The 115,343-nt window shown below is 72.3% G+C and carries 84 protein-coding genes (1 of these 84 running past the window's edge); 39 read left to right on the top strand and 45 right to left on the bottom strand.

The window, feature by feature from the left end:
• From OERS_RS01335 to OERS_RS01260, 16 genes are all read right to left on the bottom strand, one after another.
• Positions 1 to 1,861, bottom strand: the 5' portion of a protein-coding gene (locus OERS_RS01335) for an immunoglobulin-like domain-containing protein (RefSeq protein WP_083201134.1). It extends 935 nt beyond the left edge of the window; the window shows 1,861 of its 2,796 coding nt (coding positions 1-1,861); it begins with the start codon at positions 1,859 to 1,861; the stop codon falls past the left edge of the window.
• A gap of 179 nt (positions 1,862 to 2,040) precedes the next feature.
• Positions 2,041 to 6,918 (bottom strand): family 43 glycosylhydrolase, encoded by a 4,878-nt coding sequence (locus tag OERS_RS21895; protein WP_169834163.1) that lies wholly within the window; start codon positions 6,916 to 6,918, stop codon positions 2,041 to 2,043.
• A gap of 325 nt (positions 6,919 to 7,243) precedes the next feature.
• Positions 7,244 to 11,143 carry an alpha-L-arabinofuranosidase C-terminal domain-containing protein gene (locus OERS_RS01325; RefSeq protein ID WP_068623757.1) on the bottom strand — a complete coding sequence of 1,300 codons (3,900 nt, stop codon included), beginning with the start codon at positions 11,141 to 11,143 and terminating at the stop codon, positions 7,244 to 7,246.
• Between the two features lie 261 nt (positions 11,144 to 11,404).
• Positions 11,405 to 12,514 (bottom strand): ABC transporter permease subunit, encoded by a 1,110-nt coding sequence (locus tag OERS_RS01320; RefSeq protein ID WP_231907654.1) that lies wholly within the window; start codon positions 12,512 to 12,514, stop codon positions 11,405 to 11,407.
• Positions 12,511 to 13,653, bottom strand: coding sequence for an ABC transporter permease (locus tag OERS_RS01315; protein ID WP_082848774.1), 1,143 nt, complete (start codon positions 13,651 to 13,653; stop codon positions 12,511 to 12,513). Before OERS_RS01315 ends, OERS_RS01320 begins: the two co-directional genes overlap by 4 nt.
• Entirely contained in the window at positions 13,650 to 15,188 is a 1,539-nt protein-coding gene (locus tag OERS_RS01310; RefSeq protein ID WP_068623755.1) for a sugar ABC transporter ATP-binding protein, read from the bottom strand. Before OERS_RS01310 ends, OERS_RS01315 begins: the two co-directional genes overlap by 4 nt.
• A gap of 148 nt (positions 15,189 to 15,336) precedes the next feature.
• A complete protein-coding gene (locus OERS_RS01305; protein ID WP_056649699.1) occupies positions 15,337 to 16,326 on the bottom strand; it encodes an ABC transporter substrate-binding protein in 990 nt (329 codons plus the stop codon).
• A gap of 555 nt (positions 16,327 to 16,881) precedes the next feature.
• A complete protein-coding gene (gene araA, locus OERS_RS01300) occupies positions 16,882 to 18,390 on the bottom strand; it encodes an L-arabinose isomerase (protein ID WP_056649696.1) in 1,509 nt (502 codons plus the stop codon).
• Between the two features lie 93 nt (positions 18,391 to 18,483).
• On the bottom strand, positions 18,484 to 19,314 hold the full coding sequence (locus OERS_RS01295) for an L-ribulose-5-phosphate 4-epimerase (RefSeq protein WP_083201132.1): 831 nt from the start codon (positions 19,312 to 19,314) through the stop codon (positions 18,484 to 18,486).
• Between the two features lie 22 nt (positions 19,315 to 19,336).
• Entirely contained in the window at positions 19,337 to 20,950 is a 1,614-nt protein-coding gene (locus OERS_RS01290) for a xylulokinase (RefSeq protein ID WP_068623753.1), read from the bottom strand.
• Between the two features lie 164 nt (positions 20,951 to 21,114).
• Positions 21,115 to 22,185 (bottom strand): LacI family DNA-binding transcriptional regulator, encoded by a 1,071-nt coding sequence (locus tag OERS_RS01285; RefSeq protein WP_231907800.1) that lies wholly within the window; start codon positions 22,183 to 22,185, stop codon positions 21,115 to 21,117.
• Entirely contained in the window at positions 22,182 to 23,039 is an 858-nt protein-coding gene (gene proC, locus OERS_RS01280; RefSeq protein ID WP_068623749.1) for a pyrroline-5-carboxylate reductase, read from the bottom strand. Before proC ends, OERS_RS01285 begins: the two co-directional genes overlap by 4 nt.
• Positions 23,040 to 23,164: 125 nt before the next feature.
• Entirely contained in the window at positions 23,165 to 23,854 is a 690-nt protein-coding gene (locus tag OERS_RS20890) for a hypothetical protein (RefSeq protein WP_068623747.1), read from the bottom strand.
• 123 nt (positions 23,855 to 23,977) lie between these two features.
• The gene (locus tag OERS_RS01270) at positions 23,978 to 27,220 is read right to left on the bottom strand and encodes a family 43 glycosylhydrolase (protein WP_248948273.1); all 3,243 of its coding nucleotides are present in this window, start codon (positions 27,218 to 27,220) and stop codon (positions 23,978 to 23,980) included.
• Positions 27,221 to 27,415: 195 nt separating this feature from the next.
• Positions 27,416 to 31,984 (bottom strand): Ig-like domain-containing protein, encoded by a 4,569-nt coding sequence (locus OERS_RS01265; protein ID WP_248948271.1) that lies wholly within the window; start codon positions 31,982 to 31,984, stop codon positions 27,416 to 27,418.
• Positions 31,985 to 32,227: 243 nt separating this feature from the next.
• Positions 32,228 to 32,782: a potassium channel family protein gene (locus tag OERS_RS01260; RefSeq protein ID WP_068623743.1), complete on the bottom strand. Its 555-nt coding sequence runs from the start codon at positions 32,780 to 32,782 to the stop codon at positions 32,228 to 32,230.
• A gap of 111 nt (positions 32,783 to 32,893) precedes the next feature.
• Here OERS_RS01260 and radA point away from each other — a divergent pair, with 111 nt between their 5' ends.
• On the top strand, positions 32,894 to 34,390 hold the full coding sequence (radA, locus tag OERS_RS01255) for a DNA repair protein RadA (protein WP_068623741.1): 1,497 nt from the start codon (positions 32,894 to 32,896) through the stop codon (positions 34,388 to 34,390).
• Between the two features lie 76 nt (positions 34,391 to 34,466).
• A complete protein-coding gene (gene disA, locus OERS_RS01250) occupies positions 34,467 to 35,552 on the top strand; it encodes a DNA integrity scanning diadenylate cyclase DisA (protein ID WP_056649680.1) in 1,086 nt (361 codons plus the stop codon).
• A 323-nt stretch (positions 35,553 to 35,875) separates the two neighbouring features.
• Here disA and OERS_RS01245 read toward each other — a convergent pair whose 3' ends face one another.
• Positions 35,876 to 36,709: a hypothetical protein gene (locus OERS_RS01245; RefSeq protein WP_139107613.1), complete on the bottom strand. Its 834-nt coding sequence runs from the start codon at positions 36,707 to 36,709 to the stop codon at positions 35,876 to 35,878.
• 122 nt (positions 36,710 to 36,831) lie between these two features.
• Here OERS_RS01245 and OERS_RS01240 point away from each other — a divergent pair, with 122 nt between their 5' ends.
• Positions 36,832 to 37,788: an HhH-GPD family protein gene (locus OERS_RS01240; RefSeq protein ID WP_083201131.1), complete on the top strand. Its 957-nt coding sequence runs from the start codon at positions 36,832 to 36,834 to the stop codon at positions 37,786 to 37,788.
• Between the two features lie 59 nt (positions 37,789 to 37,847).
• Here the strand turns inward: OERS_RS01240 and OERS_RS01235 are convergent, their stop codons facing one another.
• Positions 37,848 to 38,375: an amino-acid N-acetyltransferase gene (locus OERS_RS01235; RefSeq protein WP_068623736.1), complete on the bottom strand. Its 528-nt coding sequence runs from the start codon at positions 38,373 to 38,375 to the stop codon at positions 37,848 to 37,850.
• Between the two features lie 37 nt (positions 38,376 to 38,412).
• The gene (locus OERS_RS01230; RefSeq protein ID WP_068623734.1) at positions 38,413 to 39,417 is read right to left on the bottom strand and encodes a sugar-binding transcriptional regulator; all 1,005 of its coding nucleotides are present in this window, start codon (positions 39,415 to 39,417) and stop codon (positions 38,413 to 38,415) included.
• A gap of 240 nt (positions 39,418 to 39,657) precedes the next feature.
• Between OERS_RS01230 and OERS_RS01225 the strand changes: the two genes are divergently transcribed.
• From OERS_RS01225 to glpK, 3 genes are all read left to right on the top strand, one after another.
• Positions 39,658 to 41,406 carry a glycerol-3-phosphate dehydrogenase/oxidase gene (locus tag OERS_RS01225; protein WP_068623733.1) on the top strand — a complete coding sequence of 583 codons (1,749 nt, stop codon included), beginning with the start codon at positions 39,658 to 39,660 and terminating at the stop codon, positions 41,404 to 41,406.
• A gap of 212 nt (positions 41,407 to 41,618) precedes the next feature.
• Positions 41,619 to 42,380, top strand: coding sequence for an MIP/aquaporin family protein (locus tag OERS_RS01220; RefSeq protein WP_068623731.1), 762 nt, complete (start codon positions 41,619 to 41,621; stop codon positions 42,378 to 42,380).
• 142 nt (positions 42,381 to 42,522) lie between these two features.
• Positions 42,523 to 44,040: a glycerol kinase GlpK gene (gene glpK / locus OERS_RS01215; RefSeq protein WP_056649659.1), complete on the top strand. Its 1,518-nt coding sequence runs from the start codon at positions 42,523 to 42,525 to the stop codon at positions 44,038 to 44,040.
• Positions 44,041 to 44,124: 84 nt separating this feature from the next.
• Here glpK and OERS_RS01210 read toward each other — a convergent pair whose 3' ends face one another.
• Complete coding sequence (locus OERS_RS01210; protein ID WP_056649656.1) at positions 44,125 to 44,517, bottom strand: hypothetical protein; 393 nt, start codon at positions 44,515 to 44,517, stop codon at positions 44,125 to 44,127.
• Between the two features lie 95 nt (positions 44,518 to 44,612).
• On the opposite strand from OERS_RS01210, the gene OERS_RS01205 reads away from it, so the two are divergent.
• Complete coding sequence (locus tag OERS_RS01205; RefSeq protein ID WP_068623729.1) at positions 44,613 to 45,911, top strand: alpha/beta fold hydrolase; 1,299 nt, start codon at positions 44,613 to 44,615, stop codon at positions 45,909 to 45,911.
• 81 nt (positions 45,912 to 45,992) lie between these two features.
• Here the strand turns inward: OERS_RS01205 and OERS_RS01200 are convergent, their stop codons facing one another.
• Positions 45,993 to 47,492: an XRE family transcriptional regulator gene (locus OERS_RS01200; protein WP_082608798.1), complete on the bottom strand. Its 1,500-nt coding sequence runs from the start codon at positions 47,490 to 47,492 to the stop codon at positions 45,993 to 45,995.
• Between the two features lie 137 nt (positions 47,493 to 47,629).
• Here OERS_RS01200 and OERS_RS01195 point away from each other — a divergent pair, with 137 nt between their 5' ends.
• A complete protein-coding gene (locus OERS_RS01195) occupies positions 47,630 to 49,585 on the top strand; it encodes a phosphoenolpyruvate carboxykinase (GTP) (protein WP_083201130.1) in 1,956 nt (651 codons plus the stop codon).
• A 103-nt stretch (positions 49,586 to 49,688) separates the two neighbouring features.
• Here the strand turns inward: OERS_RS01195 and trpS are convergent, their stop codons facing one another.
• Positions 49,689 to 50,825: a tryptophan--tRNA ligase gene (trpS, locus tag OERS_RS01190; RefSeq protein WP_068623728.1), complete on the bottom strand. Its 1,137-nt coding sequence runs from the start codon at positions 50,823 to 50,825 to the stop codon at positions 49,689 to 49,691.
• A gap of 321 nt (positions 50,826 to 51,146) precedes the next feature.
• Between trpS and OERS_RS01185 the strand changes: the two genes are divergently transcribed.
• Entirely contained in the window at positions 51,147 to 52,016 is an 870-nt protein-coding gene (locus tag OERS_RS01185; RefSeq protein ID WP_068623725.1) for an SMP-30/gluconolactonase/LRE family protein, read from the top strand.
• A gap of 123 nt (positions 52,017 to 52,139) precedes the next feature.
• Here the strand turns inward: OERS_RS01185 and OERS_RS01180 are convergent, their stop codons facing one another.
• A complete protein-coding gene (locus tag OERS_RS01180) occupies positions 52,140 to 52,997 on the bottom strand; it encodes a fumarylacetoacetate hydrolase family protein (RefSeq protein WP_068623848.1) in 858 nt (285 codons plus the stop codon).
• A 49-nt stretch (positions 52,998 to 53,046) separates the two neighbouring features.
• On the bottom strand, positions 53,047 to 54,051 hold the full coding sequence (locus tag OERS_RS01175) for a C-terminal binding protein (RefSeq protein WP_068623723.1): 1,005 nt from the start codon (positions 54,049 to 54,051) through the stop codon (positions 53,047 to 53,049).
• 90 nt (positions 54,052 to 54,141) lie between these two features.
• Here OERS_RS01175 and OERS_RS01170 point away from each other — a divergent pair, with 90 nt between their 5' ends.
• The 5 genes from OERS_RS01170 (at position 54,142) to OERS_RS01150 (ending at position 58,122) form a co-directional block, all read left to right on the top strand.
• A complete protein-coding gene (locus OERS_RS01170; RefSeq protein ID WP_068623721.1) occupies positions 54,142 to 54,909 on the top strand; it encodes an SDR family NAD(P)-dependent oxidoreductase in 768 nt (255 codons plus the stop codon).
• Between the two features lie 154 nt (positions 54,910 to 55,063).
• Positions 55,064 to 55,417, top strand: coding sequence for a nuclear transport factor 2 family protein (locus tag OERS_RS01165; protein ID WP_068623720.1), 354 nt, complete (start codon positions 55,064 to 55,066; stop codon positions 55,415 to 55,417).
• A 203-nt stretch (positions 55,418 to 55,620) separates the two neighbouring features.
• The gene (locus OERS_RS01160) at positions 55,621 to 56,208 is read left to right on the top strand and encodes a hypothetical protein (protein ID WP_068623718.1); all 588 of its coding nucleotides are present in this window, start codon (positions 55,621 to 55,623) and stop codon (positions 56,206 to 56,208) included.
• 7 nt (positions 56,209 to 56,215) lie between these two features.
• The gene (locus tag OERS_RS01155) at positions 56,216 to 57,457 is read left to right on the top strand and encodes a sensor histidine kinase (RefSeq protein WP_068623716.1); all 1,242 of its coding nucleotides are present in this window, start codon (positions 56,216 to 56,218) and stop codon (positions 57,455 to 57,457) included.
• Complete coding sequence (locus OERS_RS01150) at positions 57,454 to 58,122, top strand: response regulator (RefSeq protein WP_068623714.1); 669 nt, start codon at positions 57,454 to 57,456, stop codon at positions 58,120 to 58,122. The genes OERS_RS01155 and OERS_RS01150 overlap by 4 nt, the downstream gene beginning before the upstream one ends.
• A 63-nt stretch (positions 58,123 to 58,185) precedes the next feature.
• On the opposite strand, the gene OERS_RS01145 is transcribed toward OERS_RS01150, so the two are convergent.
• From OERS_RS01145 to OERS_RS01105, 9 genes are all read right to left on the bottom strand, one after another.
• Positions 58,186 to 59,214, bottom strand: coding sequence for a fatty acid desaturase family protein (locus OERS_RS01145; protein WP_231907797.1), 1,029 nt, complete (start codon positions 59,212 to 59,214; stop codon positions 58,186 to 58,188).
• Positions 59,215 to 59,286: 72 nt separating this feature from the next.
• On the bottom strand, positions 59,287 to 59,907 hold the full coding sequence (locus tag OERS_RS01140) for a hypothetical protein (protein WP_068623711.1): 621 nt from the start codon (positions 59,905 to 59,907) through the stop codon (positions 59,287 to 59,289).
• A gap of 142 nt (positions 59,908 to 60,049) precedes the next feature.
• Entirely contained in the window at positions 60,050 to 60,547 is a 498-nt protein-coding gene (locus OERS_RS01135) for a DUF1269 domain-containing protein (protein WP_068623844.1), read from the bottom strand.
• Between the two features lie 111 nt (positions 60,548 to 60,658).
• Entirely contained in the window at positions 60,659 to 61,408 is a 750-nt protein-coding gene (locus OERS_RS01130; RefSeq protein WP_056649997.1) for a cation transporter, read from the bottom strand.
• 5 nt (positions 61,409 to 61,413) lie between these two features.
• On the bottom strand, positions 61,414 to 61,746 hold the full coding sequence (locus OERS_RS01125; protein ID WP_056649628.1) for an ArsR/SmtB family transcription factor: 333 nt from the start codon (positions 61,744 to 61,746) through the stop codon (positions 61,414 to 61,416).
• An 83-nt stretch (positions 61,747 to 61,829) separates the two neighbouring features.
• The gene (locus OERS_RS01120) at positions 61,830 to 62,702 is read right to left on the bottom strand and encodes an SDR family NAD(P)-dependent oxidoreductase (RefSeq protein ID WP_068623709.1); all 873 of its coding nucleotides are present in this window, start codon (positions 62,700 to 62,702) and stop codon (positions 61,830 to 61,832) included.
• Complete coding sequence (locus OERS_RS21360; RefSeq protein ID WP_169834162.1) at positions 62,699 to 64,147, bottom strand: enolase C-terminal domain-like protein; 1,449 nt, start codon at positions 64,145 to 64,147, stop codon at positions 62,699 to 62,701. The genes OERS_RS01120 and OERS_RS21360 overlap by 4 nt, the downstream gene beginning before the upstream one ends.
• Positions 64,144 to 64,962, bottom strand: a complete 819-nt coding sequence (locus OERS_RS01110; protein WP_231907794.1) for an SDR family NAD(P)-dependent oxidoreductase — start codon at positions 64,960 to 64,962, stop codon at positions 64,144 to 64,146. The genes OERS_RS21360 and OERS_RS01110 overlap by 4 nt, the downstream gene beginning before the upstream one ends.
• Positions 64,959 to 66,671 (bottom strand): hypothetical protein, encoded by a 1,713-nt coding sequence (locus OERS_RS01105; RefSeq protein ID WP_068623705.1) that lies wholly within the window; start codon positions 66,669 to 66,671, stop codon positions 64,959 to 64,961. The genes OERS_RS01110 and OERS_RS01105 overlap by 4 nt, the downstream gene beginning before the upstream one ends.
• 219 nt (positions 66,672 to 66,890) lie before the next feature.
• On the opposite strand from OERS_RS01105, the gene OERS_RS01100 reads away from it, so the two are divergent.
• Positions 66,891 to 67,619 (top strand): GntR family transcriptional regulator, encoded by a 729-nt coding sequence (locus OERS_RS01100; RefSeq protein ID WP_068623702.1) that lies wholly within the window; start codon positions 66,891 to 66,893, stop codon positions 67,617 to 67,619.
• Between the two features lie 19 nt (positions 67,620 to 67,638).
• Here OERS_RS01100 and OERS_RS01095 read toward each other — a convergent pair whose 3' ends face one another.
• Together OERS_RS01095 and OERS_RS20880 are read right to left on the bottom strand one after the other, a co-directional pair.
• A complete protein-coding gene (locus OERS_RS01095) occupies positions 67,639 to 68,130 on the bottom strand; it encodes a hypothetical protein (protein ID WP_068623700.1) in 492 nt (163 codons plus the stop codon).
• Positions 68,127 to 68,678 carry a hypothetical protein gene (locus OERS_RS20880; RefSeq protein WP_068623698.1) on the bottom strand — a complete coding sequence of 184 codons (552 nt, stop codon included), beginning with the start codon at positions 68,676 to 68,678 and terminating at the stop codon, positions 68,127 to 68,129. The genes OERS_RS01095 and OERS_RS20880 overlap by 4 nt, the downstream gene beginning before the upstream one ends.
• A gap of 286 nt (positions 68,679 to 68,964) precedes the next feature.
• On the opposite strand from OERS_RS20880, the gene OERS_RS22200 reads away from it, so the two are divergent.
• The 11 genes from OERS_RS22200 to OERS_RS01035 all read left to right on the top strand — a co-directional run bounded on the left by OERS_RS22200 (position 68,965) and on the right by OERS_RS01035 (position 84,651).
• On the top strand, positions 68,965 to 70,080 hold the full coding sequence (locus OERS_RS22200; RefSeq protein WP_068623696.1) for a GNAT family N-acetyltransferase: 1,116 nt from the start codon (positions 68,965 to 68,967) through the stop codon (positions 70,078 to 70,080).
• Between the two features lie 412 nt (positions 70,081 to 70,492).
• Positions 70,493 to 72,772: a peptidase C14 gene (locus OERS_RS01080; protein ID WP_248948269.1), complete on the top strand. Its 2,280-nt coding sequence runs from the start codon at positions 70,493 to 70,495 to the stop codon at positions 72,770 to 72,772.
• A 62-nt stretch (positions 72,773 to 72,834) separates the two neighbouring features.
• The gene (locus OERS_RS01075; protein ID WP_248948267.1) at positions 72,835 to 75,102 is read left to right on the top strand and encodes a peptidase C14; all 2,268 of its coding nucleotides are present in this window, start codon (positions 72,835 to 72,837) and stop codon (positions 75,100 to 75,102) included.
• 745 nt (positions 75,103 to 75,847) lie between these two features.
• The gene (locus tag OERS_RS01070) at positions 75,848 to 77,155 is read left to right on the top strand and encodes a Gfo/Idh/MocA family protein (protein WP_068623694.1); all 1,308 of its coding nucleotides are present in this window, start codon (positions 75,848 to 75,850) and stop codon (positions 77,153 to 77,155) included.
• Between the two features lie 169 nt (positions 77,156 to 77,324).
• A complete protein-coding gene (locus tag OERS_RS01065; RefSeq protein ID WP_068623692.1) occupies positions 77,325 to 78,596 on the top strand; it encodes an ABC transporter substrate-binding protein in 1,272 nt (423 codons plus the stop codon).
• A gap of 78 nt (positions 78,597 to 78,674) precedes the next feature.
• On the top strand, positions 78,675 to 79,688 hold the full coding sequence (locus tag OERS_RS01060; RefSeq protein ID WP_235535411.1) for a carbohydrate ABC transporter permease: 1,014 nt from the start codon (positions 78,675 to 78,677) through the stop codon (positions 79,686 to 79,688).
• A complete protein-coding gene (locus OERS_RS01055) occupies positions 79,685 to 80,617 on the top strand; it encodes a carbohydrate ABC transporter permease (RefSeq protein ID WP_248948265.1) in 933 nt (310 codons plus the stop codon). Before OERS_RS01060 ends, OERS_RS01055 begins: the two co-directional genes overlap by 4 nt.
• Positions 80,618 to 80,622: 5 nt before the next feature.
• Positions 80,623 to 81,729 carry an NAD-dependent epimerase/dehydratase family protein gene (locus OERS_RS01050; RefSeq protein WP_248948263.1) on the top strand — a complete coding sequence of 369 codons (1,107 nt, stop codon included), beginning with the start codon at positions 80,623 to 80,625 and terminating at the stop codon, positions 81,727 to 81,729.
• Positions 81,729 to 82,883 (top strand): dihydrodipicolinate synthase family protein, encoded by a 1,155-nt coding sequence (locus tag OERS_RS01045; RefSeq protein WP_231907787.1) that lies wholly within the window; start codon positions 81,729 to 81,731, stop codon positions 82,881 to 82,883. Before OERS_RS01050 ends, OERS_RS01045 begins: the two co-directional genes overlap by 1 nt.
• Before the next feature lie 7 nt (positions 82,884 to 82,890).
• A complete protein-coding gene (locus OERS_RS01040; protein WP_068623691.1) occupies positions 82,891 to 83,916 on the top strand; it encodes a hydroxyacid dehydrogenase in 1,026 nt (341 codons plus the stop codon).
• A 159-nt stretch (positions 83,917 to 84,075) separates the two neighbouring features.
• Positions 84,076 to 84,651: a tRNA (cytidine(34)-2'-O)-methyltransferase gene (locus OERS_RS01035; protein WP_082618352.1), complete on the top strand. Its 576-nt coding sequence runs from the start codon at positions 84,076 to 84,078 to the stop codon at positions 84,649 to 84,651.
• Between the two features lie 44 nt (positions 84,652 to 84,695).
• On the opposite strand, the gene OERS_RS01030 is transcribed toward OERS_RS01035, so the two are convergent.
• Entirely contained in the window at positions 84,696 to 85,232 is a 537-nt protein-coding gene (locus OERS_RS01030) for a hypothetical protein (RefSeq protein WP_068623689.1), read from the bottom strand.
• A 237-nt stretch (positions 85,233 to 85,469) separates the two neighbouring features.
• Here OERS_RS01030 and helR point away from each other — a divergent pair, with 237 nt between their 5' ends.
• From helR to OERS_RS01000, 6 genes are all read left to right on the top strand, one after another.
• A complete protein-coding gene (gene helR / locus OERS_RS01025) occupies positions 85,470 to 87,629 on the top strand; it encodes an RNA polymerase recycling motor ATPase HelR (protein ID WP_068623832.1) in 2,160 nt (719 codons plus the stop codon).
• A gap of 118 nt (positions 87,630 to 87,747) precedes the next feature.
• Positions 87,748 to 88,734, top strand: a complete 987-nt coding sequence (locus tag OERS_RS01020) for an aldo/keto reductase (RefSeq protein ID WP_068623687.1) — start codon at positions 87,748 to 87,750, stop codon at positions 88,732 to 88,734.
• Between the two features lie 136 nt (positions 88,735 to 88,870).
• Positions 88,871 to 89,428 carry a hypothetical protein gene (locus tag OERS_RS01015; protein WP_139107608.1) on the top strand — a complete coding sequence of 186 codons (558 nt, stop codon included), beginning with the start codon at positions 88,871 to 88,873 and terminating at the stop codon, positions 89,426 to 89,428.
• Between the two features lie 139 nt (positions 89,429 to 89,567).
• Entirely contained in the window at positions 89,568 to 90,287 is a 720-nt protein-coding gene (locus OERS_RS01010) for a YcnI family copper-binding membrane protein (protein ID WP_068623830.1), read from the top strand.
• Between the two features lie 8 nt (positions 90,288 to 90,295).
• Positions 90,296 to 91,975, top strand: a complete 1,680-nt coding sequence (locus OERS_RS01005) for a copper resistance CopC/CopD family protein (protein WP_068623686.1) — start codon at positions 90,296 to 90,298, stop codon at positions 91,973 to 91,975.
• Positions 91,972 to 92,598 carry a DUF1775 domain-containing protein gene (locus OERS_RS01000; protein ID WP_068623683.1) on the top strand — a complete coding sequence of 209 codons (627 nt, stop codon included), beginning with the start codon at positions 91,972 to 91,974 and terminating at the stop codon, positions 92,596 to 92,598. The genes OERS_RS01005 and OERS_RS01000 overlap by 4 nt, the downstream gene beginning before the upstream one ends.
• A gap of 68 nt (positions 92,599 to 92,666) precedes the next feature.
• Here the strand turns inward: OERS_RS01000 and OERS_RS00995 are convergent, their stop codons facing one another.
• A complete protein-coding gene (locus tag OERS_RS00995) occupies positions 92,667 to 94,142 on the bottom strand; it encodes a xylulokinase (protein ID WP_068623682.1) in 1,476 nt (491 codons plus the stop codon).
• A gap of 46 nt (positions 94,143 to 94,188) precedes the next feature.
• A complete protein-coding gene (xylA, locus tag OERS_RS00990) occupies positions 94,189 to 95,370 on the bottom strand; it encodes a xylose isomerase (RefSeq protein WP_056649586.1) in 1,182 nt (393 codons plus the stop codon).
• Between the two features lie 93 nt (positions 95,371 to 95,463).
• Here xylA and OERS_RS00985 point away from each other — a divergent pair, with 93 nt between their 5' ends.
• Positions 95,464 to 96,771, top strand: coding sequence for an ROK family protein (locus OERS_RS00985; protein ID WP_068623680.1), 1,308 nt, complete (start codon positions 95,464 to 95,466; stop codon positions 96,769 to 96,771).
• A 144-nt stretch (positions 96,772 to 96,915) separates the two neighbouring features.
• The gene (locus tag OERS_RS00980) at positions 96,916 to 97,689 is read left to right on the top strand and encodes an ABC transporter ATP-binding protein (protein WP_068623679.1); all 774 of its coding nucleotides are present in this window, start codon (positions 96,916 to 96,918) and stop codon (positions 97,687 to 97,689) included.
• Positions 97,690 to 97,782: 93 nt separating this feature from the next.
• Here the strand turns inward: OERS_RS00980 and mgrA are convergent, their stop codons facing one another.
• Both mgrA and OERS_RS00970 read right to left on the bottom strand, forming a co-directional pair.
• Complete coding sequence (gene mgrA / locus OERS_RS00975; RefSeq protein ID WP_056649576.1) at positions 97,783 to 98,826, bottom strand: L-glyceraldehyde 3-phosphate reductase; 1,044 nt, start codon at positions 98,824 to 98,826, stop codon at positions 97,783 to 97,785.
• Positions 98,827 to 98,870: 44 nt separating this feature from the next.
• Positions 98,871 to 99,920 (bottom strand): LacI family DNA-binding transcriptional regulator, encoded by a 1,050-nt coding sequence (locus tag OERS_RS00970; RefSeq protein ID WP_068623677.1) that lies wholly within the window; start codon positions 99,918 to 99,920, stop codon positions 98,871 to 98,873.
• A 238-nt stretch (positions 99,921 to 100,158) separates the two neighbouring features.
• Between OERS_RS00970 and OERS_RS00965 the strand changes: the two genes are divergently transcribed.
• Positions 100,159 to 103,161, top strand: a complete 3,003-nt coding sequence (locus OERS_RS00965; protein ID WP_068623675.1) for a discoidin domain-containing protein — start codon at positions 100,159 to 100,161, stop codon at positions 103,159 to 103,161.
• Positions 103,162 to 103,241: 80 nt separating this feature from the next.
• On the opposite strand, the gene OERS_RS00960 is transcribed toward OERS_RS00965, so the two are convergent.
• The gene (locus tag OERS_RS00960; RefSeq protein ID WP_068623674.1) at positions 103,242 to 104,312 is read right to left on the bottom strand and encodes a LacI family DNA-binding transcriptional regulator; all 1,071 of its coding nucleotides are present in this window, start codon (positions 104,310 to 104,312) and stop codon (positions 103,242 to 103,244) included.
• A gap of 295 nt (positions 104,313 to 104,607) precedes the next feature.
• Here OERS_RS00960 and OERS_RS00955 point away from each other — a divergent pair, with 295 nt between their 5' ends.
• Together OERS_RS00955 and OERS_RS00950 are read left to right on the top strand one after the other, a co-directional pair.
• Positions 104,608 to 106,854, top strand: a complete 2,247-nt coding sequence (locus tag OERS_RS00955; protein ID WP_068623672.1) for a discoidin domain-containing protein — start codon at positions 104,608 to 104,610, stop codon at positions 106,852 to 106,854.
• A gap of 122 nt (positions 106,855 to 106,976) precedes the next feature.
• Entirely contained in the window at positions 106,977 to 108,407 is a 1,431-nt protein-coding gene (locus OERS_RS00950) for a DUF1996 domain-containing protein (RefSeq protein WP_082849066.1), read from the top strand.
• Positions 108,408 to 108,531: 124 nt separating this feature from the next.
• Here the strand turns inward: OERS_RS00950 and OERS_RS00945 are convergent, their stop codons facing one another.
• A complete protein-coding gene (locus OERS_RS00945) occupies positions 108,532 to 110,808 on the bottom strand; it encodes an LLM class flavin-dependent oxidoreductase (protein ID WP_068623670.1) in 2,277 nt (758 codons plus the stop codon).
• A gap of 116 nt (positions 110,809 to 110,924) precedes the next feature.
• Here OERS_RS00945 and OERS_RS00940 point away from each other — a divergent pair, with 116 nt between their 5' ends.
• The gene (locus OERS_RS00940) at positions 110,925 to 111,443 is read left to right on the top strand and encodes a MarR family winged helix-turn-helix transcriptional regulator (protein ID WP_068623668.1); all 519 of its coding nucleotides are present in this window, start codon (positions 110,925 to 110,927) and stop codon (positions 111,441 to 111,443) included.
• Between the two features lie 5 nt (positions 111,444 to 111,448).
• Here OERS_RS00940 and OERS_RS00935 read toward each other — a convergent pair whose 3' ends face one another.
• On the bottom strand, positions 111,449 to 112,099 hold the full coding sequence (locus OERS_RS00935; protein WP_056763078.1) for a YrhK family protein: 651 nt from the start codon (positions 112,097 to 112,099) through the stop codon (positions 111,449 to 111,451).
• 117 nt (positions 112,100 to 112,216) lie between these two features.
• Positions 112,217 to 113,239, bottom strand: coding sequence for a beta-ketoacyl-ACP synthase III (locus OERS_RS00930; RefSeq protein ID WP_056649554.1), 1,023 nt, complete (start codon positions 113,237 to 113,239; stop codon positions 112,217 to 112,219).
• A gap of 252 nt (positions 113,240 to 113,491) precedes the next feature.
• Between OERS_RS00930 and bsh the strand changes: the two genes are divergently transcribed.
• Positions 113,492 to 114,439, top strand: coding sequence for a choloylglycine hydrolase (gene bsh, locus OERS_RS00925; RefSeq protein ID WP_068623666.1), 948 nt, complete (start codon positions 113,492 to 113,494; stop codon positions 114,437 to 114,439).
• Between the two features lie 98 nt (positions 114,440 to 114,537).
• On the opposite strand, the gene OERS_RS00920 is transcribed toward bsh, so the two are convergent.
• Positions 114,538 to 115,343: alpha/beta fold hydrolase (locus OERS_RS00920; protein WP_068623664.1), on the bottom strand; the 806-nt coding region annotated here is incomplete at its 5' end.

The following is a 115,343-nucleotide window of genomic DNA, read 5'->3' as shown; positions in this document are numbered from 1 at the left end:
TCACCGAGGCGTCGATGATGCCGAGGCCCGTGCCGCGCTTGTTGTCGACCCAGATCCGCGGCTCGCTGAAGGTCACGAAGTCACGCGTCGTGGCGTACATCATGCGCTGGTAGCTCGTGGCGATCTTACGGTCGCTGCTGTCGGTCGTCGGGTAGAGGGCAGAGGCCCAGTACACGACGTACTCGCCCGCGGCCTCGTCGTAGAACGCCTCGGGGGCCCAGGTGTTGCCCGCGTAGTCGCTCGAGACCTTGACCATGCGCTGGTCGGACCAGCTCACGAGGTCGGTCGACTCCCAGACCATGAGGCTCAGCGAGCCGCGCTCCTGCGCGTTGCCGAAGTTGTTGCCGCCGTAGATCTTGAGGTCGGTCGCGACGAGGAAGAACTTGTCGCCCTCGGGCGAGCGGATGACGAACGGGTCGCGCAGGCCCTTCTCCCCCAGGCCCGAGCGCAGGACGGTCTTGTCGTCGTTCAGCTCCTGCCACTTGAGCGGGTCGTTGCCCTGGCTCGCGGCGAAGTAGATCTCCTCGCCGTCGGCCGTGCTCTCACCCTTGAAGTAGGGGAAGAAGTACGCCGCGGGCTCCTGGGCCTCGGGGGCCTGGCGGACCGTCGCGGTGCGGGGCTGGGTCGACGTCGCGGTGCCCTTGGTCGCGGTGACCGTGAGCGTCACCTCGGTGTCGCCCGCGCCGTGCGCGGGGCGGTGCACCACTCCTGTGTCGCTCACGGTGCCGGGCGCCGAGGACGTCCACGTCAGGGTCGAGCCCTGCGCACCCTTGGTCGGGAGCGTGAGGTTGCCACGGACGTCGGCGATGTTGGTCACGACGGCGTGCTGCGCGTCCCAGGCAGCCGCCTGGGCGTCGTCGAGGGCCGGGGGGACGACCACGGTGAAGGTCCGCGGGAGCGTCACGGCGCCGCGCGTGACCGAGGCCGTCAGGGTCACGCTCGCGGCCGGCCGCCCGGCGGCGGGCTGGGTGACCTTGCCCGACGACGTCACGACGTCCGCGTGCGAGGTCGCCCACGCGATGGTCGAGCCCTGCGCGCCCGTGACGGGGAGCGTGAGGTTGCTCGTGACGGCGCTCGTGTCGCCCAGGTCGAGGGCGGCGGCGTCGGCTCCCGCGGCCGCTGCCGAGGTCTTCTGCGCGAGGGCCGCGACGTCGTTCGCGGGCAGCGCCCGGTCGTAGACGCGGAAGTCGCGGACCTGGCCCTTGAGGTACTTGTCGCCCGAGTAGAGCGAGCGGCCGATGTAGTTGGCGGTCGTCGTCCCGGCGCCGATCGAGGCGGGGGTCGTGGTGACCGCGGTGTTCTGCGCGACCTGGACGCCGTCCTCGTAGAGGGTCCCGGTCGTGCCGGTCTGCGTGTAGGTCAGGTGCTTCCAGACCCCGCGCGCGAGGTTGGTGCCCTTGGTCGTGTTCTGCTCGGTCGACCAGTTGCCGGACGCGATGCCGGTCCGGTAGGCGTTGCCCGTGGTGAACAGGTAGCCGTTGCCGTTCGAGCCGCTCGTGTTGCCCATGCCCCAGATGAAGTAGGGCGTGGCCTGGGCCGTGTCGACCAGGACGTCGAGGTCGACCGTGACCGAGGTCAGGTTCTTGAGCAGGCTGTCGGGGAGCCGGACGTGGTCGTCGGCCCCGTCGAGCGTGACGCCGTTCGCGCTGCGCGCGGCCCCGTTGACCGTGGCGGCCCCGAAGGTCGAGCCCGGCGCCGAGTTCGCGGCCGACGTGCCGCTCGCCTCGTCGAGCTTGTACCAGGCGACGAGCCCGGCCTCGGGCAGGACGGGATCGGCGGCTGCCACAGCGGTGGTCGTCAGCCCGGTGCTCAGGGCGACGGCGACGCTCGCTGCAACGAGACGTCCCCTGGTTCTTCTCACGATGTGCTCCTTCGGTTCGTGGTGCGGGTGGTGCAGAGGGTGCGGTGGTGCGGGAAGGGCGGGCGCCGTCGGCGCCCTGACCGAGAAGTGAGTAGATGCCCCTCCTGCGCCCAGAACTGGGGCATCTACTCACTTCTCGGCGGCGACCAGCAGGTCAGCTCTCGGCGGCGACCAGCAGGTCAGCCGCAGCTGGCCGCTGCGTAGGTGACGTCGTAGACCGTGGTGACCGGGGCGCCGTCGAGCACGGCCTGGGCCGTGACCGTGACCTTCCCGGCCGCGAGCGTCACCGCACGGGCCGAGAACGTCTGGGACGCGAGCTTGCCCGGCGCGACCTGGAGGAAGGTCTTGGTCCCGAGCGGCGTGGTGACGACCACGTCGACGGGCACCTCCTCGGTGTTCCGCACGAGCACCGTGAGCGCGGCCTTGCCGGCCACGCACTTGGGCGCGACCGTGACGTCGACCTCGACCTGGGCGGGCTCGGTCACGTCGAGCGGCGGCACGCTCTCGAGCGTCGGGACGACCTTCTGGATGAGGCCGTCCTCACCGAACGTGAGCCGGTCGATGGTCGTCTCGCGGTGGTTCCCGTCACCGCCGGGGATCGCGAAACGGTGGTAGGCGATGTACCACTCGTCGGTCCCGGGGACCTGGACGATCGAGCTGTGCCCGGTCCCGAGGATGCCCTGGGACACGTCCTTCTCGAGGATCACGCCGCGGTAGGTCCACGGCCCGTCGATGCTCGTCGACGTCGCGTACCCGACCCGGTAGTTCTCCGAGCCCGTGTCGTCGATCGAGTAGGTCAGGTGGTAGGTCCCCTCGCGATAGTTGAGGAACAGGCCCTCGCGGAAGTTCGTCAGACCACCGAACTTCGTGATGGTGTCCTGCTTGACCGAGACCATGTCGTCGTTCAGCTCGGCGTACAGCGGCGCGTTGCTGCCGTTGCCCCAGAACAGGTAGAACGTGCCGGTCTGCGGGTCCTCGAACGCTGCGGGGTCGATCGCCTGCCCCGTCGTGACGGCCTCCCCGTTGGTGATCATGGCCGTCGGCTGCGCGGTGAAGGGCCCCTCGGGGCTGTCCGCGACCGCGACACCGATCGTCTTGCGGTTGTAGGTCGGGTTGTGGCCCGAGAAGTAGAAGTAGTACTTCCCGTCGCGCTCGATGATGGTCGGCGCCCACGCGTTGCCCGTTGCCCACGGGACGTCGCCCGCTGCGCCGTCGAGCGTGAGGAACGGCTCGGCCGAGCGCTCCCAGCTCGCGAGGTCGGTCGACTTCCACACGTAGAAGTCCTTGCCGCCCCAGCCGGGCGTGCCGTCCGTGGTCGCGTAGATGTAGTAGACCCCGTCGAAGACCGCGATGTTCGGGTCCGCGTACAGGCCCGGCAGGACCGGGCTGCGCATCTCCTTGGCCTGGACGGTCCACGTGCGCGCGACCCCGTCGGGGCCGGTCACGGTGTAGGTCACGGGCTGCGTGAGGTCCTGCACCGAGCCGTTGGCGGGCGTCACGGTCGCACGGTCGGACACGACCAGGCGAGGCGCGAGCGCGGAGCGGTCCGTGCCGGGCACCACGGGGAGCGTGACCGTGCTGGACCCGCCGTCGACGATCGCGGCGACCTTGAGCTCGGCGAGCTCGGCTCCCGTGACGGCCGAGTGGTCCTGACCGAGGTCCTTGACCTCGTCGGCGCTCAGGGCGTGGTCGTAGACGCGGAAGTCGCGGACGTCGCCCTTGAGGTACTTGTCGCCCGAGTAGAGCGAGCGGCCGATGTAGTTCGCGGCCGTGGTGCCGTTACCGATCGAGCCGGGCGTCGTCGTCACGTTGGTGTTCTTCGCGACCTGGATCCCGTCCTCGTAGAGGGTGCCGGTGGTGCCCGACTGCGTGTACGTCAGGTGCTTCCACACGCCGCGGGCGAGGTTCGAGCCCTTGGTCGTGTTCTGCTCGGTCGTGTAGTTCCCCGAGGCGATGGCCGTGCGGTACGCGTCCCCCGTCGTGAAGAGGTAGCCGTTGCCGCTCGACCCGCTCGTGTTGCCCAGGCCGTAGATGAAGTAGGGCGTGGACTGGGCGGTGTCGATGCGCACGTCGAGCGAGACGGTGATCTCCGTCAGGCCCCTGAGCACGTCGTTGGGCAGCCTGACGTGGTCGTCGACCCCGTCGAGGCGCACGCCGTCCGTGCCGTTGCGGGCGGCCCCGCCCACGACGGTCGCGGGCCCGACGGCGCTGCTCGGCGCCGAGTTCACGGCCTGCGTGCCGCTCGTCTCGTCCAGGCGGTACTGGACCACCAGGCCCGGGATCTCCTTCGTCACGTCGATCGTGACGGTCGCGGTGCGCGACCCGTCCGCGGTCGTGGCGGTCACGGTCGTGCTGCCCGCCGCGACGCCGCGCACGGTGCCCGCGGAGGGCCCGTTGGAGACGACGGTCGCGACCGACGGGTCGGCGCTCGTCCAGGTGATGGTGCGGGCCGTGGCGTTGGCGGGGGTCACGGTCGCGGTGAGCGAGCGTGCCGATCCGACCGTGACCTGCGTCGAGGTGGGCGAGACCACCAGGCCCGTGACGGGGACGTCGCCCTCGACCACGGTCACGACGGCCTTGGCACGCACGCTCACGCCGGCGCCGAGCGAGCCTGTGACCTCGAAGGTCCCGGCCTGCGCGTAGCTCGCGGGGTCGATCGCGTCCCACGTGACGGCGGTCTGGGTGGTCGTGCCGGCCGCGGTGCGCGTGGCGACCGTGGCCGGTAGGACCGGCGCGTCACCGACGCTCACGACGGCCGCGACGTCCTCGGCCGACTCGACGAACGCGTCGGGCTGGTAGCCCTTGAGCAGCGCGTCGTACTCGGTCTGCGTCACGGGCAGGACCGTGCCGTGGCGCGGGCGTGAGGGCATCTCGTAGCCCGTGGACATCTTCCACTCGTCGGCGTTCAGGTCGGTCGTCTCGAAGGGCACGTAGCCGCGGCCGCCGAACTCGTCGATGAACAGGTACCACTTCTCCTCGGTGTTCGACTTGAAGATGGTCGGGCCCTCGCCCTGGTTGATGCCGCCGCCGAGCGAGTTGGCCTTGCCGATGCAGTCGGTGATGAAGTCGTAGCTCAGCGAGCGCAGCTCGCTCGCCTTCTCGCCCAGCACGAACTTGGAGCACGGCGTCGTGGACGTGTTGTTCCGCTCGTCCTTGGTGAAGCGGTAGAACTCGCCGTCGTGCTCGATCACGGTCGAGTCGATGACCGAGTAGCCCGGGTCGACCCACACCTGCGGCTCGGTGAACGTGTAGAAGTCGCGGGTCGTGGTGTACATCATGCGGTTGTACGTGTTGGCCGTGTGGCCCGCGTCGTCCTCCTCGTAGAGCTTGGAGGCCCAGAACACGACGTAGGCGCCGATCGTCGCGTCGTAGTAGGCCTCGGGGGCCCAGGTGTTGCCCGCGGTCTCCGGGGAGACCTGGACGAGGCGCTGGTCGGTCCAGTTCACGAGGTCTGTCGACTCCCACACCATGATCGACTTGGATCCCGTGCGCTGGGACGCGTCCCAGTTGCCGTTGCCGTGGATCTTGAGGTCGGTCGCGATCTGGTAGAACTTGTCGCCCTCGGGCGAGCGGATGACGAACGGGTCGCGCAGGCCCGTCTCCCCCAGGCTCGACGTCAGCACGGGCTGGTTGTCGTTGAGGTTGCGGTACCTGAGCGGGTCGTTGCCCTTGCTCAGGCCGAAGTAGACCTGCTCGCCGGTCGCGTAGCCCTCACCGATGAAGTAGGAGAACAGGTAGCCCGCGAAGTCCTGCTGCTCGGGGAGCGCGGGGACCGTCGCGGCGAACGCGCGCGTGGCCGTGGCCTGCCCCTTGCTCACGGTCGCGGTCAGCGTGACCGTCTGGTCGGCCTGGCCGTGCGCGGGGCGCGTGACCTCGCCCGACGGCGTGACGACCGTGGGGGCCGTGGTCGCCCAGGTGACCGTGGTGCCCTCTGCTCCCGTGGTCGGCAGCGTGAGGTTGCCGCGGACGTCGTCGAGGTTCTTGACCTCGAGCGCGGCGGCCGCGGCGTCGACGACGCCCTGGTCGCCCGTGCCGGGCACCACGGTGACGTCGAACGTCCTGGTGGCGCTCTGGCCGCGCAGCGAGAGCGTCGCGGTCAGGGTCGCGGTGTGCGCCTGACCGACGGGCTGGGTGATGACGCCCGACGACGTCACGACGCTCGCGTCCGACGTCGCCCAGGTGACGGTCGAGCCGCCCGTTCCCTTCGCGGGCAGCGTGAGGTTCTTGGCCACGGCGCTCGTGTCCCCGAGGGACAGGGCGCTGACGTCGGCGGAGAGCGACGCCGCGGCGTTCGCGGTGCTGAGGTCGGCGACCTCGGCGGCCGTGAGCGCGCGGTCGTAGAGGCGGAAGTCCTTGATGCGCCCCTTGAAGAGGTTGTCGGCCGCGTAGGCGGACTTGCCGAGGTAGTTGGCGGTCGTCTTCCCGTTGCCGATCGAGCTCGGCGTGTGGGTCACGGCCGTGTTGACGCCGACCTGCGCGCCGTCCTCGTAGAGGCGCCCCGTGCCGGCGCCCTGCGTGTAGGTGACGGTCTTCCAGACGCCACGCGCGAGGGCCGCGGACGGCGACTTGGCCGTGTTCTGCTCGGCACCCCACGCGGCGTTCGAGACGGACGCGCGGTAGTTCGCGTTGCCCGAGGAGAAGAGGTAGCCGCTGCCCGACTGCGGTGAGCCCACGGCCGTGTTGCCCAGGTTGTAGAAGAAGTAGTTGCCGCTCAGCGACGAGTCGATCCACACGTCGGCGCTGACCGTCACGGCCGAGTAGCCGGCCAGGAGGTCGTCGGGGAGGTCCACGTAGCTCGAGCCGCCGAACGTGAGCCCCTGCCCGTCGGTCCAGTCTCCGCCGCCGACGAGCGTGCCGTCACGGCCCGAGCCCGAGGCGTCGTGGGCGACCGTGCCGCTCAGCTCGTCGAGCTTGTACCAGAGCTTCAGGCCGTCGGCCGTGGGGGTGGGGGCCTCGGTGGCACTCGTCTCGGTGGCGGCCGGCACCGCCGGGGCGAGCGCCGTCGTCGGGCGTCCGGGGGCCGGGGCCAGGGCCGCTGCCGGTCCTGCCAGGGCCATCGGGGCGAGCAGAGCGATGCTCAGCGCGCCCCCGAGGGCGCCTCTCGCCCCGCGGGGGGCCCTCCGTCGGGCCGAGGGCGCGGTCTGCGCCGGGTCGTGTCGGGTGGTCATGTGGTTCGTGGCCTCTCGCCGTCTCGTCGTTGAGCGCCCCCTGCTGGGGACCGTCTGGCCGGTCGTGCCGGCCCGACGGTCCCCCGCGTCCTTGTGGTGCGGGTGGTGCAGGTGCTGCAGGTCGTGCTCGTGCTGTCACCGGTCCGGGTGGACCGGAGGGTTCACGCCGGGGCCGCGAGGTGGTCCCGCGACCCCGGCGGAGCTGGTGCGGTCGTCAGCCGCAGGTCGTAGCCGGGTACTCGACGTCGAACGTGGTCGAGCGGGCCCCCGGCCCCGTGCCGATCGTGCCCACGACCGTCGCGGTCCCCGCAGGGACCGAGACCGCGCGCGAGCTGAACGACTGCGACGCGCTCTTGCCGGGTGCGACCGACGCGAACGTCTTGGTCCCGAACGGCGTCGTGAACGCCACGGTCACGGCTTCGTCCTCGCCGTTGACCGCACGCACCGAGAGGTTCGCGCGGCCCGCGACGCACTGCGCCTTGGCCGTGACCGCGAGGTCCACGGGCACGGCCTCGGTGCCGGCCGCCTGCAGGCGCAGGAACGTGACCGAGTAGGCCGGGAACGTGTAGTCGAACGCGTTGGACGCCCCGTCCCAGGTCCGCTCGACGGGCACGATCGCCCGCGGGTTCGCCTTGGTGTTGGTGTCCGTGGGCGCGCCGACCATCTCGGTGACCGTGGCCTGGGCCGCGATCTCCTGGCCCGCGACCGTCACGGCGGTGTCCGCCGCGGTCGCGGTCGGGTTGACGACCTTGACCACGAGGTCGCCGGACTCCTCGTCGCGCGTGACGACCTGGTAGAGCGACTTCGCGGCGGGCTGCTCGTACGAGATCTGGAGCTGGCCGTCCAGGTAGAGCTCGATGGTGCTGCCCTGGACCACGACCTTGACCTTGTAGCCCTGGCCCGTCTCGACGCTCTTGTTCTCGACCGCGGCGATTTCGGCGGCGCTGCCGCCGTCGGCCCGCTGGAGGACCGAGCGGGTGTTGTTCCAGCCGCCGATGTTCCACCAGTAGTAGTCGTTCGGGCCGCCCGCGGCGAAGCCCACCAGGAAGCCCTCGGACCCGGCGATCTTGCGGGCGTCGAGCTCGAGCGTGTAGTTCTTCCAGTCCTTGGCGTACGCGCCCGTGACGATCGAGCGCGCGTCCGTCACGGACGTCGAGGACTGCGTGTAGACGCCGTCCTGCGCGGTCCACGTCCCGGTCACGGGAGACCACTGGGTGGCGTCGTCGAACCCGTCCTGGAACAGGACGTCGCCGCTCGCGTTGTCGGTGACCTTGACGTTGTCGTACGACGCGCTGGTCGACCACGTGGACAGGAAGACGCCCCCGTCCAGAAGACCGGCCGCGTCGCCCGTGCCTGCCGTGTGCACCGACGGGACGACCTCGTCACCCACGTTGTTCGCGAACAGCTCCTGGACGTAGTAGTTGGGCGTGCCCCACGACTCGTCGTTGTCGAACCAGATCGCGTCGGGCGACCACTGCACGTACGACTCGTTGGAGAGCAGCGGCGCGTACGACGCGAGCTCGACGACGTCGGAGTTGCGCTCGAGGCCCGTCATGAAGGCGGCCTCGGACAGCGCGTTGAAGAACGTGTTGCCGCGCGACGCGTACTCGCCGAGGAACACGTGCGGGCCCTCGCGGTCGTAGTCGTCGTAGCGGTCGGCGTTCTCGAGGAACCAGCTCGGGTCGTTGTAGTAGTGCTCGTCGACCAGGTCGACCTCCTGCGCACGGTTGAACTCCCAGAGCTCGTCGAACCGCTGGCCCGTGTCGTCCGGACCCGAGTTCGAGATGATCTGGACGTCGGGGTACGCGGCGCGCACGGCGTCCTTGAACTTCGGGAAGTTCGCCTCGAACGTCTTGGTGTTCTCCTCGTTGCCGAGTCCCAGGTACTTCAGGCCGAACGGCTCGGGGTGGCCGAGCTCGGCGCGCACCGCGCCCCACTCGGTCGTGACGTCACCGTTGGCGAACTCGATGAGGTCGAGCGTGTCCTGGACCCAGCGCTGGATCCGGACGTCGTCCTTCATCTCGGGGATGGTGCTGCCGCAGCCGTTGGCGCCGACCGACAGGACGGGCAGGGGCGTCGCGCCGAGGTCCTCGGCGAACGTGAAGTACTCGTAGTACCCGATCCCGTACGACTGGTTGTAGCCCCAGAAGTTCCAGTTCGTGGCCCGCTCCTCGACCGGCCCGATGGTCTCCTTCCACTGGTACGTGCGCCGACGGTCGGTGCCGTTGCTCTCGAGGTAGGTGTCGAACGTGCCCGCGTTGGTCACGCAGCCGCCCGGGAACCGCAGGAACTGCGGGTTCATGGCGTCGATCTTCTCGGCGAGGTCCTTGCGCAGGTGGGTCTTGCCGTTGACCGGCCCGACCCAGGTGTCCTGCGGCATGAGCGAGACCATGTCGAGGCGCACGGTGCCTGCGGCCCCCGCGAGGACCGCGAGGCGCCCGGCCGAGGTGGTCTCGGTCGCGGTGAGGGTCACCGAGTACTTCTTCCAGGTGTCGGTGCCGTCGACGGTCACCTTCCCGGTCGCGTAGGTGGTCCCCGCCACGGCGTTCTCCACCTGCACGGTCAGGTCCTGCCCGACGGCGGAGCGCGCCCACACCGTGAAGTCGTACTTCTGGCCCTTCTCGAGGAAGAGGCCCGTGTTGAAGCCCGCGTTGCGCACGCCCGCGCCGGCCGCGGTCGCGTCGAGCCGGAGGTAGTAGCGGTTGCTGTCGTTGAGGCGCTGCGCGTCGGTCACCACCGTCGTGGTCGCGGTGCCGCCGTTGCGGTTGACCCGCTCCCAGGCCGTGAGCCCCGTGAAGGACGAGTTGTCCGACGAGTTGAACTCGAACGAGCGGTTGCGCACGAGCTCGGCGTACAGCCCGCCGTCCGCGGCGTAGTTGATGTCCTCGTAGAAGATGCCGTACAGGTCGTCGCTCATCTCGACGGTCTCGCCCGCGGCGTCGATCGCGAGCGTGTGCTCGGCCGACGACAGCGCGGTGAGCGTGAGCCTGACGGCCGCGTCCTCGGCGCCGAGCACCAGGGCTCCGTCCGCGGCGCGCACCCCCGCGAACTCCCCGGCAGCGGCGCCCGGCACGCGCAGCGCGAGCTTGCCGCCGCCCACGTCGGTCAGCCGCACCTGGGCCGGGGCGGCATCGGCGGCCCCGAGCGTGATCCGCCCGTCGCTCCCGACGACCACAGGCAGACCGGTGCCCGCCTGCGCGAGCGTCGCGGCGCCGTCGGGCCCGCCGGCGACCGCCGTGGCCACCAGGCCCAGCGGCGACGCCGGGCGCTGCGCGACGAACGACAGGCCCGTGTCCGTCAGGACGAGGTGCTTGTGGTCGGCCGGGCCGTCGAGCGAGAACGTGCCCGTCGGGACGACGTCCTGGCCCTCGGCCGCGTCGACCGCGACGTAGTCGAACGTCGCGGCGTGCGTCGAGCCGTCCTGCGCCGCGAGGGCGTAGAGGCCGACCTGGGTGACGTCGAACGTGACCGTCGTCGAGCCCGCGGGCTTCCAGTCCCCCGCGGTGGCGTCCCAGTAGGACACCGCGAGCGTGTCACCGGTGCGCTGCATGCGCAGCGTCTCGCCCGTCGAGCCCGCACGGTCGGTGAACGACGCGGCCGTGAACTTCCCGCCCGTCTCGTTGTCGAGCTCGATCGCGCGCGCCGAGGGCGACAGGCTGCCCACGTACGTCAGACCTGCACGGACGTAGTTGTCCATGTCCTTCCACGCGATGAGGCCCGCGCCCTGGTAGACCTTGCCGACCGGGGCCGACACCTTGGTCACGACCGTGAAGTCGCCCACGGGGACGTCCACCATGAAGACGTTCTTCGCGGTGTTCGCCTCCTGATAGGTGTCGCCCGTCTGGGACGTCAGGGTCAACGACCCGGGCGTCGTCGCGAGCGACCACGCCGACGGGACCGGGTTGACGACGTCCCAGGCCGAGCCGAGCTCGGCCGTGTCGAACTGGTCGACCCAGGCGCCCGCCGGAAGGACCGGCTCGGTGGCCGCGAAGGCCGCCGGGGTGACCGCGAGGGCGGTCGTCGCCCCCAGCGCGAGGACCGCGACGGAGGCCGCCCACGGTCGTGCCGTCCTGCCGCGGGATGTACTGCGGGCAGGGGAATCAGAGATGATCACAGTGCTCCAACCTTGCTGCAACGAGGAAAGGAGCGATGCCGGGTGCAGCCCGTGCGCTCCATTGCTGTACGGGTCAACCCGGCGGGTGCGCCCTCCCGGTCGTCCGAGCTGGCCCCAGGTACCAGCCGGGACCGGCTCGACCGGGAGGGTGCCACCTCCGGGCCGTTCTCGGTCCGTCTGCCTCGACGGACCGGGCTGTGGTGCCTCGCACGGGTCCGGCTCCAGGCCCGACCCGCGCGAGGCAGTGGTGCTGGACGGGCGCTAGGTGGCGCTGCCGCGTCCCTGACGGAACGTCATGGCCCGCTGCAGCAGGACGAACGCGAGCAGGACCACGCCGATGAAGACCTTGGTCCACCAGGAGTCCAGGCCCTCGCGGGCGATGAGCACCTGGATCAGGCCGTACACGAGCACGCCCGCGACCGACCCCAGGACGAACCCGCCGCCGCCGGTCAGGAGCGCGCCACCGATCACGACCGCCGCGATCGCGTCGAGCTCCATGCCGATGCCCGTGAGGTTGAAGCCCGACTTGGTGTAGAGGGCGAACAGGATGCCCGCGATCCCGGCGCATGTGCCGCTGATCACGTAGACCCACACCTTGGTCGAGCTGCCCTTGAGGCCCATGAGGTTCACGGCCGTGCCGTTGTCGCCCGTGCCCAGCCCGTAGACCGTGCGACCGAAGCGCGTGTAGTGCAGCAGGTAGATCGCGATCAGCAGGACCACGAACGCGATGACCATGCTCAGGTTGATGCTCCAGGCCTCACGGCCCTCGCCGAACTTGATCTTCCACGAGGCCAGGGCCGCGAAGCCCTCGTCCTTGATCGCGAGCGACTGGACGCTCACGACGTTGGCCAGGCCGCGCGCGAGGAACATCGCGGCGAGCGAGGCGATGAAGGGTTGTATGTCGAAGTACTGGACCATCACGCCGATCAGCAGGCCGAACGTCGTGCCGATCAGCACGCCCAGGACCAGGACCACGGGGAGCGGCGCCCCGACGATCAGGAGCTTGGCCACGACCAGGCCCACGAGGGCCACCACGGCACCGACCGACAGGTCGATCCCGCCCGTGATGATCACGAACGTCATGCCGATCGCCAGGACGATCAGGTACGAGTTGTCGACCAGCAGGTTGGAGAAGAGCCGCATGCTCAGGAAGTCGCGGCGGTCGGTGCTGTAGCGCGCCTGGCCCACGATCAGGATGACCGCGAGGGCCACGAGCGTGCCCGTGACGGGCAGGAGCCGGCGGTCCGAGAGCTTGCGGACCACGGGGTTGGTCATGAGGCGCGCGACGAAGCCCGTGTCGTGGCCTCCGCGCGGTCCCTTGCCCTGCTGGGGGTTCTTGGACGCCCGGGGCGCCGTCTGGACGGTGCTCACGCTGCTGCCCCCTTCGCGCTCGTGGTCGCCGTGCCCGCGCCCAGGGTGGGGCGCTTCCTCGGTAGTCGGGACGCGAGGAGCGAACGCAGCCGCTCGGAGGCCGCGATGCACACGATGATCAGCACGAGCGCCTTGAACAGCGGCGTGATCTGCGAGCTGATGTGGAAGATGACCACGGCTCGCTCGAGCGTCGAGAGCAGGAGCGCACCGACCACGACGCCCGCGAGGCTGAACTTGCCGCCGTCGAGCTTGGTGCCGCCCAGGACGACGACCATGATCGCGTCGAGCTCCTTCATGAGGCCGATGTTGTTGGCGTCGGCCGCCATGGTCGGGGCTCCGTAGACGATGCCCGCGAGCCCGGCGAGCAGGCCGCACAGCAGGTAGACGAACCACGTGATGTTGCGCGACTGGACGCCCGCGAGGCGGCTGGCCTCGCGGTTGATGCCGATCGACTCGACCAGCATGCCGAGCGCCGTGCGGCGCACCAGCAGCGCGACCAGGGCGAACACGACCCCGGCGATGACCACGGGGGTCGGGATGCCCAGGATGAAGCCCGAGCCGATCGACTTGAAGGGCGGGCTCGTGGTCGTGGTGATCTGGCCCTTGGTGATGAGCATCGCGATGCCGCGGCCCGCGACCATGAGGATCATGGTCGCGATGAACGGCTGGATGCCCAGGACCGTGACGAGGAAGCCGTTGAACGCACCGATCACCGCGGCGACCAGGAGGCCGATCGCGACCGCGGCGAGCGCCGTGCTGAGCGTGCCCCCCGTGCCGCTCGCGTCGATGTAGGTCAGCGACACCGCGAGCGAGATCGCCATGACGGCGCCGACCGAGAGGTCGATCCCGCCCGTCGCGATCACGAGGCACATGCCGATGCCGAGCAGGAGCGGGGTCGCGCTCGCCCGCATGATGTCGATCAGCTGGCCGAACAGGTGGCCGTCCATGATCGTCACGTCGAGGAAGCCGGGGCTGCGCAGGCCGCACGCGAGGAGCATCACGACCAGGGCGACGACGGGCCAGAACAGGTGGTGGTGCGTGACGCGGCGCAGCGCGCCCTGGGCGCCCCGCGGTGCGGGGCTGCCGGACACCGGCGGCGACGCCGACGGGGTCGACGGGGTCGTGGTGGTCGTGCTCATGATGCGCTCCCGCTCGCTGCGATCGTCTCGAGGATCGTGGTGGACGTGACGTCGGGTCCGTTGGTGATCTCGCCGATCTTCTGGCGGTCACGCATGACGACGACGCGCTGGCTCAGGCGCAGCACCTCGTCGAGCTCGGACGAGATGAAGACGACGCCCATCCCGTCGGCGGCCAGCTCGGCGACGAGCCGCTGGATCTCGGCCTTGGCACCCACGTCGATGCCGCGCGTGGGCTCGTCGAGGATGATGAGGCGCGGCGCGGTCGCGAGCCAGCGGGCCAGGAGGACCTTCTGCTGGTTGCCGCCCGACAGGTTCTTGATGAGCATGTTCGGGTTCGCCGGGTAGACGTTGAGCGCCTTCATGTAGCGGTCGACGACCGCGTCCAGCTCCTTGGCCGGGATGGGGCGCCACGGGCCGCGGCTCGCCTGCATCGCGAGGGCGATGTTCTCGCGGACCGTGAGGTCCCCGATGATGCCCTCCTTCTTGCGGTCCTCCGAGGAGAACGCGACGCCTCGCTTGATCGAGGTCAGGGGGGCCGCGCCGCGCGTCGTGCCGTCGAACGTCAGCTTCCCGCTGCCCCCCTTGTCGGCGCCGTAGAGCAGGCGGGCGACCTCGGTGCGGCCCGAGCCGAGCAGGCCCGCCACGCCGACGATCTCGCCCGCGTACACGTCGAGGTCGAAGGGCTCGACCGAGCCGTCACGGCCCAGGGCCACGGCCTGGAGCAGGGGGGCCTCGTCGTGCTCGGAGACGACGCGGTGCGCGCGCGCCTCGACGTCCGCGAGGGCCTCGCTCGACCGGCCGATCATCGCGGAGATGAGCTCCATCCGCGGCAGCTCCTTGGTCAGGTGCTCGGAGATGAGGCGGCCGTTGCGCAGGATGGTCAGGCGGTCGGTGATCTCGTAGATCTGGTCGAGGAAGTGCGACACGAAGAGGATCGCGACGCCCTTGTCCCGCAGCGAGCGGATCACGTCGAAGAGCTCGGCGACCTCGGCCTTGTCGAGGCTCGAGGTGGGCTCGTCGAGGATCAGGACCTTCGCGTCGACGACCATGGCCCGCGCGATCGCGCAGAGCTGCTGCACGGCGATCGAGTGGGAGGACAGGGCCGACGAGGGGTCGATGTCCAGGTTGAGGAGGGCGAGGTACTCGCGGGCCTTGCGGCGCGTCGCGGGCCAGTTGATGAAGGGGCCGAACCGGATCTCGTGCCCGAGCATGATGTTCTCGGCGACCGAGAGGTTCGAGCAGAGGTTGACCTCCTGGTACACGGTGCTGATGCCCGCGTCCTGGGAGTCGCGGGTCCGCGTGAACCGGTGCTCGGCACCGGAGACCACGATGCGTCCCGCGTCGATCTGGTAGACCCCCGTGAGGGCCTTGATGAGGGTGGACTTGCCGGCGCCGTTCTCACCCATCAGGGCGTGGACCTCACCGGGGCGGAGGGTGAGATCGACGCCGTCGAGGGCCTTGACGCCCGGGAACTCGATGGTGATCCCGGTCATCTCCACCACGGGCGCCGCGGTGGCGGCGGTCGTCGTTGACATGGTTGTTCTTCCGTCCTGGGGAAGGTGCTGGAGCTCAGGCACCGGCCGGCGGGGACGTGGTGCACGTCCCCGCGCGCGGTGTGTGCGGCCCGCCCGGGTCGCCGCGCCGCGTGGGGCGGCGACCGGGCGGGCCGTCAGGTGCTGCTCGTCAGAACGAGCGGGCGTCGATGATCTCCTGCGTGATGGTCTGGTCGAACGCCTGGTCGACCACGATGGTCTCCTTCTCGACGTCCTCGCCCGCTGCGACCTGCTTGATGAGCTCGAGGAGCTGGTCGCCGAAGGCCGGGTTGCACTCGACCACGAAGTTGAACTTGCCCTCGAGGAGAGCGGTCAGGCCGTCGTGCACGCCGTCGACCGTGACGATCTGGATGTCCTTGCCCGGGACCTTGCCCGCGGCCTCGATGGCCTCGATGGCGCCGAGGCCCATGTCGTCGTTGTGGGCGAAGATGAGGTTCATGTCGGGGTAGGCCTGGAGCGCGGCCTCGGTGGCCGCCTTGCCCTCGGCGCGCGTGAAGTTACCGGTCGCCTCGCCGACGATCTGGTCCTCGACGACCGAGCGGAAGCCCTCCTGGCGGTTGGTCTGCGCGCCCGAGCCCATGGTGCCCTGGAGCTCGAAGATCTTGGCGTCGGGAGCGTTCTCCGCGACCCACTCGCCGGCCGTGACGCCCTCGGCGGTGAAGTCCGCGCCGATCCAGGTCACGAAGGGGTCCTCGACCGTGGTGTCGACCGTGCGGTCCACGAGGACGACGGGGATCTCGGCGTCCTTGATCTCCTGGAGGACCTCGTCCCAGCCGGTCTCGATGACCGGGGAGAACGCGATGACGTCGACGTCCTGGTCGATGAAGTCGCGCAGGGCCTTGATCTGGTTCTCCTGCTTCTGCTGCGCGTCGACGAACGTGAGGTCGATGCCGTTCTCGGCCGTCAGGTTGGCCTTGACCGACTCGGTGTTGGCCGTGCGCCAACCGCTCTCTGCCCCGAGCTGGGAGAACCCGACACGGATGTTCTCGCTGCCGCCGCCCGCGCCGTCGGTGCTGTCGGCCGAGTCGGTCCCGCCGCCGCTGCACGCTGCGAGGGCGAGGACTGCTGCACCGGCCAGGATGCCCGTGAGACGGACGCGTGCCGTGGACTTGTTGAACATGGTTCTCCTCCTTGAGATGCGGTCCTCGGCGCCGTGCCGGGACCACGTCGGCCCGTCGTTGGGCTGTTGGTTCGTGGTCGTGCGTCTTCGGTTGTCGAGCTGCTCCGCTCACGTTCAGATGTGATCGCTCACACCCCCTGGGAAGAGATGTTAGCGCTCACACGCGGAAGTTGGAAGTCCTGAGGGTCACGTTTCCATCACGAGAGGTGACGCCGGTCTCGAAAGAGCGCGGAGACCTGGACCTTTGCCCCGGCGTCCGATCCTCGTACCGCGTCGGAGACGCCGCGGGCGCGCGGGCTGGCGCGGAGTCGGGCGGCGCGAGGTCCGCACGGGACGACGACGGGCGTCGGGAGCGCCGGCGGGCAGAGCGCCCACCCGGTGGCGCCCCCGACACCGACCCCGCCGGGCCGATCCGCCGCCCTGCACCCCCCAGGGGCAGGACGGCGGGTCGGCCGCGGGGGCCGCGGCAGGAGCCCACGACGGGCCGTCAGGTCCGTCGGGGCCCCTCGCGCCGGCCGGGCCGCACAGGGCCCGTCCGCCGGGTCGCAGAGACGGTCAGAGCCCCTGCGCGACCCGGAAGTAGACCTGGTTCCAGCGCACCTGGTCGCGGAAGCCGCGGCGCGTCGTGCCCTCGTCGATCACGAGTAGCTCGGTGCGCGCGATCTCCGCGAAGACCTCGAACGCGTCGAGGCCCGCGGCGGTCGAGAGCACCGTGTGGTGGGCGCCGCCCGCGGTGAGCCACGCCTCGGCGGACGTCGCGAAGTCGGGGCGCGGCTCCCACACTGCGCGCGCGACGGGCAGGTGCGGCAGCGGGGCGCTCGCGGGGACGACGTCGACCACGTTGGCCGTGAGGCGGAAGCGGTCGCGCATGTCCGCGAGCGAGACGACGACGCCCACGCCGGGGTCGGCGTCGAACACCATGCGGACCGGGTCCTCCTTGCCGCCGATCCCGAGCGGGTGGATCTCCACGCGCGGGGTCGACGTCGTCAGGGACGGGCAGACCTCGAGCATGTGCGCGCCCAGGATCTTCTCGCTGCCGGGCGTGAGGTCGTACGTGTAGTCCTCCATGAGCGAGGCGCCGCCGGGCAGCCCCTCGCCCATGACCTTGGCGGCACGGACGAGCACGGCCGTCTTCCAGTCGCCCTCGGCGCCGAACCCGTAGCCCTTCGACATGAGGCGCTGGACCGCGATGCCGGGGAGCTGGCGCAGGTCGCCCAGGTCCTCGAAGTTGGTCGTGAAGGCCTTGGCGCCGACCGACTCGAGGAACGTCTCGAGCGCGATCTCCTGGCGGGCCGCGTAGCGCAGCGACGCGTGCCGGTCGCCGTCCTTGCGCAGCTCGGGGGCCACGTCGTAGAGGTTCTCGTACTCGGCCACGACGGCGTCGACATCGGCGTCGGACACCGCGTCGACGGCCTCCACGAGGTCGTTGACGCCCCACGTGTTCACGCTCACACCGAAGCGCAGCTCGGCCTCGGTCTTGTCACCCTCGGTCACCGCGACGTTGCGCATGTTGTCGCCGAAGCGGACCAGGCGCAGCTCGTGCGTCGCGGCCCAGCCCGCGGCGCCGCGCACCCAGGAGCCCACGCGTGCGGTGACGGCCGGGTTGGAGACGTGACCGACGACCGTCGTGCGCGCCACCCCGAGGCGCGTCGCCATGTACGCGTACTCGCGGTCGCCGTGCGCGGCCTGGTTGAGGTTCATGAAGTCCATGTCGATCGAGTCCCAGGGGAGCTCGACGTTCGCCTGGGTGTGCAGGTGCAGCAGGGGCTTGCGCAGCGCGTCGAGGCCCGTGATCCACATCTTGGCGGGGCTGAACGTGTGCATCCACGTCACGACGCCGAGCACGCGGTCGTCCGCGTTGGCGTCGAGCATCGCGCGCCGGATCGAGGCCGAGTCCTTGAGGACGGGCTTCCAGACGACGTTCGCGGGGACGTCGGACGACGCGTCGAGGGCGCGCGCGACCTCCTGGGACTGCTCGGCGACCTGACGCAGGGTCTCGTCTCCGTAGAGGTCCTGGCTACCGGTGAGGAACCAGATCTCGCGGTCCGCGTAGGGCTTGCTCATAAGGTCCACATCTCTCGTGTCGGTGGGAACGGTCTTCGCGTCGGTGCGGAGCCGCTGTGCTGCTGGTCGTGCGGGGTGCGCGCCGGTGGCCCGTCAGTGCGCCGGCTGCTGCCCGTAGACGTGCTGGTAGCGCGCGTAGAGCGAGTCGACGTCGGACTGCTCGATCCGGGTCGGGTCGCCGAGCTGGCGGCTGACGTGCACGGTCCGGGCGACCTCCTCGCACATGACGGCCGCCTTGACCGCCGAGCGGGCGTCCTTGCCGATCGTGAACGGGCCGTGGTTGCGCATGAGCACCGCGGGGCTGCGCGAGTCGCGCAGCGTCTCGACGATGCCGCGCCCGATCGAGTCGTCCCCGATGAGCGCGAACGGGCCGACCGGGATGTCCCCGCCGAACTCGTCGGCCATCATCGTCAGGACGCACGGCACGGGCTCGGCGCGTGCGGCCCAGGCCGTGGCATACGTCGAGTGCGTGTGCACCACTCCCCCGACCTCGGGCATGTGGCGGTAGACGTAGGCGTGCGCCGCGGTGTCCGACGACGGCGCCCGGTCTCCCTCGACGAGGTTCCCGTCGAGGTCGCACACGACCATCGACTCGGGCGTGATGTCGTCGTACGACAGCCCGGACGGCTTGATGACGAGCAGGTCGCCGAGGCCGTCGGTGGCGCCGGTGCCTGCCGCGCCCCCTGTGCTGTCTGGACCTTCGACGTCCCCCGCGCGCACGCGCTCGGAGACGTTGCCCGCGGTCCACACCACGAGCTCCCACCGGGGGAGCTCGGCGTGCAGCGCCGCGACGCGCTCCTTGGCAGCGTCGACCGCGGCACGCAGGTGGGCAGGGACAGTGCGGCCGGTCGGCGCGGTGGATCCCGCCTGAACAGCGGGTTCGGCTGGCGCTGTCGCGTCGGTCGTCGCGGGAAGGGTGCTCATGGGTGGTTCTCCTTCGTCGGGGTCAGAGCGCGTCGACGGCGGCGCGCTCGACCGCGAGCCCGGCGTCGTAGCGGTCGAGGTAGGCCGCGAAGCCCGCGGCGTCGTCCGGGTCGGGGACGACGGTGTCGAGCTCGGCCGTGGCGAACACGTGCTCGCGGAGGTAGGTGTCGAGGGTCTGCTCGTCGCCGGCCGCCACGGCGCGCGCGTAGGCCGCGAGCAGCGCGATGCCCCAGGCCCCGCCCTCCCCCGCGGTGCGTCCCACGGTCACGGGGGCGCCGATCGCCGCGGCGAGGAGCCGCTGGGCCACGCCCTCGGTCCGGAAGATCCCGCCGTGCGCGAACATGGCGTCGAGCGCGACGCCCTCGCCGTCGAGCACGCGCATGCCGAGGGCGAGCGTGCCGAACGCGCTGTAGACCTGCGCGCGCATGAAGTTGGCAAGGGTCAGCCGGCTGCCGGGCGTGCGGACGAACAGCGGCCGCCCCTCCTCGAGGCCCGTGATGGGCTCGCCCGACAGATAGTTGTACGCGAGCAGCCCGCCGCCGTCGGCCTCGCCGTCGAGCGCGGCGCGGAAGAGCGCGCCGAACACGTCGTCGGCCGCGGCGGGCGTCCCGAGCGCGACCGTGAGCTCGCCGAAGAGGTCGGCCCAGGCCGCGAGCTCGCTCGCCCCGTTGTTGCAGTGGACCATCGCGACGAGGTCGCCCGCGGGGGTCGTGACCAGGTCGAGCTCGTGGTGGCGGGTCGCGAGCGCGTGCTCGAGCACGACCATCGCGAAGATGCTCGTGCCCGCGCTGACGTTGCCCGTGCGCGGGGCGACCGAGCTCGTCGCGACCATGCCCGTGCCGGCGTCCCCCTCGGGCGGGCACAGCGCCACGCCCGGCTGCAGCGCGCCGCTGGGGTCGAGCCAGGCCGCGCCCTCGACCGTCAGGCTCCCGGCGTCCTGCCCGGCGACGAGGACCTCGGGCAGGAGGGACTCGACCGCGAGCCCGGGCCGTCGTACCCCGACGAGTGCGTCGAGCTGCGCGAGCATGCGGCGGTCGTAGGTCCGCGTCGTCGGGTCGACGGGGAACATGCCCGAGGCGTCGCCCACACCGAGCACCGAGCGCCCGGTGAGGATCCGGTGGACGTAGCCCGCGAGCGTCGTGAGCGAGGCCACCTGCGCGACGTGGGGCTCGTCGTCGAGGATCGCCTGGTACAGGTGGGCGACGGACCAGCGCAGCGGGATGTTGTGGTCGAACAGCTCGGAGAGCTCCGCGGCCGCCTTGCCCGTGGTCGTGTTCCGCCAGGTCCGGAAAGGGACGAGCAGCTCGCCCTGCGCGTCGAACGCGAGGTAGCCGTGCATCATGGCCGAGACGCCGATCGCGCCGAACGTCGTGGGGCGCACCCCGTAGCGGCGCTCGACGTCGGCGACCAGCTCGGCGTAGCAGTGCTGCATGCCCTCGCGCACGGACTCGAGCGAGTAGGTCCACGTGCGGTCGGCGTACTCGTTCTCCCACTCGTGGCTGCCGCTCGCGAGGGGCGTCCCGTCCGGGCCGACGAGGCACGCCTTGATCCGGGTCGAGCCGAGCTCGATCCCGAGCGCGGTGTTCCCGGTGGCGACCGCCTCGCGGAGGTCGTCCACCCTGTCCTGCTGCACCATTGCTGTCTTCTCCTCGTCGCGTCGTCGCGCCTAGCCATGCCCTGCTTCTGAATGTTAGCGCTCACACGGAGTGGTGGCCAACCCCTCGGTACAACCTCGTGGGGCGGACGGTGTCCGCGGGCGGCGCAGCTCGGCACCACCCTCCGGTGGGCCCTGCGCCTGCCTCAGGCGCTCGGCGGTCCCGAGCTCGCCCGGACCACCAGGTCCGGCGGGATCTGGGTGGACTCGCGCGTGGACCCGGCGAACGCGTCGAGCAGCAGCCCCATGCAGCGCCGGCCCAGCTCGGCGAAGGGCTGGCGGACCGTCGTGAGCGGCGGGATGAAGTGGGCCGAGCCCTCGACGTCGTCGAACCCGACGACCGACACGTCGCGCGGGACCACGACCCCGGCCTCCCAGAAGGCCTGGAGCACACCGAGGGCGAGGTGGTCGTTGCCCGCGAAGACCGCGGTCGGCCCGTTCCCGTCCGTCACCCGGCGCGCGAGGTCACGACCGACGTCGTAGCCCGCGTCGGACGACCACGAGCAGCGGATCATCTCGCGGTCGATCTCCGGGACGCCCCGGGCGGCGAGCGCGTCGTTCCAGCCCTTGGCACGCTCGCGCGCGTCGAACCAGTCGAGCGGTCCGGCGAGGTGGACCACCGAGCGGTGCCCCAGGTCGAGCAGGTGCTCGGTGGCGACGCGCGCGCCGAGCCGCTGGTCGACTGCGATGGGCAGGATGCTCGCGGCCCCCGTCCCGGGCGCCCCCGCGTGCACCTCGTTCGGCTCGCGGGCCGCGATGAGGATGATCGGCACGGGCGCCCGGAACGAGTCGACCGCGGCCGCGACGTCCGTCTGGGGCGCGATGACCACGATGCCCTCGACCGCCTGGGCCATGAAGTGCTCGAGGACCGTGTGCATGGTCTCGGCGTCGTAGCGACGGATCGTCGCGACCGACACGAAGTACCCCTCCTCGCGCGCCGCGCCCTCGACCGCGATGAGGGTGCTCGTCGGCCCGTAGAGCGCCGAGCCCGTCGTGACCACGCCGATGGTCCCGGACCGCGCCGTCACGAGCGCGCGCGCCGCGCTGTTGCGCCGGTACCCGAGCGTCGCGATCGCGTCGAGGACCCGTTCGCGCGTCTGCGGGCGCACGCTCGGATGGTCGTTGAGGACCCGCGAGACGGTCTGGTGCGAGACGCCCGCGAGCTCGGCGACGTCCGACATCGCGGGGGGTCGTGTGCGCCCCACGTCGGCGCTCATGCCTGCGCCTCCAGGGCTGCGGCGAGCTCCTCCGAGCGGTCGCGCGCGGCCTCGAGCGCCGTGAGGAACGCGGCCCTGACGCCGCCGTCGTCGAGCGCGCGCAGCGCGGCGACCGTGGTGCCGCCGGGCGAGGAGACGCGCTCGCGCAGGATGACCGGGTGCTCGCCCGTCTCGTCGAGCATCCGGGCCGATCCCAGCACGGTCGCGGTCGCGAGCTCGAGCGCCACGGCGCGGGTCAGGCCCAGCAGGACCCCGGCCTCGGCGAGCGCGTCGACGACGTAGAAGACGTAGGCGGGCCCGGATCCCGAGAGCGCGGCCACGGCGTTCTGGTCCTTCTCGGCGACCCGGACCACGAGCCCGGTACGGCTCAGGAGCCGCTCGACGAGGGTCACGTCGTCGTCACCCGCTGCGGCGCCGCCGCTGACAGCGCTGACACCCGAGCCGATGACCGAGGGAGTGTTCGGCATGACGCGCACCACGGCAGTCCCTGCCGGGAGCCGGTCCTCGTAGAAGCGCGTCGAGAGCCCGACGACGACGCTCACCACCACGGTCCCCTCGCCCAGGTGGGGCGAGACCTCGGCGAGCAGCGCCGCGACGTCCTTGGGCTTGACGGCGACCACGACGAGACCCGCCTCGCGCACCGCGGCGGTGTTGTCCGTCGTGGTCGTGACGCCGTGGCGCCCCTCGAGCTCCTGCGCCCTCTCGGCGCGACGCACGGTCGCGACCACGTCCGCGGGCTGCCACCCCGCACGGAGGGCTCCGGCGAGCACGGTCTCGCCCATGACGCCGGTCCCGAGGACCGCGAGACGGGTGGGGCTGCTGGGGCTGTCGACCTGGTGGGTCGTCGTGGACATCGTTGTTCCTGCTTCCTGGTCGTGCGTCCCGGCCCGGTGGGCCGGCCCTCCTGCAGCCCTCCGTGGGAGGCCCGCGCGGCGTCGGCCGGTCGGTCGGACCGTCCGGCGCAGCGGCCCCTCGCGGGCTACAGCGGGAACGCTGTGTAGAACTTCTCGATCTGGTCGACGGGTCCCGTCGCCTGCAGCACGGCCGTGCCGTTGCGCCAGGTGACGGTCGCCGTCCCGGCTGCCGCGGCGACCGGGGTGACGGCATAGGTTCCCACGGGCTTGCCGTCGACCTCGACGTCGCCCGTGGTCGTGGGTTCGCCCCCCGCAGCCACCGCGGCCTCGAGCAGCTCGTCGTAGGCCACCTCTGCCTCGTCGTCGTTGCCCCATTGTCCCGCGAGGACCGTCACGGTGCTCGCCGCGTCACCCTCGCCGTCCGCGTAGGTCAGCTCGTGCCCCTCGATCGCCCCCGCGTCGCCGTACGCGTCGGTCAGCGCCTCCGACCGGAGCGCGAACTGGAGGACGGCGTCCGGGAGGACCTTGGCGAACTCGGTCGAGGCGGAACGCTCGACCGGTTCGATCGTGGGGGTCGGCGGCGCCTCGGTGACCGTGACCTCCGCAGGCACCTCGGCCTCGCCCGCCCGGGCGAACCCCGGCCACACGAGAGCCGCGAAGCCCACGACGCCCGCGAGCAGGGCGAGCAGCACGCCCAGGGCGACGAGGCGCCGTCGGGCGTAGACGGCCGACGAGGGCGCGCGACCGTGCCTGCTGTCCCGCAGACCCGGACCGTCCTGCGACGCCGGGCGCTGCCGACCCGTCTGCTGGCTCATGACGCTCCCCTCGATCCGACCGGTGCTCGCGCCAGCCTATGGCGTGCCACGCCGGTGACCGCGCAGCCGCGCGGAAGCGTCGACCGCCGCGGCCCGGCGGGGGGCCGGGCCGCGGTGGTCGCCTCAGCCGCAGGCCAGGGCCGCGTAGGGCACCTCGGACGTGCTCGTCACGTCCTGGCCGTCGACCTGCCCGGTCGCGACCACCGTCACGACCCCCGCCCCGGCACCGGCGGAGCGGGCCGAGAAGGTCTGCGCCGCGGACTTCCCCGGGGCGACCCCGACGAACGACTTGGTGCCGAAGGGGGTCCGGACCTGCACCGAGACCGGTGCGGGCTCGTCGTTGACGACCCGCACCGCGAGCTGCGCGGTACCGCCCACGCACCTCGGGGTCGCCGTCACGCTCACGGCGACCTCGGGCGCCCCGGGACCGGTGCCCGGGTCGTCGGCCATGACCCGCAGCTCGGAGACCGCGACGGCCGAGTAGCTCGTCCCGTCACCGTCCGCGTGGATCACGGCGCGCAGCCGGGACGTGGTGACCCGGTCGAACGTCACGGTGTTGAGCGCCGTGGTGCTCGTGCCGTAGCCCGAGGGGTTCGCGACGTCCTTCCACGACCCCTGTCCCGAGGCGTCCCAGTACTGCAGCGACCACGAGGCGGGCTGGGCCACCCCGTTGCCCGTCCCCTGCGGGGAGTCCTGCCAGAACTGGATCTCGGCCCCCGTGAGGACGATCGGCCGGGCCCAGTCGTACTGGAGCCACTGGCTCTCGGGACGCTCGCCCGACCACGTGCCCCAGAGCTGGCCCTGGCTCGGGTTGCTCGGCACCAGACCGTCGTTGATCGCGCCCAGGGAGTTCCAGCCCGCGGTGTAGGACGCGCTCGGCGTCGCGATGGGCGCGACGTTGCCGGTCAAGGGGCCCGAGACGTCGGCCGCGATCGTGAGGCGCTGGGCCGTCCCGGCGTTGCCGGCCGCGTCGATCGCCCGGAACGACACGTCGTGCTTGTTCGAGTCCGGGGCGGCGACGGGACCGGTGTACTCGGTCCACGCGCCGGTCCCGACCATGTACTCGATGCGCGCCACTCCGGACGTCGCGTCGGTCGCGGTGACCGTGACCGTGCGGGTGGTCTCGTCGAGCACCCCGGTGCTCACAGGAGCCGTGCGGTCGATCGCGACGGTCTGGGTGCTCTCGGTCGAGACGTTCCCTGCGTTGTCCGTGGCGCGCGCCGCCACGACGTGCCGGCCGTCGCCGCCCACCGCGACGTCGACGAACCGGACGCTCGGTGTGCTCGACCACGCGGCGTCGTCGACCCGCGTGGCGAGCGCGACCCGGCCCCCGCCGTCGTCGGTGCCCGTGACCCGGACCGTGACGTCGGAGCGGTACCACCCGTTCGTGCCCGCCGAGCCGCTGACCGAGAACGCGACCTCCGGGGCCGTCTCGTCCCCCTCGGTGTCGGCCGGGTCCACGACGGTCACGGTGCCCGTGACCCGCCCGGCGGCATAGCCGAGCACCGAGCCCTCGACCGTGAAGGTCCCCGCCTGTGCCACCGAGGACGGGTCGACCGCGTCCCAGAACACGGGGAGCGCGAGCGTCTCGTCGGGGTCGCCGGGGTAGGTCGCCGCGACCGTGCCCGGCAGCTCGGCCTCGCCGATCTCGACCGTCAGGGCCGGCCCGTCGATCGCGGCGGGCTGGGCCGCGAGCACCTTCCACTCCTCGACCGCGACGCCCGAGAACGTGCTGCCGTTGGTCGGGGCGTCCAGGACGGCACGGAGCTGGGTCGTGGTCACGGCGTCGAACGTCGTGCTCTGGAAGCCGTTGGTCGAGGTCCCGTAGGCGCTCGGGTTGCGGACGTCGGTCCACGCGCCCGCGGTCGCGTCCCAGTACTGGATGCGCCACGCGGCCGGAGCCGCGACGCCCACGCCCGTGCCTTGCGGCTGGTCGTTCCAGAAGTCGATCTGCGAGCCGTTCACCCGCACGGGCGTGGCCCACGTGTACTGGACCCACTGCTGGGCCGGGTTGTTCCCCGTCCAGGTGCCCCACATGTCCGGGGGCAGGGGGTTCGGGCGCACGATCTCGTCGTTGAGCGCCTTGATCCAGTACTGCGTGGGCACGGGGTCGTTCGACACCGTGACCCGGGCCTCCTGCGCGACGTTCGCGCGCGGGGTCCGGTCGGCCGTGCGGGCCGGGGTCGGCACGACCTTCTCGATCCGGGCCGGGGACCGGGAGTCGTCCCAGCGCAGCGTGTCGATCGCGACCGAGCGACGGAAGTGGTTCCCGCCCACGGCGTCGGCCGTGTGGTAGACCAGGCGCCACTCGCCGTCGTACTCGACGATCCCGGGGTGGCTCGTGGTCGAGGAGACCGGGTCGAGGATCGTCCCGCGGTACGTCCACGGGCCGGCAGGCGAGGCGGCCGTCGCGTACCCGATGCACGCGTGGTAGTTCGCCGGGGTGCACGACGACGTCGCACCGGCGTTGTTCCCCGCGTACGCCATGTAGTAGGTCCCGTTGCGCTCGAAGGCCCACGCCCCCTCGAAGAATCCCGTCAGGCCGCTCACGGTCCTGACGGAGCCCACCGGGGTCTTCATGTCCTGGCCGAGCTCGAGCATGCGGAGGTTGCCGAAGCTCCCCCAGTAGACGTAGACCTTCTGCGACGCGCCCTCACCGTCCACGAGGATCGTCGGGTCGATGTTGTGGATCGTGTTCGCGGTGGGCACCTTCTGCGAGATGATCGGCGCGCCCACGTGGTCCGTCCAGGGGCCGGTCGGCGAGTCGGAGACCGCGACCCCGATCCCGAACTTGTCCTCCGCGGTGCTCGCGGCCTCGTGCACCGGCACGTACCAGTAGTAGCGGCCGTCGGCACCGGGCACGACCTGGCCCGCGTAGGCCCGGCCCGGGGTCGCCCACGAGAAGACCTGCTCGGGACGCATGAGCGACGGGTGGTGCGTCCACTCGCCCGTCGATCCCGTGGCCAGGGCGTCGTCGGTCACGAACGCGCCCCACTCGTTCATGATGAAGTCGTTCGTGGTCGGGCCCGCCTCGTCGTGCCCCGTGTAGACGTAGAGCTGGTCCGAGGCCGTGTCGTTGCCCGGCGCACCTGCGGGCACCACGAGCGGCGCGGGGTCGGCCGAGTAGTACGAGCCGTCGCCCAGGATCGGATTGTGGGGGCTCGTGAAGGTGTACGACGCCGGGGCCGCGGCGGCCTGCGGGACGGGTGCTCCGCCGTCGGGCTGCGTGGCCGCGGTGGCCTGACCCGCGCCGAGCGCGAACGCGGTCGAGGCGACGACGGCCACGACGGCCGCTGCCGCGGTGACGGACGGGCCACCGCGCGCGGTCCTGCGCGGTGGTTCGAGGAACGATCTGGTGGGGCTCACGGTGCTCTCCGGTCTGCTCGGCCCACCCTCGCCGGGCGACCGGAGGGACACGTCGGCGTGTCCTCCGCGAGCGCCACCCGGGCGGGCAGGAGATGAGGGGCGCGCACCCCGAGGGTTCCCTCTCCCCCGGGGTGCGCGGTCTGGCACCGTCGGGGGCGGCGTTTGCAGCCGCCGCCCCCGACGGTCGTTCGCTGGCTACCCGCAGCTGACGGCGTCGAACGCCTGCTCGACCTCGGTCGTGACCTGGGCGCCGTCGACCGTCGCGGTCGCGACGACGCTCACGGTCCCTGCCTCGATCGCGTCCTTGCGGGCGCTGAAGGTCTGGCTGGCGGACTTGCCCGGCGCCACGCCGGCGAAGGTCTTGGCGCCGAACGGCGTCGTGACCTTGACGTCCACCGGGACCTCCTCGTCGTTCACGACCCGGACCGTGAGCCCCGCGACCTTGCCCACGCACTGCGACCTCGCGGTCACCGTGACCGCGACGTCCGGCTCGGGCTGGCCCTCGCCGGTGCCGACCGTGACGGTCGCCCTGGCCCGCTTGTCGGTGCCCTCGACCGCCCCCGTGACCTCGAACGTGCCGTCCTTGGCGTACTTCCCGGGCTCGACGGCGTCCCAGGTCACGACGATCCCGCTCTGCTGCGAACCGTCGTTGTACTGGACCGTGACCGTGGCCGGGAGGACCGGCGCGGTACCGACCGCGGTCGAGACCACGGTGTCGGCGATCGTGTTGATCTGGACGGCGTCCGGGCCACGCACCCAGACGGTCGCCTGGGCGACCAGGGTCGTCCCGGACACGAAGCCCTGGACCGTGAAGTCGCCGATCTGCTCGACCTGTGCCGCGTCCACGGCGCCCCAGGCGACACCGTTCTCGACGACCGAGCCGTCCGCGTAGGTCACCGCGACGGTACCCGGCAGCTGGGGCAGGGCCCCGACGGCGGTCCGCACGTGGACGTCGGCGGCCGAGACCGCGGGAGCCGCGAAGACGCGCCACTCGGACACACCGACCGCCGAGCTGCTCGTGCCCCCCGCGTTGGGCAGGGCGGTGAAGACGGCACGCAGCCGGCTCGTCGTGACGGCGTCGAACGTCACCTCGTTGGTCTTGAGGCGCTCGGTGCCGTACGCCGACGGGTTCGTCACGTCCTTCCACGTGCCCCCTCCGGCCGCGTCCCAGTACTGGAGCTTCCACGCCTTGGGCACGGCCACGCCGTCACCACCCGTGGTCGTGTCGGTCCAGAAGTCGATCGACGCCTTGTCCACCCGGACGGGAGCCTCGAAGTCGTACTGCAGCCACCGGCTCGCGGGGCGAGAGCCCGACCAGGTGCCCCACAGGTCCGTGCCGGCACCACCCGTGAAGAACGACGGCTTGCCGTCGTTGACCGCGTCGACGTTGTTCCAGCCCGCGGTGTAGTCCGCGGTCGGGGTGGCCGTGGAGGCGACGTTGATCTCGCCGTCCGAGAGCGCGGTCGCCTGGACGACGACGTCCTTGGTCGACGTGAGCTCGCCGTCCGACACCGTCAGGCGCAGGGTGTAGGCGCCGGACTTCGTGAAACGCACGACCGACGTCGTGGCCTTCGGGTTGTCGAACACCGCGCTGCCGCCCTCGGGAGCCGCCTCGACGGACCAGCCCGACGTGATCTGACCGTTCGGCAGACCGTCGTCCTGGGCGGTGCCCAGCAGGCGGGCCGAGCCGGCCTGGTTGTACGTCGAGTCCGTCCACGCGTCGGCCTTGGGCGCCTGGTTGGTCGAGGCGGGCGCCTCGACCCCGGTCGAGAAGGCCTGGACCTCCTTGATGCCGGTCCTGGTGCCCGCCGCGTGGGTCACGGTCACGCGGAGCTTCGAGGTCGTGACCTCGGGGAACTGCACGTGGTTGAAGTTGCCCTGCGGGAACAGCGGGGCGCGCGACTGCGCCGGCACGGGCTTCCACTGCGTCCCGTCGAGGTACTCGACCGTGTAGAGAGCCGGGGCCGAGTAGCCCGCGACGGTCGCGGTCGAGGACGAACGGTAGAAGTAGACGCGCACGTCGTCGACCTTCTGGGCCGAGCCCAGGTCCACCTCGAGCGAGTCCTTGGCGTTCGGCGAGCCCGCGGTGCCCCAGAAGGGCTCGTTGACCGTCGTGCCGTCGACGGCGCCTGCCGGACCACGGCCGTTCGCGGAGAACGAGGCCGTGACGGGCTTGCCCTGGGCGAGGTTCGTCGAGCCGGCCGAGGCCGGGGAGACGTCGGCGCCCGCCTTGGCCATCATGTCCACGACGCGGGCGTCCGTGGCGAACACGACGTCCTGCGGAGCCTGGACCTGCCGCTGCTCGGCCGTGGTCACCGTGACGCCGGCGGGGGCGTCGACCGTGCCCGTGGACGGGTCGTAGGTCACGTGCGCGAGCTCGTCGACCGTGAACGCGAGCTCACCGTCGAGGAAGACCGAGTACCCCTCGGGGACGTCGGCGCCGTAGTGCTTCTCGCCACCCGGGGCGTCCCACGTGATCGTGAGGTCCTTGTCGCGGTAGCGGACGTTGTTGACCGTGAAGTGGTCCCAGTCGATGTCGATGGGGGCGAGCTCGATCTTGTCGTCCGAGCGCGGGCGCAGGCCCATCGCGTCCTCGATCATGGTGAAGTTCGTCGTGCCGAGGATCGTGTGGTGGATCCACGAGCGGTAGCCGATGTTCTGCGGGTCGGCCGTGCCGTTCGACCAGAACTCGTTCTGGTCCGGGTACCGGTTGTCGCCGTTGTTCTGGTAGTGCGACCAGGCGTTCCAGTAGAGGAGCTTCTTGTAGAGCTCGGCGTCCACGTAGTCGTTCGGGTAGTCGCGCAGGACGCTCGAGAGCATGCGGAACGACACGGTCGAGTTGATGACCGAGAAGTTGTTGCTGCCCGGTCCGCCGTAGGCCGCCTGGTCCGCCTGGTTGGCCGTGAAGAACGGGAAGACGGGGTACTGCTCGTCGTCCGCGAAGAGACGCAGGGCCTCGACGTACGGCTGGTCGTAGTCCGCGTCACCCGGCTTGGGCATGAGGCCCACGCTGAACGGGTAGTAGTTGTTGATCTCCTTCCACGGCACCAGCGCGTCGGTCGCGACGTGACGGTGCTTGAGGAGGTTGCCCTTCAGGCCCACCTCGTCGGGCGTCTCGCGCGCGGGCTCCCAGAGGTACTCCAGGACGGCTGCCTTGATCTGCGCGGCGAAGGCGTCCATCTCGGCCGCCTTGGTCTCGTTGCCCGCGGTCCGGTAGGCCGCGGCCGACGCCTTGGCGTTGGAGTACAGGTAGGCGTTCTCGGTGCGGTCCATGTTGCCCGCGCGCCAGTGGAACGACACCGCGTCGGCGTCGTTGCCCGTCATGGCGCCCCAGTTGTACTCGATGAGGCCGTTGCCGTCGTTGTCGAAGGAGGCCTGCAGGTCCTTGACGTCCCGCTCGGCATACTGCGCGAGGTTCTGGGCGATCACGGTCGGTCCGCCGTGCAGCTGGTACGAGCGCCACGCGGCCTCGGAGATGTACTGCGTGTAGCTGTTGGACCAGTTCGCGGGGTCACCCGGGTTGTCGACGTACTTGCCGCTCTTGGCGACCTCACCCGCGGAGACCCAGGGGCCGTACGAGTAGACGGGGTCACGGAAGTACTTGAGGTCGTCGATGAACATGCCCGTGGTCAGGACGATGTTGTTGTTGTAGCCCAGCACGCCCTCCATCGAGGTGGGGAACTGGAAGTCGTTGCCCGGGATGTTGGCGTCGAGGAAGTTGAAGCGCATCAGCCACCAGCGGTAGAAGAGCGTCTTGTCGATGTTGTCCTCGGGCGTGTCCAGGTAGGGCACGTTGTCTGCCCACCACTGGTTGTAGGCCGTGACGTGCGCGGTGTAGGCGGCCCCCGGGGTCGCCGCGCGGAACGCGTCGTAGTCGGTGCGCGACTCGGGGATCTCCTCGGTGACGAACCCGAGCTGGACCTTGGTGCTCGCCGAGCCCGTCGCCGGGACGTCGAGCGTGCGCGTGATCGCGCCGTCGGCCGGGGAGAAGCCGTCTCCCGAGAGGCGCGGGAAGACCGTGGTCAGCTTGTTGAACGCCTGGACCGAGCCCGTGAGCTCGTCGCCCTCGGGGGTCTTGGCGAACGACGACGCCGCCGAGATCCGGACCTGCTTGGCCGTGCCGTTCGTGCTCGAGACGGTGAGGTTCGTGACGGCCACGTTGGCGTCGGTGATGAACTTGGTCTGCACCACGCGCAGGCCTTGTGCGGTGTTGTTGAACGTGCTGCGCCAGTAGCTGGGGGTCTGCTTGCGGGCCGACGCGTCCTCGGTGAGGGTCACGTTCGACCCGTTGACGTTCACCGTGATGGTGTACGCACCCTGGCCGCCCGCGAGCGACTCCCAGTACGCGACCTCTCCGCCGAAGCCGAGCGTGGCGGGCTGGTGGGTCTTCATGAAGACCGCACGGCCACGGCTGAACAGCCACTGGTTCGCGTCACCGTTCGAGCCGCCCGGCGTGTTGCCCGTGCGGGCGAGCATCTTGTCGATCCAGAAATCCTTGTCGGTCCCGCTCCCGGCTCCGGCCGCGACGTCGGCGTCGAAGATCGCCTGGAGCTGGTTGCGCACGTGGTAGCCGGTCCCCTCCGCAGGGACGGGCTTCGCGTCCCCGCTGAACACGGGGTACCCCACGTCCGCGTTCGGAGCGGCCTGGGCCAGCGAGGGGACGATGAGTCCCGTCGTGGCGACGGCAAGGGTCAACGTGCTCGCGATCGTCAGCCGGGCTCTGCCGCCCGGGACGTGCTGGGGTCTGGTCGCTCGCTTCTTCACGGGCGTACACCTCTCCTCGTCGAGATGGTTCGGTCCCCGGAAAGATGGCACACAGAAACGCTGAACGCAATGGTTTTCGGTGATTGGTCCGGTTCAACCTGCTTGATATGAGCGCTCACATGCGACCCTGCCCAGACCGTGACCTGCGGCGATGTGCTGGAAGAGCGTCTCGGGAGCGTCGCAACGGCGCTCGGCGCCGAAACTTTGCCGGTGCGATTTTTCGGCGGGCCCCGCGTCGTTGCGTCAGCGCTCGTGAGGTCCGGCCGCGGACTCGCCGGGCTCGCCGTGGGCCCTACGCCACCGTGCGCGCGACTCGAGCCGCTGGGTCGCGACCGCGACGAGGATGCCGATGACCGCGAGGTCGAACAGGATCTGGACCATCGTGACGACCCGCGCCGCCTGCCCCACCGGGTGGATGTCCCCGAACCCGACGGTCCCGAGCGTGACGACCGTGAAGTAGAGGGCGTCGGTGCGCGTCTCGATCCCGACGAACTCCGCGTCGCTGTGGATCGCGAGGAGGTAGTAGGCGATCGCGAAGAAGATGATGATGGGCGACAGCAGCCCGACGACCGACTGGACCCGCACGCTGGGTTCACGGCCCGCACGCAGCTGGCGGCGCACCTGGAACGTGACGAGGTAGCAGAGCCCGACGAACCCGACCACGAAGAACAGGATCTGCGTCCACTCACGCTCGGAGTCCCCGAGGGGCACGCCGTAGAAGAGGAGCAGGCACGCCGCGAGCGAGCCGAGGGTGGTGATGACCGTCCACCACGGGCTGTCCTTCCGGAGCCGTCGCATGGGTACATGATGAGCAGCCGCGCTTCAGCGCGCGACCGGACACCGTGCGCTCCCTGGCCCTGCGTGCTGGGCACGCGGTGCGTGTGGGTGCCTGTCGCTAGCGTGGCGCCCGTGACGACATCGACCTCCGCGGGCTCGCGCGCCGCGAGCAAGCGCCCGGCCCGGCCCGCCTACCGTTGCGGCGAGTGCGGCTGGACCACGGCCAAGTGGGTCGGTCGCTGCGGCGAGTGCCAGGAGTGGGGCACCGTCACGGAGGAGGCCGCAGCGTCGGCAGGGCCGCGCACCGCGGCGGTCGCGCCCACGCGCTCCCCCGCCCGCCCCATCGGCGAGATCGACGTGGAGACCGCCCGGGCCACACCCACGGGAGTCGCGGAGTTCGACCGCGTGCTGGGCGGCGGGATCGTCCCGGGTGCCGTGGTGCTGCTCGCCGGGGAGCCGGGCGTCGGCAAGTCGACGCTCCTGCTCAAGGTCGCGAGCAACGTCGCGGCCGGGGTGAGCGACAAGGCCGCGTCCCCGGAGGACGCCCCGCGCCCGGCCCCGAAGCCCCGCACGGTCCTGTACGTCACCGGCGAGGAGTCGGCCGGGCAGGTCAGGCTGCGCGCGGAGCGTGTCGGGGCGCTCGCCCCTGGCCTGCTGCTCGCGGCCGAGACGGACCTCGCGACGGTCCTGGGGCACATCGAGGCGACCGACCCGGACCTCCTGGTGGTGGACTCGGTGCAGACCATCGCTTCGGCCCAGGTCGACGGCGCCCCCGGCGGCGTGAGCCAGGTGCGCGAGGTCGCCGCCGCGCTGATCGCCGCGGCCAAGGAGCGCGACCTGCCCGTCATCCTCGTCGGGCACGTGACCAAGGACGGTTCGGTCGCCGGCCCCCGCACTCTCGAGCACCTCGTCGACGTCGTGTGCCAGTTCGAGGGCGACCGGCACTCGCGCCTGCGCCTCGTCCGCGCGATCAAGAACCGCTACGGCCCCACGGACGAGGTCGGGTGCTTCGACCTCTCCGAGACGGGGATCGTGGGGCTGGCCGACCCCAGCGGGCTGTTCCTCTCGCACTCCGGGGCCGGCGTGCCCGGCACGTGCATCACCGTGACGCTCGAGGGCCGCAGGCCCCTCGCCCTCGAGATCCAGTCGCTCGTGGTCCCCAGCTCGTTGGCCAACCCGCGGCGCACCACGAGCGGGATCGACTCGAGCCGTCTCGCGATGATCCTGGCGGTCATGCACCGGCACGCCGGGGTCCGACTCGTCGACCAGGACGTGTACGTCTCGACGATCGGCGGCGCACGGGTCAGCGAGCCCGCGGCGGACCTGTCCATCGCTCTGGCCACCTTCTCCGCGCGCGAGGACCAGGTCATGCCCCCGGGAACCATCGCGATCGGCGAGGTCGGGCTGGCCGGGGACATCCGGCCGGTCGCGGGCCTCGACCGCCGGCTCGCCGAGGCCGCGCGGCTCGGCTTCACCCGGGCCGTGGTGCCGCACGGGTCGTCTCCCAAGCCCCCGGCGGGCATGACGGTCCTGCCGGCGCAGCACCTGGGAGAGGCCGTCGAGCTCGCGCGCGGCGGCCACCTGCCCCCGCAGCAGGAGCGCTCCCGGTTCGACGTCGGGCAACCGTGATCCCATCGTGACCTCCAGTTGTCCCCGAACGGCGTTTTCCTGCCCCTGAGACAACCTGGCAGCGTAAGATGCCCACGTGGCCAACTCCCCTGTGCATCCTGACGACCTGCTCCGGGAGACCCTCGCCGCAGTGGCCCCCGGTACCGAGCTCCGCGACGGGCTCGAGCGCATCCTTCGAGGTCGAACGGGCGCACTGATCGTGCTGGGCCTGGACAAGGTCGTCGAGACCATGTGCTCGGGAGGGTTCGTGCTGGACGTCGGCTTCTCGGCGACCCGGCTGCGCGAGCTCTCCAAGATGGACGGCGCCGTGGTCCTGGACCGCGACGCGAACCGGATCCTGCGCGCGGCCGTGCAGCTCCTCCCGGACCCCACGATCGAGACCACCGAGTCCGGCACGCGTCACCGCACGGCCGAGCGCGTCGCCAAGCAGAGCGGTTTCCCGGTCATCTCGGTGAGCCAGTCCATGCGGATCGTCGCTCTCTACGTCGGCGGCCTGCGCTACGTGCTCGAGGACTCGGACACCATCCTGTCGCGCGCCAACCAGGCGCTCGCGACGCTCGAGCGCTACCGCGCCCGCCTCGACGAGGTCAGCGGGACGCTGTCCGCCCTCGAGATCGAGGACCTCGTCACGGTCCGCGACGTGTGCGCCGTGGTCCAGCGCCTCGAGATGGTGGGGCGCATCTCCGAGGAGATCGCCGGCTACGTCGTCGAGCTCGGCACCGACGGCCGCCTCCTCGCGCTCCAGCTCGACGAGCTGATCGGCGGGATCGGCTCGGACCGCGAGTCCGTGATCCGCGACTACGTCGAGCTCAGCCGCAAGGAGCGCTCGCTCGCGGACGTCAAGAACGCGCTCGCTGCTCTGGACCAGACCCAGCTGCTCGACCTCACGATCATCGGCCGCGTCCTCGAGCTGCCCGGGGGTGGCGAGGCGCTCGACGCCGCGGTCGCACCGCACGGGTACCGCCTGCTCTCCAAGGTCCCCCGCCTGCCGGGCACCATCATCGACCGCCTGGTCACGCACTTCGGCGGGCTGCAGAAGCTGCTCGCGGCCAGCATCGACGACCTCATGGCCGTGGACGGCGTGGGCGAGCAGCGTGCCCGGGCAGTCCGCGAGGGCCTGTCACGGCTCGCGGAGTCGAGCATCCTCGAGCGGTACGTCTAGGACCGAGCGGTAGCTGCGGGAACTCTTCTGGTCGCTTGCGTCGCAGCCGACCAGTTGTCAGAAGTGGGCCGGTGCATACCCCGGCTCAGCTCTGACAACTCCCCAAAACCGACCCGCCGCCAGTCCGCGGACCCGACCACCCGATCAGTTGTCAGAAGCGAGCCGGTGCATACCCCGGCTCGGCTCTGACAACCAAGCCTCGACGGCAACGGACCACGTGGCTGGGGCCGGGCGGACAGCGCACACGTCGCGGGCAGGGCGCGTCGCACAGGGCACGACGCCCGCGCCCCGGGTGTGGGCGTGCGCGCGGGAGCTGCCCAGCGCTACGGGGTGGCCCCGTCAGCGGGAGGAACCGCTCCGTCAGCCGGAGCAGTCCCGTCAGCCGGAGCAGTCTCCCCGGTAGCAGCCGGGTCTCCCTCAGCAGGAGGCACCGCCCCGTCGACCGGCGGCACCGCCCCGTCGACCGGCGCCTCGGTCACGGGCGGCGTCTCGACCGGCGGCGGTGGCGGCGCGAGGAGCGTGAACACCACGGGCGCACTCGTCAGCCCGGCCACCTCGGTCGACGCGACGACCGCGCTGTAGTCCCCTGCTCCGGGTGCCGGCAGGTCGGCGGGGCACTCAGCGGCCGACCGCACGCGGGCCCAGTCCACGGTCTGGGGATACGCGTCGCCGGGGGCCATGAGCAGCACCTTCTTGGCGGGCGGGCAGTCGACAGACGACCAGATGCGGTCCTGGCCCGAGGTCACGACGAGCTCGAGCGAGGCGGGGGACGAGTCGACGAAGCAGGGCCGCCGACCGACGTGCGTGAGCGTGAGCGAGAAGGACGGGTTCTCGCCGTCGGCGTACGAGGCCTTCGACACCGTGAGCCCGAGCGTGAGGTCCTTGACCTCGCACTTCTTGTAGCCGCCGGTCGCGACGGCCTGCGGCGGGGGTGGCGCGACCTTGCCCTGGGGCTCGTCGGCGAGCAGTCCGGTGCCGAACGCGATCGCCGCCTTGACGAGCATCACGACGCCGACGACGATCACCGCGAGCAGGACGAGCGCGACGACCCGCCGCACCCTCAGGGTCCGGGAGGTGGGCCTGCCCGCCCCGTCTGCCGGGCGCCCCTGGACCGGGGTCGCCCCGGTCGGTGGCCGGGTGCCTCGCGGCGTGCTCACGTGCGGCTCCGTTCGACGGTCGGCGCGGGGCGTTCCCGCACTGGGGCAACGGTACGTCCCGCGCGGGACGGTTCGGTCACTGCCACACCGCGCCCTCGCGCATCGGCGAGAATGGTCGGATCATGCCGCTCTCCTCCAGCACGCTCGACGCCGCCGCTCCCCGCACCGGAACCCGCGCCGCCCTGGCGAGCCGCCCCGCCCCGGACCCGCACGCGGACCTGCGCGACGCCGTCGGGCGATGGTTCGCTGCGAACGCCCGCGACCTGCCGTGGCGGCGCGACGACTGCTCCCCCTGGGGCGTCCTGGTCAGCGAGGTCATGCTCCAGCAGACGCCCGTGGTGCGGGTCGAGCCCGCGTGGCGCGCCTGGATGGACCGCTGGCCCGAGCCCGCGGACCTGGCCGCGGCCTCGACGGCCGACGTGCTGCGCGCCTGGGGGCGCCTGGGCTACCCGCGCCGCGCGCTGCGCCTGCAGGACTGTGCGCGCGCCGTCGTCGAACGGCACGGGGGCCGCGTCCCGCAGGACGCGGACGAGCTGCTCGCGCTGCCGGGCGTCGGCGAGTACACGGCCGCAGCGGTGACAGCGTTCGCGCACGGTCGGCGGGCCGTCGTCGTCGACACGAACGTGCGGCGCGTCCTGGCGCGCGCGGTGTCGGGGACGGCGCTGCCTGCGCCGTCGTACACCGCGGCCGAGCGCCGGCTCGCGGCCCTGGTCGCGCCGACCGAGGACGACGACGCGGCCCTGTGGGCCGCGGCCTCGATGGAGCTGGGCGCGCTCGTGTGCACGGCGCGCTCGCCGCGCTGCGACGAGTGCCCGGTCGCGGACCTGTGCGCGTGGCGTGCGGCGGGCAGCCCGCCGGACGAGCACGCTGCCCGACGGCGGACCCAGGCCTGGGAGGGCACCGACCGGCAGGCGCGGGGCCGGGTCATGGGCGCGCTGCGCGCGGCGGACGGTCCGGTGCACCGCGACGTGGTCGCGGGACTGTGGCCGGACGCTGCCCAGCTCGGGAGGTGCGTCGCGAGCCTCGTCGAGGACGGGCTGCTCGAGCAGGACGGCGACGTCTACCGTCTCCCGGCCTGAGCCCGCCGGCCCTCCGGACGACGGACGACGAGCTCCGGGCGGCGAACGCCCGGGGCGCCTCAGAGCGTGATGAGCATGCGCGTGTTGCCGAGCGTGTTGGGCTTCACGCGGGCGAGGTCGAGGAACTCGGCCACGCCGTCGTCGTGCGAGCGCAGGAGCTCGGCGTAGACGTCGGGCGAGACGGGCGTCCCGTCGATCGCCTCGAACCCGTGCGCGCGGAAGAAGTCGACCTCGAACGTCAGGCAGAAGACCCGTCGGAGCCCCAGGGCGCGGGCGCGGTCGAGGAGCTCGACCACGAGCTGGTGCCCCACCCGGTGACCGCGCCAGGCCTGGTCGACCGCGAGCGTGCGGATCTCGGCGAGGTCGTCCCACATGACGTGCAGCGCGCCGCACCCGACGACCTCGGGGGAGCCCGGCTCCCCCACGTCCGCGACGACGAACTCCTGCACGGCCTCGTAGTAGCCGACCATCTCCTTGGCCAGGAGGATGCGGGCCTGCGCGTAGGGCTCGACGAGCCCGCGGATGGCCCGCACGTCCGCCGGGAGGGCAGGGCGGAGCGTCAGGGTGGGGGTCGAGGTGCTCGTCACGCGCCCAATCTACGCCGCGACGCGGCCCGATGCGTAATCATGCACCCGAATGCATACTCTCATGGCGTGTGCGCGCGACCGCGATCCGCCCCGTCTCCTGCTCGATCAGGTGCGACGCCGTGATCTCGTCGACGACCAGGTGCGTGACGACCCCGGCGCGCAGGGCCGCGCGCAGCGGCGCGACCTTGTTGTCCCCCGCGACCGCACAGATGCGCTGCGGGATCCGCCGGAGCTCGTCAGGCCCCGGGCCCGTGGCGCGCTCGTTGAGCGCGATGTCGCGGTATGTGCCGTCGGCCCGCAGGAACACCGTGCACACGTCCCCCACGACCCCCTCGGCGTCGAGCACCGCGATGTCCTCGGGCTCGAGGTAGCCCGCCGAGTAGACGTGGCTCGGGACGCCACCCGAGACGGCGCCCACGGAGAACAGCGCGACGTCGGCCCGCCGCTGGACGTCCAGCACGCGCCGGACCGACCGCTCGCGCCACATCGCCTGCTTGGTCTCGGCGTAGTCGAAGAACGCGGGGACTGGGAAATGGTGCACGTGCGCGTCGAACGCCTCGCCGAACCCGGCGATCAGGTCACCCGCGTAGTGCACCCCGGAGGTCCGGGTGTTCGCGGCCCCGTTGAGCTGCACGACGGCGGACCCCCGGGTCGGCTTGCGGCTCAGGTGCCGGGAGATCGCCGCGAGCGTCGTGCCCCACGCGATGCCGAGGATCATGTCGGAGTCGAACCACGAGCCGAGCAGCCGTGCGGTCGTCAGGGCGACCTGGTCGAGCCGGTCGACCTGCTGCGTCGAGTCCGGGACGGGCACGACGTAGGCGTCGATGCCGTACGTGGCCGAGATGTGCGCACCCAGCCCCGGCGCCCGACTCTGCGTTGGCCGGAGCGTGATCTCCACCAGACCTGTCTCACGGGCCTTCTTGACCAGCCGCGAGACCGTCGACCGCGAGGTCCTCAGGTGCTTCGCGATCGCCTCCATCTTCATGTCCTGGAGGTAGTACATCGAGGCCGCCCGCAGGACGTCCTGCTCCCGATCCGCCATCTGCCGGTCTCCCACCACTGTTGCACGTTTGTGCACTGCGCTTGCGCGAACGTTCCTGACATGTTGACGTTAATACGTGCAGCGGCATTTCGACAGCGCTGTGCCACGGAACGGTGCCCGCTCGGGGACCGGGTCGTACCGCTAGCGCGGGACGCACACCCGTGGGAACGTCACAGTGAGACGTAGTTCCCGCTGTGTCCCTCGGGATGCACCAGTTCGACGACGAGAGAAGGCCATCGGATGACTTCCAGCAGACTCACCGCAGAGTCTCGCCAGCAGGCGCTGTCAGCGCTCGAGGCGAGCACCAGCGCGGACCAGGAGCTCGACGTCCTCGTGATCGGCGGAGGCGTGACCGGAGCGGGCATCGCCCTCGACTCCGTGACCCGTGGCCTCTCGACCGCGATCGTCGAGGCCCAGGACTGGGCCTCCGGGACGTCGAGCCGGTCGAGCAAGCTGGTCCACGGCGGGTTGCGCTACCTGCAGATGCTCGACTTCCACCTGGTCCACGAGGCGCTGACCGAGCGCGACCTGCTCATCAAGGACCTCGCGCCGCACCTCGTGCGCCCCGTCCCGTTCCTGTACCCGCTCGAGCACCGCGTGTGGGAGCGTGCCTACGTCGGCGCCGGGATCGCGCTGTACGACACGCTCGCGAGCATGGCCCCGGGCAAGCGGGCGCTGCCGCTGCACCGCCACCTCTCGCGCAAGCAGATGGAGCGCAAGTTCCCCGACCTCGCGCACGACGCCGCGATCGGTGCCGTCCAGTACTGGGACGCCTCGGTCGACGACGCCCGCCTGGTCTCCACCCTGATCCGCACCGCGGCCTCCTACGGGGCCCACGCCGCGTCCCGGACCCAGGTCGTCGAGCTGACCAAGGGCTCGACGGGCGCGGTCAACGGCGCGATCCTCGAGGACCTCGAGACGGGCAGGCGCATCACGGTCCGCGCCCGCGCCGTCATCAACGCGACGGGCGTGTGGACCGAGGACACCGAGGCCCTCGCCGGCACCGACGGCGGGCTGCGCGTCTTGGCCTCCAAGGGCGTCCACATCGTCGTCCCGCGCGAGCGCATCAAGGGCCAGGTCGGCCTGATCCTGCAGACCGAGAAGTCGGTCCTCTTCATCATCCCGTGGTCCCGCTACTGGGTCATCGGCACGACCGACACCCCCTGGGAGCAGGAGCTCACGCACCCGGTCGCCACGTCCGCGGACATCGAGTACATCCTCGAGCACGCGAACGCGGTCCTCGCCCAGCCCCTGACGCGCGACGACATCATCGGGACCTACGCGGGCCTGCGCCCGCTGCTCCAGCCCGGCACCAAGGAGGGCACCAGCTCGGCCAAGGTCTCGCGCGAGCACACCACGGCCTCCCCCACCCCGGGTCTCACGGTCATCGCGGGCGGCAAGCTCACGACGTACCGGGTCATGGCCAAGGACGCGGTCGACTTCGCGATCGGTCAGCGTGCCGCGGCCCTGCCGTCGATCACGGACAAGATCCCGCTGCTCGGTGCGGTCGGCCTCGACGCGGTCCGGCGCCAGGCGCGGCCGTGGGCCTCGAAGTTCGGCTGGACCCCGCAGATGGTCGACCACCTGCTCCACCGCTACGGCTCGAACCTGCGCGACATCGTCGCGCTGTGCCAGGCCGACCCCTCGCTCGCCAAGCCGCTCGAGCACGCGCCCGCGTACCTGCGCGCCGAGATCAGCTACGGCGTGAGCCACGAGGGCGCCCTCCACCTGGAGGACCTCCTGCTGCACCGCACGCGCCTGAACTACGAGGTGCTCGACCGCGGTCTCGGCGCACTCCCCGAGATCGCCGACATCGCCGCCCCGCTCCTCGGCTGGACCGACGAGCAGAAGGCCGCGGAGATCGCTTCCTACACGGCACGCGCCGGAGCCGAGGAGGCCGCCGAGCAGGAGCCCGACGACGCCACGGCCGAGCGCACGCGCCTCGCAGCAGACGACGTCGCACCGCTCAAGCCGCTCGACGCCTCCTGACGCACCTGCCTCCCTGACCACCGGAGCCCCGGGCTCCCCGAGAACAACTTCATCCGCCGGTCCCCGGCCCGCTCGGCTCGCGCCGGGCGACGTCGGGGCCGGCACACCCTCAACCTCACGGGTGCGCACCTCGCGGCGCACACCGGGGCCCCGCCGCACGGATGCGCCGGGGTGGTTGCGACAACGAAGTCCACCAAGAAAGAGAGAAGCTGATGGACACACTCCTCCTCAACGCCTTCTGGTCCGAGATACTCGGCACCGCGACCCTGATCCTGATGGGCGCCGGCGTCGTAGCCAACGTGATCCTCCCCAAGACCAAGGGCTTCAACGGCGGCTGGCTCCTCATCAACTTCGGATGGGGCCTTGCCGTCTTCACCGGTGTCTACGTCGCCTACAAGTCGGGGGCTCACCTCAACCCGGCCGTGACCATCGGTCTGTTCACCGCGGACCGCCCCTTCTACTCGGTCACCGGCCCCGAGGGGATGGTCACCGCGACGATCGAGCCGACCGTGAGCAACATGTTCATGTACTTCGGCGCGCAGATGATCGGTGCGATCGTCGGTGCCGTGCTCGCGTTCATCGCCTACAAGAAGCACTTCGACGAGGACGCTCCCGCCGCGACCAAGCTCGCGGTCTTCTCGACCGGCCCCGAGCTCCGCTCCTACGGCTGGAACTTCATCACCGAGGTCATCGCGACCTTCGTGCTCGTGTTCTTCGTCGTGGCGTCCGGCAACACCCCCTCGGGCCTCGGCCCGCTCGCGGTCGCGCTGGTCGTGGTCGGTATCGGTGCGTCCCTCGGTGGTCCCACCGGGTACGCGATCAACCCTGCTCGTGACCTCGGCCCGCGCATCGCCCACGCCCTCCTGCCCATCAAGGGCAAGGGTTCGAGCGACTGGGCCTACTCGTGGGTCCCGGTCGCCGGTCCCCTCGTCGGCGGCGTGCTCGCCGGCCTCCTCGGGGCAGCCTGGGGCTGACCTGCTCCCTCCGCGTGACCGGGACGGGGCGACCCGCCCCGGTCACGCGACCACCCGCCGTCGGGCACGGCGACCCTTCGTGAACTCCCGCCGCGCAGCGCGGCACCCGCTCAACCACACCGACGTGAAGGACTGACACACCATGGCCGACTACGTTCTCGCCATCGACCAGGGAACCACCAGCTCCCGGGCCATCGTCTTCAACCACTCCGGGGAGATCGTCTCCTCCGGCCAGCTCGAGCACGACCAGATCTTCCCGCGGGCCGGCTGGGTCGAGCACAACCCCGAGCAGATCTGGAACAACGTGCGCGAGGCCGTGGGTCTCGCACTGACCCGCGCGAACGTGACCTACACCGACATCGCCGCGGTCGGCATCACCAACCAGCGCGAGACCGCGGTCGTGTGGAACCGCAAGACGGGCAAGCCCGTCTACAACGCGATCGTCTGGCAGGACACCCGGACCCAGAAGATCGTCGACGAGCTCGGCGGCGAGGCAGGCCCCGAGAAGTACAAGGCGATCGTCGGCCTGCCCCTCGCGACGTACTTCTCCGGTCCCAAGGTCAAGTGGATCCTCGACAACGTCGAGGGCGCCCGCGAGGCGGCCGACGCCGGCGACCTCGTGTTCGGCAACACCGACACCTGGGTCCTGTGGAACATGACGGGCGGCGTCGACGGCGGCGTGCACGTCACCGACGTGACCAACGCGTCGCGCACCATGCTCATGGACCTCGACACCCTGAGCTGGCGCGAGGACATCGCGGCCGACATGGGCATCCCCCTCTCGATGCTCCCGGAGATCAAGTCGTCCTCCGAGGTCTACGGGAAGGGTCGCCCCGGCGGGCTCCTCCCCGGCGTCCCGATCGCGGGCATCCTGGGCGACCAGCAGGCCGCGACGTTCGGCCAGGCGTGCTTCGAGGTCGGGCAGGCCAAGAACACGTACGGCACGGGCAACTTCATGCTGCTCAACACGGGCACCGAGAAGGTCATGAGCGAGAACGGCCTGCTGACCACGGTCTGCTACAAGATCGGCGACCAGCCGGCCCGCTACGCGCTCGAGGGCTCGATCGCCGTCACGGGCTCGCTCATCCAGTGGCTGCGCGACAACCTGGGCATGTTCTCGGACGCGCCCGACGTCGAGTGGCTCGCCCGCAAGGTCGACGACAACGGTGGCGCGTACTTCGTGCCCGCGTTCTCGGGTCTGTTCGCACCGCACTGGCGCTCCGACGCCCGTGGCGCGCTCGTGGGCCTCACGCGCTACGTCAACAAGAACCACATCGCGCGCGCCGCGCTCGAGGCCGTCGCGTTCCAGACCCGCGAGGTCCTGGACGCCATGAACGCGGACTCGGGCGTCGACCTCACCGAGCTGCGCGTCGACGGCGGCATGGTGCAGAACGAGCTGCTCATGCAGTTCCAGGCGGACCAGCTCGGCGTGGACGTCGTGCGGCCCAAGGTCGCGGAGACGACGGCGCTCGGTGCCGCGTACGCCGCGGGCATCGCGGTCGGGTTCTGGCAGGGCGAGCAGGACGTCATCGCCAACTGGGCCGAGGACAAGCGCTGGAGCCCGTCGATGGACGAGGGCGAGCGCGAGCGCCTCTACCGCAACTGGAAGAAGGCCGTGAGCAAGACCCTCGACTGGGTCGACGAGGACGTCGAGAAGTAGTCCTTCTCGCAGCCTCGCCGGAGCCGGCGTGACCAGGAGGTCACGCCGGCTCCGGCGTGTCAGGAACCGACCGGCTCCGGCGTGTCAGGAACCGACCGGCTCCGGCGTGTCGCCCGGTCGGACGATGCGCCCGTCGTCGCTCACGAGGCCGACCGCGACCCCGGTCGCCGCAGCGATGCGCAGGCACGCCGCCTGCGCCGCGCGTGCCTGGGACCAGCCGAACGCGACGTAGAGCAGCTCGCGCCCGATCGAGTAGTCGGCCAGGCGGGGATCGTCGACGTCCTCGTCGGCGTCCGGCCCGTTCATCGGCGGGAACTCCTGGGCCAGCGCGTCGTAGAACGTCCGGAGGGCGACGGACGTGACCGCGGGGTCCGTGTAGTCGTGGTCCTCACCCCACTCGGCCTGCTCCTCGAACCATGCCTCGAACCCGTCGTCGTCCACGGTCTCCGTGGCGAACACGGCGATGTCGTAGCTCATGCCTGCCTCCTTCTCGATCCTGAGGTCGCACGCTACGGATCGCCTCCGACACACCCAGCCTCCAGGACCGGCTCGCGCTCGATAGGCTCGTCGCCATGACCTCCGTGAGCTGCACGATCCCCGGGATGCACGTCACCGACCACGTGGTCGAGGTCCCCCTCGACTGGTTCGACGAGACCGACTCGCGCCGGATCACGGTCTTCGTGCGCGAGCTGGTCGACCCGGTCCGGCGGCGCGAGGACCTGCCCCTGCTCGTGTTCCTCCAGGGCGGCCCGGGCGGCAAGGGGCCACGGCCCACCGGGCCCGAGGGGTGGGTCGGGACCATGCTCGCGACGCACCGCGTGATCCTGCTCGACCAGCGCGGCACGGGCCGCAGCTCGGCCGTGCGCGGGCGCCACCTGACAGCGCTCGGCGACGCGGCCGCGCAGGCCGAGTACCTCTCGCACTTCCGCGCGGACTCGATCGTGGCCGACGCCGAGCACGTGCGCCGCACGCTGTTCGGCGGTCGCCGCTGGGAGTCGCTCGGGCAGAGCTACGGCGGCTTCCTCACGCTCACGTACCTGTCACGCGCCGCCGAGGGCCTCACGGCCTGCTACGTCACGGGCGGGCTCGCGGGCCTCGAGGCCGACGCGACCGAGGTCTACCGCCGCACCTACCCGCGCACCGCGGCCAAGAACGCTCGCTTCGCGTCGCGCTTCCCCGACGACGTCGCACGCCTTGCGCGCATCGCGGACAGGATCGCGGTGGGGGACGTCACGCTGCCCGACGGCGACACGCTCTCGGTGCGACGCCTCCAGACGCTCGGTATGGACTTCGGCATGAAGCCGGGCTTCGAGCGTGTCCACTGGCTGCTCGACGAGGCGTTCGACCACGACGACGAGGACCTGAGCGACACGTTCCTCAGCGAGGTCCGGGACCTGACCTCGTACTGGACGAACCCGCTGTACGCGGTGCTGCACGAGTCGATCTACGCCTCGGGGCACGGGGCCACGGGCTGGGCCGCCGAGCAGGTCCGCGCCGAGCACCCGGAGTTCTCCCCCGAGGCCCGGCCGCTGCTCTTCACCGGCGAGATGATCTACCCCTGGATGTTCGAGGAGATCGCGGGGCTCCGCGCGTTCCGCGGGGCGGCCGAGGAGCTGGCCCGCCGCGAGGAGTGGACCGTGCTGTACGACCAGGACGTGCTCGCGGCCAACGAGGTCCCGGTCGCCGCGGCCGTCTACTACGACGACATGTTCGTCGACGCCCACCTGTCGCTCGACACGGCCTCGCGCGTCGGGAACGTGCAGGCGCTCGTCACGAACGAGTTCGAGCACGACGGGCTGCGCACGGGCGACGTCCTGGAGCGGCTGCTGCCGCTCGTCGACCAGCAGGGCGGCCCGCTGCGCGACGTGTGACGACGTGCGACGCCGTCAGCGAGGCGGGCGTGACGGGGGCGGGCCAGGGCAGGCAGGGCGAGCGCCCCGGTCCGGCCCACCTCACTCCGCGCCGGGCGTCGGCGCGTGCTTCTCGAGGAACGCGTAGACCTCCGAGGCGTCGACCCCGGGGAACGACCCCGAGGGCAGGGCAGACAGCACGTGCTGGTGCATGCGCGCGCTGGGCCACGCGACCTCCTCCCAGCGGCGCGCGAGCTGTGCCTGCGGCCGGCGGCAGCAGGCCTCGTCGGGGCAGGTCGAGGCGCGCCGCGCGGTCGTCTCGCGTCCCCGGAACCACTTGGCCGAGGCGAACGGGACCCCGACCGTGATCGAGAACTCGCCCGTCGTCGTCGTGCCCGTCTGCGTGCTGCACCAGAACGTGCCCGCCGGGGTGTCCGTGTACTGGTAGGACTCGGTCGCCCGGTCGCGGCGCGCGAAGGCCTCGCGTGCCGCCCACCGGCGGCAGACCAGCTGCCCCTCGATGGCCCCCGTGACGTCGGCCGGGAACGGCAGACCGTCGTTCGCGTAGCCGCGGTAGAGCGCGCCGTCGTCGCCCACGCGCATGAAGTGCACGGGGATGCCCAGGCGCGACGTCGCGAGGTTCGTGAAGCGCTGCGACGCGGCCTCGTGCGAGACGCCGAACGCGTCGCGGAAGTCCTCGACCGCGAGGTCCTTCTCCTTCTTGCGCTGCTCGAGGAACTCGACCGCTGCGGACTGGGGCATGAGGCAGCACGCCGCGAAGTAGGTGATCTCGACGCGCTGGCGCAGGAAGTGCGCGTACGACGTGGGCCGCTGGTGCCCGAGCACGCGGTGCGCGATGGCCTGCAGACCGAGCGAGCGCAGGCCGTGGCTCCCGGGGATCGAGGCCGGCGGCAGGTAGATGCGGCCGTTGCGCAGGTCCGTGACGGTGCGGGTCGAGTGCGGCAGGTCGTCGACGTGGAGCAGCGTGAAGCCGAGCTGCTCGGCCATGCGAGCAACGGTGCGGTGCGTGAGCGCGCCCACGCGGTAGCCGGCCCGGCGCGTCATCTCCTCGGCGAGGTCCTCGAGCTCGGGGATGTAGTTGTTGCGCGACTGGCGCTCGAGGCGCAGCTCGGTGTTGGCGCGGCGCGCCTCCTCGGGCGTCGCGATGGCCTCCGACGCGCGCCGGGCGAGCTCGCCGTGCAGCCCCACGAGGTTCTCCAGGACCGGCATGGGCAGCTTCTGGGAGGCCTTGACCGACGGCAGCCCCAGGGTCGCGAAGAGGGGGCCGCGCTGGGCGCGGTCCAGCTCGATCTCGAGCGCGGCCCGGCGCGACGGCGGCTCGTCCGCGAGCAGGTCCGTCACCGTGACGTCGAGCGCGCCCGCGAGCGCCTGGAGCAGCGAGAGCCGGGGTTCGCGCTTGCCGTTCTCGATGAGCGACAGGAGGCTCGCGGTGGTCCCCACCTGCGCACCGAGGGCGTCGAGGGTGAGCTCCCGACCGGTCCGGAACCAGCGGATCCGGCGGCCCAGCGTGATGAGGTCGGTGGTCGCGGGAGCAAGGACCTCGGGGGTCGTGGGGATCTTGCGGTCTTCGTCGACGGCCATTCCTTGACTCTATGTCAAGAACCGCAATTCTTGACAGCGTTCTGGGTGGAAAACTGCGCCGTTCCGGGTCGAAGGTGGAAACAGCAGGACACACGCCCACCGGGCGGACGCCCCCGCCCAGGACCGGAGACCCGATCATGACCGTGACCGCCAACCCTCGCCGCACCCACCTCGCCGCCCTCGCCGAGGAGCTGCCCGACGTGCTCGCCACGCCCCTGGCCGGTGCGGCGTTCGGCCCCGGTGCCCGATCCGCCGTCGGTGCGGACCGCGACCCGCGCGCCTGGGTCCGCGAGATCGCCGACCTGACCGAGCCCGACTCGGTCGTGTGGTGCGACGGGTCCGCGGCCGAGAAGCAGCGGCTGATCGACCTCATGGTCGACGCGGGCACGCTCCTGCCGCTCGACCCCGAGCTGCGACCGGGCAGCTACCTCGCCCGGTCGAACCCGAGCGACGTGGCCCGCGTCGAGTCCCGCACGTTCATCTGCTCGCAGGACGAGGCCGACGCGGGGCCCACCAACAACTGGCGCGAGCCCGACGTCATGCGCGCCGAGCTGCGCGGGGTGTTCGACGGCTCGATGCGGGGTCGGACCATGTACGTCGTGCCGTTCTCGATGGGACCGGTCGGCGGCCCCATCTCGCAGGTCGGCATCCAGGTCACCGACTCCCCGTACGTCGTGGTGAGCATGGGCGTCATGACGCGGGTCGGCAGCGACGTCCTGGCCCTGATCGACGCGGGCGCGCCCTTCGTGCCGGCCGTCCACTCGGTGGGCGCGCCGCTCGTGGTCGACCGCCCCGACGGTTCGGTCGACCTCCACGAGGACGTCGCGTGGCCCTGCAACGACACCAAGTACATCGCGCACTTCCCCGAGACCCGGGAGATCTGGTCGTACGGCTCCGGGTACGGCGGCAACGCCCTGCTCGGCAAGAAGTGCTTCGCGCTGCGCATCGCCTCGGCCATGGCACGCGACGAGGGCTGGCTCGCCGAGCACATGCTGCTCATCCGGGCCACGTCGCCCGAGGGGCGCGCCTACCACCTCGCCGCGGCGTTCCCCTCGGCGTGCGGCAAGACGAACCTCGCGATGCTCCAGCCGACCGTCCCGGGGTGGAAGGTCGAGACCATCGGCGACGACATCGCGTGGCTCCGCCCCGGTCCGGACGGGACGCTGCGCGCGATCAACCCCGAGGCAGGGTTCTTCGGCGTCGCGCCCGGCACGGGCATCGACACCAACCCGGTCGCGGTCGCGACGTTCGCCCGCGACACGATCTTCACCAACGTCGCCCTGACCGACGACGGCGACGTCTGGTGGGAGGGACTCACCCCCGAGGCCCCCGAGCACCTGATCGACTGGCGCGGTGACGACTGGACGCCCGCCGACGGGGCCGCAGGCACGCCCGCCGCGCACCCCAACTCCCGGTTCACGGTCGCAGCCGCCCAGTGCCCCACGATCGCCGACACCTGGGAGGACCCCGCGGGCGTCCCGATCGACGCGATCGTCTTCGGCGGGCGCCGCGCGACCAACGTGCCGCTCGTCGCCCAGGCCTACAGCTGGGAGCACGGCGTGTTCATGGGGGCCACCATCTCGTCCGAGCGCACCGCCGCGGCGGAGGGCGCGCTGGGCGAGCTGCGCCGCGACCCCTTCGCGATGCTGCCGTTCTGCGGGTACAACATGGCGGACCACTGGGCGCACTGGCTGAGCGTCGGGGCAGGGCTCGACCCTGCCAAGCGACCCAAGATCTTCCAGGTCAACTGGTTCCGCAAGGGGGCCGACGGCTCGTTCCTGTGGCCCGGGTTCGGGGAGAACTCGCGCGTCGTCGAGTGGATCGCCCAGCAGGTCGACCGGTCCCGCGGCCTGCGGACGGACGCAGGCGCGGTGACGAGCGCCGTCGGGCTGCTGCCTGCCGAGGGTGCGCTGGACGTCGACGGGCTCGACCTCCCGCAGGGCACCCTCGAGGCGCTGTTCGAGGTCGACGCCGCGTCGTGGCTCGCGGAGACCGAGCTCACGAGCGAGTTCTTCGACACGTTCGGCGACCGGGTCCCGGACCAGCTGTGGGCACAGCTGGCGCGGCTGCGGTCGCGGCTCGGGGCCGAGTGAGGCGGCGCCCTCCTCGCCGAGGGTGACGCATGCGCCCGCCGCGGGAGACCAGTGGTCTCCCGCGGCGGGCGCTCCCGTGCGCACCGGGGCCGGTGGGGACCCGTCAGCGGTAGACCATGCCCATGAGCCCGCGCACGTCCTCGAGCGTGCGGTCGGCGATCTCGTTGGCCCGCGCGTTGCCGCGCGCGAGGATGTCGAGCACGTCGGGTCCGTCGCCCGCCGCGAGCGCCGCACGCCGCGCGCGGATCGGGCGCAGGTGCTCGACGAGCGCCTCGGTCACGAGCGCCTTGAGCCTCCCGGCACCCGCGGACCCGATCTCGTCGGCGATCTGCTCGGGGGTGCGCCCCGTGCACAGCGACGCGATCGTCAGGAGGTTGGCGACCTCGGGCCGGGCGTCGGGCTCGTAGGTGATGACCCGCTCCGCGTCGGTCTTGGCCCGCTTGACCCACCGGGCCGTCTCGTCCTCGCTCGCCCCGAGAGGCAGCGTGTTCCCGCGGCTCTTGCTCATCTTGGTCCCGTCGGTCCCGAGGATCGTGGGCGAGGGCGCGAGCAGCGCGTCGGGCTCGGGGAAGTACGGGTTCGCGGCGGCGTACCGCTGGTTGAAGCGGCGCGCGACGGTACGCGTCATCTCGAGGTGCGGCAGCTGGTCCTGCCCCACGGGCACGAGGTTGCCGTGGCAGAACAGGATGTCGGCGGCCTGGTGCACGGGGTAGGTCAGCATGAGCCCGCTCATGGCCCGACCGCCCGTGGCCGCGGTCTCGGCCTTGACGGTCGGGTTGCGGTCGAGCTCGGCGACGCTCACGAGGCTCAGGAACGGCAGCAGGAGCTGGTTGAGCGCGGGGACGGCGCTGTGCGCGAAGACCGTGGTCCGGTCCGGGTCGATCCCGGCCGCCAGGTAGTCGAGCAGGATCTCGCGCACCGTCCCGCGCAGGTCTCCGGCCTCGTCGCGGTCGGTGATGACCTGGTAGTCGGCGAGGATCAGGAAGACCTCGACGCCTGCCTGCTGGAGCCGCACGCGGTTCGCGATGGTCCCGAAGTAGTGCCCGATGTGCAGCGCGCCCGTCGGTCGCTCGCCCGTCAGGACGCGGAAGTCCGCGGGGTTCGCGGCGATCCGCGCCTCGACCTCGAGGCTGCGGGCACGGGCCGCGTCGAGGGTCCCGACGGCGGAGCCCGCCTCGGGCGGACGGGTCCCCTGGGCAGGGGGCGTGGCTGCGACGTGGGCCGCGGTGGTGAGGGTCATGGTGCTCCTTGGTTCAGGAGCCGCCCTCGCTCGCCGGAGGCGACGGAGGGCCGACCCGGGCTGCACGCAGGGCAGCTCGGGGACACGACTGGTCACGGCTGCGAGGGCAGCCACCACCAGTTGCGCGTTGTCATGGGCTCAAGGCTACTCCCGACGCCCCTGGGCAGAGCACCGGTGCGCTGCCGAGCGGACCGCCCGGGTCGATCACACCCGTCCCCGGGTACGTCGCCGCGCTCGGTTCACGGCATCGTCCGACGGCTCTGGCGCAGGAGCCGACGCAGCCCGTCCTGCACCGGTTCCCGGGTCCGGGACAATAGCCCCATGCGTGCCGAGAACATCACCGGTCCCGTCGCCCACCACGGCGAGGGGCCTGTGTGGTCCCCGACCTGGGGCGGGCTGCGGTTCGTCGACATGATGGCCGGCGACCTCCTGACCCTCCAGCCCGACGCCACCGTGGCCCGACGCCACGTGGGCGACTACGCGACCATGGTGCGCCCTCGCTCCCGGGGAGGCTACGTCGTCGGGCTGGAGCGTGGGCTCGCGCTCGTGGACGACGAGTCCCCCGACTCCCCCGTGCGCCCCTTCCCCGAGCTGTGGAGCGACCCGACGGTCCGCCTCAACGACGGCTCGGCGACCCCGGACGGCGCGTTCTACGCGGGGTCCATGCCGTTCGACGACCGCGCGGGCGCAGGCGCCCTGTACCGCGTCGAGCCCGACGGCGCCGCTCGCCTCGTGCTGTCGGGCGTCACGTGCTCGAACGGGCTGGGCTTCTCCCCCGACGGGACGCTCGCGTACTACGTGGACACGCTCACGTGCCGCGTCGACGTGTTCGACTACGACCCGGGCGCGGACGAGCCGCTCGCGAACCGTCGGGCCCTGGTCGAGATCCCGCGCGAGGACGGGCTGCCCGACGGGCTCACGGTCGACGCCGAGGGCGGCGTGTGGGTCGCGCTGTGGGGCGGCAGCGCGGTGCGCCGCTACGCCCCGGACGGCTCGTTGACCGAGGTCGTCGAGCTGCCCGCCTCGCACGTCACGGCGTGCACGTTCGGCGGCGTGGACCTCGACGAGCTGTACATCACCACCTCGCGGCTCATGATCGGCGAGCCGTTCGAGCCCGAGCTCGACGCGGGGTCGGTGTTCCGCGTGGTGCCCGGGGTCGAGGGGCTGCCGGTCCTGCCCTTCGCGGGGTAGGCACGCGGCGCCCTGCGCAGCGAGGCGGGAGAGGCGCCGGAGTTCATCGGCACCTCTCCCGCCTCACGCGCGCAGAGCACGCCCGGGCGACCGGTGACGGACGCCCGGCCGACCCTCAGGTCGTCACACGACCGCGTCGCGGACCTTCTGCTCGCAGCGGCCCAGGCCCTCGATCTCGACGGCCATGACGTCGCCGTCGACCAGGTAGGGGAAGCGGCCCGAGAGCGCGACCCCCTGCGGCGTCCCGGTGTTGATGACGTCCCCCGGCTCGAGCACCATGTACTGCGACAGGTGCCACACGAGGAAGTCGACGTCGAAGATCATGTCGGCCGTCGACGAGTCCTGGCGGACCTCGCCGTTGACCCACGAGCGCAGGCGCAGGTTCGTGGCGTCGACCTGGTCGGCTGGGACGAGCGCGGGACCCATCGGGTTGAAGGTCTCGCAGCTCTTGCCCTTGGACCACTGACCGCCCGAGACGGCCATCTGGTAGTCGCGCTCGGACACGTCGTTGGACACGGTGTACCCGGCGACGTGCGCCGCGGACTCCGCGGGCGAGGCGAGGTATCGGGCCTTCTTCCCGATGACGATCGCGAGCTCGACCTCCCAGTCGACCTTCTGGGCCCCTGGGGGCAGCAGCACGTCGTCGTCGGGGCCGACCACGGTGTTGGAGTGCTTCCAGAAGATGATCGGGACGGTCGGCGGCTCGGAGCCGGACTCCGCCGCGTGCGCGGCGTAGTTCATGCCGATGCACACCACGGCCGTGGGCCGGGCGACCGGGGCCCCGACCCGCAGCGCGTCGGCGTCGACGACCACGGGCAGCTCGCCCGCCTCGAGGGCGGCCCGGGTGCGCGCGATCCCGTCGGCCGCGAGGAACTCGCCGTCGACGTCGCGGGTCAAGGAGTCGAGCGAGTAGGTGGTGCCGTCCGCGGTGCGGACGACGGGACGTTCGTGGCCGGGGAGGCCGAGGCGCATGAGCTGCACGTGCTGCACGGGGTGCTCCAGGAGGTCGTCTTCAGGGATGAACAGGACGTCAGCGTGCCAGGGCGCGCGCGTAGTCCGGGTTGACGATCGAGCCGACGGGACGGCCCGCGAGGAACTCGATCGCGTTCTGCGCGGTGTGCACGGGCAGGTCGGCCATGGCCTCGGGCGAGAACCAGGCGGCGTGCGGGCTCAGCAGCACCTGGTCGAGCGTGCGCAGGCGTGAGTCCGCGGGCAGCGGCTCGTGCGAGAACACGTCGAGCGCCGCAGCCCCCAGGTGGCCCCCCTCGAGCGCGTCGGCCAGCGCCTCCTCGTCGATCAGGGGGCCACGGCACGTGTTGACCACGACGGCGCCCGGCTTCATGGTCGCGATCGACGACGCGTCGAGCAGGTGCCGCGTGGCCTCGCTGAGCGGGGCGTGCAGGCTCAGCACGTCGGCCTCGGCGATGGCCTGCTCGCGCGAGACCGGCAGGTAGCCGGCCGCGGCGACGTCGACGTCGGGCACGAACGGGTCGTGGACCAGGACGCGATAGCCGAGCGCCGCGCAGCTGCGCGCCACGAGCGAGCCGATCCGGCCGTAGCCGATGACCGAGACCGTGGTCGCGGACAGGCGCGCGGCCATGGGGCGCGGGGCGGTCGCGGCCCAGACCCCGCTGCGCACGGCACGGTCGTAGCCGACCAGCCCTCGGCTCAGCCCGAGGACCATCGCGACCGTGTGGGACGCGACCTCCTCGATGCAGTAGGTCGGGGTGTTCGCGACGGCGATCCCGCGCTCGGTCGCGGCGGCGACGTCGACCATGTCGTAGCCGATGCCCATGCGGCTGATGAAGCGGACGCCCTCGATCTCGTCGAGGACTCGGGCGGTCAGGGGCGCCCACTGGACGACCAGGGCGGACGGGGTCGCGCCTGCGGCCGCGGCGTCGCGGACGAGGTCGATGACGGCGTCCTCGCTACGGGCCGCCCCGCGCACGACACTGAGGCCGGCGGCCGTGACGGTGTCTTCGCAGGCGGTGCCCGGGAGGTCGCAGTCGGTGATGACGACGGTGTCGGGGTTCATGAGCAGAAATGCTATAGCATCTAGCAACCCGGAGCCAGCGTGCATGGACAGGTGCTTGCGCTCCCCACAATTTGCTATAGCGTTTGGCCCATGGCTCGACGACTTGCGCTGATCACGGGCGCCAGCTCCGGGATCGGTTCCGCGACCGCCCTCCAGCTCGCCCGTGACGGATACGACCTCTGGCTCACCTACGCCCACGACGAGCTCGGGGCGCGCACGACCGCGGACCTCGCGACCGAGCTCGGCGCGACGTGCCACGTCTCGCGCCTCGACCTGCGCGACGTCGCGTCGGTCGAGAAGCTCGTCACGCGGGTCGACCGGCAGTGGGGCATGCTCCACGTCCTGGTCAACAACGGCGGCATGTGCCCGTACCGCGCGCTCGACGACATCGAGCTCGACGAGTGGGACGCCGTCATGGAGACCAACGCGCGCGGCACGTTCGTCCTCTCCCGCGCGGCGCTCCCTCTCCTGCGGGCCGCCGCAGCCCCCGAGGGCGAGCCTCCCGTCGACCGCAGCATCGTCAACGTGGCCTCGATCGCGGGCCAGCAGGGCGCGCTCAAGACCGGGGTGCACTACGCCGCGAGCAAGGGTGCGCTCCTCGCGATCACGCGCAGCTTCGCGCGCCTCCTGGCCGCCGAGGGGATCCGCGCCAACGCGGTCACGCCAGGCCCCGTCACGAGCAACATCACGAACCAGCTCGACGACGTGGGTCGCGCGGCCCTGACGTCCTCGATCCCGCTGGGCCGGTTCGGCACGCCCGATGACGTCGCGTGGGTCATCGCGTCGCTCGCCTCCCCACGGGCCGGGTTCGTCACGGGAGCCACGTACGACATCAACGGCGGCGTCCGGATCGACTGACCCGGCACGACAGGGCCGGACCCGCGCCGGACCCGACAGCGCGGGGCGCGCTCCGCCGTCGGGCTGCTCCTCCCCCAGGGCCCCCGCCGCGGCGACGAGCACCTACGACAGCCTCGCACCACCCACCCGACGACCACGACGAGACGAGCACCGCATGACCGAGCGCACCGCACCCCCGAGCGAGACGGCCCACGCCGTGGTCACCGAGCAGGTCGCCGCGTTCAACGCGCACGACCTCGAACGGTTCCTCGCGACCTACGCGCAGGACACCGTGGTCGTGGGCGTCACGCCCGAGCCGATCGTCGGCAAGGACGCGCTGCGCGCCTTCTACGGTCCCCGCCTTGCAACCGGAGATGTGCACTGCACAATCGATGCCTCGGTGACGTACGGTGAACGATGGGTGGTCGCACGCGAGATCGTGACGACCTCGAACGGGTCGGGCGAGACCATCGCCACCTTCGAGGTCCTCGGCGGTGTCATCACCCGGGCGAGCATGCTCAAGGCCTGACGCCCCCCACGAACGCGGAGCCCGGTCGGTCACCCCCCTTGATCGACCGGGCTTCGCTCTGCCCGGACGCCGCCGTCACCGGCAGCCTCTCCACCCGGCCACGGCCGGGATCTCCACCCGGATCTCCACCCACGGGCCGTGGGCACGGGCGCTCGGCCCGAGCAGGCTGAGGGCGTCGTCCCACCTCAGCCCAGGAGCCCTCCGTGAACCCCGAGAACCTCGAGCCCGCACTGATCGCCGTCGCCGTCCTCTGCTGGCTCGGCTACCGACAGACGACCTGGCGCGCGGTCTCGGCGCGCATGTGGACGCTCCCTGCGATCCTGGGCGCGGTCGGTCTGCTGTCCCTCTCGTCCGCGATCACCGTCCGACCGACAGGACTCGACCTGCTGGTCGTCGCGAGCGAGCTCGTGGTCTCGGTCGGCGTCGGCGCCCTGATCGGGGTGATGACCTCGTTCCGGGCGATCGACCTCGCCCGCGCGTCTGCCCCGGGGGCGGCGGCCCGCCGTCGGGCCCGAGCGGTCGCCGCGGGGGCGACGCTCGAGGCCCGCGCCGGCTGGGCAGCACTGGCACTGTGGATCGCGCTCGTCGTCGCACGCCTCGTGACCGGCATGCTCGCGGGCGCCGCCGGCGCGCACCTCGCGGCCTCGGTCGGCGTGATCCTGCTGCTCCTCGCGGCCAACCGGGCGGCCCGTGTCCTGGTCGTGAGCGCACGGGCAGGGCGCGTCGAGCGCGAGCACGCTGCGTCCGCCGATCGGGGTGCGGGACTCCGCGCTCCCGCACAGGTCGCATGATGGTCGGATGACCACGCCCGCTCTCGCCGGGGACTCTCCCGCGACTCTCACCGAGGCCTCTTCCGTGACGCCCCGTGGCGACACCACCGACGCCCTGCGGCAGCAGGTCCTCGCGGCCGACACCGGGCACAGCCGGACCGGGCAGATCCTCAACCTTGCCGGGGCCGCGGTGGTCGCCTACGTGCTCGTGACCCAGCTCGTGCGGCCGCCCGCTCAGGTTCCCCTGTCCCTGGTCCTGTGGCTGGGACTGGTCGCGGTCACCGCCTGGGTCGTCCGCGTGCTCGTCCCGCTGCGACGCGTCGGCGTCGTCACGGCGGCCGAGCTCGTGATGACGGTCTGCGGCGCGCTCGTCGTGGTGCCCACGGGCGGCCTGACGATCGCCCCTGCCTTCGCGGCCGTCGTCATGGCGATCGGTCGACCCGCACGCCCTCTGGGCTACGGGATCGGTCTCGCCGCGACGGCCGTCGCACTCCAGGGAGTGTTCCTGGTCGTCCGCGGCGACTTCCCCGCGGTGCTCGTCCTGGGGATGGTCGCGGTGTTCGTGCTCGCAGCGACGCTGGGGTTCAGCCGTCGGCAGTCGCGCATCGCGACCGCCGGCTCCCAGCTTCTCGCGGCCGAGCGGCTCGTCGCCGCGCACGACCGCGTCCGCTCCGCGGCTCTCGAGGAGCGCGCCCGGATCGCCCGGGACATCCACGACGTCCTGGCGCACAGCCTAGGAGGTCTCGTCGTCCAGCTCGACGCGATCGAGGCGCTGCTCGAGGTGGGGGACGTGGCCGGGGCGGCGTCCCGCGTCTCGGCCGGACGCCGGCTGGCCGCGTCGGGCCTGCGCGAGGCGCGTTCCGTGGTCAGCACCCTCGCGACTCCCGAGGACGACCTCGCCGCGCTCCTCGCCGACCACCGAGAGCTCGGCGGCACCGTGAGCCTGGTCGAGTCGGGCGATCCTCGCCCCCTCGACGACCAGCAGTCGGCCGCGATCCACCGGGCGCTGCAGGAGGGGCTCAGCAACGCGCGCAAGCATGCTCCCGGGATGCCCGTCGGTGCGGCGATCGTCTGGGACGATGCTCGCGTGCTCCTCACGCTCACCACTCCCCGCGCGCCCGGCCCGCATCCGTCCCTCGCCGCGTCAGGGGCCGGTCACGGACTGGCAGGGATGCGCGCCCGGGTCGCCGCCCTCCCGCTCGGCGGCGAGGTCCACGTCGACGACGGCGCCGAGACGTTCACCGTCACGGTCGCCGTGACCCTGCGATGAACGGCGAACGTATCCGGCTCCTGGTCGTCGACGACCAGGCGATCGTCCGGGACGGCCTGGTCACGGTCCTGTCGCTCGTCCCCGACTTCGAGGTGGTGGGCGAGGCCTCCGACGGCGGGCAGGCCGTGCGGCTCGCCGCGGCCCTGCACGCCGACGTGATCCTCATGGACCTGCGCATGCCGGGAGTCGACGGGGTCGAGGCCACGACCCAGATCCTCGCCGAGCACCCGGCCACGGCCGTGCTCGTCCTGACGACCCACGCCGACGACGCGTCGATCCTCGGCGCCCTGCGTGCCGGGGCCCGTGGCTACCTCACCAAGGACGCCGGACGCGCCGAGGTCGCGAACGCGATCCGCACGGTCGCGCTCGGTCAGACGCTCCTGGCCCCAGCCGTCAGCGAGGTGCTCGTCGGGTCGTTGACCGGAGGACGCCCCGTGGGGACCGTCTCGGCCCCGGCAGCCTCGCTGCCGCTGTCCCGCCGGTTCCCCGCGTTGACCGCCCGGGAGCGCGAGGTCCTGGAGCTCGTGGGGCAGGGGCTCAGCAACTCGGAGATCTCCGAGCGGCTCTTCGTCGGCATGACGACCGTCAAGACCCACATCAACGCGATCTTCACCAAGCTCGAGGTCCGCGACCGCGCGCAGGCGATCACGCTCGTGCGCTCGTAGGCAGAGGCGCTCCGGCGTCCCTCCGTCCGGTCTCGGCGCGGGCGCGCGGGACCGGGGTGCGCACTACCTCCCGAGCGACGCCGCCAGCGGGCACGTGAACGGCTCCTGAGCGCGCAGGCCCACGTGGTTGAGGTAGCTCACCACGATCCCGTAGGACCGGAACAGACCCACCTCGGTGTAGGGCACGCCCGCGAACTCGCAGTAGGTGTGCACGATGGGCTGGACCTTCTTGAGGTTGGGCCGGGGCATGCTCGGGAACAGGTGGTGCTCGATCTGGTAGTTCAGCCCACCCATCACGGCGTCGACCGCGTACCCGCCGCGCACGTTGCGCGACATGAGCACCTGGCGCCGCAGGAAGTCGAGCGTCATGTCGCGCGGCACGATCGGCATGCCCTTGTGGTTCGGGGCGAACGACCCGCCGAGCAGCACGCCGAACAGCGCGAGCTGCACCCCCAGGAAGGCGGCGGCCTTGCCCGGTGGCAGCAGCACGAACAGCACACCCACGTAGACCGCCAGCCTCCCCAGGACGAGCGGCGCCTCGACCCCTCGATGCGGTACGGCGTCCTTGCGCAGCACGGTCCGCACGCTCGCGACGTGCAGGTTCAGACCCTCGAGCGTCAGCAGCGGGAAGAAGAACCACCCCTGGTGGTGGGCGAGCCACGCGCGCCACCCCGTCCTCGCCGCCAGGGCAGCGGGGGTGAACGAGATGACTCCGGGCGAGATGTCGGGGTCCTCGCCCTCCTGGTTGGGGGCCGAGTGGTGGCGCTCGTGCTTGGTGCGCCACCAGCCGTAGCTCAGGCCGACGAACCCGCCCGCGAGGACCCGGGCCGTCCAGTCGTTCCACCCGCGCGAACGGAAGATCTGCCGGTGCGCGCTGTCGTGGCCCAGGAAGGCGATCTGCGTGACGACCACGGCCATGGCCGCGGCGACGACGAGCTGCCACCACGAGTTCCCGACGAGGGCGACCGCGACCCAGATCCCGGCGAAGGCGAGCAGCGCCAGGACGAGCCGCGTCCAGTAGTAGCCGTACCGCCGTCGGAGCAGCCCGGTCTCACGGACGAGCCGGGCCAGGGTGGAGTACTCGTTCGTCACCCGACGCGCGACGGGCCGCGCCCTCGGGAGGTCTGTCGGCGCCACGTCCATGGGGTCCTCATCGCTCCGGGGTCACTCGAAGCGGATCTCGTCCGCCTCCACGAGGACGGCACCGGCGCGTCGGTCCTCTTCTCGCTGCAGGTCCGCGACCTCCGCGGCCAGGCGGTCGTGCTCGGCGACGAGGTCCCGGCTGACATCACGCAGGACGCCGGCGATCTCGCGGGCGAGGCCACTCCGGAGCGCGGCGAGGCTCGTGTGGCCGATCAGCAGGCGACGGTCCGAGACGGTCAGCTCGACGCCCTCGTATCCCGCGCCGGCGAGGCGTCGTCGGACGTCGTCGCTCTCGATCGCGTCCTGCTCCTCGCGCGTGACGCGGCGCGAGAACACCGCAGGGACGGTGTAGGCGACCGGCTCACGCGCCGTCCCCAGCTCCGGGGGCAGAGCGGTCGCCAGGACACCGGTCAGCCGGAGGGCGTCGGGGTCGGGTGGCTGCTCCGGGTCGTGGCCGGGCGCGTGCGCGTTCTCGCCGACGTGCCCTCGCTCGTGCCCGCCCTCGTTGTCCCAGTCGCGTGCCGCCGCGTCGTCCTCACGCTCGGCGACCGAGCGTTCGACGTCCTCCGGCAGCGTCGTGAGCGCGCCCTGTCCCCCGCCGCGCCCTGGTGCAGCCGGTCCGTGCGTCTCGTTGCCAGGCATAGTTCGACGCTACGCCTCATCGGGTGCGCCGACGGGTCCTCGCCGGTGCAGGTTGCGTGTGGGTCGGGCCGCCTCGCCGGGCACGACGACGGCCCCGGTCCGCGAAGGACCGGGGCCGTGCGTCTCGCGCGTGCGGAGGTTCTCAGACCGCGTCGTCGAAGGCCGCGCGCAGGTTGGCCTCCTCGTCGGCCGACAGGTTCGTCTGGATGAGCTCGCCGTGGATGCCCTGCGCCTTGAGCGCCTCGTGGACCCGGTCCATGACGGCCCCCGACGTCATGACGAACAGCGCCGACGTGCCCGGCGTGACCTTGGACCGCACCGAGTCGATGAAGTCGTCGTCGATCCCCACGTCGGTCAGCGAGCCGGCCAGTGCGCCCGAGGCCGCACCGATCGCGACGCCGATGAGCGGGATGAAGAAGATGATCCCGAACAGCAGGCCCCAGAACGCGCCGCCGAGCGCGCCGATGCCCGTCGTGTTGTTGGACTGGTGCGTCTTGGGCTTCTTCTTGCCCTCTTCCCACGACACGATCGCCGCGTCCTGCACCTGGATGAGCTCCTGCTTCTGCAGCCCCAGCAGCGCGTCCTCCGCCTGCTGTGCGCCTTCAGGAGTCTCGAACTTCCACACCGTCAGTGTTGCCACCACAAGCCTCGTTCCGTCGTCGTCGGTTCTCGGAGGACGCCGTCCCGGTCCGGGCGCGGGTCCTCCTCGACCGTAGGTGCGCTTGCCCGAGGCCGCCATCGGAGACCGGCGTCAGTCAGCGCAGCACGAGCACCCGTCGCGGTCGGGCGTCGCGCCGCCCGCGGCACGCGCGTCCGTGCCCGACGACGGAGCCCCCTCTCCCTCGGCGTGCAGCGCCGCGACGGGCGAGCAGCACGCGTCGCCGCGCCAGGCCTCGACGCCCTCCTTGATCGCGACGGCCGCGATGACGAGGGCCGCGACCGGGTCGGCCCACGTCCAGCCCAGCGTGGTGTTGAGCAGCAGGCCCACGAGCAGCACGGCCGAGAGGTAGGTGCACAGGAGCGTCTGGCGCGAGTCCGCGACGGCCGAGGCCGACCCCAGCTCGCGTCCCGTGCGCCGCTCGAACCAGGAGAGGAACGGCATGATCACGAGGCTCACGGCCGCGAGCACGATCCCGACGGTCGAGTGGTCGGGGTCGGATGCCCCGAGCAGCGTGCGCACGGCGTCGACGCTGACGAACAGCGCGAGACCGAAGAACGACACCGCGATGAGGCGCATCGCGGTGCGCTCGCGACGGTGCGGGTCGGGGGCCGCGAACTGCCACGCGACGGCTGCGGCCGACAGCACCTCGACGACCGAGTCGAGGCCGAAGCCGACGAGCGCCGCCGAGGACGCGAGGCGACCGGCCGTGATCGCGACGACCGCCTCGACCACGTTGTAGGCGATGGTCGCCGTGACGATCCAGCGCACGCGACGCTCGAGGAGGGCCCTGCGGGCGGGTGCGATGCCCTGCCCGTGCACCTCGTGGGCGGAGGTCGTCATGCCGGTCATGAGCAGGTGCACCCGTCGGGCGAGCAGCACGTCGGGTCGACCGTGACGACGAGCCGGAGCAGGTCGTCCAGCGCGGGCGCGAGATGGCTGTCGGCGAGCCGGTACCAGGTGCGACGGCCGTCGGGGATCGCCTCGACGAGCCCGCACCCGCGCAGGCACGCGAGCTGGTTCGACATGACCTGGCGCGAGACGCCCAGGGCGTCGGCCAGGTCCGAGGGGTACGCGGGCGCTTCACGCAGGGTCAGGAGGATGCGCGTGCGCGTCTCGTCGGACAACGCGTGCCCGAGCCGCGCGAGCGCCGCGGTGTGCGTGAGGGTGACGGTCTCCATGGACAGGACAGTACACGGAAACCTGAATCCAGAAGATGGTGTATCGCCAAGGCAGCCGGGTCGTCAGGGTCCTCCCGGTCGACTCACCCCAGCCCGTACCGCGCGTCGAGCTCTGCGTCGTGCGGCAGCGTGCCGAACGACGCGGTCCATGCGCCGTCGGCCGCGATCGACTGCCCGGACACGTAGGACGACTCGTCCGACAGCAGGAACGCGACCACGGCCGCGATCTCCGACGACTCGGCGATGCGCCCGAGCGGCGGGCCCTCGGCGAGCCCGCGCTCCTCGGCCGCCGGGTCGGCGGCGTTCGCGATCTGCGCGTCGAGGTGCGGCGTGCGGACCCCGCCGGGCGCGACCGTGTTGGCCCGGATGCCGTAGCGCCCGTACGTCACCGCGACGCTGCGCGCGAGGGCGTCGATCCCGCCCTTGGTCAGCTCGTAGGCCGCGTGGTCGACGAACGAGGACCGCCCGTGGATGGACCCGACGTTGACGATCGACCCGCCGCTCACCTGGTCGGTGAACGCCTCGACCGCCGCGGCGGCCCCCCACAGGTAGCCCAGCCCGTTGATCTCGACGACGTCGCGCGCCGTGCGCTCGATCGCCTCGGCCCGTCCCGGGTCGCCCATCGCGTGCAGCGGGGTGGTCTGGGTGATGCCCGCGTTGTTGACCCATCCCGCGAGCGGCGCGAGGGTCCGGGCGACGCGCGCGGCCTCGCGGTGCGCCTCGCGGTCGCGCGAGTCCGCGAGCACGACGGCCGCACAGATCCCCTCCTCGACGGTCCCCGAGCCGGGGGTCCGCTCGAGCCCGACGACGACCCACCCGTCGGCGGTCAGCCGCGCGGCGATCGCACGGCCGATGCCCTTGCCGCTCCCGGTCACCACGACGCTGCGGGTCGCGGCGCGCACGTCGTCCGGCCCGACAGCGGAGCCCGCCCCGGGCGTGCTGGTCGGGTCGGTCATGGCTCCTCCTGGTCGTCGAGCATGCGGTTGCCGTCAGTCGAGCATGAGCCTGTCGTCGTTCCGGAGCCGATCCCGGACGCCGACCGGACGCTCGGCCGCGAGGGCTCGGTCTCGAACGTGAAGTACGCGGGCGAGAGCGTGAAGCCCAGGCCGGGGGCCTCGGGCGGCAGCGCCGTGCCGTCCGAGAACGTCGGCCCGCCCTCGACGAGCAGCGGTGCCGGGTCGTAGGGGTTGCCCTGCGGCGAGCGCTCGAACGTCTCGACCCCGATCCCCGCTGCACCTCCCAGGTGGACGCTGACCTCGGGGTACACGTGGCTCGACGTCACGAGCCCCGCGTCCTGCCAGGACCGGACCAGGGGTTCGGCCGCGGTGATGCCGCCGATCCCGACCACGTCCACGCGCGCCACGTCGAGCGCGCCGAGCGCAGCGAGCCGAGCGAAGACCTCGGGGTCCGTGACCTCGTCGCCGATCGCGAGCGGCAGTCCCGTGACCTCACGGATGCGCGCGGCGCCGTCGGCGTCCTCGGGCAGCACGGGGTCCTCGAGCCAGGCGAGCGCAGGCGCTCCGGCCCCTGCGGGACCGCCGATCCCCCACGCGTCCAGGTCGGCGAGCGCGTCGTCCGCGTCACGCCAGCCGAAGCCGACGTCCACGACGACGCCGCTGCGGCCCGCCTCCGTCTCCCGGCCCGTCGCTCCTGGCAGCTCGTCGCGCAGGATCGCGAGCAGGCCGCGCATGAGGTCGCGGTCGGGAGAACGGGAGATCTTGAGCAGCGGCCAGCCCTCGCGGGCGCGGTCGAGCACCTCGTCGGCGACGTCGCGCGCCGTGCGACCGGGGGTCGGGTAGGCCGCGACCAGGATCGCCGGGCGGGCCGCGGGCGCGACCGGGCCGGACGCCCCCTCGCCCGCCCGCAGGTCAGGGCGGGTCGACGGACCGACGCCCGTGCCGTCGTCGGGCACCACGGCCGCGCCGTACGCACCGTGAGCCGAGGACGGGACGCGCGCGGGGGCGCCGGACTCCAGGAGACGCCACACCGGGACGCCCGCAACCTTACCCGCGACGTCCCACAGCGCGACGTCGACCAGACCGATCGCCCGGCGGACCAGGCCCACGCGCCCCACGATCGCCGAGCCGCGCAGCGCGGCGTCCCACGCCGCGCGCACCCCTGCGGCCGGGTCCCCGACCGGGAGGTCGCGGCCCACGACGTGCGGTGCGACGAGGCGCTCGACGACCTCGGCCATGGGCGCCTCGCGCGTCAGGGCGTAGGAGACGCCCGTGACCTCGGCGCCGTCGGGCAGGAGCGCACGGACCTGGACCCCCACGTACTCGCGGCGCGTGACCGTCATGGCCCCGAGCTGCAAGGGCTGCGGCAGGGCGACGACGGTCGTCGACGTGCGGACGTCGGTGATGCGCGCGAACCCGCCCCGGCTCATGGCTCGGCTCGTCATTCCGGCTTCTTCGCGAGCGGGACGCCGTAGTCGATGATGAACCCGCCGTCGACGTAGAGGGTCTGGCCGATCACGTACTGCGACTGGTCGGACACGAGCCAGCTCACGGCGTTCGCGATCTCCGAGGCGTCGGCGAGGCGGCCCGCGGGGATGCGCGCGAGGATCGTCTCCTCCTTGAGCGTCCCGGCCGCGACGCCCTGGCGGAAGACGCCCGTGTCGATGTACCCGGGCGCGACCGCGTTGACCCGTACCCCGCGCGCGGCCCACTCGGCCCCCGCGGTCGAGGTCAGGCCGATCACGGCCGCCTTGGTCGTCGAGTACGGGGCCCGGCCCGCGGAGCCGCGCGCCGAGACCGACGAGATGTTGACGATCGCGCCGCGGCCCGCGGCGAGCATGTGCCGGCCCGCGGCCTGGAGGCAGGTGAAGACGCCGTGCAGGTTGACGTCGACCACGGCCTTCCACTCGTCCCAGCTCAGGTCCTCGATGCCGCGGTGGCGCTGGATCCCAGCGTTGTTGACCAGGACGTCGATGCTGCCCGTCGCGGCGGCGACCGCGTCGAACGCCGCCCCCACGGCCGCGTGGTCGGTGACGTCGAGGGGCATCCATACCAGGCTCGGCTCGGCGGGCAGGGCCACGAGGTCGAGCGCGGGCAGGTCGTGCTGGACGACGTCCGCGCACACCACGCGGTAGCCGTCGGACGCGAGCCGCTCGGCGATCTGTCGGCCGATGCCCGCCGCGCCGCCCGTGACGATCGCGGTGCGGAGCGGGGTGCCGGCCGGGGTGCCGGCCGTGGTCGTGGTGCTGGGGATGCTCACTGGTCCTCCGTGGAAGTCTGCGCTGGTACGGGCGTCGTCGCCGCCAGGGTGTCGATGAGGTGGTTCGCGTGCTGCTCGAGCCGCGCGAGCGACCCGGGCGCGAGCGGCGACTGCCACGCCTGGTAAGCGCCGCGCTCGTAGGCCTGGTCGGTCGGCAGGTACACGAACCCCGGGCCGTTGGTCAGGTTCGCGACGACCACGGGGTGGTCACCCGCGTGCTCGCGGACCGTGCGCTGGAAGCGCGAGTACGCCTCGCCCGGGTGCGCGACGAGGAACCCGTCGCCGATCTGCCACACCCACGTGGGGTGCTCGACGGTCGGGCCGGTCACGTAGCCGTCGCGCAGGTTGCGCGCGCGGCGCAGCCGCTCGTCGCGGCTGCGCGGGTCGATGTCGGCCCACTCGGCCTCCATCTGCGCGAGGGTCGGCAGGCCGCGCAGGTCCAGCACGACGGCGTCGCTCACCGCGCGCAGGACGCGCGAGCCCTCGACGGGGCGCGGCTCCCACATGCCCAGCGGCGCTCCGGACTGCACGACGTGCGTGAGCTCGAGGGCCGTGCCGGGGGGCGGCAGCTCGGCGAGCGCCGCGAGGACCGCGTGCCCGAGCGAGAGACCGTGCCGGTCGGCGACCGCCACGTCCCCCGTGTACTGCTCGCGCGGGGCCAGCTCGCCCGAGGCGCCCTGGAAGAACGCGACGGGGGCCCCGGTCGACTCCTCGACGAGGTCGCGCATCGCGCCCACGTAGTCCGGGGAGACCAGGGTGTTCTGCCACGCGAGCGTCGTGGGATGGCAGGCGTAGTTGACGATCGTCGCGAGAGGCGTCGTGGTCCGCAGGGGCTCGCGGGCGGCCACGCAGGCGGGGCAGCGGCTCGCGTCGGCGGTCGACGGCGGGTGGTCGTGCCCGGTCGGTGCAGGGTGGTCGTCCGCGGTGTGTGGCTCGACCCGGCTGAGCCGGCCGATCACGACCGTGTCGTCCGTGGCGGCGCGCAGGACCGACGGGTTGAACCCGATCACGGGGAGCCCGAAGTCCTCGGTGACGTCCGCGGTGGCGCCGGAACCGGCGGACGTCGCGGCACCGGACGCGGCGGGCCCCGTGTCGACGGGCTCGCCGTGCGACCCGCCCGCGCCGAGGATCAGCTCGCGGTCCGCCGCGAGCGCGCAGCGCCCCGTGGTCCACTCGAGCGTCGCGGGGGCGAGCGTGGCCACGGCCTCGCGGCCCGCGTCGACGGCCTGCGCCGCGAGGTGCTCGAGGTAGGCGGGGACGAGCTCGCCACCTTCGAGGTCGGCGTCGTGGCTGCACAGCACCGGTCCGGCGTGGGTGTGGGACAACGAGATGAGCAGCCGCTCGGGCGGCAGGCCGAGGCCCGCGAGGACCGCGTCCCGGACGCCGCGCTCGTCGTCGACGCGGCGCCACCACGTGGCGTCCACGGTGATCATGACCAGAGGATCGGTCCGGGGCGCGCCGGTGCGCTCGGGGTGAGCGGCGCCGTCGGGCGTGCGGTGCGCGGGCGAGACGCCCGAGCCGGGCGTCTGCTCCTCGGCGAGGGCGATCGCGGTGAGGGTCATCGCACGGTGCGACCCCTCCGAGGCGTTCCAGTCGGCCGGACCCCAGTTGCGGGCGCGGATGCCCACCGGTGGCGTCACGTCGCGGCGCGCGACACCTGCCAGACCGCGGAAACCAGGCACCTTCACCTGGTCGTGCAGGGACACCATGGATCCTCCTCGAGCCTGTGCGTGAACCCTCGAATGCTATAGCATGTAGTGAGGGGGCAAGCCGTCCGGTGGCCCTTCGCCTCGATGGTGGCACAACGGTGCGCCCCGCGCAGACCTCGCCCCGACCACGCACCGCGGGCGAGCAGCCGGGCCCGGTTCGCCGACCGCTATCCTTCGGGGCACCTCCCGGATCGGACCGCAGAACACTACGGAGAACCCATGGCGCTCAAGAGCGTGCCCGACCTGAACGTCGCCGACCGCGTGACCGTCGAGCTGCGAGAGGCCATCTTCAGCGGCGACCTCGCGCCCGGGTCACGACTCGTCGAGCGCAAGCTCGCCGAACGGCTCGGCACGAGCCACATCCCCGTGCGCGAGGCCCTCACCCGCCTCACCGAGGAAGGACTCGTCGAACGCCTCCCCCACCGCGGGGCGCGCGTCGCCGCGCTCACGAGCCGCGACCTCGAGGAGATCTCGAGCCTGCGCACCCTGCTCGAGCAGTTCGTCGTCGTGCGCGTGCAGGCCGAGTGGGACGCCAAGACCGAGGCCCGCCTGCGCAAGACCGTGCAGCAGATGGTCGACGCGGCCGAGCGCGGCAGCTCGGCCCGCGTGTTCGAGCTCGACCGACGCTTCCACGAGCAGCTCTGGGAGCTCGCCGACCACCGCATGCTCATGACCATCACGTCCCAGCTCCGTTCCCGGATCACGGGCTTCCTGCGCGCCGCGAACGTGGCCCTGGACCCCGAGGCGCGCGTCGCGCACGCCGAGACGCACAACCTCATCATCGACGCGATCGCGAGCGGTGACCCCGAGCGGGCGCGGACCGTCATGGCCGAGCACATCGGCGAGGCCGCGGCGCGGCTCGAGAGCCACACCGAGGAGGGCGAGGCAGAGGCCGGCCCTGCTCCGGGGACCGCGACCGGGGCCGTGGCCGTCGAGGCCGCGCGCTGACGCGACGGGCCGTGCGGGGTCAGGCCGGCAGGTAGCGGAGCAGCAGTCGGCCGACCAGCGCTTCGTACGCGTCACGCGCGAAGACCAGGTGCACGGGCGGGGTGAACGGCACGTCCTCGACCCCCTCGTCGGCACGTTCGCCCGGGACCTGCCAGCCGAGGTCGCGCCACTCGACGACACCCTGACCGATCACGAGCCGCGCACTCACCGCGCCGCACCCGAGGTCCGCACACACCGGGCAGACGAGCAGCGGGACACGACCGTCGGCGAAGACGCTCACGTCGTCGGGGGCTCCGCCGCCGAGCAGCACGTCGAGGTACTCCGACGCGGTGGCCGACAGGAACGGGCTCGGGTCGACCAGCGGGGCCGCGAGCCCTCCCGGCCCCTCCGCAAGGGACACGCGATCGACGAGCCGGGTGAGCGTCTCGCCGTCGACGGTCCACTCGTCGCGGTACGCCAGCGTCCCGGGGTCGGTCGGTTCCATGACCGTGCGGATGCCGAGCTCGTTCACGCGCGCTCCGACAGCAGCGCGGACTCGCGCCGGGACGCCACGAGGGCGAGCGCACCGCACCCGACCGCGAGCACCAGGAGAATCGGTCCCAGTGCGCGGGACAGGACGAGCGCGACGATCGGGCTCGTCACGACCAGCGCGATCCCCGGGCCCCGGAGCAACGGGTTCCCGGTACGACCGTCGAGCAGGAGCAGCCCGATGCCCAGCGCGAAAGCAGGACCGGCGAACCGGAGCATCATCGGACCCGAAAAGTACGCCAGCAGGACGAGCACGAGCAGGACCACGCCGTACCGGTCCTTGCCCTCGGTCACCCATGCCGGTCCACGCCTCGTGCGACGCGCGGCGACGACCCACAACACGAGGTACACGAGGGACGGGACGAGCATCCCCGGCCAGAACCTCCAGGGTTCGCTCCAGAGGGACACGGCGAGGACGGCGAGCCCCGCGGCCGTCCCCGTGAGCGGGAGGGACGTGGCGCGTCGCTGGGCGCGACGCCTGGCCTCGGTCGCTGCGAGGAGCGAGGCGGCGTCGACGGTGGTCCTCATCATGGGAGCACTGTGGCGTGCCGGGCACACCCCGTCAACAGGGGTGGGGGCAGCGAAGGGACGGCTCGCGTCGGTGCGGGTCGTGGCGGTCGAGGGATGGACACGTCGTGCGAGGTCCAGCCCGACCTCGCACGTGCTTCGTTGCCGTGCATCGTTCACTCGAGAACGTGGGTGCGAGACTATTCTTGCTATAGCAAAGCGTCAAGCCGACAGGGCCAGGCGTACCTGGACCGCCTCGCGCACCCATCCCCACCTGCGACGACATCCCGCAGGCTCATCGAGGAGCCCCATGGACTTCCGCACCGCGACCCCCGCCGACGTCCCGTCGCTGTACACGCTGTGGGCAGCGGCGTTCGACGCCCCGCTCATGGTCCCGGTCTACGAGACCGACGCCGACCGGCTCGACCGCACGATCGTCGCGGTCCTCCCAGGGACGGGCGCAGAGCCGGACCGCGTCGTCGCCTCGGTCTGCTGGAGCCCGCGCACGCTCGTGGGCCTTCCCGGGCCCGGTGGGGCAGCCACCACGCTCACCGTGGGCGGTATCGCGAACGTCGCCTCGGCGCCCGACGTGCGCGGACGGGGCCTGGTGCGGCTCGCGCTCGCCGCGGCGGTCGAGCGCATGGAGGCCGCGGGCATGGACGCCTCGCTGCTGTTCACGGGCACCCCTGGCGTGTACCGCCCAAGCGGCTGGGAGACCTTCGAGGTCCCCGTCGTCACGGGCCCCCTCCGGCCCGACGGCGCCGCTCGCCCCGGGCAGCCGGGCTCGGCCGGGCAGCCGGGCGCGGCCAGGCAGCCGGGCTCGGCCGGGCAGCCGGGATCGGCCGGGCAGCCGGGCTCGGCCAGGCTCGTGGTCCGCCACGAGCGGCCGGTGCACGCAGCTTCGGCCACCCCCACCACGTTCCCCGCCTGGAGCACCGACCTCCCGTGGCGGGATCTCGCGACCCTCCACGACGCGTTCCACGACGCGCCCGTGACCACGCGCCGGACGGCCGAGCACTGGCAGCACCGGGTCCCCCTCTGGTACTCGGCCGCCGAGCTCCTCACCGCTCGACGCCCCGACGGCACGATCGCGGGCTACCTGGTCGCGGAGAGCGAAGGCGAGGTGGTGCGCGTGCGGGAGCTCGCCGTCGGGCCCGACGACACGTCGGCGGTCGAGGCGCTCGCACGAGCGGCCCGAGCCCTGGCCCGCGAGCGCGGCGCGACCCGCGCCGAGGTGCGCCTGCCGCACATCCCGGCGACCACGGTCCTCACCGATGTGCTCCTGGCTGCCGAGGACCGCGAGACGACGTCGGACGCTACGGGCATGCTCCGACCGGTCCGGCGTGCAGCGGCGGAGATCGACGCCCTGCGCGCCGCGACGAGCGGCCCGGCCGCCGGCTTCCACTGGCCCGGCGACTACCTGTGAGGCAGGGGGCGCCCGCCGTCGTGCCCGACGAGGGACGCGCACCGAGATGCGGCCAGCGGGGGTCGAGGAGGTCGACCCCACCCCCGTGGCCCGCATCTCGATGCAGGCACCGTGCCGATGTCAGCAACGCGCCTCGGGAGGCCCTGACGGACCTGGCGACGCGTCACCATCCTCTTGACATTGCTATAGCACCGGCCTAATCTCCGGGAAATACCCGATTCATCCGGACGCAACGAAGCGCATCCATCCTGCTGTCGCGGCCTGCCGCACACAGCCTGAACCGTTCCCTCGCACTCCCGTCGCCGGTCACCGCAGCCCCGGCCCGGCGGACTCCACCCGCACTCCCCCGTTGCCGCGCGTCGGCCACGCCTGAACGGACCCGTCTCATCGACTTGTCCGAAGGGTGACCCACGTGAAGACCCCCCTGACTGCCCGCGAGAGCGCGGCAGCCCCCGACCTCTCCCCCGACTCCGACCCCACCACCCCCTCGCGCCGCGGCCTGCTGCGCGTCGCCGGCATGGGCGCGCTGGCCGCGACCGCGTTCGCGCTGTCCACGAGCACGGCGCCTGCGGCGCTCGCCGCGCCGCTGGGCCTGAGCAAGGACAGCGAGCCCGACGACGAGCTCACCGTCGCGACGTCCGTCGCCCAGCTCGTCGGCTGGCGCGCCAAGAAGATCGACCACGGCACCGTGGTCCGGCTCCTGGGCCACGCGACCCCCGGCGACGGCGCCGCCCGCCTCGTCCGCTACGACGCGAAGAGCACCGCGACCCCCAACGGAGGCACGGTGCTGGCGCCGCAGGACCTCGGTGCGGCCGGGCTGGGTCCTGGGCGGTGGCACACGCTCCACACCGGCACGGCCGACTTCCGCTGGTTCGGGATCTTCGGCGCCGACGCCCCCACGGGCAGCACCGACGACGCGCTCGACGCGCTCGTGAACGACCCGACCGTGAGCCGCATCGAAGGGCACACCGAGCTCAACTTCGTGCGCCGCCACACCTACGCGCGCTCCGACCTCGAGCTCGACTTCGGCGGCCGGACGATCACGACCGAGGGCATCGAGCGCAACGCGCACGACAACCCGTTCGGCGCCGTCATGTTCTTCCAGGGGACCGTGACGGACGTGACCCAGCAGCGCACGCTCGTCGAGACCATGCCCGACCAGCGCGACGTGTTCGAGGTCGCGGACTCGACCGCGTTCGCGGTCGGCGACTGGTGGACCGTGCAGGTCGACCCCCGGCCGGGTGGCGGGCGCGACGAGCGCGAGCTCCAGCGGCTCGTGCAGGTCACCGAGGTCGTCGACGCGGCGCACGTGCGCGTCAACTACCGCAACGGCTGGGAGCTCGCCCCGGGCCGCGTGCTCGAGTGGCGCAAGGTCGTGCCCGTCGAGCAGGTCCACGTGCGGAACATGACGTTCGTCGGGGCCGGCCCCTACGACGGCCCGCTCGACGGGGAGCTGCCCGACGACCGCGAGCTCAGTGGCTCGCACCCGGTCGCGTACGAGTTCGCGGTGCGCTGCGACGTCTCGGACGTGCACGGCTCCAGGACGTGGTGGCCCGTCATCATGCGCCGCTGGAACACGTTCTTCGCGACCGAGCGCTGCTCGGTCGCGAACCCGCCCACGGTCTTCTACGGCGGCGCGGGCTACCTCACGCAGCAGATCTACTGCCTGCACGGACGCGTCGCGGACTGCCGCTCGCACAACGCGCGCCACCTCAACGACCTCACGGCCTCGGCCTACTGCCTCGTCGAGAACTGCCACGGCGACGGCGACGACCAGGGCGGCAACCCGTTCACGACGCACGGCCAGTACGAGCACGACCTGGTGTTCCAGGGCAACAGCGGCCTCATGGACATCGCCAACTCGGGGGCGCAGTGGGGCATCAGCGCCAAGCGCATCACGGTCAAGCAGCACGTGGCCTCGTGGTTCACGGTGAGCACCAAGATCACCGACCTGACGCTGGAGGACGTGCACGTGGTCGCACGCTCGACGTTCGACCAGCAGGGCAGCCTCACGGTCAACGCCGACGGCGTGCAGATGCGCGGGTGCACCGCGTCGTTCTTCGCGGTCGCCCAGCGGTCGAACCTGTCGAAGCGGCCCAACGTCATCGAGGACTGCCACTTCTCGCTGCCGGTCGCCAGCGTGCTGCACCAGACGCCGGTCGCGAACCCGGTCCACTTCGTCCGGACGAGCTTCACCGGGTTCGACGGCACGATCCTGCGCGGCGCGGGGCCCGTGACGTTCACCGACTGCACGTTCGTCGGCTCGACCGACGAGGCCTCCCCCGCGGCCCCCGCGCTCGTCGGGTCGGCCGACGTCACGATCAGCGGCGGGACGCTCACCGGCACGGGCATCCAGCTCAGCGGGGTCCGCGACCAGAGGCTCACGGTCCGCGGGACGGAGCTCTCCGGCACGACGACGGCAGGCGCCCTGGTGTCGCGGGCTGCGGGCCCGGGCGCGGTCCAGGTGGACCTGCGCGGCGCGACGCTCGCCACGAGCGGGACCACCGCGCACGTCACGCTGACCTCGGGCGCCGACGCGCTGACCGCGGTCGGCACGCGCTTCAGCGGCGGCCGGTACGACCTGGCCCCGGCCACGCGCGTGCTCCAGTCCGGCTGCGTCGAGCAGGGCGTCGACCGCACCGGCTTCCCCGAGGGCGACCACGTCCTCGTCACCGACTCCCTCGCGCTGTGAACCGCACGAGCACTCCCCCTCCCTGCCCACCCGGAAGCACCCCTGATGAAAGGCCTCTGCAGATGACGAACCTTCTTACGCCCGGACAGACCCCCGACGGGCCGGCGACGGCGCCGACCTCGCCCCTCCAGGGCCCCACGGTCGAGGCCCCCTCGCGCCGCAACCTGCTGCGCGTCGCCGGGATCGGCGGCCTGGTGGCCGCCGGCGCCCTGATGGGCACGCAGTCGGCCGCAGCCAGCACGCCCGCTGCCGCGGCGCCGTCGGGCGTGCTGCCCATGAAGAAGGACGAGCCCGACGACGAGGTCCTGGTCGCGGCGTCCGTCGCCCAGCTCGTGGGTTGGAAGGCCAAGAAGATCGACGACGGGACGGTCGTCCAGCTCCTCGGCCACGCCACGCCGGGTGACGGTGCGGCGCGCCTGGTCCGCTACGACGCGAAGAGCGAGGCGGCCGCGAACGGCGGCACGGTGCTCGCGCCGAAGGACATCGGAGCCAAGGGGACGAACCGAGGGCGATGGCACACGCTCCACACGGGCACCGCCGACTTCCGCTGGTTCGGGCTGTTCGGGAAGGACACCCCGGCCGACGACGCGCTCGACGCGCTCGTGAACGACCCGACCGTGAGCCGCATCGAGGCGCACTCCGACCTCAACTTCGTGCGCCGCCACCGGTTCACGCGCTCGCACCTCGAGCTCGACTTCGGCGGGCACACCATGACGACCGAGGGCATCGAGAAGGCCGGGCAGGACGACCCGTTCGCGGCCGTCCTGTTCTTCCGCGGCACCGTGACCGACGACGTCCGCACCCACAAGCTCACGGCCGTCATGCCCGAGCTGCGCGACGACTTCGAGGTCGCCGACTCCTCGCAGTACGCCGTGGGCGAGTGGTACGCGCTCGAGGTCAACGCGCTCGCGGGCAAGTGGGAGCGCGAGCTGCAGCTCCAGGTCCAGGTCACGCAGATCGTCGACGCGACGCACGTGCGCGTCAACTACCTCAACGGCTGGGAGCTCGCCGCGGGACGCACGCTCACGTGGACCAAGGTCGAGCCCGTGCAGCAGGTGCACGTGCGCAACCTGTCGTTCGTGGGCGTCGCGGGCGGTGACCAGTACACGGGATCGCACCCGCTCGCGTTCGAGTACGCGGTGAGCTGCGACGTCGAGAACGTGCACGGGGTCGCGACGTTCTGGCCCCTGGTCATGCGCCGGTGGTCGACGTTCTTCACGACGTCGCGCTGCTCGCTCGCCAACCCGGCCTCGATCACGTGGGGCGGCGCGGGCTACCTGACGCAGCAGATCTACTGCCTGTACGGGCACGTGTCCGACTGCCACACCTCGAACTGCCGCCACCTCAACGACTGGACGGCCTCGGCGTACGGCCTCGTGGAGAACTGCCACGGCGACGGCGACGACCAGGGCCCGTTCGTGACGCACGGCCAGTACGAGCACGACCTGACGTACGTCGGGAACTCGGGGCTCATGACGTTCGCGAACTCGGGTGCGGCGTGGGGCTCGTCGGCCAAGCGCATCACGGTCAGCAAGCACGTGTGCTCGTGGTTCGTGGCGCGCGTCAAGGTCACCGACCTGACGCTCGAGGACGTCCAGGTCATCCGCAAGGAGGGACTCGCGGGCTCGGGCATGCTGTGGGTCAACGCCGACGGCGTCCAGCTGCGCGGGTGCCAGGCCGACGACACCCTGATCGTCTCGCAGGCGTCGAGCCGCTCGAAGCGTCCCAACGTCATCGAGGGCTCGCGCTTCAACGTGCTGCCGGGTACGCCGATCACGCAGGCCACCGTGACCAACCCGGTCCACCTGGTCCGCACGACGCTGAACGGGCTGGAGGGTGCGTCGTTCGCGGGCGCGGGCCCGGTCGTCCTGGACCAGTGCACGCTCGAGGCCGCCGAGGGCAAGGGCACCGTGACGGCGTCGGGAGACCTGACGATCCGTGGCGGCGTGGTGCGCAACGTCGCGGTCGTCGCGGCGGGCGCCGCCGAGCAGACCATCCGGGTCGGCGACGGGGCCCGGCTCGAGGGATCGCCCGCGGGCGGCACCTTCCTGAGCCGGGCGAAGGCGGACAAGCCGGTCATCTGGAACCTGGACGGTGCACGATCGACGGCTCCGACGGGTGACACTGGTCACGTGAAGCTAGACGCAGGTATCAATCGATGGTCGGCCGTGGGCTCCACCTTCACGGGTGGTCGCCTCCAGCTCGCCGACGGCGCGTTCGGCACGGGGTCCTACCTCCTGCACTCGGGCAACGTGGAGAGCGGCGTGCAGCGCGTCGCGATCCCGTCCGACGGCCCGACGGTCTCGACGACGGGCACGCTCGTGGTCTGACCCCTGCCCGTCCCGCCGGCCGCACCCCGACAGCACGAGGGGTGCGGCCGGCGTCGCACGGGCATCAGGGCAGCGACGGGACGTTCACCGACACCGAGCTGCCGGCCTCCGACCTCCGGCGCCGAGAACGGGGTTCCGCGCCCTCGACCACGAGGTTGCGGTCGTTCTCCGTGGGATACCGACCGCAACCTCGTGCTCGGCACCGGCGGACCGGCCCGGTGGCAGCGGCAGCCGTCGGTCTCGGCCCGGTCGTCGACCATGCGGTGGGCGTCTGCCGAGAGCAAGGCCGGTGCGACCAGCCTCCGGTGCCGAGAACGAGGTTCCGCGCCCTCGACCACGAGGTTGCGGCCGCTGTCAGCGGGAAAATGACCGCAACCTCGTGCTCGGCACCGAGCCGCCGACCCTCACCACCGACCCCGCAAGCCTCGGAAGGACGTCCCTGGCCGAGGAACCCTCACGGCGGCCCGGAGGGTTCGACCAGGGTGGGGGCGCGGGTCGTGGCGGGTCTGGCGGGAGGCCGACGAAGGAGGCCGGATGGAAGACCCGCGCCCCCACCCCGGTCGAGCCCGGTCCCAGACCGCACGAAAGATAACGACTCGGTCGCAAGTTGACCTGACGGGCTGTCAGGGCGCAGGATCATCTGTCATAGTTGCTATAGCAAATAGCAAATGAAGCCGTACTCGCCCGGCCCCTCACCGCACCACCCGCTCTCCCCGCAGCCCCCGCAACGAAGCAAGGACCGCTCGTGACCCGCAATGATGCACCCGTGACCGTCGCCCTCGTGGGCGCCGGCAACCGTGGTCAGACCTACGCACGCTGGATCGCCGCGCACCCCGACCGTGCCCGCCTGGTCGCGGTCGCCGACCCGCGCCCGTTCCAGCGCTCGCTCGTGGCGTCCGGCTCGGCAGCGGCGAACCCCGACGCCGCCCCCGTCGCGGAGTTCGCGGACTGGGAGTCCCTGGTCGCAGCGGGCGACGAGACCACGGGCGCGCCCGCCCGCCTCGCCGACATGGTCATCGTCGCGACCCAGGACCGCGAGCACCGCGACCCGGTCGTGGCGCTCACGGCGCAGGGCTACGCGATCCTGGTCGAGAAGCCGCTCGCACCGAGCCCCGAGGAGTGTCGCGACGTCGTCGACGCGGTCGAGGCCTCGGGTGTCCTGTTCGGCGTGTGCCACGTCATGCGCTACATGCCGTACACGGACCTCATGAAGTCGGTCGTCGACTCGGGCGTCCTGGGCGAGGTCGTCAACGTGCAGCACCTCGAGCCGGTCGGCTGGTGGCACGACGCGCACTCGTACGTGCGCGGACCGTGGCGCTCGGAGAAGACGTCGAGCCCCATGCTGCTCGCCAAGTCGAGCCACGACCTGGACTGGATCCGCTACGTCACGGGCAAGCGGATCACGACGGTCGCGAGCTTCGGCTCGCTCAAGCACTTCCGGCCCGAGGAGCGTCCCGAGGGCGCCGCGGACCGCTGCCTGGACTGCCCGCTCGAGCCGACCTGCCCGTACTCGGCTCCCCGCCTGTACCTGGGCACGCTGCGCGAGAAGGGGCCGATCTGGCCCGTCACGGTCGTCACCGACGGCACCGACGAGGCCTCGGTGATGGAGGCGCTGCGCACGGGCGACTACGGGCGGTGCGTCTACGCCTCGGACAACGACGTCGTGGACCACCAGGTCGTCGCGATGGAGCTCGAGGGCGGCGGAGCGGCGACGTTCACCATGACCGCCTTCTCGGAGCAGGACCACCGCAAGACGCAGATCTTCGGGACCCACGGCTGCCTCGACGGCGACGGCGAGAAGATCCGGGTCACCGACTTCCGGGACGGCTCGGTCACGGTCCACGACTCGGGTCACCACGGCGCGACCAACGCGGCCGACGACCACGGCGGCGGCGACTCGGGCGTCATGGACGCGTTCGTGCGCGCGGTCGCGACGGGCGACGCGTCGCACGTCCGCTCGGGCGCCGTCGAGTCCCTCCAGAGCCACCTCGCCGTGTTCGCGGCCGAGGAGTCGAGACACTCACGCACCGTCGTGGAGGTCCCGGCCCGCTAGCAGCACGTCCCATCCGGGCGGGCACGAGCCGCCCGGACACACCGAAGCAGCACCTCGCAGGGAGCAGCGAAGCACCCGAAGCACCACCGCACGACCCCCGAAACATCCAGCAAGCATCCAGCAAGCATCCAGCACGGTAGTCATCGTTCGACGTCAAAGGAGCACGAAAATGACCATGCCGAAGAAGCACGTGGTGACCGCGATCGCCGCGATCGCCAGCCTCGGCGCCCTCACCGCGTGCAGCGGTGGCGGCACGACCGGCAGCTCGACCCCCGTCCCCTCGGACGGCGCGGCCTCGGGCTCGGTGACCATGTGGACCTACCCCGTCATCGCCGACGAGGCGGCCCACAAGAAGTTCTGGGACGAGCAGATCGCCGAGTTCACGGCCGAGAACCCGGACGTCGACGTCAAGGTCGAGATCTACCCGTGGGCCGGCCGCGACGAGACGCTCGCGACGGGCATCGCGGGCGGCAAGGGCCCCGACGTCGTCTACCTGATCCCCGACCAGCTCCCCAAGTACGCGAAGTCCCTCGCGGCGGTCGACAACTACATCACCGACAACACGGGCGACCTGCGCGAGAACGCCGCGAAGTCCGTGAGCATCGACGGCGCCATGATGGGCGCGCCGCTGATCATGAACTCGAAGCCGCTCGTGTGCAACGCCGCGGCGTTCGACGCGATCGGCGAGCCGGGCAACTACCCCGCCACGTGGGACGACCTGATGACCCTGGCCCCGAAGTTCAAGGACGCCGGGTACGACGTCACGAACTACTGGGGCGCGGTCGACGCGACGCTCAACGAGTCCTTCTACCCGCTGCTGTGGCAGGCGGGCGGCTCGGTGTTCTCCGAGGACGGCACGAAGGTCGCGTTCGACTCCCCCGAGGGCGTCGAGGCGCTCCAGTTCGTCACGGACCTCGCCGAGGGCGGGTTCGTCGAGAAGGACCTGCTGACGACCATCCCGGCGTTCGAGCAGACCCGCACCGCGCAGGGCAAGATCGCCTGCACGTGGCAGCAGGGCCCCGGCGACGTCGCGAGCTTCTGGGGCGAGGAGAACACGGTCGTGCTCCCCTCCCTCAAGCAGGCCGAGTCGATCGGCTACGGCACGGTCGGCTCGCTGGCCCTCATGAAGAAGGCCGAGAACCTGGACGCGGCGGGCAAGTGGCTCGCGTTCGCCACGCGCCCCGAGGCGTCGGCCGAGTACGCGAAGGCTGCGGGCTGGTTCACGCCGTACACCTCGCAGACGGGCCTGTACGGCGACGACGCGACCATGGCGGCCCTCGAGGCCACGCTCGACGCGACCACCTCGGGTGACCTCAACGAGAAGTCGCGCGAGGTCATGGGCATCCTCGCCCCGGAGATCCAGGCCGCGCTCATCGGCCAGAAGACCCCTGAGCAGGCCATGAAGGACGCGGCCGCTGCCGCGAACCCGCTCCTCGGCTGATCTCGCACCACACCCACCGGGCCGGGAGGCCGCCGCAGACGCGGCCCCCGGCCCGGTGAGGCGAAGGAGAAGAACCTCATGACAGCAACCACCCCGTCCGGAGACGTCCTCGGGACAGGCGTCCAGGGCTCCGTGCCCGACGGCGCCACGCCCGTCGCGCGGAGCACGTCCGGTGGGTCCTCGGGCCCGTCGGGCGGGACCGGCCCGACAGGCCCATCAGCGTTCCGCCGCACCATGGCCCGCCGCGAGGCCCGTATCGGCCTGCTCTTCGCGCTCCCGGCCTTCCTGCTCTTCCTCGCCTTCCGCTTCGGACCGGCGATCGCTGGCGTGGGGCTGAGCTTCTTCGACTACACGATCGGGGACACGGCCCAGTGGACCGGCCTCGACAACTTCGAGCGCATGGTCAACGACCCGATCTTCTGGTCCGCGATGCGCGTGACCCTGATCCTCAGCGTCCTGATCGTGCCGCTGTCGCTCGCGATCTCGACCTTCATGGCGCTCCTGGTCCGCCGTTCGTTCCGCGGGTCGGGCTTCTACCGCTCGGTGTTCTTCCTGCCGGTGGTCACGAGCCTCGTGCTCGCTGCGACCGTGTTCACCTGGGTCTTCTCGACGGGCGGACCGTGGTCGCAGCTCATGGGACTGATCGGCCTGTCGACCGACTCGTGGCTCGGCAGCACGACCCTGGTCCTGCCGGCCCTGGCGCTCGTGTCGATCTGGTCGCGCTTCGGGTACGGGATGCTCATCCTCCTGGCCCGCATGCAGGACCTGCCGCGTGAGCTCGAGGAGGCCGCGGCGCTCGACGGCGCGAACGCCTGGCACCGCTTCTGGCACATCATCATGCCGCAGCTCAAGCCGACCCTGTTCTTCCTGGCGGTCATCGAGACCACGGCCTCGTTCCAGATCTTCGACCTCGTCTACACCATGACGGGAGGCGGACCGGCGCGCGCGAGCTACAGCCTCGTCTACCAGATCTACGACCAGGGCTTCAAGTACTTCGACCTCGGCTACGCCAGCACGCTCGGCGTCGCCCTGTTCATCATCACCATCGTCGTTGCGTTGGTGCAGCGTCGCCTCATCGGGAGGGACAAGTGACCACGCTCGCCACCCCCGGCACCCCGGGACACCCCGGGACCACTGCCGGTACCACCAGCCCGACCGACCTCACGCCCAAGGTGCGTCGCAGGCGCAGCAAGAGCTCGGGCATGGACCTGACGCTGCGCGGCAAGATCGTGCGGTACGTCGTGCTGAGCCTCGCCGCGGTCGTCACGATCTTCCCGTTCTACGCGATGGTCGTCCTCTCGCTCAAGCCTGCGGCGGCGATCCAGTTCCCGCAGAGCCTGATCCCCACGAACCTGGGCTTCGCGGCCTACGAGCGCGTGCTCGGCGCGGGCAACATCTGGACCTGGTTCGGGAACACGCTCATCTACTCGGTCGTGTCCGTGGTGCTGGTCCTGGCGTTCTCCGCGATGGCCGGCTACGCGTTCGCCAAGAAGAAGTTCCCGGGCCGCGAGGCCATGTTCTGGTCGTTCCTCGCGATGGTCATGGTCCCGTACCACGTGACCCTCATCCCGACCTTCATCCTCATGGCGCAGGTCGGCGGCCTGGACACCTACTGGGGCCTGATCCTGCCGACGCTCGCGAACGCGCAGGCCGTGTTCCTCATGCGGCAGTTCATCATGGACATGCCGGACGAGCTCTTCGAGGCCGCCAAGCTCGACGGCGCCTCCGAGTGGCGCATCTTCACGCGCATCGTGCTGCCCCTGTGCAAGCCGATCCTCGCGACGCTCGGCACGTTCGTCTTCCTGTGGCACTGGAACGACTTCCTGTGGCCGCTCATCATGGGCCAGGGCACCGACCACTGGACCCTCACCGTGGGTATCGCGTCGCTGCAGCAGCAGGACGTGCCGCTCAACATGATCCTCGCCGGCGCGACCATCTCCTTCGTGCCGATCTTCGCCGCCTACCTCGTGGCCCAGCGCTACTTCCAGGAGGGCGTCACCATGTCCGGAATCAAGGGATAGCACTCGTGTCTTCGACCTCACCCAGCCCTCTGCCCGCCGCCGCCGTCGCACCTGCCGGCCCCTCCGCCGTCGGGCGCCCCGCCGGTCCCTCGTCGCTCGCCGAGCTCGAGGACCTGCTCACCACCCCCTCGCCCGCGCTCGTCGCGGACATGGCCGCCCGCTCGGGCGACCTGGTCGTCCTGGGAGCGGGCGGCAAGATGGGCCCGAGCCTCACGGTCCTCGCGCGACGCGCGCTCGACGCCGCGGGCCGCACCGGCGACGCGGTCCACGCGGTCTCCCGCTGGTCAGACCCGGCCCAGGCCGACCACCTGCGCGACGCGGGCGTGAACGTCGTGACGGCGGACCTCATGACGGGCGACCCCGCCGTCCTCGCCGGCCTGCCCGACGGCGCGGACGTCGTCTACATGGTCGGCGCCAAGTTCGGCACGTCGTCGGCCCCCTCGCTCGCGTGGGCCGCGAACGCCGCGCTCGTGAGCGACGTCGCGCGCCGCTACGCGGACTCGACCATCGCGGCCTTCTCGACCGGGAACGTCTACCCGCTCGTGCCCGTGTCCTCGGGCGGCTGCTCCGAGAACGACCCGACCGGGCCCGTCGGCGAGTACGCCATGAGCTGCCTCGGGCGAGAGCGCCTGTTCCAGCACGCGGCCCTCACGCGCGGCACCAAGGTCGCGAACATCCGCCTCAACTACGCGGTCGACCTGCGCTACGGCGTGCTGTGCGACGTCGCGGCGCCCCTCCTCGCGGGCGAACCGGTCGACCTGACGACGAGCCACGTCAACGTCGTGTGGCAGGGGTACGCGAACGAGGTCGCGCTGCGCGCGCTCGGCCACGCGTCGTCCCCCGCGTTCACGATCAACCTCACGGGCCCGGAGACCGCGTCGGTGCGTCGCCTCGCGGGGCTGCTCGGTGCGGGCCTGGGCCGCGAGGTCTCGTTCACGGGCACCGAGGCCGGCACGGCGCTGCTCAACGACGCGAGCCTGTGCCACGAGCTGTTCGGCTACCCCGACGTCTCGCTGCGCACGCTCGTCGACTGGCAGGCGCAGTGGCTCGCGGCGGGACTGCCCACGAGCGGCAAGGCCACCAAGTTCACCGTGCGCGACGGGAAGTTCTGATGGGTTCGACCGCCCTCGCCATGAAGCCCGACTCGCTCGCGCTCCTGCGCGCCGGCACGGTCATCCCGGCCCAGCCGCTCGCGCTGACCGCCGACCGCCGGTTCGACGAGCGCCGCCAGCGCGCCCTGACGCGGTACTACCACGCGGCCGGGGCCGGCGGCGTGGCCGTGGGCGTGCACACGACGCAGTTCGAGATCCGCGACGTCGGGCTGTACCGGCCCGTGCTCGAGATGGCGGCCGAGGTCTCGCGCGAGACGACGGGCGGGAACGCGCCCGCGGGATCCTCGGTCACCGGCCCGCGCCCGCTCGTCCAGGTCGCCGGAGCCTCGGGACCGACGGCCCAGGCCGTGGCCGAGGCCCAGGTCGCCGCGGAGCTCGGCTACGACGCGGTGCTCCTCGCACCGCGTGTCGCGGGGCTGAGCGGCACGCGCGAGGAGGTCGAGCGCTACCTGCTCGACCGTGCGCGGGCCGTGGGCGAGGTCCTGCCCGTGATCGGCTTCTACCTCCAGGAGGCGATCGGCGGGCCGCGGCTCTCGGTCGACTTCTGGCGCGAGTTCGCGGCGATCGAGGCCGTCGTGGCCGTCAAGGCCGCGCCGTTCAACCGGTACCGGACCATCGACGTGCTGCGCGGCGTGGCCGAGTCCGGCCGCGCCGACCAGATCTCGCTCTACACGGGCAACGACGACGCGATCATCGCCGACCTGGTCTCCGAGGTCGACGTCCCGGTCGCGGGGAGCGCGAGCCCGTACACCGCACGCTTCGTGGGCGGTCTGCTCGGTCAGTGGGCCGTGTGGACGCGCGGCGCGGTCGAGACCCTGCGCCTCGCCCAGGCCGCGCGCGGCGTCACGTCCGACGGCACGCTCACGGTGCCCGACGACGCGGCCCTGCGCCTCCTGGTCGCCCGTCAGACCGGGCTCACCGACGCCAACGCCGCGGTGTTCGACTCCACGAACGACTTCGCGGGGGTCATCGCCGGGGTGCACGAGGTGCTGCGACGCCAAGGGCTGCTCGAGGGCATCTGGTGCCTCGACCCCGCCGAGACGCTGTCGCCCGGGCAGGCCGACGAGCTCACGCGCGTCACGGCCGCGTACCCGTGGCTCGGCGCGTCGGACGACGCGTTCGTCGCCGAGCACCTCGACGCGTGGCTGGCATGATTCCCCGATGAGCCGCATCGCGAGCGTCGTCAGCGTCTCCCCCACGCTGCGGGCCGAGTTCTTCTCGCCCGCGGCGTGGGAGACGCTGGGCACGCTGACCGACGTCCTGCTCGTCGACGACCCGGCCACGCTGGGGGCGACGCTCGACGCCCGGACGGGCGCTGCGTCGTCGGGCCCCTCGCGGGCGGAGGTGCTCGTCATCTCGTGGGGCACGCCGCGCCTCGACGCCGCGCTGCTCGACCGCATGCCGGGCCTGCGCCTGGTCGCGCACACGGGCGCGAGCGTCAAGCCGTTCGTCACGCCCGAGCTGTTCGCGCGCGGCGTGCGCGTGACGCAGGCCGGGCAGGGCATGGCGCAGTCGGTCGGCGAGGTGTCGGTCGTGTTCGCCATGGCCCTGCTGCACCAGCTCCCGCGGTTCCACCACGGTCTCGCGTCGGGCGCCTCGTGGGAGGACGCCGAGGACGCGCCACCGCGGTACGAGATCGCCGGCACGCGTGTCGGCGTGATCGGCGCGTCCCGGACCGGACGGGCGGCGATCACCATGCTGCGCGCGCTCGGGGCCGAGGTCGTGGTCGCGGACCCGACGCTGTCGGCCGCGGACGCCCGGGCCCTGGGCGTCGCGCTGGTGAGCCTCGACGATCTGCTCTCGACGAGCCGCATCACCATGGTCCACGCGCCCACGCTGCCCGAGACGCACCACCTGGTCGGGGCGCGCGAGCTCGCGCTCATGCCCGACGGCGCCGGTCTCGTCAACACCGCCCGGTCGTGGCTGACCGACGAGGACGCGCTGCTGCGCGAGGTCGCGAGCGGACGGATCGACGCGGCGCTCGACGTGTTCGACGCCGAACCGCTGCCCGTCGACCACCCGCTGCGGACCCTGCCGAACGTGCTGCTCACGCCGCACCACGCGGCCGCGACGGTCCAGGGTCGGCTGCGCCAGGGGGCGATCGTGGTCGAGGAGATCGGGCGCTTCCTCGCGGGCGAACCGCTGCAGCACGAGGTCGACGCGGCCGCGCTCACGCGGACGGGCTGAGGTCCTTCCCCCGATCGGTTGTCAGAAGCGAGCCGGGGCATACCCCGCTCCGCTTCTGACAACGTGGTGCCGCACCGACAGGTTGTCAGAAGTGAGCCGGGCCCTACACCGGCTCACTTCTGACAACTGGTCTCCCGCGGCGGTGGGAGAATCGAGACCATGCCCGACGACGCACCCACCACTTCCGCGCCCGCACCTTCGCCCGGGGTCACCGGTGCGGAGGACTGGCGACCGCACCTCGGCACCGACGCCGAGCGCCCGGCCCCGACGCTCCCCCACCTCGTGTTCTTCGAGCCCCGCATCCCCGGCAACACGGGCAACGCGATCCGCCTCGCAGCCGTGACCGGCGCCCGCCTGCACTTGGTCGAGCCGCTGGGCTTCGACCTCGACGAGCCCAAGCTCCGCCGGGCGGGCCTGGACTACCACGACCTCGCCGCGATGGAGGTGCACGCCGACCTCGAGGCCGCGCTCGCGTCGATGCCCGAGGCCCGCGTCTTCGCGTTCACGACCAAGGCCACGACCCGGCACACCGACGTCGAGTACCGCCCGGGCGACGTGCTGCTGTTCGGCCCCGAGCCCACGGGACTGCCCGACGAGGTCCTGGCCCACCCGCGCATCACCGACCAGGTCAAGATCCCCATGCTGCCCGGGCGACGGTCGCTCAACCTCACCAACAGCGCGTCGATCGCGATCTACGAGGCGTGGCGTCAGACGGGGTTCGCGGGCGGGGTCTGACCCGCGGGACTCGGTCAGGTCGCCAGGAGGAACGGCTCGACGGGTCAGCCGCCGACGATCGAGAGCTGACCGGACTGGACGTCCTGGACGATCACTCGACCCGGTGCGCCGACCTGCGGGAAGGCGTTGGCGACGATGACGGCCACCACGACGACGCAGGCCACCACGACGACGAGCCACCGGGAACCGGGGCGCTGGTGGGACCCGCCAGCGTCGGACCGCCCCAGGGCGTCCAGGGCGCGCGCTGCTCGGAGCACCGTCACGGTCAGCACCGCGGCTCCCCCTGCGGCGGTCAGGACGTGCGCCGTGGCCGCACCGTTGCCGGCAGCGTACTGCCACGTCGAGAGGTCCTGGTTGCCGAACCTGTCGACCGCGTGCGCCTGGAACACCTGGGCCAGGATCCTCAGCACGTACGAGACCCCGCCCAGCAGGATCCCGACCGCCAGGAGGGGGAAGACCCGGCGACCGCGGGGCCTCGGGGGCGCGGGCTCAGCCGTCTCCGTGGCCGGGGAGTCCTCGCCCGGATCGAGGTCGTCGAAGGTCTCGGCGTCGACGGGGACCAGCTCGATGGGATGCACCATCCGTGCATCCTGGCAGAGGGAGAGCGCTGCGGGCGAGAGGGTCCGGGAACGGGGAGCGTTCACCCCTTCCACTCTCAAGATATAGCGCACGGGGGGCCTTGCGGCAAGGCCCCGGTCCTCCCGCAGAATGGTCGATCTCAGCCGCGAGCAGTGGGATGGAGAACCTCGGTCATGCGCGCCTCCTCGTCAGTCTCCCGGTCGCCCCGCACCCTCACGAACCCGATCGGAGCCTTCCACGTGCCCTCCCAGGACGACAGCCCGTTCGACCTTCCCGAGCGCCTCTCCGCGAAGGCCGACCCGGCGCTGATCGCCGCCGACGAGCGGCACCTCGCCGCGATCGGCGCGACCCTCGAGCACTCGGTCGCCGACCTGTCGGGACGCCTCGACGCCGCGCGCCGGGCACCGGGCGGGTCCGGCACCGAGGCGCTCGAACGGGACCAGGAGATCCACCGGCTCAGCTCCCGGCTGCGACTCCTGCAGAGGTACGGGATCGACCTGTGCCTCGGACGCCTGGTGCCGGCCGACGGATCCGAGCCCGTCTACGTCGGGCGCCTGGGCCTGACCGACGCCGCCGGCCGGCGCCTGCTGGTCGACTGGCGGTCGCAGCCCGCCGAACCGTACTTCGCGGCCACGCGCGCGCACCCCATGGGGCTCGCGAGCCGCCGCCGGTACCGCTGGACGGGCGGACGGATCAGCGACTACTGGGACGAGTCGTTCGCCGCGGACGGTCACGACGACAGCGTGGCGCTCGACGACGAGTCGGCCTTCATCGCGAGCCTCGGGACCAGCAGGTCTCCCCGCATGCGGGACGTGCTGGGCACCATCCAGTCCGACCAGGACGCGATCGTGCGGGCCGACTCGCGCGGTGCCCTGGTCGTCGAAGGTGGCCCGGGCACGGGCAAGACGGTCGTCGCGCTGCACCGCGCGGCATTCCTCCTCTACTCCGACCCGCGTCTGGGGCACCACCACGGCGGCGTGCTGTTCGTCGGACCGCACGAGCCGTACCTCGCGTACGTCGCCGACGTGCTGCCGAGCCTCGGCGAGGAGGGCGTGCAGACGTGCACGCTGCGCGACCTCGTCCCTGAGGGGGCGGCGGCGGTGCCAGAGACCGACCCCGAGGTGGCCCGGCTCAAGGCGTCGGCGCGCATGGTCGCGGCGGTCGAGCCCGCGGTGCGGTTCTCCGAACGACCACCGACCGAGGGCATGGAGGTCGGGACCCCGTGGGCCGACGTCTGGCTCAGCACGGCCGACTGGGCGGAGGCGTTCGCGTCCCCGGACCCCGGCACCCCGCACAACGACGCGCGCGACGAGGTCTGGGAGGCGCTCCTGACGATCCTCGTCGACAAGCACACCGACGAGACCGAGGACGTGCCCGAGGAGCAGGTCCGCCGGTCGCTGCGCCAGAACAGGGACCTGGGCACGGCGTTCAACCGGGCCTGGCCGCTCATCGAGGCGACGGACCTCGTCGCGGACCTGTGGTCGGTGCCGGCCTACCTGCGCATGTGCGCGCCCTGGCTCACGCCCCAGGAGGCCCGGGCCCTGCAGCGCGACGACGCCCAGGCCTGGACCGTCGCCGACCTGCCGCTCCTCGACGCGGCGCGCCAGCGCCTCGGCGACCCCGAGGAGTCGCGCCGACGACGCCGGAACCGGGCCGCCGCAGCGGCTGAGAGCGCACGCATGGCCGACGTCGTCGACCACCTGATCGCGACCGACGACTCCGAGCTGCACGTCATGTCGATGCTGCGCGGGCAGGACCTCCAGGGCGCGCTGGTCGACCCCTCCGCGCTCGAGACCGCGCCACCGGACCTGCTCGCAGGACCGTTCGCGCACGTCGTGGTGGACGAGGCGCAGGAGCTGACGGACGCCGAGTGGCAGATGCTGCGCCTGCGTTGCCCTTCAGGGAGCTTCACGATCGTGGGCGACCGCGCGCAGGCCCGGCACGGGTTCACCGAGTCGTGGGACGAACGGCTCGCACGGGTCGGGCTCGACCGGGTCCGCTCGGCCTCGCTGAGCATCAACTACCGGACCCCGGAGGAGGTCATGGCGGAGGCCGAGCCGGTCATCCGGGCCGCGCTCCCCGACGCCAACGTGCCCACGTCGGTCCGTCGCTCCGGGGTCCCGGTGGTGCACGGGCGCACGGCAGACCTGGACTCGATCCTGGCGACCTGGCTCGCCACGCACGACGACGGCACCGCGTGCGTGATCGGCTCCCCCACGGTCGCGGGCACGCCGCGCGTCCGCTCGCTGACCCCGGTGCTCGCCAAGGGGCTCGAGTTCGACCTGGTGGTCCTGGTCGACCCGGGGTCGTTCGGCGAGGGGATCGAGGGAGCGGTCGACCGCTACGTCGCGATGACGCGCGCGACCCAGCAGCTCGTGGTCCTCGCTGACGGTCGCTGACGCCTGCTGCCCCGCGGACGCCGCGCGCCAGGGAGGTACCGCCAGGAACTCCCTGCCTCCGACCGGTGCCCGTAGCGTCGAGGTGGACCGATCGTCAGCACGACCTCAGGAGGACGGTATGGAGAAGCGAACGCTGGGCCAGGGGCTCGAGGTGTCCGCGCTCGGGCTCGGCTGCATGGGCATGAGCCAGAGCTACGGGCCCAACCCCGGTGGCCGGGACGAGATGATCGCGGTGCTGCGCGGCGCCGTCGAGCGGGGCGTGACGTTCTTCGACACGGCCGAGGTGTACGGGCCGTACGTCAACGAGGAGCTCGTGGGCGAGGCGCTCGAGCCCTTGCGCGACCAGGTGGTCCTCGCGACCAAGTTCGGCTTCGACATCCGCGACGGGAGGTCGGTCGGGGTGGACAGCCGTCCCGAGCAGATCCGCCGCGTCGCCGACGCGTCGCTCGCTCGCCTGCGCACGGACCGGATCGACCTGTTCTACCAGCACCGCGTCGACCCCACGGTGCCCATCGAGGACGTCGCGGGCACCGTTGCGGAGCTCGTCGCCGAGGGCAAGGTGGCGCACTTCGGACTCTCGGAGGCCGGCGCAGGCACGATCCGCCGCGCCCACGCGGTGCACCCCGTGACCGCGCTGCAGAGCGAGTACTCGCTGTGGACCCGGGAGATCGAGGCCGAGATCCTGCCGACCCTCGACGAGCTCGGCATCTCGCTCGTGCCGTTCAGCCCGCTCGGCAAGGGGTTCCTCACGGGCACCGTGGACACCTCGACCGAGTTCACCCCGGGCGACGTCCGCACCCTGATCCCGCGTTTCAGCGAGGAGAACAGGGCCGCCAACCAGGCGCTGGTCGACCTCGTCAAGGAGGTCGCCGCGGCCCACCGCGCGACCCCCGCCCAGGTCGCGCTGGCCTGGCTGCTGGCCCAGCGGCCGGACATCGTCCCCATCCCGGGCACGCGTCGGCTGTCGCGCATCGAGGAGAACCTCGGCGCGACCACGCTCGACCTTCCCGCGGCCGACCTCGCGGCGCTGGGCGAGGCCGCCACGCGCCTGGGCGTCGCCGGGGCGCGCTACAACAAGGCGATGCAGGCGATGACCGGGCTCTAGAGCCGGTCGCGTCCGGACGGCCCGACGGCGGGGCGTCCGGACGCTCGCGGACAGCCGGGACGACCGTGCGGCCGTCGGTACGGACGTTCGTGGACAAGGGGTCCCTCTCCGGCGATCCGCCCGCTACAGTCGTCGCGTGCTGTCGCCGGGTGTCGGTCTGCTGCGCGGGGTTCGAGCAGGGTTGCTCGCCACCGCGGTCGTCGGGCTGTCCCTGGTCTCGCACGGGCTGGCCGGCGGTGCGCCCCCGGGGGCCGTTCCCGTGGTCGTGCTCGTGATGGTCACGGCCGTGCTGCTCCGCTCGCTCGTCGGGCGTCGGGTGGCGCTCCCGTACCTCCTGGGCGTCCTGGGTCTGGGCCAGCTCGCCTTCCACTACACGTTCGAGCAGTGCGCCCTGCTCTCGAGCGCCTCCGCGCCGGCGCACGCGCACGCCTCGGACCGCCCCGAGGTGATGCTGGCCGCCCACGTGGTGGCGACGCTCGTGGTCTCGGTGTTCCTGACCCACGCCGACCGCGTGCTGTGGGCACTGTGGTCGTGGCTCACGATGCGCTCGGTCCCCAGGGCCGTGCCTCTCCCTCTCGCCCGCGGGCGCAACCCCCTCTTCCTCCCTCTGGTCGTTCCCGTCCTCACGGCCCCGGGCCGTGGGTCGGTCCGGGGCAGAGCCCCTCCCGTCGTGGTCCTCGCAGCAGCACCTTGACCTCGATCGCGGCCCAGCCGCGATCCGCTCCCTGCCGCCCGGGCACGTGCCCGGCGACGGCCGGCGCCGCGACGGCTCTCGTCCGTGCGGCGCCCCGAGCGACCCTGCGTCCCACCACGGAAGGCCTGTGCCTCAGATCATGAAGCGTCCACTCCAGCTCCTCACCGTCGCCGCGGCGACGACCACGCTCCTCGCGCTCGGTGCGAGCGGCGCGTCCGCCCACGTGTCGGTCGACCCCGACACGACCACCGCGGGCTCCTACGCCCTGCTGACCTTCGGCGTCCCGCACGGCTGCGGGGAGTCCGCGACCACGAAGGTGTCCATCCAGATCCCCGAGCCGATCACGAGCGTCACCCCCACGGTCAACCCCGGCTGGGACGTCGAGAAGGTCATGGTGACGCTCGCGACCCCGATCGACGACGGTCATGGCGGCCAGCTCACCGAGCGCGTGGGCGAGATCGTCTACACCGCGAGGTCCCCGCTGCCCGACGGCTACCGGGACGCCCTCGTCCTCTCGACCAAGCTCCCCGACACGGTCGGCGAGACCCTCGTCTTCCCGACCGTCCAGACCTGCCAGGAGGGCGAGTCCGCCTGGGTGCAGGTCGCGGCGGAGGGCGAGGACCCTCACGACCTCGACCTGCCCGCACCGGTCCTGACCGTCACGGCTGCGAAGGACGAGGCCGCGCACGGCGAGACCGAGACGGTCTCCGACGAGTCCGCGACCGTCGAGGCCGCGGCGGCGCCCGCCGAACCGTCCTCGACGCCCCTCGTCCTGTCGTGGGTCGCCGTCGTCCTCGGCGCCGCAGGGCTCGCCCTGGGTGGGGCCGCGTTCGTGCGCGGCCGCCGCAGCCAGGGCTGAGATCGGCCATGGACCTCTCCCGCGCTGTGCGCGGGGCGGTGGCGTTCGTCGTGGCGGCCGTGGCCGGGGTGGTGCTGATGCTCGCATCGGCCACCCCGGCCACGGCCCACGCCGTGATCGTCGACACCGATCCTCGGGACGGCACCGTCCTCGAGGAGCCCCCGGCCCGGCTGACCCTGACCTTCAACGAGCCCGTCCAGGTCGTCCCCGACGGCATCGCCCTGCTCGACGCCGCAGGCAGCACGATCCCCATCACGGCCGGCGCCGTCGACTCCCGTGTCGAGATCGCGGTGCCCGGCGATCTCGACGACGGGACGTACGTCGTGAGCTGGCGCGTCACGTCCGGTGACACCCACCCGGTCGCGGGCGCTCTCACGTTCTCGGTCGGCGCCCCCAGCACCAGCGTCGCAGCCGCCCCTGCCGACCCGGCCTCGCCCGCGGTGACCGTCCTGCGTCAGGTCGCGCAGGCCGTCGTCTATGCAGGGACGCTCGGGGTGGGCGGACTCGTGGCGTTCGAGCTCCTCCTGCTCGACGCGACTCCCGGGGCCATGCCCACGCTCCGCCGTCGGCTCCAGCGGACCCGTCGCCTGCTCGCGACCTGCGCCGGAGCGGCTCTGCTCGTGTCCGTCCCGGTCACGGCGCTCTGGCAGGGCGGACGGGGCGCGAGCGCCCTGGTCGACTCGTCGTTCTGGCGTGCGTCGCTGACGTCCGAGTCGGCGCTGGCCGCCTTCCTCGGCCTGACGGGCCTAGCAGTGGCCGTCCTGGCGTGTCCCCGGGCGGGGAGCGCGACGCGCGCGCGATGGCCGCTCCCCGCGGCGCTCGGCGGCGCCGCGCTGGCGGTGACCTCGCTCTCGGTCGTGGGACACACCCGCACGTTCGGTCCCGTCTGGCTCGTGCTCGGCGCGGACGTCCTGCACGTGGTCGTCGGAGCCGTCTGGTTCGGCGGCATCGTGGGCCTCTGCCTCCTGCTGTCCAGGTCCTCGGGCGCGTCGGCCCAGCGCGCCGCCCGCACGGTCGTGCGCTTCTCGGGCGTGGGCGCTTGGCTCGTCCTCGCGCTCGCACTGACCGGGATCCTCCTCGCCTGGCGCATCCTCGGCTCGCTCGACGCCCTGCTGACCACGGGGTACGGACGAACGCTCCTGGTCAAGGTCGGCCTCGCACTCGTCCTCGTGGTGATCGCCGCGTGGAACCGGTACCTGCTCGTCCCGCACATCACCTCCGACCCCGTCGGCCTGGGGCGCCTGCGCCGGACCGTCGCGACCGAGGCCGTGCTGCTCGTCGTCCTCCTGGGGGTGACCGGGGTGCTCGTCTCGCAGAGCCCGGTCCCGGCGAGCGCGACGCCGCCGGAGTCCGCCGCACCGCGGTCGCAGGTGTTCGACGAACCTCTGGGGACCGGGTCGCTCCAGGCCAGGGTCACCCCGGGCGCGCTGGGCATCAACTCGCTCGAGCTGACGCTGCTCGACGCCGACGGCGCCCCGCTCGAGCCCGTCGCGCTGCCGGAGGTCCGGACGACCCAGGCAGAGCTGGGGATCGGACCGTTCACCCCGACCCTGACCCGCACGGGTCCGGGGACGTACCTCGCCTCGATCGACCTCCCGCTGGCCGGGACGTGGGACGTGGCCGTCAGCGTCCGCACGTCGACGTACGACAACCCGGTCGTCTCGCTCCCCGTGGAGGTGGTCTCGTGACGTTCACCGGTCGGCCGCGGTCCTCGTACGCCCGCCTCGTGGCGCGCTCGGCCGCGGTCCTCGGTCTGAGCGCTCTGCTCTGCGTGTCCGGGGCCCACGGAGCCTCGGCGCACGTCCTGCTCGAGACCGCGGCGCCGAACGGGGACGGCACGACCACGCTCACCTTCTCGTTCGAGCACGGGTGCGACGGGCAGCCCACCACGGCTCTCGACGTCTCGCTGCCCGACGGGGTCGAGGCGATCTCGACGACGCAGCCGGACGGCTGGTCCTCGACCCAGGACGGGGCCTCGGTGCGCTGGTCCGGGACCCCGGTCGAGGACGGCACGCCCGCGCGGTTCGAGCTCGTCGCCACGATCACGGGCGACGTCGGCCAGGCCTTCGTGTTCCCGACGACGCAGACCTGCACCGAGGGCTCGACCGACTGGGTCGACGTCGATCCCTCCGCAGCGCATCCCGCACCGAGCTTCGTCGCGACCAGCGCGACGCTCGTCCCGCGGCCGGCCCAGCCGGTCGCCTCGGCAGGTGGCGGCGCCAGCCTGTCGCAGACGCTCGCCGTGGTGGGTGCGTCGACGCTCGTGGCGGCAGCGACGGGCACCTGGTGGGTGCGCCGACGGAGGCGGTGAGCCACGAGACGGACGAAGGGCCGTCGTCCCTGGAGGAACGACGGCCCTTCCGGCCACGGCACCCGACCTCAGGTCAGGTCGCGCACCGCCGCGTACTGCGCACGGGTCCCGGGCTCGGGAGCCGCGTCGTAGTCGCTGCTCGACGACGTCTCCCACCTCGGGGCCTCCGCCGCACCCGACAGCACCCAGGCTGCCTGGCGAGCGGCGCCGTCGGCCACGTACTCGCCCGGCTCGGGGACCGAGACGGGCAGGCCGAAGACCTGCGGCGCGATGCGCCGGACCGCCTCGGACTGCGCGCCGCCGCCGATCAGCAGCAGCCGCTCGACCCGGACCCCCTGCTCACGCAGGGCGTCGAGGCCGTCGGCCAGACCGCACAGCATGCCCTCGACCGACGCCCGCGCGAGGTGCTCGGGCGTCATGGTGGACAGCCGTATTCCGTGCAGCGTGCCGCTCGCGTCGGGACGGTTGGGCGTGCGCTCGCCCTCGAGGAACGGGACGAGCACGAGCCCGTCGGCCCCCGTGGGCGCCTGGAGCGCGAGCCGGGACAGGCCCGCGTGGTCCACGCCCAGCACCCGCGCGGTCGCGTCGAGGACGCGGCTCGCGTTGAGGGTCACCCCGAGCAGCAGGTAGTTGCCCGTGGCGTCGGCGAAGCCGTTGACGAGCCCGCTCGCGTCGGCCGTGGCCGACGTGGCGATCGCCGAGACGACGCCCGAGGTCCCGATCGAGACCGCGACGTCGCCGGCGCCCATGCCGAGCCCCAGGGCCGCGGCCGCGTTGTCGCCCGCACCGGGCCCGATCAGGGCCCCGCCGCTCACCGCGGCACCGGCGACGGTGGCCGAGGCCACCCCGCCGTCCTCCCCCGGGCCGAGGACCCGGGGCAGCACCACGTCGGAGCGTCCGAGCGCGAGCTCAAGCAGGTCGGTGCGGTACGCACCGCGCCCGTCCTCGGCCGAGGCGTCGAAGTAGCCCGTCCCCGACGCGTCGGAACGGTCGGTCACGAGCGCGCCGAGGTCGGGCTCGAGGCCCTCGCTCCGCGGGCCGTAACCGGCGATCCGCCACGTCAGCCAGTCGTGCGGGAGCGCGACGGCCGCGACGCGCGCGGCGTTCTCCGGCTCGGCGTCGCGCAGCCAGCGCAGCTTGGTGACCGTGAGCGACGCGACGGGCACCGAGCCGACGGCCTCGGCCCATGCCTTGGCGCCGGCGCCGGGGTCCCCGGCACCGAGCTCACGGATCAGGTCGACCGCGGCACCGGCCGAGCGGGTGTCGTTCCACAGGAGCGCGGGACGGATCACCTCGCCGTCGGCGTCGAGCACGACCATGCCGTGCTGCTGCCCGCCCACGGCCAGGGCCGCGACGTCGTCGAGCCCGCCCGCGACGCGGACCGCGGTCCCGAACGCCGTCCACCAGGCGTCGGGCGAGACCTCGGTGCCGTCCGGGTGCGACGCCGAGCCGGAGCGCACGAGCGCCCCGGTCACGGCGTCACGGACGACGACCTTGCAGGACTGCGTCGACGAGTCGACCCCCGCGACGAGACCGCCGCTCATGCTGCACCCCCGCGCGTGTCCGCGGCCGGCACGATTGCGCCCCTCATCAGCCGATCAGGTGCTTGAGCGCGAGCTGGTTGAGGCGCACGAAGCCGAAGTCACGCTCGGCGGCGGCCTCGACGTCGAACTCCTCGTAGGCCGAGCGGTCCGCGAGCAGGTCGGCGACGGACTCGCCCGCACCCAGCGTGCTCTCGCCGAGCTCGAACACGCCCGAGTGCTTGAACGCGGCCTGGACCTCGGGGTCGGCCCGGTACTCGGCGGACTTGCGCGCGAGCATCGAGTAGGTCTCCATGTTGGCCTTGGCGGAGTCCCAGACGCCGACCTCGTTCTCGGTGCGCGAGGGCTTGTAGTCGAAGTGGCGGGGGCCCTCGTAGCGGGGTCCGCCGTTGGGGAAGCCGTTCTCGATGAGGTCGACCGTGAAGAACGCGGAGAGCAGGTCGCCGTGGCCGAACACGAGGTCCTGGTCGAACTTGATGGACCGCTGGCCGTTGAGGTCGATGTGGAAGAGCTTGCCGGCCCACAGCGCCTGCGCGAGGCCGTGCGTGTAGTTCAGGCCCGCCATCTGCTCGTGGCCCGTCTCCGGGTTGAGGCCCACGATGTCGCCGTGCTCGAGCTGCGCGATGAGCGCGAGCGCGTGCCCGATCGTCGGGAGGAAGATGTCGCCGCGGGGCTCGTTGGGCTTGGGCTCGAGCGCGATCTTGATGTCGTAGCCCTGGTCCTTGATGTACGCGGCCGTGAGGTCGAGGCCCTCGGCGTAGCGCTCGTGCGCGGAGTGGAGGTCCTTGGCGCCGTCGTACTCGGTGCCCTCGCGGCCACCCCACATGACGAACGTCTTGGCGCCGAGCGACGCGGTGAGGTCGACGTTGCGCAGCACCTTGCGCAGCGCGTAGCGGCGCACGCCGCGGTCGTTCGAGGTCAGGCCGCCGTCCTTGAAGACGGGGTGGCTGAAGAGGTTGGTCGTGACCATCTCGATGGTCAGGCCGGTCTCGTCGGCGGCCTTCTTGACCTCGCCGAGGAGCTGCTCGCGCGTCGCGTCGTCCGAGCCGAAGGGCACGACGTCGTCGTCGTGGAACGTGAAGCCCCACGCACCGAGGTCCGCGAGCTTGCGGACGGACTCGGCCGGGTCGAGGTGGGGGCGGCTGGCTCCGCCGAACTGGTCCTGGCCGGTCCACCCCACGGTCCACAGGCCGAAGGAAAAGTTGATGTTCTGCTCGGTCGCGTCAGCCACGACAGTCTCCTCGTCGAGATGGGCCGGCTCCTCGAGCAGGCCGCCATTTGTTGTATGGATGAACTTATGTGGTCCTGTCGGTAAGGTCAAGACGTGAACCGCGACGAGTCCTCGACCAGCGTCAGGACGCCCACCAGGGGGCGCTCCACGGCCGCCCGCCAGCACACCCTGCGCGAGTACAACCTCGCCCTGGTCTCGCAGGCGATCTTCGACGCCACGACCCCCAGGTCGCGCGCAGACATCGCGGGGAGCACGGGCCTGACCCGCGCCACGGTGTCCGTCCTGGTCGACCAGCTCATCGAGGCACGGCTCGTACGGGAGCTCCCACCCGCGACGCCACTGCGGGCAGGCCGCCCCGCCGTCCCGCTCACACCCGCCGAGCGGACCGTCGTCGGGCTGGGGCTCGAGGTCAACGTCGACTACCTGGGCGGCACGGTCCTCGACCTCACCGGTCAGGTCGTCGCGCAGGAGGTCGTCCCGGGCGACCTGCACGGCAGCGACCCCGCCGAGGTCCTCGGGCGCCTGGGCGCCCTGGCCCGCCGCCTCGTCGAGGAGGTCGAGGCCCAGGACATGCAGGTCGCGGGCGCACGGCTCGCCCTGCCCGGCCTGGTCGACGCGCGCGCAGGTCGCCTCCAGGTCGCCCCTAACCTCGGCTGGTCCTCGTTCCTGCCCGTCCCGTTGCTCGGCCTGCCCGAGCGCCTGCCGGTCCAGATCGCCAACGAGGCCAACCTCGCGGGGCTCGCGCAGCTCGTGGCCCCGGCCCTGCCGGGCGAGGGGGACCCGCGCGCGGGCTCGACCATCGCACGCACGCCGCACCCGGGGCCCGACGACGTCGCTCCCCCCGTGCCGTCGTCGTTCCTGTACGTCTCGGGCGAGGTGGGCATCGGCTCCGCGATCGTGATCGACCGCGAGCTCTTCCTGGGCAACCGGGGCTGGAGCGGGGAGATCGGGCACGTCGTGGTCGACCCGCACGGGCCCCGGTGCCTGTGCGGGGCCACGGGCTGCCTCGAGCAGTACGCGGGCAAGGACGCGATGCTGCGCGCGGCCGGCATCCCCCTCGACGCACCCGTCGAGAGGTTCCTCGACGCGCTCGAGGAGGGCGCGCCGTCGGCCCTCGACGCCGCTGCCTCGGCCGGGACCGCGCTGGGGCGCGCGCTCGCGAACTTCGTCAACCTCATCGACATCGAGACCGTGCTGCTCGGCGGGATCTACACCGACCTGCTGCCGCACCTGCGCGAGCCCCTGACGGTCGAGCTCACGACGCGCGTCCTCGCGTCGCCGTGGACCGAGCTCGACCTGCGGCCCGCGCTCGTGGCCGGGCACGCGGCCATGATCGGCGGCGCGCGGACGGTGCTGCGGGACGTCGTCGCGGCGCCGTCGGCGTGGACGACCAGCGACTGACGCACGCCCGTCGCGCGCGCGGTGCAGCGCGGGTGTGACCTGCACCGCACCGGAGACCGGGAGAACGCGGGTACCGTCGTTCGTTGGACCATCGGGGACACCCACGCCCCCGCACCGGTTGACCCACCCTCGGAAGGACCGCGCATGACGACGACCCACACCCTCCAGGCGCGCGACCTCTGGGCCGGGCACGGCGGCGCCGACGTCCTGCGCGGCGTCTCGATCGAGCTCTCGGCGGGCCAGGAGCCCGTGGGGATCGTGGGCCCGTCGGGCGTCGGGAAGTCGACGTTCATCAGCGCGCTGCTCGGCGAGATCAAGCCCTCGAGCGGGACCGTGACGTGGGGCGGGCGCACCGTGACCCGCCTGGGCCGTCGCGACAAGAAGACGTTCAAGGCCGCCGTGCGGCGCGTGTCGCAGGACGGCCTGCCCGGGATCGACCCCGCGAGCACCGTGACGCACGTGCTCAAGTCCGGGCTCACCGACGCGCGCAAGGGCGGGCGCCCCTCGGGCCAGTCGATCGAGGACCTGCTCGACCTGGTCGCGCTCGAGCACCGCTACGCCGACCGCCCGCTGCGCACCCTGTCCGGGGGCGAGCGCCAGCGCGTGGCCCTGGCCCGGGCCCTCGCGACGCGCCCGGACATCCTGCTGCTCGACGAGCCGCTCACCGCGCTCGACCCGACCATGCGCGGCGAGATCGCCGGGCGCGTCAAGGACGCCGCGGCACAGCTCGGGACGGGCGTGCTGCTCGTGTCCCACGACCTCGAGCTCGTGCACCGCATGACGACGTCCGCGCACCTGCTGGTCGACGGGGAGTTCGTCGAGTCCGGCCCGCTCCAGCAGGTCCTCGCGGAGAGCGAGCACCCCGTGGTCCGTGAGCTCGCAGAGGCCGCCCCGCTCGCGGTCCAGCGCTGGAGCTGAGCGGAGCGGCCCGGTTCCGGGCCCCCCGGAGCGCGGGACCCGCGGCCGGTCGGACGGCTCGACGCCGCCCGACCGACCGTCAGGACACCGTGCTCAGCGCGTCGTGCCGTCGACCGCGAACGGCTCGATCGCCGCGATCTCCTCGGCCGTGAGCGCGGGGGCGTCGAGCGCGGCGACGTTGTTCTCGAGCTGGGCGACGCTGCTCGCGCCCACGAGCGCCGAGGTGATGCGCTCGTCGCGCAGGACCCAGCTCAGGGCGAGCTGCGCGAGCGACTGGCCGCGTCCGGCTGCGATCTCGTTCAGCGCGCGGGCACGCTCGAGGTACGTCTCGGAGATCGCGGTGGGCTTGAGGAAGTGCCCGACGGCGGCGCGCGAGTCCGCGGGCACCTCGCCCGAGAGGTAGCGGTCCGTCAGCAGGCCCTGCTGGAGCGGCGAGAAGACGATGGTGCCGACGCCGAGGTCCTCGACGACGTCGAGCAGGTTCTCGCCGTCGTCGTGCCCGGCCTCGGGCAGCTCGACGTGCCGGTTGAACATCGAGTAGCTGGGCTGGTGGATGAGCAGCGGGGTACCCAGGTCGGCGAGGATCTGCGCGGCCTCGCGCGTCTGCGACGGCGAGTAGTTGGACACGCCGACGTACAGCGCGCGTCCGCTCACCACGGCCGTGTGGAGCGCGCCCATGGTCTCCTCGAGCGGGACCGTGGGGTCGAACCGGTGCGAGTAGAAGATGTCGACGTAGTCGAGGCCCATGCGGGCGAGCGACTGGTCGAGCGAGGACAGCAGGTACTTGCGCGAGCCGCCGTCGCCGTAGGGGCCGGGCCACATGTCGTAGCCGGCCTTGCTCGAGATCACGAGCTCGTCGCGGTAGGGGCGCAGGTCGCGCGCGAGGTGGCGCCCGAAGTTCTCCTCGGCCGAGCCGTAGGGCGGGCCGTAGTTGTTCGCGAGGTCGAAGTGCGTGATCCCCAGGTCGAATGCGCGGCGCAGGATCGCGCGCTGGTTGTCGAACGGGTTGACGTCACCGAAGTTGTGCCAGAGGCCCAGCGACAGTGCGGGGAGGGCGAGTCCGCTGCGACCGGAGCGCCGGTACGTCATGGACTCGTAGCGGTCGTCGGCAGCGAGGTAGCGGGGTGCAAGAGGCATGCTGCCATTCTGCACCCCGGGCCCGGCCGGGGTCTCCGGCTTTCTCAGGCCGAGTCGCGCACCACGAGGGTCGGGTCGAACACGACCGAGCGCACCTGGCGGTCACCCTCGGCGATCTGCCCGATGAGGAGCCGCGCCATCTCGGCCGCCATCTCCTCGACGGGCTGGCGCACGCTCGTCAGGGCCGGGCGGCACAGGGGCGCGATCGAGCTGTCGTCGAACCCGACCACGGCGACGTCCTCGGGGACGCGCAGGCCACGGGCCTGGATCGCGTGCACGGCACCCTGGGCCATGTAGTCGTTCGCGGCGAACACGCCGTCGAGCCCGGGGACGGTGTCGAGCAGGCGTTCCATCGCGGCCTCGCCGCCCTCGAGCGTGAACTCGCCCGAGACCTCGGGGACGTACGCGCGCCCGTGCCGCGAGACCTCGTCACGGAAGCCCGCGAGGCGCTCCTCGGCCGCGTAGAGGCCCGAGGGCCCCGAGATGACGGCGAGCTCGTCGCAGCCGCGCTCGATGAGGTGCTTGGCCGCGAGCCGCGCGCCGTCGCGGTTGGCGACGTCGACGAAGCTGATGGGCAGCGCGGGCTCGGGTCGCGCGAACAGGACCGCGCGCTGGCCGGCCTCGACGAGCATGCCGGGCAGGGGGTCGTCGGCCTGCGCGGCGACGAGGAGCGCACCGTCGGCGTTGCCCTGGCGGAGGTAGGTCATGACCTGGGCGCGCGCGTCGTCGGTCTCGGCGAGCATGAGCACGGGGTGCAGGTCGTGGGGGCGCAGGGCGCGCACGAACGCGGCGACGATGCGGCCGAAGAACGGGTCCGCGAAGACCTGGCCGGTCATCTGGTTGCCCTCGATCTCCGGGTCGACGCCCGAGATCACGACCGCGACCGTGCCCGTCCTGCCCGTGACGAGCGAGCGGGCCGCGCGGTTGGGCACGTACCCCGTCTCGACGATCGCCTTCTCGACGACCGCCTTGAGGTCGGGCGCGACCTGGCGCTTCTGGTTGATCACCCGGGACACCGTGGCGCGCGAGACTCCCGCCACCCGGGCGACGTCCTCGAGCGTCGGGGGCGTCGAGACTCGGCCGTCCTCACGCATGGGGCGAGGCTAGCAGCGCGGAGCGCGCTCCTGGGACAGCCCCGGGCCCGACGGCGCAGCGCGGCCCCGCGCGTCGGGTCGCGCCCGGCTGTCGCGAAGATCGCGGGAGAGCGCTCTCTTGACGCCGGACCCGCTCCCCTGAATACTGGCCGACATCGTGAGAGAGCGCTCTCTCACGACGTGCGTCCTGCTCGGCGTAGAGCCTGGACGCGGTCGACGACGACCTAGGAGAGAACCGATGCCCTTCTCGCCCCTTCCCACCGTGCCGCCTGCGGCACCCGTCCCGCAGCGCCGGAGACGCCCGTCCCGCCGAGGAGCCGGAGCGGCCCTCGCCCTGGCGGTCGCGGCGGCAGGCCTCGCGGTCCCGCTCGTCCCCGCGGCAGCGGCCGACGGCCCCACGCTCCTGTCCCAGGGCAAGCCCGCGACGGCGTCCTCGACGCAGTCGCCCAACGGCTACCAGGCCGGCGAGGCGTTCGACGGCGACGGCGGCAGCCGCTGGTCGAGCCTGGCGGCCGACCCGCAGTGGATCCAGGTCGACCTGGGCCAGCGGGCCACGATCGACCGGGTCGAGCTCGACTGGGAGGGCGCCTACGGCAAGGGGTACCGGATCCAGACCTCCGACGACGGCACGAGCTGGACCACCCTGAGCACCGTGACGAACGGCGACGGCGGGGCGGACGTGCTCGACGTCGACGGCGCCGGCCGCTACGTCCGCCTGCTCGGCGACGTCCGCGGTACGGGGTACGGCTACTCGCTGTGGGAGTTCCGCGTGTTCGGCGAGCCCGCGGGCGGACCGGTCGACCCGGTGGACCCCGTGGACCCGGTCGATCCCACCAACCCCACGGCCTGCCTGACCGACGTGACCGCGGGAGCCACCGCGACGGCCTCGTCGCAGCAGGGCGACTCGACCCCGGCCAAGGCCGTCGACCAGAACACCAGCACCCGCTGGGGCTCGGTGCTCGACACGACCACGTGGACGGGCCAGGACGACGAGTGGCTCCAGGTGGACCTGGGCGAGGCCAACGAGGTCTGTGGCGTGAGCATCCTCTGGGAGGGCGCGTACGGCAAGGACTACGACATCGAGCTCTCGACCGACGGCTCCACGTGGACCTCCGCCGCGCAGGCGCGCAACCAGGACGGCGGGACCGACGTCGTCACGTTCGACACGACCTCGGCGCGCTACGTGCGCTGGCAGGGCGTCGCCCGCGGGACGACGTTCGGGTACTCGATGTACGAGTTCCGCGTCCTGACCCCCGGCGCCTCGATCGACCCGACGACCGACCTGTTCGGCCCGAACGTCTTCGTGTTCGACCCCTCGATGCCGGACTCCGCGATCCAGCACCAGATCGACACCGTGTTCGCCCAGCAGGAGCAAGACCAGTTCGGCCCCGGCCGGTACCAGTTCCTCTTCACGCCCGGTGAGTACGAGGTCGACGCGCGCATCGGCTTCTACACCTCGCTCTCGGGTGTCGGCCAGGACCCGACCGACGTGACCGTGAAGGGCGGCGACTGGGTCGACGCGCAGTGGTTCGGCGGCAACGCGACCCAGAACTTCTGGCGCTCGGCCGAGAACCTGTCGATCACGCCCGACGACGGCATGGCCCGCTGGGCCACGTCGCAGGCGGCACCGTTCCGCCGCATCCAGGTCAACGGCGGCCTGCAGCTCGACTCGTCGGCCTACGGCTGGTCCTCGGGCGGCTACATCGCCGACACGAACGTGACCGGCGTGGTCGAGTCCTGGACCCAGCAGCAGTGGTACGCCCGCGACAGCTCGGTCGGCGAGTGGAAGGGTGGCGTCTGGAACATGGTCTACTCGGGCGTCGAGGGCACGCTGCCCACGGCCGCGACGTGGCCCAAGCCCCCGGTGACCCGGCTCGACACCACGGGCACCGTCCGTGAGAAGCCCTACCTCTACCTCGACGGCGACAAGTGGGCCGTGTTCGTCCCCGAGCTGCGCGAGGGCACGACGGGCACCACCTGGAAGAACGGCCACACGGCCGGCACGTCGGTCCCGCTCGACGACTTCTTCGTGGCCAAGGAGGGCGACACCGCGGCCGAGATCAACGCAGCCCTGGCCGCCGGCAAGAACCTGCTCATGACCCCGGGCGTCTACCGCGTGGACCAGACGATCCAGGTCGACCGGCCCGGCACGGTCGTCCTGGGCCTCGGCTACGCGACGATCATCCCCGAGCACGGCGGCGTCGGCATGCACGTGGCCGACGAGGACGGCATCACGGTCGCCGGCATCCTGTTCGACGCCGCGGTCACCGAGTCCCCGGCGCTGTTCGTCGTCGGCGACGAGGGCGTCCACACCGACCACTCGGACGACCCGATCGTCCTGCACGACGTGTTCATGCGCGTGGGCGGGGCCGTCGCGGGCAAGGTCGACGCGGCCATGATCATCAACGCCGACGACACCATCGTCGACCACGTGTGGTCGTGGCGCGGTGACCACGGCGAGGGCATCGGCTGGGACCTCAACACGTCCGACTACGGGTTCGTGGTCAACGGGGACGACGTCTCGGCGTACGGCCTGTTCGTCGAGCACTACCAGAAGTACAACACCCTGTGGAACGGCGAGCGGGGCAAGACCGTGTTCTACCAGAACGAGCTGCCGTACGACGTCCCGGACCAGGCGGCCTGGCAGAACGGCGACACCCGAGGGTGGGCGGCCTACAAGGTCGCGGACGGCGTGAAGAACCACGAGGCCTGGGGCCTGGGCTCCTACTCCAACTTCACCTCCGACACCGAGGAGACCGAGATCGTCGTCGACGGCGGCTTCGAGGTCCCCCAGGTGGCCGGCGTCAAGATGCACAACATGCTCGTCGTCTCGCTCGGCGGAGAGGGCATCTTCGAGGCCGTCATCAACGGGGTCGGCCCGCGCGCCGACGGACCGGACACCATCCCGAGCTACGTCGCCTTCTACGGTGGTGTCGACGTGACGCCCGCCCCGGCGCTCGACGTGCAGGCCACGGCCGTCACGCGCTGCGTGGCCGGCAAGGTCCAGCTCGCGGTCACGGCGACCAACAAGGAGGGCGCGCCGGTCGACGTCGCGCTCGCCACGCCGTACGGCACCAAGACGTTCTCCCAGGTGGCGGGTGGCAAGCTCGCGGCGCAGAGCTTCAACGCCCGGGCGGCTGCGGTCGCGGCGGGCAGCACCTCGGTGACCGCGACGGGCACGGTCGACGGGGAGGCCGTCACGACGGTCGTGCCCGCGACGTTCGACGGGAGGACCTGCTGACCTCCTGACCGGGTGACCGACCGGCCCGCCCGGGTCCGCGACACGACGTCGCGGACCCGGGCGGGCCGTCGGCCGGCACCTCAGGCCGAGCCGCGCACCACGAGCGCGGGCTCGAACAGCACCGAGCGCACCGCGAGCGTCGGGTCCTCGATGCGCTCGAGGAGGAGCCGCACCATCTCGCCCGCCATCTCCTCGACCGGTTGACGCACGGTCGTCAGGGCCGGGCGGGCGCGCTGCGCGAGCGCCGTGTCGTCGAAACCGATGACCGCGACGTCCTCGGGGACGCGTCGTCCGGCCTCGTGCAGCACGTCGATCGCCCCCTGGGCCATGAGGTCGTTCCCCGCGAAGACCGCGTCGACCCCGGGCATCTGCTCGAGCAGCGTCCGCATCGCGGCGTCACCGCTCTCGATCGTGAAGTTCCCCTCGACCGACGGCACGTAGGCATGCCCTCGCCGCGCGAGGGCGTCGCGGAACCCGGCGAGCCGGTCGCTCGCCGCGAGCACGCCGAGCGGGCCGGAGATCGCGGCCGGGGCCGACCTGCCGTCGGCCACGAACCGCTCCGCCGCGAGCGCTCCCCCGTCCCGGTTGGCCAGGTCGACGAAGCTGATCGGGAGCGGCGCGGTCGGGCGCGCGAACAGCACGGCGGGGCGCCCGACCTCGACCAGGAGGGCGGGCAGCGGGTCGTCGGCGCGGGTCGAGACGTGCAGGACGCCGTCGGCGTTGCCCTGCCGGACGTACGAGACGACCTGCGCCCGGGCCGCGTCGTCCTCGGCGAGCATGAGGACTGGGTGCACGTCGTGCGGGCGCAGGGCCCGGACGATGCCCGCGACGATACGCCCGAAGAACGGGTCGTCGAACACGTGGCCCGCGTAGCGGCTCCCGCCCGACCCGGGGTCGGTCACGGGATCCGTCTCGGGGTCCGTCCCGGAGATCACGAGCGCGACGCTCCCCGTCCGGCGCGTCACGAGCGTGCGGGCCGCCCGGTGCGGGGCGTAGCCCGTCTCGGCGACCGCGCTCTGCACGAGCTCCTGGAGAGCGGGCGCGACCTTGCGCTTGCCGTTGATGACGCGCGACGCGGTCGCACGCGAGACACCCGCGACGCGCGCGACGTCGTCGAGCGTCGGACCGGCGGAAGGACGAGGTGCTGTCACAGGGGTGACGCTAGCACTGATGGGATAGCGCTTTCCCGGCTTCCGCAGACACGCCAACGCCCGGAAGCGAGACAATCACTGGCTTCCTGGACCCCTCCAGCACCCGCGCCGGCTCCGGGAACTTCACCCCGGCCGCACGAACGTGGGAACCGTTCCCTTGACAGCCCTGCCGAACGCCGGAATACTCCGAATTCGGATGAGAGCGCTCTCCCGGATGGATCCAGCTCGACGAAGAACTGACTCCCGGAGCCTGCCGACGACGGCCAGGACTCCTGTCTCCCCCGAGAGGTAGAACATGAGACCCCCGCACACCCCTGCCAGACCGCAGCACCGGAGGCGGCGCAGCCTGACCGCGCTCGCCTTGTCGCTGCTCGTCGCGTCCGCGACCCTGGTACCCGTCGGAGCCGCCGAGGCGGCCCCGACCCTGCTGTCCCAGGGCAAGCCGGCCACCGCGTCGTCGGTCGAGAACCCCGACTACACGCCCGCCTCGGCAGCAGTCGACGGCAACCCCGGCACGCGCTGGGCCAGCGCCTGGTCGGATCCCCAGTGGATCCAGGTCGACCTCCAGCAGCGCTCGACGATCGAGCGCGTCGAGCTCCAGTGGGAGTCGGCGCACGCCAAGGCGTACCAGATCCAGGTCTCGGACGACGCCACGACCTGGACCGACGTCTACTCGACGCAGAGCTCGACCGGCGGTGACCAGACGCTCGCCGTCACGGGCGCCGGCCGCTACGTCCGGCTCCTCGCGACGCAGCGCGCCACGGGCTACGGGAGCTCCCTGTGGGAGCTCAAGGTCTTCGGCACGCCGGGCGCCGGCCCCGTCGATCCTGTCGATCCCGTCGACCCGACCGACCCCGACTACGTGAACCCGGGCCACCCGAACGTGCCCGTGCCGGACTCGGGTCCGAGCACCGTGAAGGTCGTGGGCAGCAGCGGCGACTGGGACCTCCAGGTCGACGGCAAGCCGTACACGGTCAAGGGCTTCACCTGGGGACCGGCGTTCGCCTCGGCCGACCACTACATGGGTCCGCTCGTCGCCATGGGCGCCAACACGGTCCGCACGTGGGGCACGGGGGCCGACACGAAGCAGCTGCTCGACTCCGCGGCCGCTCACGACGTCCGCGTGGTCATGGGCTTCTGGCTCCTGCCGGGCGGCGGACCGGGCTCGGGCGGGTGCATCAGCTACACGACCGACGCCGGCTACAAGTCGACGACCAAGGCCGACATCCTCCGCTGGGTCGAGACCTACAAGAACCACCCGGGCGTCCTGATGTGGAACATCGGCAACGAGGCGATCCTGGGCCTGCAGAACTGCTTCTCGGGCGCGGTCCTCGAGGCCGAGCGCAACGCGTACGCCGCGTTCGTCAACGAGGTCAGCGTCGCGATCCACCAGATCGACCCGAACCACCCCACGACCAACACCGACGCCTGGGCCGGCGCTTGGCCGTACCTCAAGGCCAACGCCCCGGACCTCGACCTGCTCTCGATCAACGCCTACGGCGACGTGTGCAACATCCGCGAGAACTGGGAGGCTGGCGGCTACGACAAGCCCTACCTGCTGACCGAGGGCGGCGCGGCCGGCGAGTGGGAGGTGCCGGACGACGTCAACGGCGTGCCCGACGAGCCGACCGACATCGAGAAGGGCGCGGCGTACGTCTCGTCCTGGAAGTGCCTCATGGAGCACGAGGGCAAGGCGCTCGGCGCGACGTTCTTCCACTACGGCACCGAGGGCGACTTCGGCGGTGTCTGGTTCAACGTGATCCCGGGCGACAACAAGCGCCTCGGCTACTACTCGATCGCCAAGGCGTGGGGCGTCGACACGTCCGCCATGAACACCCCGCCCCGCATCCAGAGCATGGACGTGCCGGGCTCGACGAGCGTCGTCGCCGGGTCGTCGGTGAACCTGAACCTGACCGCGACGGACCCCGACGGTGACCCGATCAACTACGTCGCCTTCTTCAACAGCAAGTACATCGACGGGGCGGGCGGGCTCGCCTGGACCGCGCTCACGCAGACCGCTCCCGGGAAGTTCACGGTCACCGCGCCCGAGCGCCTCGGCGTGTGGAAGGTCTACGTGTTCGCCGAGGACGGCCAGGGCAACGTGGGCGTCGAGACCAGGTCGCTGCGCGTGGTCCCGCCCGCGGTCCAGGGCACGAACCTCGCGCTGGGCAAGCCCGCCACCGCGTCGAGCTTCGACCCGTGGAACGGCGACTACTCGGCCGCCCGTGCGGTCGACGGCGACCTGGGGACGCGCTGGGCCAGCCAGTGGGGCCCGACGGCCTGGTTCCAGGTCGACCTGGGCTCGGTCCGGTCGTTCGACCACCTCCAGCTCGTGTGGGAGGCGGCCTACGGGAAGTCGTACGAGGTCCAGACCTCGGACGACGGCTCGACGTGGTCGACCGTCAAGACCGTCACGGGCGGCAACGGCGGCGTCGACGACATCGACGTCGCGGGGTCCGGGCGCTACGTGCGACTGAACCTCACGGAGCGCGGCACCGAGTGGGGCTACTCGCTCTTCGAGCTCGGCGTCTACGCGCGCTGACCAGACCCCGGGTGGGAGCGGCGCCCCGCTCCCACCCGGACCCGCGCCCTGGGGCCACCGCTCGGTGGTGGGCGCGTCGCGCTCCGGCGCGGCCTCCCGACGACGACGTCACAGGAGGAAGCATGCACCGCACCACTCTCACGTCCCGCCGAGCGCCCGGGGACGCCCCGCAGCGCCACGGCAGGCCGCGTGCCCGACGACGGACCCGCGCCCTGGTGGGTTCGCTCTCGGTCGCAGCGTTGGTCACCTCGTCCGCGATCGCGATCGGCGCGGCCGGAGTGGCGAGCGCCGCACCGGGCAACCTGCTCTCGCAAGGAGCGCTGACCGAGGCCTCGAGCTCGGAGTCCGGCGGGCTCGGCCCGCGCTTCGCGGTCGACGGCGACCGGTCCACCCGGTGGGCCAGCTCCCCGGGCGACGACCAGTGGTTCCGCGTGGACCTGGGCGACTCGTTCGCGCTCGACACGGTGGTCCTCGACTGGGAGGCCGCGTACGGCAAGGCGTTCACGATCCAGGTGTCCGACGACGCCGCGACCTGGACCACCGCGGCGACCGTCACGGCCGGCACGGGCGGGCGCCAGACGCTCGACGTCGACGCGACGGGTCGCTACGTCCAGCTCGTCGGGACCCAGCGAGCCACGGGCTACGGCTACTCGTTGTACGAGCTCGAGGTCTTCGGGGACGGCACGCCCGTCGAGGCGCCCGAGACCCCGGGGTTCGACGACGAGGTCACGCACCACGAGTTCCAGGCGAACTGCTCGTTCTCGCACTTCGAGAAGGACGACCCGATCGTCTTCCCGGGCCAGCCCGGCGCCTCGCACCTGCACACGTTCGTCGGCAACCGGTCGACCGACGCCTTCACGACGCCCGAGTCGCTCTTCGCGAGCACGGACTCGACGTGCACCGTGCCGCAGGACCACTCGTCGTACTGGTTCCCCGCGCTCTACCGCGGGGACACCCCGATCGCGCCGGACATCCCCATGACGATCTACTACAAGTCCGGGATCGACGACTACACCAAGGTCGTCCCGTTCCCCGCGGGCCTGGAGTTCGTGGCGGGCGACATGATGGCGACCGTCGACTCGTTCCGCACGGCTCCGGGAGCGGTCGAGGGCTGGGAGTGCGGCGAGATCTCCAAGAGCTGGTCGATCCCGGACAGCTGTGCCCCCGGCAGCCAGCTCAACCTGCGCTACCAGTCGCCGAGCTGCTGGGACGGCAAGCACCTGACGCCCGGTGCCGCCTCGCACATGGGGCACGGCACGCACATGGCCTACCCCGTCGCGGGGCAGTGCCCCATGACCCACCCGGTCGCGGTGCCCATGCTCGAGTTCAAGATCGCCTGGCCCGTGAGCGGTGACATGTCGGACGTGCGGCTGGCCAGCGGCTCGGACCAGTCGTGGCACTACGACTTCATCAACGCCTGGGAGCCGGACGTCCTGGCTGCGCTCGTCAAGCAGTGCATCAACGGCGGCCTGCAGTGCAACCCGCGCGGCTACGACCTCTACAAGCCGCACCGGGGGACGGTCCTCGACGAGGACTTCAACCTGGTCGGCTGACCCGAGCTCGACCCCGCGGCGGCCCACCAGGTCGGGGCGGGGTCGAGGACGTCGGCCGACGACACAGGGCCCCGAGCCGTCAGGGGGCGGCTCGGGGCCCTGCGTCGTCCGCCGTGGGGACCGGTCAGGCGTCGGCCGGCGGGATCGGGAAGTTCGCCGAGAACAGGTTGGTCGGGTCCACCTGGCGCTTGACCTGGCGCAGGCGCGTCAGCGTGGGCTCGGGGAACGCCTCGAGCAGGCGCTCGGGGCGCGCGTCGGTCTCGAACGACAGGTAGAGCCCGTCGGTGTGCGGGTGCACCAGGTCGTCCCACACGCCGTCGATCCCCGCTGCGCCTCCCCGCGACCCGAACGCGGCGACCGAGAAGTTCTGGGTGCGGTGCGCATAGGCCGTCGCGTCGGCCGCGACGTCGTTGACCGCGCCGCCGACCGCGCGGAGCTGGAGGAGCTGCGCCGCGCCGCTCCCGAGGAAGCGGGCGAGGTCGCGGGCCGTGGCCTGGTCGACGTGCTCGAGCAGCCCCGAGCGCGATCCCGGTTCTCCGCCGCCCGAGTGCTGGGCGTCGGCCCGGCGCACGATCCCCGAGTACGGGGTGAGCACCGCCTGGTGGTCGAGCAGCGGCGCCGAGTCGGCGAGGCTCTCGAGCGCGCGGATCGCGGCGTCGGTGTCGTCGTCGGCCCACACGGTCATGAGCTGGGCCATGGGCCCGCGTCCGCCCCGGCCCGCGCTCATGTGCAGGAAGCTCGTGAGCTCGCGCGGCGCGGCCTCGACCGTCGCGGCCCAGCGCTCGAGCAGGCCGGCGGTGTCCGAGGCGTCGAGCACCATGATCGAGTAGACGAGGTCCGTCACGGGCGTCGCCTCGACGTCGACCCAGGTCACGACGCCCATGTTGCCGCCCGCCCCGCGCAGCGCCCAGAAGAGCTCGGGCTCGTTCCGGGCGTCCACGACGCGCACCCGCCCGTCCGCCGTGACGACCTCGGCCGCGACGACGTGGTCGATCGTCAGGCCGTGCTTGCGGCCCATGAGGCCGATCCCGCCCGTCGTGGCCAGCCCTCCGACCCCCACGCCCCCGGAGTCCCCCGAGCTGATCGCGAGCCCGTGGGGCGAGAGGACCTCGGCGACCTGACCCCAGGTCCCACCGGCGCCCAGCCGCACGCGGCGCGACCCGTCGTCGGGCACGACGACCTGGTCCAGGGCGCCGACGTCGAGCAGGACCCCTCCGTCGTTGGTCGAGCGCCCGCTGATGCCGTGGCCGGCCGACCGCACCGCGAGCGGTACGTCCTGCTCCCGTGCCCAGACGACGGCCTCGGCGACCTCGTCCGCGCTGCGCGGACGGAGCACGACGCCCGGGGCCCCCGAGCGCATGTAGGTGTGCCGCACCGCGTCGTACGCACGGTCCCCGGGCTCGACCGCGCGCTCGCCCAGGGCGGCGGGGAGCGAGTCGTAGTCGATGCCCTCGCGTCGCGCGGCGAGGGCAGCGGCCCCGCGGCGACGTGCGGCCGGCGCCGTGCCGGCGGACCGGCGCGCGGTCGCGACGAGCTCGCGCAGCGCGGGCGCGACCTCCTCGCCGAAGACCTGGATCTCGCGCGGGTCGTCGGTCGCGAGGACGAACCCCGAGACGCCGTCCTCGAGCGCGAGCGCGCCGAGCTCCTCGACCCACTGCTCGGGAGGCCCCTGGAGGTAGCCGAGTCGGCTCGTGGAGAACTTGCCGTTGACGTTGAGCATGCGGCGCACCGCGCTCGGGTCTCGGCCCGCGGCGAGAGCGGCCTCGTCGATCACGGCGTTGCCCTTGGCCAGGTCGCCGGGCTGGAGGTAGGACAGCGAGGGCAGCCAGCCGTCACCCTTGCGGCCGATGAGCCGCTGCATGCGGGGCTTGACCGCCCCGATCCACAGCGGGACGTCGTGCGCCGGGGCGGGGCCGCGCTTGGCGCCGTCGACCTGGTGGTGCGTGCCGTGCACGCGCAGGGGCGTCCGGTCGCTCGTGTCCCAGATGCCTCGGATGATGTCGATGGCCTCCTCGAGCGCCGTGACGGCCTCACCCGGCGCGAGGCGCGGCGTGCCCATGGCCTCGATGGCGTCCCAGAACGCGCCGGCCCCCAGGCCCATGGCGAACCGGCCGCCCGAGAGCAGGTCGAGGCTCGCCCCGGCACGGGCCAGCACGGCCGGCGGGCGCAGCGGCAGGTTGAGGACGTTGCCCGCGACCTGCACGCGCTCGGTCGACGCGGCGACCCACGTCATGAGGGTCCAGGCGTCGAGGAAGGCCGGCTGGTAGGGGTGGTCCTGGAAGGTCACGAGGTCCAGGCCCGCGTTCTCGGCGAGCTGCGCGAGACGCACGGGCGCCTGCGGGTCGCGGTTCTGCGGGGTGTGGAAGGTACCGAGGATGAGGTCGTGGCCGTAGTCCGTCATGCGTGCGCGCTCCGTGTGCCGCGAGAGCGGCGGTCGTCTCCAAGATCGTCTGAGTTACAGACGATATCACCAGCAACTCATCTTCTCTCTAGATCATTCCGTTGTATCCTGGGGGCGTGACCCTCGCGACGCCGGACACCTCCCGCTCCCCCAGCCCTCTCGGCTGGTCGCTCACCGCGCTCCTGCGCGAGTGGAGCGCTCGCGTCGACGCGCTCGCCCAGGACCTGCCCGACGGGACGCGCGGCTACCAGGTGCTCTCCGCCGTCGTGCACGACACCCCGCCCAGCCAGGCCGCGCTCGCGGCGCGGCTCGGGATCGACCGGACCGTCATGACCTACCTGATCGACAAGTACGTCGACTGCGACCTCGTCGAGCGCCAGGCCGACCCCACCGACCGCCGGACCCGGCGCATCGTCGCGACCGGCAAGGGGCGCACGGTCCTCGCCGAACTCGACGCGCGCGTCGCGGCGGCCGAGGAGGACCTGCTCGCGGGGCTCGACCCCGCGGACCGCGCGACCCTGCGGCGCCTCCTCGAGCGCGCCGCCGACGGCGCGGCGCACGACGAGGACCGGTGCGCCGTCGTCGTGCAGGGCATGGACGCCGTGACCGCGCCGCGCGTCCGCACCGCGCGGTAACCGGCTCACGACGCGGCGGGCGGCACGTCCTCGCCGATCGTGCGGCGCGACAGCAGCGCCGCGACCAGGAAGCACACCGCGCCGAGCAGCGTGCCGAGGTTGGCCCAGAACGCGCTCACGAGCGAGTCCGTCTGCGGCACCACGTACGCGCCCACGGCCGAGGCGCCGAACGCGACCGAGCCCACCAGGTTGAGCCACGTCCCGTGCCACGTGCGCGCGTCCGCGTCCCACAGGTGACCGCGGTCCCGGGTCGCGACGACCGCGAACGCGCTCGAGACCAGGAACGCGACCGACCCGTAGGCGTCGGGCCGCCAGCCCGCGCCCAGGCGCGTGGGGTCGGCGATCGCCGCGCCCAGCGCGGCCGCCGTGCTGATGTTGAAGAAGAGGGTCCCGGCGAGCTGGACGGCCGCGGCCCACCAGTCCCAGCGGTCGGCCGGGAGGGTCCCCCTGCGGGGCACCCGGCGTCCGCTCAGGCTCAGCTGGATCGCCGCGGCGAGCGTGAAGAAGACCGAGCCGACGCAGAACGTCACGCCCACCGCGACGGGTCCCACGGCCTGGGCGTAGAACGGCACCGCGCCGACCAGAAAGCACGCCGACCCGACGACGAACCCCCACGCCTCGCGGCGCAGGCGGCGCACGCGCACGTCACGAGCCATGCGCCCAGCGTGGCACGCCGTCGTCCGGCCGTCTCGGCGGGACCTGCCCCACGGGCCGGTCCGGCCGTCTCGGCGGGCAGCGGGCAGCCCGCGGCCCACCGGTCGACGGCGGGCGGATCAGCGCGAGGGCGTCTCCACGACCTGCCCGGCCCACGCGAAGCCTCCGCCGAAGCCGATGAGCAGCGCGGGCACGCCCGCGGGGATCTTGCCCGAGTGCCACCACTTCGACAGGCCCAGCGGGATGCTCGCGGCCGAGGTGTTGCCCGACTCGGTGATGTCCGTGACGACGACCTTGTCCTCGAGGCCCAGCGCCTTGGCGAGCGGCTCGATGATCCGCAGGTTCGCCTGGTGCGCGACGAGCACCTCGATGTCGTCGAGCGTCAGGCCCGACTTCTCGACCGCGGCACGCGCCCGGTCCGCCGCGCGCGTGATGGCCCAGCGGAAGACCGCGCGCCCGTCCTGCACGAACTTCTCGTCCGGGGCCTCGATGAGCACGGCCGGGGTCAGCTCGGGCTCCGAGCCCCACGCGACCGGCCCGATCCCCGGGGTGTCGGTGCCCTGCACCACGAACGCCCCCGCGCCGTCGGCCGTGAGGATGCACGTCACGCGGTCGGTCCAGTCCGTGAAGTCGGTCAGCTTCTCGGCGCCGATCACGAGGGCCGTGGTCGCGGCCCCCGTGCGGATCGCCTGGTCCGCGAGGCCCAGGGCGTGCGCGAAGCCCGAGCACGCGACGTTGACGTCCAGGATCACGGGCCCGACGACGCCGCGCAGGTCGGGTGCGTCCTCCTCCTCGGGCGTGGACTGGCCGGGCATGACACCCGTGCGCAGGTTGTACGCCACCCGGCCCGCGGTGTTGGGCGAGCGGTCGCGCGCCGTGGCCGTCGCGACGATGACCATGTCGACCGCGCTCGCCGCGATGCCGGCGTCCTCGAGCGCGTGGCGCGCCGCCGCGGTCGCCATGTCGGCCACGGTCTCGTCCTCGGCCGCGACGTGACGCGTCACGATCCCGGTGCGCGACCGGATCCACTCGTCGTTGGTCTCGACCAGCTGAGCGATGTCGTCGTTGGTGAGCGTCCGCTCGGGCTGGTGGTGGCCGATCCCGACGATGCGCGAGCCGGCGGCTCCGGTGAGGGTGAGCATGGGTCGATCATTCCCCCGGGTGGGCGGATCGACCAAGTCGCCGGTCCGTGCGCCCGACCTCTTGCGCGACCTGGACGACCTCGTGGGACGAGGCGCGCGGGGGCGTGGCCCCGGCCCTGGAGCGCTCGATGCTCGCGGTCTCGCTGAGCACGACCGTCGATCAGAGACGACCATGGAAGGACGGGGGCACGACGCGGGGCACGGCGGACCGCGTCCGCCTCGCCTTGCATCGACGACGACAGGGGTACAGCTATGTGCACGGGAATCAGGTTCTCGGACGGGCAGGGGAACGTCTACCTCGCACGGAACCTCGACTGGACGAGCGGGTACGGGGAGCAGGTGGTGGTCACCCCCACGGGGTACGCACCGAGGTCACCGTTCGGCGCGGTGCCCAGCATCGAGCACGCTGTCATCGGCATGGGCATCGTCGAGGAGGACACCCCGCTCTACTTCGACTGCGGCAACGACGCGGGCCTGGCCGTCGCGGGGCTCAACTTCCCGGGGTACGCGGAGTACGCCACCGGCCCCGTCGACGGCGCGGTCAACGTCGCCGCCTACGAGTTCCCGCTGTGGGTGGCGTCGCAGTTCGCGAGCGTGGACGAGGTCGAGGCCGCGCTCAAGGACGTGGCGATCGTCGACAAGCCGATCAACGACAAGTACCCGAGCTCGCTGCTCCACTGGTTCATCGGCGACGCGCACCGCTCGATCGTCGTGGAGTACACGAGCGACGGCATGCAGGTCTTCCACGACGACGTCGACGTCCTGACGAACCAGCCCGGGTTCTCCTGGCACCACGAGAACCTGCGCAACTACCTCAACACCTCGCCCGAGTTCCCCCAGGACACCGTGCTCGGCAGCGCGCACCTCACTCCGTTCGGCTCGGGCTCGCACATGCGGGGGATCCCCGGGGACTACTACTCGCCCTCCCGGTTCGTCCGCGCCGCGTACGTCAACAACCACTACCGGGCCAAGGGGACCGAGGAGGAGAACGTCAGCCGGGCGTTCCACACGCTGCAGCAGGTCGCGATGGTCGACGGGTGCGCCGCGATGGGGTCGGGCGAGTTCGAGATCACGATCTACACCGGGCTCTTCTCCTCCCGGACCACGACCTACTACTGGAACACCTACGAGGACCCGGCGGTCCGCAGCGTCGCGCTCGCCGACCACCCGACGGACGGCGACAAGCTCGTCCTCGCGTAGACGTCCGCCGGCTGCGCCGGCGCGGGACCGGGCCCCGGAGGGTGTGCGGGGCCCGGTCGGTGCGGGGCCGGACGAGCACCGAGCGACCGAGGTCCCGCTCACCCCCCGATCATCGAGCCCTCGACCTCGGCCAGCAGTTCGTCGACCAGGCCCAGGAACGCCGACGGGTCGTCGCGCCGCACGCAGTGCCCCGCCCCGGCGACCCGCACGACCCGGCCCCTGCCCGCGAGGACCTGCTCGGCTCGGCGCGCGCCGTCGTCGGGCACGAGCGAGTAGCTCGACGCCTCGCCCGCCGCGACCACGACCGGCACCCGCCCGTCGAACGCGACGGGCCAGTCGCGCGCGGTCCACTCGTGCGGGACCTCCAGCAGGCGCGGCGAGACCGCTCGCTGGGCGCGGGCCCAGGGCTCCGACTCCTCGGGCGACCACTGCGGGAAGCGGGCGCGGAAGTCGGCCGCGAGCTCCGCCGTCGGGCGTCCGCGGGCCGCCTCGATGCCGGGCGCGAGGAAGAGCGGCCGCCCGCCCTCGTCGTGCTGGGCGTCGAGCACGCCCCACGCCGGGTCCTCCAGGACCAGGCCGAGGACCAGGTCGGGGTGGCGCAGCGCGAGCTCCTGCGCCGTCAGGCCACCCATCGAGTGCCCGACGACGACCGCCGGGCGCCCGAGCACGTCCCGGACCGCGCGGGCCGCGTCGTCCGCGAGCGCCGCGAGCGTGAACGGCTCGTCGGGCAGCTCGGAACCTCCGTGGCCGCGCGCGTCGAGCGTCAGGACGTCGCGCGTGCGGACGAGGTGTCGGACCGTGCCGGGCCAGCACTCCCCCGAGTCGGTCACGCCGTGCAGGAGCAGCACGGCGTGACCGACTCGGGGGAGTGCTGGCCCGGCACGGTCCGACACCTCGTCCGCAC

Source organism: Oerskovia enterophila, assembly GCF_001692445.1.
GTDB lineage: Bacteria > Actinomycetota > Actinomycetes > Actinomycetales > Cellulomonadaceae > Oerskovia > Oerskovia enterophila.
The sequence above is the reverse complement of the archived record's forward strand: the minus strand, read 5'-3'. Positions and strand labels throughout refer to the sequence as shown.

Excerpts from the sequence above, each read along its gene's own strand:
- OERS_RS01040 (WP_068623691.1), top strand. The coding sequence starts at position 82,891 with ATGAGCCGCATCGCGAGCGTCGTCAGCGTCTCCCCCACGCTGCGGGCC.
- OERS_RS00950 (WP_082849066.1), top strand. The coding sequence starts at position 106,977 with ATGCACCGCACCACTCTCACGTCCCGCCGAGCGCCCGGGGACGCCCCG.
- OERS_RS01005 (WP_068623686.1), top strand. The coding sequence starts at position 90,296 with ATGGACCTCTCCCGCGCTGTGCGCGGGGCGGTGGCGTTCGTCGTGGCG.
- OERS_RS01100 (WP_068623702.1), top strand. The coding sequence starts at position 66,891 with ATGGCGCTCAAGAGCGTGCCCGACCTGAACGTCGCCGACCGCGTGACC.
- OERS_RS00930 (WP_056649554.1), bottom strand. The coding sequence starts at position 113,239 with ATGCTCACCCTCACCGGAGCCGCCGGCTCGCGCATCGTCGGGATCGGC.
- OERS_RS22200 (WP_068623696.1), top strand. The coding sequence starts at position 68,965 with ATGGACTTCCGCACCGCGACCCCCGCCGACGTCCCGTCGCTGTACACG.
- OERS_RS01045 (WP_231907787.1), top strand. The coding sequence starts at position 81,729 with ATGGGTTCGACCGCCCTCGCCATGAAGCCCGACTCGCTCGCGCTCCTG.
- OERS_RS01105 (WP_068623705.1), bottom strand. The coding sequence starts at position 66,671 with ATGGTGTCCCTGCACGACCAGGTGAAGGTGCCTGGTTTCCGCGGTCTG.
- OERS_RS01120 (WP_068623709.1), bottom strand. The coding sequence starts at position 62,702 with ATGACCGACCCGACCAGCACGCCCGGGGCGGGCTCCGCTGTCGGGCCG.
- OERS_RS00935 (WP_056763078.1), bottom strand. The coding sequence starts at position 112,099 with ATGGCTCGTGACGTGCGCGTGCGCCGCCTGCGCCGCGAGGCGTGGGGG.
- OERS_RS01075 (WP_248948267.1), top strand. The coding sequence starts at position 72,835 with ATGACGAACCTTCTTACGCCCGGACAGACCCCCGACGGGCCGGCGACG.
- bsh (WP_068623666.1), top strand. The coding sequence starts at position 113,492 with ATGTGCACGGGAATCAGGTTCTCGGACGGGCAGGGGAACGTCTACCTC.
- OERS_RS01195 (WP_083201130.1), top strand. The coding sequence starts at position 47,630 with ATGACCGTGACCGCCAACCCTCGCCGCACCCACCTCGCCGCCCTCGCC.
- OERS_RS00945 (WP_068623670.1), bottom strand. The coding sequence starts at position 110,808 with ATGACGGACTACGGCCACGACCTCATCCTCGGTACCTTCCACACCCCG.
- trpS (WP_068623728.1), bottom strand. The coding sequence starts at position 50,825 with ATGACCCTCACCACCGCGGCCCACGTCGCAGCCACGCCCCCTGCCCAG.
- OERS_RS01030 (WP_068623689.1), bottom strand. The coding sequence starts at position 85,232 with ATGGTGCATCCCATCGAGCTGGTCCCCGTCGACGCCGAGACCTTCGAC.
- OERS_RS20880 (WP_068623698.1), bottom strand. The coding sequence starts at position 68,678 with ATGATGAGGACCACCGTCGACGCCGCCTCGCTCCTCGCAGCGACCGAG.
- OERS_RS01130 (WP_056649997.1), bottom strand. The coding sequence starts at position 61,408 with ATGACGACCTCCGCCCACGAGGTGCACGGGCAGGGCATCGCACCCGCC.
- proC (WP_068623749.1), bottom strand. The coding sequence starts at position 23,039 with ATGTCCACGACGACCCACCAGGTCGACAGCCCCAGCAGCCCCACCCGT.
- OERS_RS01240 (WP_083201131.1), top strand. The coding sequence starts at position 36,832 with ATGCCGCTCTCCTCCAGCACGCTCGACGCCGCCGCTCCCCGCACCGGA.
- OERS_RS01175 (WP_068623723.1), bottom strand. The coding sequence starts at position 54,051 with ATGAACCCCGACACCGTCGTCATCACCGACTGCGACCTCCCGGGCACC.
- OERS_RS00965 (WP_068623675.1), top strand. The coding sequence starts at position 100,159 with ATGCCCTTCTCGCCCCTTCCCACCGTGCCGCCTGCGGCACCCGTCCCG.
- OERS_RS01305 (WP_056649699.1), bottom strand. The coding sequence starts at position 16,326 with ATGTTCAACAAGTCCACGGCACGCGTCCGTCTCACGGGCATCCTGGCC.
- OERS_RS01220 (WP_068623731.1), top strand. The coding sequence starts at position 41,619 with ATGGACACACTCCTCCTCAACGCCTTCTGGTCCGAGATACTCGGCACC.
- OERS_RS01060 (WP_235535411.1), top strand. The coding sequence starts at position 78,675 with ATGACAGCAACCACCCCGTCCGGAGACGTCCTCGGGACAGGCGTCCAG.
- OERS_RS21360 (WP_169834162.1), bottom strand. The coding sequence starts at position 64,147 with ATGACGAGCCGAGCCATGAGCCGGGGCGGGTTCGCGCGCATCACCGAC.
- OERS_RS20890 (WP_068623747.1), bottom strand. The coding sequence starts at position 23,854 with ATGAGCCAGCAGACGGGTCGGCAGCGCCCGGCGTCGCAGGACGGTCCG.
- OERS_RS01140 (WP_068623711.1), bottom strand. The coding sequence starts at position 59,907 with ATGCCTGGCAACGAGACGCACGGACCGGCTGCACCAGGGCGCGGCGGG.
- OERS_RS01035 (WP_082618352.1), top strand. The coding sequence starts at position 84,076 with ATGCCCGACGACGCACCCACCACTTCCGCGCCCGCACCTTCGCCCGGG.
- OERS_RS01205 (WP_068623729.1), top strand. The coding sequence starts at position 44,613 with ATGACCTCCGTGAGCTGCACGATCCCCGGGATGCACGTCACCGACCAC.
- OERS_RS01150 (WP_068623714.1), top strand. The coding sequence starts at position 57,454 with ATGAACGGCGAACGTATCCGGCTCCTGGTCGTCGACGACCAGGCGATC.
- OERS_RS01125 (WP_056649628.1), bottom strand. The coding sequence starts at position 61,746 with ATGGAGACCGTCACCCTCACGCACACCGCGGCGCTCGCGCGGCTCGGG.
- OERS_RS01315 (WP_082848774.1), bottom strand. The coding sequence starts at position 13,653 with ATGAGCACGACCACCACGACCCCGTCGACCCCGTCGGCGTCGCCGCCG.
- OERS_RS01225 (WP_068623733.1), top strand. The coding sequence starts at position 39,658 with ATGACTTCCAGCAGACTCACCGCAGAGTCTCGCCAGCAGGCGCTGTCA.
- araA (WP_056649696.1), bottom strand. The coding sequence starts at position 18,390 with ATGAGCAAGCCCTACGCGGACCGCGAGATCTGGTTCCTCACCGGTAGC.
- OERS_RS00955 (WP_068623672.1), top strand. The coding sequence starts at position 104,608 with ATGAGACCCCCGCACACCCCTGCCAGACCGCAGCACCGGAGGCGGCGC.
- OERS_RS01230 (WP_068623734.1), bottom strand. The coding sequence starts at position 39,417 with ATGGCGGATCGGGAGCAGGACGTCCTGCGGGCGGCCTCGATGTACTAC.
- OERS_RS01020 (WP_068623687.1), top strand. The coding sequence starts at position 87,748 with ATGGAGAAGCGAACGCTGGGCCAGGGGCTCGAGGTGTCCGCGCTCGGG.
- OERS_RS21895 (WP_169834163.1), bottom strand. The coding sequence starts at position 6,918 with ATGGCCCTGGCAGGACCGGCAGCGGCCCTGGCCCCGGCCCCCGGACGC.
- OERS_RS01065 (WP_068623692.1), top strand. The coding sequence starts at position 77,325 with ATGACCATGCCGAAGAAGCACGTGGTGACCGCGATCGCCGCGATCGCC.
- OERS_RS01165 (WP_068623720.1), top strand. The coding sequence starts at position 55,064 with ATGACCGAGCGCACCGCACCCCCGAGCGAGACGGCCCACGCCGTGGTC.
- OERS_RS01260 (WP_068623743.1), bottom strand. The coding sequence starts at position 32,782 with ATGCGACGGCTCCGGAAGGACAGCCCGTGGTGGACGGTCATCACCACC.
- OERS_RS01290 (WP_068623753.1), bottom strand. The coding sequence starts at position 20,950 with ATGGTGCAGCAGGACAGGGTGGACGACCTCCGCGAGGCGGTCGCCACC.
- OERS_RS01185 (WP_068623725.1), top strand. The coding sequence starts at position 51,147 with ATGCGTGCCGAGAACATCACCGGTCCCGTCGCCCACCACGGCGAGGGG.
- OERS_RS01170 (WP_068623721.1), top strand. The coding sequence starts at position 54,142 with ATGGCTCGACGACTTGCGCTGATCACGGGCGCCAGCTCCGGGATCGGT.
- OERS_RS01155 (WP_068623716.1), top strand. The coding sequence starts at position 56,216 with ATGACCACGCCCGCTCTCGCCGGGGACTCTCCCGCGACTCTCACCGAG.
- OERS_RS01010 (WP_068623830.1), top strand. The coding sequence starts at position 89,568 with ATGAAGCGTCCACTCCAGCTCCTCACCGTCGCCGCGGCGACGACCACG.
- OERS_RS01210 (WP_056649656.1), bottom strand. The coding sequence starts at position 44,517 with ATGAGCTACGACATCGCCGTGTTCGCCACGGAGACCGTGGACGACGAC.
- glpK (WP_056649659.1), top strand. The coding sequence starts at position 42,523 with ATGGCCGACTACGTTCTCGCCATCGACCAGGGAACCACCAGCTCCCGG.
- OERS_RS01285 (WP_231907800.1), bottom strand. The coding sequence starts at position 22,185 with ATGAGCGCCGACGTGGGGCGCACACGACCCCCCGCGATGTCGGACGTC.
- OERS_RS01295 (WP_083201132.1), bottom strand. The coding sequence starts at position 19,314 with ATGAGCACCCTTCCCGCGACGACCGACGCGACAGCGCCAGCCGAACCC.
- OERS_RS01200 (WP_082608798.1), bottom strand. The coding sequence starts at position 47,492 with ATGGCCGTCGACGAAGACCGCAAGATCCCCACGACCCCCGAGGTCCTT.
- OERS_RS00970 (WP_068623677.1), bottom strand. The coding sequence starts at position 99,920 with ATGCGTGAGGACGGCCGAGTCTCGACGCCCCCGACGCTCGAGGACGTC.
- OERS_RS01310 (WP_068623755.1), bottom strand. The coding sequence starts at position 15,188 with ATGTCAACGACGACCGCCGCCACCGCGGCGCCCGTGGTGGAGATGACC.
- OERS_RS00995 (WP_068623682.1), bottom strand. The coding sequence starts at position 94,142 with ATGAGCGGCGGTCTCGTCGCGGGGGTCGACTCGTCGACGCAGTCCTGC.
- OERS_RS00980 (WP_068623679.1), top strand. The coding sequence starts at position 96,916 with ATGACGACGACCCACACCCTCCAGGCGCGCGACCTCTGGGCCGGGCAC.
- mgrA (WP_056649576.1), bottom strand. The coding sequence starts at position 98,826 with ATGCCTCTTGCACCCCGCTACCTCGCTGCCGACGACCGCTACGAGTCC.